At 40.7% G+C, this 115,343-nt stretch carries 90 protein-coding genes (1 of these 90 running past the window's edge); 43 read left to right on the forward strand and 47 right to left on the reverse strand.

Annotated elements, in window-relative coordinates:
• Positions 1–153: 153 nt before the first annotated feature.
• From AAG807_RS14625 to AAG807_RS14685, 13 genes are all read right to left on the reverse strand, one after another.
• Positions 154–1,188 carry a PorP/SprF family type IX secretion system membrane protein gene (locus tag AAG807_RS14625; RefSeq protein WP_341905435.1) on the reverse strand — a complete coding sequence of 345 codons (1,035 nt, stop codon included), beginning with the start codon at positions 1,186–1,188 and terminating at the stop codon, positions 154–156.
• 1 nt (position 1,189) lies between these two features.
• The gene (locus AAG807_RS14630) at positions 1,190–5,179 is read right to left on the reverse strand and encodes a gliding motility-associated C-terminal domain-containing protein (protein ID WP_341905437.1); all 3,990 of its coding nucleotides are present in this window, start codon (positions 5,177–5,179) and stop codon (positions 1,190–1,192) included.
• Between the two features lie 278 nt (positions 5,180–5,457).
• Entirely contained in the window at positions 5,458–5,946 is a 489-nt protein-coding gene (paaD, locus tag AAG807_RS14635; protein ID WP_341905439.1) for a 1,2-phenylacetyl-CoA epoxidase subunit PaaD, read from the reverse strand.
• Positions 5,940–6,692, reverse strand: a complete 753-nt coding sequence (gene paaC / locus AAG807_RS14640; RefSeq protein ID WP_341905442.1) for a 1,2-phenylacetyl-CoA epoxidase subunit PaaC — start codon at positions 6,690–6,692, stop codon at positions 5,940–5,942. The genes paaD and paaC overlap by 7 nt, the downstream gene beginning before the upstream one ends.
• Before the next feature lie 87 nt (positions 6,693–6,779).
• On the reverse strand, positions 6,780–7,067 hold the full coding sequence (paaB, locus tag AAG807_RS14645; protein WP_341905445.1) for a 1,2-phenylacetyl-CoA epoxidase subunit PaaB: 288 nt from the start codon (positions 7,065–7,067) through the stop codon (positions 6,780–6,782).
• Positions 7,068–7,079: 12 nt separating this feature from the next.
• Positions 7,080–8,027, reverse strand: coding sequence for a 1,2-phenylacetyl-CoA epoxidase subunit PaaA (paaA, locus tag AAG807_RS14650; RefSeq protein WP_341905447.1), 948 nt, complete (start codon positions 8,025–8,027; stop codon positions 7,080–7,082).
• A gap of 140 nt (positions 8,028–8,167) precedes the next feature.
• Positions 8,168–8,914, reverse strand: a complete 747-nt coding sequence (locus AAG807_RS14655) for a DUF4476 domain-containing protein (protein WP_341905449.1) — start codon at positions 8,912–8,914, stop codon at positions 8,168–8,170.
• Positions 8,915–9,018: 104 nt separating this feature from the next.
• On the reverse strand, positions 9,019–10,137 hold the full coding sequence (gene dnaN / locus AAG807_RS14660) for a DNA polymerase III subunit beta (RefSeq protein ID WP_341905451.1): 1,119 nt from the start codon (positions 10,135–10,137) through the stop codon (positions 9,019–9,021).
• 98 nt (positions 10,138–10,235) lie between these two features.
• Positions 10,236–11,273, reverse strand: coding sequence for a hypothetical protein (locus AAG807_RS14665; protein ID WP_341905454.1), 1,038 nt, complete (start codon positions 11,271–11,273; stop codon positions 10,236–10,238).
• A gap of 4 nt (positions 11,274–11,277) precedes the next feature.
• The gene (locus AAG807_RS14670) at positions 11,278–13,086 is read right to left on the reverse strand and encodes a Gldg family protein (protein WP_341905456.1); all 1,809 of its coding nucleotides are present in this window, start codon (positions 13,084–13,086) and stop codon (positions 11,278–11,280) included.
• Positions 13,087–13,090: 4 nt separating this feature from the next.
• Positions 13,091–13,846, reverse strand: a complete 756-nt coding sequence (locus AAG807_RS14675) for an ABC transporter permease (RefSeq protein WP_341905459.1) — start codon at positions 13,844–13,846, stop codon at positions 13,091–13,093.
• A gap of 106 nt (positions 13,847–13,952) precedes the next feature.
• Positions 13,953–14,276: an antibiotic biosynthesis monooxygenase family protein gene (locus AAG807_RS14680; RefSeq protein ID WP_341905462.1), complete on the reverse strand. Its 324-nt coding sequence runs from the start codon at positions 14,274–14,276 to the stop codon at positions 13,953–13,955.
• Positions 14,277–14,345: 69 nt separating this feature from the next.
• A complete protein-coding gene (locus tag AAG807_RS14685) occupies positions 14,346–15,194 on the reverse strand; it encodes an SAM-dependent chlorinase/fluorinase (RefSeq protein ID WP_341905463.1) in 849 nt (282 codons plus the stop codon).
• Positions 15,195–15,295: 101 nt separating this feature from the next.
• Between AAG807_RS14685 and AAG807_RS14690 the strand changes: the two genes are divergently transcribed.
• Positions 15,296–16,306, forward strand: a complete 1,011-nt coding sequence (locus tag AAG807_RS14690) for a PhoH family protein (RefSeq protein WP_341905465.1) — start codon at positions 15,296–15,298, stop codon at positions 16,304–16,306.
• Between the two features lie 24 nt (positions 16,307–16,330).
• Positions 16,331–17,287 (forward strand): phosphoribosylaminoimidazolesuccinocarboxamide synthase, encoded by a 957-nt coding sequence (locus tag AAG807_RS14695; protein ID WP_341905708.1) that lies wholly within the window; start codon positions 16,331–16,333, stop codon positions 17,285–17,287.
• A 91-nt stretch (positions 17,288–17,378) separates the two neighbouring features.
• Here AAG807_RS14695 and AAG807_RS14700 read toward each other — a convergent pair whose 3' ends face one another.
• Both AAG807_RS14700 and AAG807_RS14705 read right to left on the reverse strand, forming a co-directional pair.
• Positions 17,379–18,179 carry an SDR family oxidoreductase gene (locus AAG807_RS14700; RefSeq protein WP_341905466.1) on the reverse strand — a complete coding sequence of 267 codons (801 nt, stop codon included), beginning with the start codon at positions 18,177–18,179 and terminating at the stop codon, positions 17,379–17,381.
• A 247-nt stretch (positions 18,180–18,426) separates the two neighbouring features.
• The gene (locus tag AAG807_RS14705) at positions 18,427–18,849 is read right to left on the reverse strand and encodes a hypothetical protein (RefSeq protein ID WP_341905468.1); all 423 of its coding nucleotides are present in this window, start codon (positions 18,847–18,849) and stop codon (positions 18,427–18,429) included.
• A gap of 115 nt (positions 18,850–18,964) precedes the next feature.
• Between AAG807_RS14705 and lpcA the strand changes: the two genes are divergently transcribed.
• The 3 genes from lpcA to AAG807_RS14720 are packed head-to-tail and all read left to right on the forward strand — an operon-like array spanning position 18,965 to position 21,743.
• Complete coding sequence (gene lpcA, locus AAG807_RS14710; protein WP_341905470.1) at positions 18,965–19,534, forward strand: D-sedoheptulose 7-phosphate isomerase; 570 nt, start codon at positions 18,965–18,967, stop codon at positions 19,532–19,534.
• Positions 19,527–21,305 (forward strand): hypothetical protein, encoded by a 1,779-nt coding sequence (locus tag AAG807_RS14715; protein WP_341905472.1) that lies wholly within the window; start codon positions 19,527–19,529, stop codon positions 21,303–21,305. Before lpcA ends, AAG807_RS14715 begins: the two co-directional genes overlap by 8 nt.
• Positions 21,306–21,320: 15 nt before the next feature.
• Positions 21,321–21,743 (forward strand): hypothetical protein, encoded by a 423-nt coding sequence (locus AAG807_RS14720; protein WP_341905474.1) that lies wholly within the window; start codon positions 21,321–21,323, stop codon positions 21,741–21,743.
• Positions 21,744–21,751: 8 nt separating this feature from the next.
• Here the strand turns inward: AAG807_RS14720 and AAG807_RS14725 are convergent, their stop codons facing one another.
• The 5 genes from AAG807_RS14725 to AAG807_RS14745 all read right to left on the reverse strand — a co-directional run bounded on the left by AAG807_RS14725 (position 21,752) and on the right by AAG807_RS14745 (position 30,162).
• On the reverse strand, positions 21,752–22,315 hold the full coding sequence (locus AAG807_RS14725; RefSeq protein ID WP_341905478.1) for a hypothetical protein: 564 nt from the start codon (positions 22,313–22,315) through the stop codon (positions 21,752–21,754).
• Between the two features lie 67 nt (positions 22,316–22,382).
• A complete protein-coding gene (locus AAG807_RS14730; protein ID WP_341905481.1) occupies positions 22,383–24,425 on the reverse strand; it encodes a T9SS type A sorting domain-containing protein in 2,043 nt (680 codons plus the stop codon).
• A 96-nt stretch (positions 24,426–24,521) separates the two neighbouring features.
• The gene (locus AAG807_RS14735; protein WP_341905484.1) at positions 24,522–26,111 is read right to left on the reverse strand and encodes a T9SS type A sorting domain-containing protein; all 1,590 of its coding nucleotides are present in this window, start codon (positions 26,109–26,111) and stop codon (positions 24,522–24,524) included.
• A 2-nt stretch (positions 26,112–26,113) separates the two neighbouring features.
• Entirely contained in the window at positions 26,114–26,470 is a 357-nt protein-coding gene (locus AAG807_RS14740) for a hypothetical protein (protein WP_341905488.1), read from the reverse strand.
• Between the two features lie 119 nt (positions 26,471–26,589).
• Positions 26,590–30,162 (reverse strand): T9SS type B sorting domain-containing protein, encoded by a 3,573-nt coding sequence (locus tag AAG807_RS14745; protein WP_341905490.1) that lies wholly within the window; start codon positions 30,160–30,162, stop codon positions 26,590–26,592.
• Between the two features lie 98 nt (positions 30,163–30,260).
• Between AAG807_RS14745 and AAG807_RS14750 the strand changes: the two genes are divergently transcribed.
• The 4 genes from AAG807_RS14750 to AAG807_RS14765 all read left to right on the forward strand — a co-directional run bounded on the left by AAG807_RS14750 (position 30,261) and on the right by AAG807_RS14765 (position 33,193).
• Positions 30,261–30,839, forward strand: a complete 579-nt coding sequence (locus tag AAG807_RS14750; RefSeq protein ID WP_341905493.1) for a DinB family protein — start codon at positions 30,261–30,263, stop codon at positions 30,837–30,839.
• The gene (locus AAG807_RS14755; protein WP_341905496.1) at positions 30,836–31,591 is read left to right on the forward strand and encodes an NlpC/P60 family protein; all 756 of its coding nucleotides are present in this window, start codon (positions 30,836–30,838) and stop codon (positions 31,589–31,591) included. Before AAG807_RS14750 ends, AAG807_RS14755 begins: the two co-directional genes overlap by 4 nt.
• Positions 31,592–31,755: 164 nt before the next feature.
• A complete protein-coding gene (glyA, locus tag AAG807_RS14760; protein ID WP_341905499.1) occupies positions 31,756–33,030 on the forward strand; it encodes a serine hydroxymethyltransferase in 1,275 nt (424 codons plus the stop codon).
• 10 nt (positions 33,031–33,040) lie between these two features.
• Complete coding sequence (locus tag AAG807_RS14765) at positions 33,041–33,193, forward strand: GxxExxY protein (protein ID WP_341905501.1); 153 nt, start codon at positions 33,041–33,043, stop codon at positions 33,191–33,193.
• 50 nt (positions 33,194–33,243) lie between these two features.
• Here the strand turns inward: AAG807_RS14765 and AAG807_RS14770 are convergent, their stop codons facing one another.
• On the reverse strand, positions 33,244–33,573 hold the full coding sequence (locus AAG807_RS14770) for a hypothetical protein (RefSeq protein WP_341905505.1): 330 nt from the start codon (positions 33,571–33,573) through the stop codon (positions 33,244–33,246).
• 182 nt (positions 33,574–33,755) lie between these two features.
• Here AAG807_RS14770 and AAG807_RS14775 point away from each other — a divergent pair, with 182 nt between their 5' ends.
• The 3 genes from AAG807_RS14775 to AAG807_RS14785 are packed head-to-tail and all read left to right on the forward strand — an operon-like array spanning position 33,756 to position 37,682.
• Positions 33,756–35,237 (forward strand): hypothetical protein, encoded by a 1,482-nt coding sequence (locus AAG807_RS14775; RefSeq protein WP_341905509.1) that lies wholly within the window; start codon positions 33,756–33,758, stop codon positions 35,235–35,237.
• 13 nt (positions 35,238–35,250) lie between these two features.
• Positions 35,251–35,865, forward strand: coding sequence for a hypothetical protein (locus AAG807_RS14780; protein ID WP_341905510.1), 615 nt, complete (start codon positions 35,251–35,253; stop codon positions 35,863–35,865).
• 47 nt (positions 35,866–35,912) lie between these two features.
• Positions 35,913–37,682: a gliding motility-associated C-terminal domain-containing protein gene (locus tag AAG807_RS14785; protein ID WP_341905513.1), complete on the forward strand. Its 1,770-nt coding sequence runs from the start codon at positions 35,913–35,915 to the stop codon at positions 37,680–37,682.
• Positions 37,683–37,751: 69 nt separating this feature from the next.
• On the opposite strand, the gene AAG807_RS14790 is transcribed toward AAG807_RS14785, so the two are convergent.
• From AAG807_RS14790 to AAG807_RS14810, 5 genes are all read right to left on the reverse strand, one after another.
• A complete protein-coding gene (locus tag AAG807_RS14790; protein WP_341905515.1) occupies positions 37,752–39,350 on the reverse strand; it encodes an OmpA family protein in 1,599 nt (532 codons plus the stop codon).
• Positions 39,351–39,353: 3 nt separating this feature from the next.
• Positions 39,354–40,322 carry a type IX secretion system membrane protein PorP/SprF gene (locus AAG807_RS14795; protein WP_341905516.1) on the reverse strand — a complete coding sequence of 323 codons (969 nt, stop codon included), beginning with the start codon at positions 40,320–40,322 and terminating at the stop codon, positions 39,354–39,356.
• Positions 40,323–40,340: 18 nt separating this feature from the next.
• A complete protein-coding gene (locus AAG807_RS14800) occupies positions 40,341–44,726 on the reverse strand; it encodes a gliding motility-associated C-terminal domain-containing protein (protein ID WP_341905518.1) in 4,386 nt (1,461 codons plus the stop codon).
• Between the two features lie 186 nt (positions 44,727–44,912).
• On the reverse strand, positions 44,913–45,473 hold the full coding sequence (locus AAG807_RS14805) for a transposase (protein WP_341905521.1): 561 nt from the start codon (positions 45,471–45,473) through the stop codon (positions 44,913–44,915).
• A gap of 138 nt (positions 45,474–45,611) precedes the next feature.
• Positions 45,612–46,265, reverse strand: coding sequence for a hypothetical protein (locus tag AAG807_RS14810; protein ID WP_341905524.1), 654 nt, complete (start codon positions 46,263–46,265; stop codon positions 45,612–45,614).
• 206 nt (positions 46,266–46,471) lie between these two features.
• Between AAG807_RS14810 and AAG807_RS14815 the strand changes: the two genes are divergently transcribed.
• Together AAG807_RS14815 and AAG807_RS14820 are read left to right on the forward strand one after the other, a co-directional pair.
• Complete coding sequence (locus tag AAG807_RS14815; protein WP_341905525.1) at positions 46,472–46,651, forward strand: hypothetical protein; 180 nt, start codon at positions 46,472–46,474, stop codon at positions 46,649–46,651.
• Between the two features lie 274 nt (positions 46,652–46,925).
• Positions 46,926–48,074, forward strand: coding sequence for a phosphoadenosine phosphosulfate reductase family protein (locus tag AAG807_RS14820; protein ID WP_341905526.1), 1,149 nt, complete (start codon positions 46,926–46,928; stop codon positions 48,072–48,074).
• A 33-nt stretch (positions 48,075–48,107) separates the two neighbouring features.
• Here the strand turns inward: AAG807_RS14820 and AAG807_RS14825 are convergent, their stop codons facing one another.
• The 7 genes from AAG807_RS14825 to AAG807_RS14855 all read right to left on the reverse strand — a co-directional run bounded on the left by AAG807_RS14825 (position 48,108) and on the right by AAG807_RS14855 (position 54,121).
• Entirely contained in the window at positions 48,108–48,746 is a 639-nt protein-coding gene (locus AAG807_RS14825; protein WP_341905528.1) for a JAB domain-containing protein, read from the reverse strand.
• A 189-nt stretch (positions 48,747–48,935) separates the two neighbouring features.
• The gene (locus tag AAG807_RS14830; protein WP_341905529.1) at positions 48,936–49,088 is read right to left on the reverse strand and encodes a hypothetical protein; all 153 of its coding nucleotides are present in this window, start codon (positions 49,086–49,088) and stop codon (positions 48,936–48,938) included.
• 175 nt (positions 49,089–49,263) lie between these two features.
• A complete protein-coding gene (locus AAG807_RS14835; protein ID WP_341905531.1) occupies positions 49,264–50,223 on the reverse strand; it encodes an HNH endonuclease in 960 nt (319 codons plus the stop codon).
• A 4-nt stretch (positions 50,224–50,227) separates the two neighbouring features.
• The gene (locus AAG807_RS14840; RefSeq protein WP_341905534.1) at positions 50,228–51,355 is read right to left on the reverse strand and encodes a PD-(D/E)XK nuclease family protein; all 1,128 of its coding nucleotides are present in this window, start codon (positions 51,353–51,355) and stop codon (positions 50,228–50,230) included.
• A 266-nt stretch (positions 51,356–51,621) separates the two neighbouring features.
• Positions 51,622–52,188 (reverse strand): hypothetical protein, encoded by a 567-nt coding sequence (locus tag AAG807_RS14845; protein ID WP_341905536.1) that lies wholly within the window; start codon positions 52,186–52,188, stop codon positions 51,622–51,624.
• Positions 52,185–52,943, reverse strand: coding sequence for an adenylate/guanylate cyclase domain-containing protein (locus AAG807_RS14850; RefSeq protein ID WP_341905538.1), 759 nt, complete (start codon positions 52,941–52,943; stop codon positions 52,185–52,187). The genes AAG807_RS14845 and AAG807_RS14850 overlap by 4 nt, the downstream gene beginning before the upstream one ends.
• A 122-nt stretch (positions 52,944–53,065) precedes the next feature.
• Positions 53,066–54,121, reverse strand: coding sequence for a hypothetical protein (locus AAG807_RS14855; RefSeq protein WP_341905541.1), 1,056 nt, complete (start codon positions 54,119–54,121; stop codon positions 53,066–53,068).
• Between the two features lie 225 nt (positions 54,122–54,346).
• Here AAG807_RS14855 and AAG807_RS14860 point away from each other — a divergent pair, with 225 nt between their 5' ends.
• Complete coding sequence (locus tag AAG807_RS14860; RefSeq protein WP_341905544.1) at positions 54,347–54,877, forward strand: hypothetical protein; 531 nt, start codon at positions 54,347–54,349, stop codon at positions 54,875–54,877.
• 27 nt (positions 54,878–54,904) lie between these two features.
• Here the strand turns inward: AAG807_RS14860 and AAG807_RS14865 are convergent, their stop codons facing one another.
• The 4 genes from AAG807_RS14865 to AAG807_RS14880 all read right to left on the reverse strand — a co-directional run bounded on the left by AAG807_RS14865 (position 54,905) and on the right by AAG807_RS14880 (position 67,910).
• Positions 54,905–55,120 carry a hypothetical protein gene (locus tag AAG807_RS14865; protein WP_341905546.1) on the reverse strand — a complete coding sequence of 72 codons (216 nt, stop codon included), beginning with the start codon at positions 55,118–55,120 and terminating at the stop codon, positions 54,905–54,907.
• A 167-nt stretch (positions 55,121–55,287) separates the two neighbouring features.
• Positions 55,288–59,379 (reverse strand): T9SS type A sorting domain-containing protein, encoded by a 4,092-nt coding sequence (locus AAG807_RS14870; RefSeq protein WP_341905550.1) that lies wholly within the window; start codon positions 59,377–59,379, stop codon positions 55,288–55,290.
• A 37-nt stretch (positions 59,380–59,416) separates the two neighbouring features.
• Positions 59,417–62,305 (reverse strand): gliding motility-associated C-terminal domain-containing protein, encoded by a 2,889-nt coding sequence (locus AAG807_RS14875; RefSeq protein ID WP_341905553.1) that lies wholly within the window; start codon positions 62,303–62,305, stop codon positions 59,417–59,419.
• A 1,816-nt stretch (positions 62,306–64,121) separates the two neighbouring features.
• Positions 64,122–67,910 (reverse strand): PKD domain-containing protein, encoded by a 3,789-nt coding sequence (locus tag AAG807_RS14880; RefSeq protein WP_341905556.1) that lies wholly within the window; start codon positions 67,908–67,910, stop codon positions 64,122–64,124.
• Positions 67,911–68,124: 214 nt separating this feature from the next.
• On the opposite strand from AAG807_RS14880, the gene AAG807_RS14885 reads away from it, so the two are divergent.
• From AAG807_RS14885 to AAG807_RS14940, 12 genes are all read left to right on the forward strand, one after another.
• Positions 68,125–68,601, forward strand: coding sequence for a hypothetical protein (locus tag AAG807_RS14885; protein ID WP_341905559.1), 477 nt, complete (start codon positions 68,125–68,127; stop codon positions 68,599–68,601).
• A complete protein-coding gene (locus AAG807_RS14890) occupies positions 68,598–69,317 on the forward strand; it encodes an aspartyl/asparaginyl beta-hydroxylase domain-containing protein (RefSeq protein ID WP_341905561.1) in 720 nt (239 codons plus the stop codon). Before AAG807_RS14885 ends, AAG807_RS14890 begins: the two co-directional genes overlap by 4 nt.
• 153 nt (positions 69,318–69,470) lie before the next feature.
• Positions 69,471–70,517 (forward strand): DUF4407 domain-containing protein, encoded by a 1,047-nt coding sequence (locus AAG807_RS14895; protein WP_341905563.1) that lies wholly within the window; start codon positions 69,471–69,473, stop codon positions 70,515–70,517.
• A 177-nt stretch (positions 70,518–70,694) separates the two neighbouring features.
• Positions 70,695–71,471, forward strand: a complete 777-nt coding sequence (locus tag AAG807_RS14900; RefSeq protein ID WP_341905566.1) for a dienelactone hydrolase family protein — start codon at positions 70,695–70,697, stop codon at positions 71,469–71,471.
• Between the two features lie 106 nt (positions 71,472–71,577).
• The gene (locus AAG807_RS14905; protein WP_341905567.1) at positions 71,578–72,249 is read left to right on the forward strand and encodes an SGNH/GDSL hydrolase family protein; all 672 of its coding nucleotides are present in this window, start codon (positions 71,578–71,580) and stop codon (positions 72,247–72,249) included.
• 101 nt (positions 72,250–72,350) lie between these two features.
• Positions 72,351–73,631, forward strand: coding sequence for a fumarylacetoacetase (gene fahA, locus AAG807_RS14910; protein WP_341905570.1), 1,281 nt, complete (start codon positions 72,351–72,353; stop codon positions 73,629–73,631).
• A 119-nt stretch (positions 73,632–73,750) separates the two neighbouring features.
• A complete protein-coding gene (locus tag AAG807_RS14915) occupies positions 73,751–74,185 on the forward strand; it encodes a hypothetical protein (RefSeq protein ID WP_341905571.1) in 435 nt (144 codons plus the stop codon).
• A gap of 159 nt (positions 74,186–74,344) precedes the next feature.
• Positions 74,345–76,555 (forward strand): bifunctional (p)ppGpp synthetase/guanosine-3',5'-bis(diphosphate) 3'-pyrophosphohydrolase, encoded by a 2,211-nt coding sequence (locus tag AAG807_RS14920; protein ID WP_341905574.1) that lies wholly within the window; start codon positions 74,345–74,347, stop codon positions 76,553–76,555.
• Between the two features lie 228 nt (positions 76,556–76,783).
• Positions 76,784–77,239 (forward strand): transcriptional repressor, encoded by a 456-nt coding sequence (locus AAG807_RS14925; protein ID WP_341905575.1) that lies wholly within the window; start codon positions 76,784–76,786, stop codon positions 77,237–77,239.
• Positions 77,239–77,592, forward strand: coding sequence for an STAS domain-containing protein (locus AAG807_RS14930; RefSeq protein WP_341905577.1), 354 nt, complete (start codon positions 77,239–77,241; stop codon positions 77,590–77,592). The genes AAG807_RS14925 and AAG807_RS14930 overlap by 1 nt, the downstream gene beginning before the upstream one ends.
• Positions 77,589–78,860, forward strand: a complete 1,272-nt coding sequence (locus tag AAG807_RS14935; RefSeq protein ID WP_341905579.1) for an adenylosuccinate synthase — start codon at positions 77,589–77,591, stop codon at positions 78,858–78,860. Before AAG807_RS14930 ends, AAG807_RS14935 begins: the two co-directional genes overlap by 4 nt.
• Before the next feature lie 57 nt (positions 78,861–78,917).
• On the forward strand, positions 78,918–80,468 hold the full coding sequence (locus AAG807_RS14940; protein ID WP_341905581.1) for an OstA-like protein: 1,551 nt from the start codon (positions 78,918–78,920) through the stop codon (positions 80,466–80,468).
• A gap of 14 nt (positions 80,469–80,482) precedes the next feature.
• On the opposite strand, the gene AAG807_RS14945 is transcribed toward AAG807_RS14940, so the two are convergent.
• The 7 genes from AAG807_RS14945 to AAG807_RS14975 form a co-directional block, all read right to left on the reverse strand.
• Entirely contained in the window at positions 80,483–81,679 is a 1,197-nt protein-coding gene (locus AAG807_RS14945; RefSeq protein WP_341905582.1) for a WG repeat-containing protein, read from the reverse strand.
• Positions 81,676–82,734, reverse strand: coding sequence for an AI-2E family transporter (locus AAG807_RS14950; protein WP_341905584.1), 1,059 nt, complete (start codon positions 82,732–82,734; stop codon positions 81,676–81,678). Before AAG807_RS14950 ends, AAG807_RS14945 begins: the two co-directional genes overlap by 4 nt.
• A gap of 126 nt (positions 82,735–82,860) precedes the next feature.
• Positions 82,861–84,042, reverse strand: coding sequence for an acetyl-CoA C-acyltransferase (locus AAG807_RS14955; protein WP_341905586.1), 1,182 nt, complete (start codon positions 84,040–84,042; stop codon positions 82,861–82,863).
• 97 nt (positions 84,043–84,139) lie between these two features.
• Complete coding sequence (locus AAG807_RS14960) at positions 84,140–86,545, reverse strand: 3-hydroxyacyl-CoA dehydrogenase/enoyl-CoA hydratase family protein (protein ID WP_341905587.1); 2,406 nt, start codon at positions 86,543–86,545, stop codon at positions 84,140–84,142.
• Between the two features lie 93 nt (positions 86,546–86,638).
• Positions 86,639–87,019 (reverse strand): MarR family transcriptional regulator, encoded by a 381-nt coding sequence (locus AAG807_RS14965; protein ID WP_341905589.1) that lies wholly within the window; start codon positions 87,017–87,019, stop codon positions 86,639–86,641.
• 140 nt (positions 87,020–87,159) lie between these two features.
• Positions 87,160–87,567 (reverse strand): hotdog fold thioesterase, encoded by a 408-nt coding sequence (locus AAG807_RS14970; RefSeq protein ID WP_341905592.1) that lies wholly within the window; start codon positions 87,565–87,567, stop codon positions 87,160–87,162.
• Between the two features lie 6 nt (positions 87,568–87,573).
• Positions 87,574–88,050 (reverse strand): hypothetical protein, encoded by a 477-nt coding sequence (locus AAG807_RS14975; RefSeq protein WP_341905595.1) that lies wholly within the window; start codon positions 88,048–88,050, stop codon positions 87,574–87,576.
• 141 nt (positions 88,051–88,191) lie between these two features.
• Between AAG807_RS14975 and AAG807_RS14980 the strand changes: the two genes are divergently transcribed.
• The 8 genes from AAG807_RS14980 (at position 88,192) to AAG807_RS15015 (ending at position 98,870) form a co-directional block, all read left to right on the forward strand.
• Positions 88,192–88,866 (forward strand): DUF2461 domain-containing protein, encoded by a 675-nt coding sequence (locus AAG807_RS14980; RefSeq protein WP_341905597.1) that lies wholly within the window; start codon positions 88,192–88,194, stop codon positions 88,864–88,866.
• Positions 88,867–88,869: 3 nt separating this feature from the next.
• The gene (locus AAG807_RS14985) at positions 88,870–91,002 is read left to right on the forward strand and encodes a DPP IV N-terminal domain-containing protein (protein ID WP_341905599.1); all 2,133 of its coding nucleotides are present in this window, start codon (positions 88,870–88,872) and stop codon (positions 91,000–91,002) included.
• A 96-nt stretch (positions 91,003–91,098) separates the two neighbouring features.
• Positions 91,099–92,142 (forward strand): Fic family protein, encoded by a 1,044-nt coding sequence (locus tag AAG807_RS14990; protein ID WP_341905601.1) that lies wholly within the window; start codon positions 91,099–91,101, stop codon positions 92,140–92,142.
• Positions 92,143–92,237: 95 nt separating this feature from the next.
• The gene (locus AAG807_RS14995; RefSeq protein WP_341905603.1) at positions 92,238–94,328 is read left to right on the forward strand and encodes a thiamine pyrophosphate-dependent enzyme; all 2,091 of its coding nucleotides are present in this window, start codon (positions 92,238–92,240) and stop codon (positions 94,326–94,328) included.
• 3 nt (positions 94,329–94,331) lie between these two features.
• Positions 94,332–94,994 (forward strand): hypothetical protein, encoded by a 663-nt coding sequence (locus AAG807_RS15000; protein WP_341905606.1) that lies wholly within the window; start codon positions 94,332–94,334, stop codon positions 94,992–94,994.
• Positions 94,995–95,083: 89 nt separating this feature from the next.
• Positions 95,084–96,007 (forward strand): LpxD N-terminal domain-containing protein, encoded by a 924-nt coding sequence (locus AAG807_RS15005; RefSeq protein ID WP_341905608.1) that lies wholly within the window; start codon positions 95,084–95,086, stop codon positions 96,005–96,007.
• Entirely contained in the window at positions 96,007–97,254 is a 1,248-nt protein-coding gene (locus AAG807_RS15010) for a PP2C family protein-serine/threonine phosphatase (RefSeq protein ID WP_341905610.1), read from the forward strand. The genes AAG807_RS15005 and AAG807_RS15010 overlap by 1 nt, the downstream gene beginning before the upstream one ends.
• 32 nt (positions 97,255–97,286) lie before the next feature.
• Positions 97,287–98,870 carry a hypothetical protein gene (locus tag AAG807_RS15015; protein WP_341905612.1) on the forward strand — a complete coding sequence of 528 codons (1,584 nt, stop codon included), beginning with the start codon at positions 97,287–97,289 and terminating at the stop codon, positions 98,868–98,870.
• Positions 98,871–98,925: 55 nt separating this feature from the next.
• Here the strand turns inward: AAG807_RS15015 and AAG807_RS15020 are convergent, their stop codons facing one another.
• Both AAG807_RS15020 and AAG807_RS15025 read right to left on the reverse strand, forming a co-directional pair.
• Positions 98,926–104,145 carry a C25 family cysteine peptidase gene (locus tag AAG807_RS15020; RefSeq protein WP_341905615.1) on the reverse strand — a complete coding sequence of 1,740 codons (5,220 nt, stop codon included), beginning with the start codon at positions 104,143–104,145 and terminating at the stop codon, positions 98,926–98,928.
• A gap of 9 nt (positions 104,146–104,154) precedes the next feature.
• Positions 104,155–105,261, reverse strand: coding sequence for a PorV/PorQ family protein (locus AAG807_RS15025; RefSeq protein WP_341905616.1), 1,107 nt, complete (start codon positions 105,259–105,261; stop codon positions 104,155–104,157).
• A gap of 100 nt (positions 105,262–105,361) precedes the next feature.
• Here AAG807_RS15025 and AAG807_RS15030 point away from each other — a divergent pair, with 100 nt between their 5' ends.
• The 7 genes from AAG807_RS15030 to AAG807_RS15060 all read left to right on the forward strand — a co-directional run bounded on the left by AAG807_RS15030 (position 105,362) and on the right by AAG807_RS15060 (position 113,244).
• Positions 105,362–106,282, forward strand: a complete 921-nt coding sequence (locus AAG807_RS15030; protein ID WP_341905618.1) for a CDP-alcohol phosphatidyltransferase family protein — start codon at positions 105,362–105,364, stop codon at positions 106,280–106,282.
• On the forward strand, positions 106,266–106,517 hold the full coding sequence (gene purS / locus AAG807_RS15035) for a phosphoribosylformylglycinamidine synthase subunit PurS (protein WP_300359960.1): 252 nt from the start codon (positions 106,266–106,268) through the stop codon (positions 106,515–106,517). Before AAG807_RS15030 ends, purS begins: the two co-directional genes overlap by 17 nt.
• Before the next feature lie 3 nt (positions 106,518–106,520).
• Positions 106,521–108,080, forward strand: a complete 1,560-nt coding sequence (locus AAG807_RS15040) for an aldehyde dehydrogenase (NADP(+)) (RefSeq protein WP_341905622.1) — start codon at positions 106,521–106,523, stop codon at positions 108,078–108,080.
• Positions 108,081–108,178: 98 nt separating this feature from the next.
• Positions 108,179–109,153: a hypothetical protein gene (locus AAG807_RS15045; protein WP_341905625.1), complete on the forward strand. Its 975-nt coding sequence runs from the start codon at positions 108,179–108,181 to the stop codon at positions 109,151–109,153.
• A gap of 127 nt (positions 109,154–109,280) precedes the next feature.
• Positions 109,281–109,820 carry a hypothetical protein gene (locus AAG807_RS15050; protein ID WP_341905627.1) on the forward strand — a complete coding sequence of 180 codons (540 nt, stop codon included), beginning with the start codon at positions 109,281–109,283 and terminating at the stop codon, positions 109,818–109,820.
• 12 nt (positions 109,821–109,832) lie between these two features.
• Positions 109,833–110,606: an enoyl-CoA hydratase/isomerase family protein gene (locus tag AAG807_RS15055; protein WP_341905630.1), complete on the forward strand. Its 774-nt coding sequence runs from the start codon at positions 109,833–109,835 to the stop codon at positions 110,604–110,606.
• Between the two features lie 163 nt (positions 110,607–110,769).
• Positions 110,770–113,244 (forward strand): T9SS type A sorting domain-containing protein, encoded by a 2,475-nt coding sequence (locus AAG807_RS15060; RefSeq protein ID WP_341905632.1) that lies wholly within the window; start codon positions 110,770–110,772, stop codon positions 113,242–113,244.
• Between the two features lie 54 nt (positions 113,245–113,298).
• Here AAG807_RS15060 and AAG807_RS15065 read toward each other — a convergent pair whose 3' ends face one another.
• On the reverse strand, positions 113,299–114,345 hold the full coding sequence (locus AAG807_RS15065; RefSeq protein ID WP_341905634.1) for a DUF2891 domain-containing protein: 1,047 nt from the start codon (positions 114,343–114,345) through the stop codon (positions 113,299–113,301).
• A gap of 104 nt (positions 114,346–114,449) precedes the next feature.
• Between AAG807_RS15065 and dinB the strand changes: the two genes are divergently transcribed.
• On the forward strand, positions 114,450–115,343 hold the 5' portion of the coding sequence (gene dinB, locus AAG807_RS15070; RefSeq protein ID WP_341905636.1) for a DNA polymerase IV. 192 nt of this gene lie beyond the right edge of the window; the window shows 894 of its 1,086 coding nt (coding positions 1–894); the start codon lies at positions 114,450–114,452; the stop codon falls past the right edge of the window.

Here is a 115,343-nt window from a genome sequence, read left to right on the forward strand (position 1 = left end):
TGATGCTGAAAAACTTAGCTTAAATGAGAAAGAGCAGCAACTGCAATAGCTACTACTCTTTACAAGCTAGCTCAAGGCTGCTTTAATAAAATAAAGGTAAAGAAAATTTAGTTTTCTTTTGGATACTAACACAGAATCTATGTGGTTAATGTATCACCAAAGAGAAGGATTATTCAATCGGTCGTCCAAGTTGAAACGAAGAAATACCTCAAAGCCACCACGGGATTTGGATACCGGAGTTAAACGGGAAAGATTGAAATCATAGGCAAGACCAACAGAAAATTGATGGTATTGAAAATATCCTTTTGCTACGAAAGCATCCTGATAACGGCTGAATAATCCAAGAGCAGCTGCAACCGGTTTGATTGAACCTGTGAAATGGGAAGCTTCCCGGATATTGTATCGCAGATACGTTCCAAACATCACTTCTGAATACTTTGATTGAAATTGAAGATATACAGCGGGCTGTATCGCCAATGGCGTATTTGGAATATTAAATGAGCTATTGATGAAACCTGAAATACGCATTCCAAGTTTGTCCTGAGGTAATGAGATGAAAGAAGATGACGGTTGATTGGCATGATAAACAGCAAGTCCACAATTCACGTTGTTGTTTATGTTGTTGTTTACCGAATATTTCATCTTTCTGAATGTATAAACGATACCTGCCCCGGCATCCATAAATAGATGATTGTATGAACCGAAACTTTCGCCACTTGCAATACCCGAGTTGATAGCATCCCCATCAAATTGACTTGCCCAATTTCCTCTGTTTGGGTCCAGTGTGCGTTGATTCATTCCACCATAAATCCCAATCCGCAATAGACTGTATCGACCCATTTTGATGTGATATGCCAGATCCAGGTTGAATTGATTCGTAGTGACTTTCATATCACCGGCAACGTCGTTGAAGAAATTGAGACCCAATGCAAGGAAACTGTTATTATCAGCATCTCTGCGTTGCAATCTTACATCAAAAGAAGCCGCTATTGTTTTATAGGGAGAAGCAATACTATTCCATTGATTCCGATAGTTTGCAATAATTTGCATGTGTGAAAATGCCCCGGCTAATGCAGGATTTAGCAACATAGGGGAATACTCGGCTTGAGCAAAATGAGTATCCTGTGCTGAAGCGCTTTTAGCGATAACCTGAATCAGAAGCAATAGGTAAATGGATATCTTCTTCATATTATCTGACTAAAGTTAGATTGCCGGATTTTTTCACTTCTTCTCCATTAACTAGTTTCATGTCTAAACGATAGAAATAAACACCCGAATTTTGCGCTTGTCCTTTGAATGTTCCATCCCATTGAAGATCGGTCGATTGCGTTTCAAAGACCTGTTCGCCCCAACGATTAAAGATCAGAAGCTGGTAAGTTTCAAGACAAGGCAAGGTTCCCAATAAACCAAAGGTATTATTTGCTTCCGGCCCACTATTGTTTGGTGAAAACACGTTCGGTAATGTCAGATTGTGACAATCGACATAGACATTTACTATTACGGTATCACTGCCGGTACATCCATTTGGATTGGATCCTACAACAATGTAATTATTGGACGAGGAAGGGATACAAACAGGATCATCACAATTGTTACAGGATAGATATTGATTTGGAGACCAGTCATAATTTGTCGCTCCGGTAACCGTAAATGGAATTTCTGTTCCAATATTTACGTTCATCACATCCGGCGTTGCTTCTACTATCAATGATCCACTGGTACCAAGAGTTATTGATTCTGTAATCTTACATCCATTTGCATCCGTAATGGTGATTTTATAAGTTCCTGCCGGAATTCCTGAAATGTTTGGTGAACTGTCATCGAGGTCCCGCCAAAAATAATAGTACGGACCAACTCCACCTGATGCTGAAACAGCAATGCTTCCAGCATTGAAACCGGAACAATCCACAGGAACTACTATTGAATTATAAACCAATTGTGCAGGTTCATTGATTTTAAAGGTGTCAGTAGCAAGGCAACCGTGATTATCCGTAATATCAACATAATAAATGCCTTCAAATGCATTGGTCAAATTTTGGGTTGTTGAACCCGAATTCCAATTAAATGAATAAGGTGCAGCTCCACCGGTAATATTCAGGATCACACTTCCGGTATGATCGCCATGACAGCGGACATGATTCAAAGCAGTAAGGTTGATGTTAGGAATATTAGCACTTGACTCTACAAAAATCTGGACGTTTGAAGTTGCTGCTTGAGGGGAACAACTATTATTACTCGAAAGAGTAAGTGTCAATGTTACCAGATTCCCTAAATCTCCGGGACCCGCCGTATAACTTGGTGAGTTGGTTGTTGCATTGATCAGTGTCCCGGTTCCATTATGAGACCAGGAAGGTGTCCCATACTGGGTTGTAATTCCTTGAATTGTTTTTGTAGCACCCGGACAAAGTGTGTCTAAGATTGAAGAGACTTGAATGGAAGGAGGTCCATCAATCATAAAAGTATAGGTAGCAGAACTACTGTTAGGAATACAGGTATTGTTACTTGATACTTCCATTATCAAGATAACAATACTTCCAATTTCAGCTGATGTAGGAAAATATGTTGGTGTTGTTGTAGTCGGATCGGAAATCGTTCCTAAACCACTCCCTGTCCAGTTGATGGTTCCATTTGTTGCAGCTGCACCTGAAACCGTTCCACTTCCGTTAGAACAGATTGTTGCAGAGCCTCCTGCAAGTGCCAATGGAAGCGGATCTATATTCACGGTATATGTTGCTGATGCAGTTTGTGGGGCGCAACTGTTCGTACTTGTTACTGTTAAAGTCAGCGTGATTGGATTCCCAATATCAGAAGCAACGGGTTGGTAAACCGGACCTAAAGTGGTTTGATTTGCTAAAGAACCGCCACCATTGTGCGTCCAGTTAATAGTTCCGTAAGTTGCAGTCGCTCCGGTCACAGGAGCAGTCGAGTTAACACAAACTGTAGTACTTCCACCAGCCAATGCAACAGGTGCGTGTTGAACATTCAAAAGAAACTGGCTACTGGCAACATTCGGATTGCAGGCATTGTTACTTGTAACATTCAAAATTAAAGTGACAGCATTCCCTGCGTCCAATGGACTTGGGGTGTAAGTCGGGGTATTGGTAGTTCCATTGGTGATTGTTCCCGAACCATTGTGTGTCCAGTTAGCGGTTCCGTAATTAAACGAAGCTCCGGTAACAAGGTAAGCATTGCTTTCGCAGATTGTCACATTGGTACCGACTATTGCTGTTGGCAAGTGATTGACATTAACAGTATAAATTGCCGCTACAGATGAAGGCGCACAGGAATTATTGCTCGAAACGGTGATGGTTAATGACACGGCATTCCCTGCGTCCAATATACTGGGTATATAAGTTGGATTTAAACTTGTCAGATTGGTAAGACTGCCATTTCCATTATGTGTCCAGGAAATGATTCCGTTTGAAGCAATTACTCCTGAAACAGTCGCTGTGGAGGAGGAACAAATAGTTGCCGATCCTGAAACGGTTGCAGTTGGTAAACCTTGAACGGTGATAGAAAAATCAGCACTTGCAGTTGCTGGCGCACAAGCATTGTTGCTTGAAACCGTCATTGTCAGAGTTACGATGTTTCCTGCATCACCTGCGCTGGGAGTATAAGTCGGATTAATTGCAGTTGGATTAGCCAATGTTCCGACTCCGTTGTGACTCCAACTGATTGTTCCATAGTTTGCAGTAGCTCCGGAAACCGTCAATGAGCTATTTTGACAAATTGCTGCAGTTCCGCCCGAAACAGCTTGTGGAAGTGGTGTAATATTTATTATATGGAATGATTGAGCTATTCCAGGTGCACAAGTATTATTACTTGTGACAGTAAGTGTAAGAACCACCGTGTTTCCGTTGTCCAAAAGACTTGGTGTATAGGTTGGTGAAGCAGTATTGGCATTCGTTAAGGTTCCATTTCCATTGTGCGTCCAACTGATTGTTCCAAATTGTGCAGTTGCTGTTGTAACTGTAAAACTGGATGTGGAGCAAGTGGAACTGGTTACTCCATCCAATGCGATTGGGTTCCCGTGTACAATAAGATTGTAAACCGCTTGTGCGGTTGCGGGGGCGCATGAGTTATTACTGGTGGTTGTTAATGTTAGAACAACGGTGTTCCCTGCATCTGAAATCGCAGGTGTATAAGTGGGAGTCAGGGTATTGCTATTTGCTAATGACCCGCTTCCATTGTGAGTCCAGGAAATGATTCCGTTCGTTGAGGAAGCACCACTTACGGTTGCTGTATTGTTAACGCAGATAACAGAAGTTCCTCCTGCAGTTGCGGTAGGAGCTTGCTGGACTGATATGATCGATTGAGCTGTATTTGAACATCCAATATCATCCGTAACAGTTAGGGAATAAGTTCCGGAATTACTTGCACTTGCGTTGGTTATAGTAACGTTTGAACTTGTACTGTTAAAAGTGTTCGGACCGGTCCAGTTGAATGTGAGGTTATTTCCACTTCCACCACCTGTCAACTGAATATCTCCACCCTGACAAATGATCCCACTCGCCGCAGTACTTGCATTTACAGTATTCAGGGTGAAATTACCAGGAGTAAAATTGACACAGATCGAGTTATTCGGATCTGTTATCATGTTATTGAACAAGGTCTTTGATGGAGTCCAGATGTTTCCCGAGCCACTGGTATATTGCGCATCAGTTGGGGAGAATGACTCATAAACCACATGGTAATTGAAGTTCCCCGTCACCGGAATGACGAATGTGTTATTCGGATAATAGGTTACCGGACCGGAGAAAATGATTGTAGCCCTTACTGGAACTGCATTATTCACGACAAAAGCACTGGAGATATTCTGATAGCGGTAACTTGTTGTTCCGTTATAGACAATAATTCCCGCAGCTAAATTGGAACTCCCGGAATTGTATACCAAATTTGACATTCCACTGCAAGTACCACCTGATGGAGTAGGATTGAAACCGTTTATTGCATTGAACAAGGTATCGTTCAGGGTAAATGCATAACAATTGGTATTGAAAGCAGGCCAGGAAGGATTTGTGTAAGTATAAGTTTGCCCTCCGGTTAACGCATAAGCAAACGGAGTCGCAGAACTGGTTGTCAGAACTGTTCCTCCGGGAGGTGATGTTGGAACTTGAGCAAAAAGAGAATTACCCAGTAGCAAACAAAAAGAAGAGAATAACCCACTCAATCTAATCATAACATGAAAAAATTAAGTCCGGAGTATGAATGAATGTTATTGGTCGTCGAACGATTTGCAATGATTGATGTGTTGTTATGTGATAACTCACTCGACAGCAGATCAATAACTTGCAACTTGGTATGTTCATTTCCATAAATGTGTCGTCGATTAAAATTAATCGCGTCAAATATACGCATTTATGATAATAAGTTTTTGATAATGCACTAGTTGAATGTTGTAAGTCACGAAGCGTAACCTGCAAATAACACATTGGTTAAAACCATTTAATTTATTACTTATCGTAAACACTTGAAATAGTCAAAAGGTTCCAAACAGTCATTACATTGGTAAAGGGCTTTACAGGCGGTACTTCCGAATTGACTGAGCATTTTTGTGTTTTCCGACTGACATTGAGGGCACTTCACAATCGGTGCATCCCCAAATAAAACCAGCTTGTCCACTTCATTTACAGGAGGCGCAATTCCATAAGCAAGGAGTTTTTCCTTACCCGCTTCGCTCATCCAATCCGTAGTCCATGCCGGAGAAAGTACAGTTTGAATATGAATTGTTTCAAACCCTTTTTCTGTAAGAATTTCACGAATATTTTTTTCAATGTAATTCATTGCAGGGCAGCCGGAATATGTGGGAGTGATGGTTATTTCGACTTCTTTTTCTGAAATCAATTTTACACCACGGACAATACCCAGATCAATAACTGAAAGTACCGGGACTTCCGGATCCGGAACATCTTCCAGATAATTCCATATAGTAGTTTCGTCTACCATTCCATATTTGGATATGCACGCTGCATATACTGCATTTCCGCAATTAAATGCCCGAAATGCTCGGTATGTCTTCCCAATCTCCCGCCATTTAATTTCCACTTGGAGTCAGGCAATTGAAGCGTAGCTTGTTGCAATACCAATTGAATTCTTTCATTAAAAATAGGACGAAGCGTTTCCAGATCAATTGCAATTCCCTGTGCAATCAAATCTTGGTCAACATCATCCATGAAGAACAATTCATCGGAAAATTTCCAAAGCAAGATCAAAGCATCATTTACCCGCTTGTTTGACTCCTCTGTTCCGTCTCCCATGCGAATAATCCATTCGGAAGAGTGTTTCCAGTGGTACTTGGTCTCTTTCAAAGATTTCTCAGCGATGGCTGCAAGCTGGCTATCGGAAGAACGTTGTAACGCTTCGTAAAACGGAAGTCTGAAAGTGTCAAAAATCCATTGACGTACCATTGTAACGGCAAAATCCCCGTTTTTTTGTTCTACCAATTGGGTGTTGAAATACTGGTTTTCAAATCTCAAAAAAGCTAAATCATCAGCGCTTCGACCTTTGTTCTCAACAGTTGCTGCGTATTCCAAAAGATTCGTAGCTTGACCGATCAAATCCAAAGCAATGTTGGATAAGGCAATATCTTCTTCAATGATTGGTCCATGACCGCACCATTCTGCCAATCTCTGACCCAAGATCAAACTATCGTCAGCTATGCGTAATGTATATGTAAATAAGTTGTTTTTCATTTTTTGGAAACTTAAGACAGAAGACTTGAGACGAGAGACAAATAGTTGGTCTAGAGTCTTTTGTCTTAAGTCTGATGTCTAAATATTTTACATGTGTCCTACACCATCAGGAACTTCATAGAAAGTCGGATGACGGTAAATCTTGCTGTCAGCAGGTTCGAATAAAGCATCGGAATCTGCCGGATCTGAAGCGAATACCTGAGAGGATTCAACAACCCAGATTGAAATTCCTTCACTACGTCTTGTATAGACATCACGTGCATTTTCAACAGCCATTTCTGCATCTGCTGCGTGAATACTACCTACATGTTTGTGATTCAAACCTTGTTTACTTCTAATGAAAACTTCCCATAGAGGCCAATCTTTTCCTGCCATTGCTTTATAATATTAAGATGCTTTTCTCATTTTTTTCTTTTCGGCATGTGCCATGGCTGCTTCCCGAACCCACATACCATCTTCTTTCGCTTTCAATCGGGTTGCAATTCGTTCCGCGTTACATGGACCATTTCCACTGACTACTTGTTTGAATTCTTCCCAATCAATCGCTCCAAAATCATAATGACCTTTTTCTTCGTTCCATTTCAAATCGGGATCCGGAATCGTCAATCCGATCAATTGTGCTTGAGGTACGGATGCATCAACAAACATTTGACGCAATTCATCATTCGTATGTCTTTTGATCTTCCAATCAATGGATTGTTGTGTGTGTGTCGATTCTGCATCACTTGGTCCGAACATCATCAATGCAGGCCACCAAAAACGATTCAGAGCATCTTGTGCCATTGCTTTTTGGTCTTCAGATCCTTTCATCAAAGTACACATGATCTCATATCCTTGACGCTGGTGAAACGATTCTTCTTTACAGATACGAACCATTGCACGTGCATAAGGACCGTATGATGTTCTGCATAGCGGAACCTGGTTCATGATAGCTGCTCCGTCAACCAACCAGCCAACTGCGCCCATATCGGCCCAAGTCAGCGTAGGATAATTGAAAATGGAAGAGTACTTTGCTTTACCGGTGTGCATGTCGTCTATACTTTGTTCACGGGAAAAGCCTAAGGTTTCCATCGCGCTGTATAGGTATTGTCCATGCCCAGCTTCATCCTGAACTTTCGCCAATAAAACGGCTTTGCGTCTTAAATTCGGAGCCCGGGTAATCCAATTACCTTCCGGAAGCATTCCTACAATTTCTGAATGTGCATGCTGTGAAATCTGACGGATTAATGTTTTTCGGTAAGCATCTGGCATCCAGTCTTTCGGCTCAATGCGAATGTCTTGCTTTAATTTTTCATTAAACGCAGCTTCTAAATCGGCTAAATTTTGTTCTTTCATATAGCTAGTTATGAGAATCAAAGATAGTGAATTTTGGTCAATTTAACTGCATAAAATAGGAATGTCGAACCTATAAGAGATTCGACATTCCGGGTTGGTATTGGATTTATTTTGATGAAACCATCAAAATCGGGTTTGCTTTACAGTGTACTGATATAATCTTGCAGCTCGCTATAGTTTGAAGAGAAGGTAAAGGTATCTCTCAGAAGGAAATAATTTCCTTTGTCATAACAGTTCGTGTATGCTGCTTTTGCCCAGTCCAAACGATTGCTGTCAAAAGTGAATGTTGCAGCGATTTCCTTGATCTGGTTTGCAGATAAGTTCGTTTTGGATGCATACACTTTTGCATTTTGTAAACGATTGCTGTCAAAGCTTTCAGATTTCAAACTTGCTAAAAACTGATTGAAATAGTTGTTGTTGTTTGCAGTTTGTCCCTGGTTGTAATATCCGTCACCCTGATAGTTTGGATGAGTTCCGCAGTGATTGTTTTGGTAACCACTACCATAGTTTCCATTTCCGTTGTTGCCATAGTTGATTGTTCCGACATTGTCATTCCAACTACCATTATTGTAACTTGCAGTGGGGTTATTTGAAACAATGGTCAACGTTCCGTAATAATCCAGCTCCGCAATCAATTGATACCCTTCAGGAATATTCACGTTGTTTTTGAAAATCACCTGTCCGTTTGCTTTATCAACCACTTTTACTTGGGTTGTTCCGCCATACAGATTGTAAAACTGGTAGGTGTTGTAATTATTTGTTTGCGTTTGACTAGAAGCACTAACAATAAATAGTCCTTTTCTATTCACTCGCAAAAGTAATTCAGAAGCATGTGCGAGTGTACAAGTGAAAAGTACTAGAGCGAATGTGAAGTAAATCTTTTTCATGACTTTGAATTTTATAATTGGAGTACAATAAAATTCGTGCCAAAAAAAAGGTCGGGGCGAAAAATTTTTCGCCCCGACCTTTTTTTTATAAAATGATTTGACTTTTATCTGTTTATCATCACAGGCATCACCAACATTAAAATGTCTTCGTGCTCGTTCTCAGAAGTGTTCGGCATTAATAAACCGGCTCTGCTTGGTTCGCTCATGGCGATTTTAACTTCCGGTGCGTCGATATTGTTCAACATCTCCATCAAGAACCTGCTGTTGAAAGCAATTTCAATATCCGTTCCGTCGTAATTGCAAGTCAAGCGCTCGTTTGCCTCATTTGAAAAATCCAGGTCTTCTGCAGAAATATTCAATTCACTTCCGGCAATTTTCAATTTAACCTGATGTGTTGTCTTGTTTGCAAAAATGGAAACGCGTTTGATCGCTCCTAAGAACTGTAAACGGTCAACGATTAAAATATTTGGATTTTCCTTCGGAATAACAGCTTCATAATTCGGATATTTCCCGTCAATCAGGCGACACATCAAAATGATATCGTTGAAAGTAAAAATGGCATTCGAATCTGTGTATTCCACCAAAACTTCCTCATCACCACGTAAATTTGACTTCAACAAATTCAACGGTTTTTTCGGGAGAATGAATGCAGAACCTCCTGTTGCCTGACCATCCGTTCTTCGGTATCGAACCAATTTATGAGCATCAGTAGCTACAAATGTAATGTCGGAAGGACTGAACTGACAGTACATACCGCTCATCACAGGACGCAAATCATCATTCCCGGCAGCAAAAAGCGTTTTGTTAATTGCACTTGAAATGATTTCGCCTGAAATACGGATGCTTGTACTGTTTTCAATAGCTGGTGTTTTAGGGAACTCTTCGCCATTGAATCCAACCATTTTTGACTTACCATTATCGTACACGATCTCAACTCCAAATGAAGCGGGATCAATTTTGAAAGTACATGGCTGGTCCGGAAGGTTTTTCAATACATCCAAAAGCATTTTGGCTGGAATTGCCACTTTGCCGGAATCCGTTGCCTCAACTTCCATAGTTGTTTGCATGGTTGTCTCCAGGTCAGAAGCAGAAATGATTAGTTGACTGTCTGAAATGTTGAACAAAAAGTTGTCAAGAATCGGCAAAGTATTACTAGTGCTTAAGACACCACTAATGCTTTGAAGATGACGCAGTAAATTCGTACTTGATACGATAAAATTCATACTATTGGTTATTTACGAAAACAAATATACCAATTAAAAAGCCGTTGAATCCTTGAAACCCCAACTCTTTCCCGACAGTTTTCAACGAGATATTAACCTTATTGAGTTGTTGCGTATCTGTTCTGATTGAAATAGATATGCCCCATGAGCAAAGGATTGAAGACGAAATATTGACATTTAACAACCTGACCATCCGGTAGTTCACACCAGAATCTGTTAATATCGTAACTTACTTTGTCTCCAAAATCGTCCACTTCTGCATCTCCGGTAGATTTAATCCGGAACATTCTCAATTTCTTCTTTTCACCTTTGGTTGTGCGAACTTTCAATTCACAGAATGGTCGGGATCTTTTAAGGCTATCGAGCTGTTTTTCATTTAGTTCGTAATTCGGGTTTTCAAAGTTCACACGTTTGAAGTTCAATAAATAACGGTAAACCATGTTTGTGTCCAGGGTTGTCAAATACTTACCTGCATATTTTACCAGGTAATCGTTTTTAATTTTTCGTATTTCGAAGTTTCTGTCTGGTCTCTCTGTGAATTTTACATTCACTTCAGCAATGTCTTGCATTTGGTAAGCGAAAATCCCTGAACATTGCCATTTTCTAGGGTCTGCAAAAAAGCGAGGTTCAATAATTCCTTTCATCCCTTTGATCTCAGCGATGACAGGTAAATCACTTTTTCCGGCTTCAGATGATTCAACGAGCATATATGTTCCGTGGTGATCGGAAGTGGAACCTCCAATGTACCAAGTCTTACTCCAATCATCATTTTGGAAATACTGAACCTTCATTCCGATTGTTGAGATTCGGTTGATCACCGTTTTCACCGAATTTTCAGGTACATAACCTTTAAAGCGCACGTTGTAAAGTGCTTCCAGGATATTGAATACCAAAACGGGTTGTACGCATCCACCTTTATCATCTGTCCATTGGTTTCCTGAACGGATCAAGGTCATTTCCATTCCATTCGGTTCGGTAATGATAATCTTGTTAACGGATGCGGTGTCTTTAATTTCAAAGTTGAAAGCAGCCAACTGTTCGTCAGATTTCCCTTTGTTGCTAACCAAACGAGTGGTGAAAATTCCCAATCCCACCAGAAGTGCGATTCCTAAAATAACGATGATAATTCTTTTCATATGACTAAGAACGTGCGTAACGTCGTTTACGCAAGTAGAATAATAAAATTGCTAATAAAATAATGAAAAAAGAAGGGACAACCACATTGATAAGCATGTACTTTGTTCGTTGATCCTTTACTTTTTCCTTGTCAATCGGGTGAATGTCAATCTGTTTACTTCGGATGTCCAGTACGGAATTATCTCCCATCATGTAATCCACCATGTTTTGGAAAAATTCCTGATTTCCGTAAATCAACGGCTGCATGCGCATCTGAGCCATTACTTCGTCGTAACGCAAGTTGTTGAACGAAATGGGACGATACATCATCTTGCCTGTTTTACTTGGCATGGAGTCGTAATAATTGGCAATGAAAGAGCCATTTGCAACAACGAGTACTTTTCCTTCCGCTGTGCTTCTTGTTATAAATCCGGATTCTTTGTTTTTCGCAAATTCATCTATCAAACGATTTTTGAAGTGGGAATCAAATCGTCCTTCCGACATTCCTGCAATACAGATCTTATTTCTCTCCGAGGTCGGATTGTCAGCCAAAATAGGAACCTTACCGTAATTCATTGGCATGGCGAGGCTGATCAGGGGAGCCATACCCGTTAGACGAGAATTGGTTGAACTCGTCAGGATAGGGGATACCAATCGCGTTTCGCCTGGAATCAATTGGATTTGTGATGCATAGCGAAGCATTACCGGTTCAATGTTCCGTGCAATCGGATGTTTGGTTGGTGTTGCTGCAACATAGAAAAACCAAGGCAACAGACTTTGTTTTGCAAAAGGAGTCTGGATTGGTGCACATCTCACGTCCATGACATAATTGTCATTGGTCTTGATTCCGTAATCGAACAACATTTTATCCAGTCCCAGATCTGTTCTCACCGTACTGGTCATACCTGTTCTGTTCAGTGAATCTTGCGGGAATGTGAGTTTATCAAAGAAACACATCAATCTTCCACCCCGCATAACGAACTGATCCAGTATATACAGATCCTTATCCGAGTATTTCGTTCTAGGTCTGGCAATGATTGCGCCGGTGAATCCGTCCAATGCTCTTAAGGAATCATTTAAGGTAATGTCCTCAACTGAATAATAGGGTTCCAACAAAGAACGGACACGTTGTGTTTCTGCAAAGCGCAATTCTCCATGTCCTGCAAGGAAGGCAATACGTGGTTTCTGTTTTTGAATCGTTCTTCTCAATGCCGAAATGAGCATGTACTCCAGGTTATTGATGGAGTTTTGAATCGTTGTTTCGGAAAATTCCTTGGATAATTGTGCCGGTTGACCTTGAGGGGAACCTGGCAACAGCTGGATATAGTTCTTGGTGAAACCTTCGTATTCGATTTCCGCTCCGGGCCAAAGAGTCATCTGAGTTTGGGAACCATCTTTTTGGTAAACAATTTCCAATGGAATAATCCCTTGTCCTTTACTGTAAAGAATCTGAAACAAGCTGTTTTGTTCCGCTTCCGTTCCTTCCAAAGGGTCAATGAATTGATATTCGATCCGGTCTCCGGCAATTTCTTTGAATTCAGCTAATTTATCTTCAATTGCATTTCTGAATCGTTTGATTTCCGCAGGAAGCTTGCCATCCAGATAGATTTTCAGATACAAGCGGTTTACTTTGTTGTTTTTGGCTCCATCCTCACGCATTTTATCCAGGAATTCAATAGAACCGGTTGAGAGCGAGTAACGCTCATCTTCGGTCATATCGATCCGCGAGTAAATGAAGGTTCCGATAATATTCAGAAATATGACAACACCTACAATGATTCCTAGTAAAATCCAGTTGTAGAACTTCTTTGTTTTGTTATTGCTTTCAGCCATCGGATTAACGTTTCAAAGATTTAACAACTGTAAGGGTTGCAGCCAGAAAAATTGCAATCATCCCGAAAAAATAAATAAGGTCACTGGTATCAATAACTCCTTTTTTGATACTCGCATAATGAGACCAAAGTCCTAGGTATTGAAATACATAATCGAAATCTCCCATGAGGTTGAATGATCCGAGTTGATCGAAACCATCGTAGAATAACCAACAGAGAAACATAGCGATAATGAATGAAACGATTTGATTACTTGTAATTGCGGAGGAAAAAATACCGATTGCAATGAGAGAAGAACCTAATAAGATCAAGCCTAAATAAGAAGTGAATGTTGCTCCTTCATCAATTACTGTTTTGGCAACTCCATTCTCGTCAAATGCATCAACTCCCAGACTGACCATACTATAGTAATAGATGAGGGTCGGGAGAAGTGAAATCAACAATAAGGTTACACCTGCAAAGTATTTTGCCAGGATAATCTGAAGATCGGTAATCGGTCGGGTAAAAAGTAATTCGATGGTCCCGGTTTTTCGCTCTTCCGCGATCATCCGCATGGTAATTGCTGGGATTAGAACGCAAAGTACATATGGTGCAACATTGAAAAAAGGAATCATATCCGCTTCTTCTCCCTCCAATAGATTGGAAGGACCACTGACAAGCCAAAGCATTATTCCAGTAAACACCAAGAAAATGACGATGAAAATGTATCCAATAACTGAGCCCAAAAAACTCCTAATCTCTTTCCAGTAAAGTGCTTTCATATCTAATTAACTTCGGCAAAAATAAGAACAATATTGAGAATCTGTCTAAATTCTATTCACTTCCGTGAATCGTAATCGCGAGCAGTGTTTGAGTAGCTATGAACGTTTAATTTGCCGGATGGTTGGGTGTAAAGGAACCATCTTCAAAATAGGTGTTCACACTCCATGCTTCCGGTTTTCCGCCAAACCAAGGTTTAATGGTGGACCAAACGCTGCCAAACAAATCTGAATCCCGGTAATGGTTTAACGCATTTTCATCTTTCCAGTTACTGTAAGTGAAAATAATTGTCGGATGATGAATGTCCTGCATCAGACGCATTCCATAACAGTTTTCGAATGTGCTTACTCGGGTGTTTATGGTGTCGAAGTATGCAAGAAAATCTTCCACTTTTTCTTCTTGAAATGTCAGTTTAACAATTCGTGTCAGCATGTTTTTAAATTCAAAAGTTAAAAGTTAAAATTGAAAAGGTCACTGAGCGGAGTCGAAGTGCCTTTCAATTCAAAACAACGAATCAATGGTTTTTGCGGAACCACGGGGATTGAATTCGATTCGCACCAGATCGTGAATACGAAGTCCGAAGAGTGAATCGGCACCTCCGCCATTTCCGGTAGCTCCTTTATTGATAGCAATTTCAAGTAAATTATTGTCATTGAAAAAAGCCAGGCGTTCCCCGGGAGCAACATCGTTATAGGTACTTGAAATTTCGTCGATATAATATTCGCGTTTTCGGAACAAGATGGTGAACGGAGCATCTTCAAACCTGCCAAATATTTCTTTGGTGATATTGGTGATGGCATTTCCATAATGATCGATATGCACGATGGATCCCTTGATGAGGTTCTCTTCAATGACCGCATTCACCGTATGAGCAACACGCCAGGAAGTTTCTTCAGAACCAATGTCCGTGAGTGCTTCTCCTGAAAGAATCCGGACTGCTGTCGGAACGAAGATGTTTTTTACCGGAAAACGAAGTCCTTTCGGATTGGAAAGCACATTATCTATTCTCCAAAACCCTTCCGGTTTCTGATCCTTTAAGATCAAGGCAAAGATTCCGTTGTCATTCGAAACGAAATAATGTCCTTTGAATAATAAAATGCTCGGATAGGCTCCATTACTCGAGTTGATGATGGGTTCACTGTCTACACCGATAATATGGATTGTTCCTTCAGGAAACTCCTGAAATGATGCCTGGATGTAATAACTTGCATCTGCAATATCGAACGGACGAACTTGGTGGGTAATGTCAACAATAGATACTTCCGGGGCTAATTTGAATAAATTTCCCTTTAGAACCGCTACATAGTAGTCGGTCAATCCCATATCAGTTGTCAATGTGATAATTCCCATTTGATAAATCGGTCTGTATCCGTTGAAAAATTAATTAAATTTGTTTCAAAAATACGGGTTAATAATACAACCGGAACTTACAAACAAAAGATTTATTCACATTGACAGAGAAGAAAATTGAAATAAACGGAGCCAATGTTGCTGAATTATTTGGAGTTAACAATTCCAATTTGAAACACATTCGGTCTTTTTTTCCAAAATTAAAGATCAATTCACGTGGAAATGAATTGACAATTGTTGGAGATCCGGAAGTGATGGAAGAGTTTGAACGCAAGTTTGAATTGATTCTGGCGCACTTCAATCAATACAATATTTTAACGGAGAACAATATCGATAACCTGATGTTGGACGAAGGCGATGCCATGCTTTCTTCTGATGGAACGGAAACTTTGGTTCACGGAAACGGAGGAGTCAAGATCAAAGCGAAGACCCTGAATCAACGAAAATTGGTTCAAGCAGTGAATAAAAGTGATATGGTTTTTGCCGTTGGTCCGGCCGGAACTGGAAAAACATATACAGCAGTTGCATTGGCAGTTCGTGCTTTGAAAGCAAAAGAAGTGAAGCGGATTGTACTCACCAGACCAGCTGTTGAAGCCGGAGAAAATTTAGGATTCCTTCCGGGAGACTTGAAAGAGAAGTTGGATCCGTACCTGATGCCTTTGTACGATGCATTAAGAGATATGATTCCACCGGAAAAATTGGCGGACATGCTGGAATTTGGGATTATCGAGATCGCTCCTTTGGCATTCATGCGGGGTAGAACCTTGGATAAGGCATTTGTTATTTTGGATGAGGCTCAGAATGCGACCGTGATGCAGATGAAAATGTTCCTGACACGTATGGGACAAACTGCTCAGTTCGTGATAACAGGAGATATGTCGCAGGTGGATTTGCCACATCGCCAAAAATCAGGATTGTCATACGCATTGGATATTCTGAATGACGTGGAGGAAATCGAAATTATCCGATTGACACAAAGCGATGTAATTCGACATTCATTAGTGAAACGAATCATTGATGCTTTTGATAAGGCCGAAGCAATCGAGAAAGCGAAACGATTCGAGAAAGAAAAAGAAGAGGAAGAAGAAAAATCAAAACTGAGAAGAAAATAACGAGTTCCAAATTTGTAAATTATGTTGAACGAAACAATTACGAGCACCAATTTTAAATTCCCGAAACAAACCAATGTTTACAGAGGAAAGGTACGTGAAGTCTACACCATTGATAATGAGTTCATGGTCATGGTTGCCACTGACCGAATTTCTGCTTTCGACCACATTTTACCTAAAGGGATTCCATTCAAAGGTCAGGTTCTTAACCAAGTTGCTACCATGTTTTTAGAGGCTACTCGAGACATCGTTCCAAATTGGTTAATCGGAACACCGGACCCATCCGTTGCGATAGGTTACGCTTGTGAACCGGTGCGTGTTGAAATGGTAATTCGTGGATATCTGGCAGGTCATTCTGCAAGAGAGTATGCATCAGGTAAACGCATTTTATGTGGTGTTGCACTTCCTGAGGGAATGAAGGAGAATGATCGCTTCCCGGAGCCGATTATCACACCGGCAACCAAAGCGGATGAAGGTCACGACGAAGATATTTCGAGAGAAGATATTTTGAAAAATGGAATCGTACCTCAAGACATTTACGAAAAAATGGAAGGCTATACGCGTGCATTATTTCAGCGTGGAACTGAAATGGCAGCAGAAAGAGGGTTGATCTTGGTGGATACGAAGTATGAATTTGGGATCCGGAATGGGGAAGTGATCCTGATTGATGAGATTCATACACCTGATTCATCGCGTTATTTCTATGCGGATGGTTATGAAGAACGTCAGGCAAAAGGAGAAAATCAACGCCAACTTTCGAAAGAATTCGTGCGCCAATGGTTGATAGAGAATGGATTTCAAGGTTTGGAAGGTCAAGTTATGCCGGATATGCCTGATTCATTTGTCGAAACGATCACCGAACGCTACATCGAACTTTACGAGAAAATTACCGGAAACACCTTTGAAAAAGGAGACACTTCCAGCATTAACAAGCGCATTGAGACAAATGTTGCCGTGTTTTTGGCGGAGAAGGGAATTATTTAAGACTTAATAGACTAGAGACATAAGACAGTAGACTTGTTGTTACTTTCAAAGTACAATTGAAGTCTATAGTCTTTTGTCTAACGTCTTCAGTCTAAGTTGCGCTTTGTTTCGCAATGATTTTCCAAAATAAACGAGGGAAGAAACGTTTCAGCGTCACGGCATTTAGTTCCTTATTTCCGATCAGAACTTCTTTTTTCTTCTTATCAACCGCTTTTAGAAGGATGGATACACATTTTTCAACGGGCATCCCGGTTGCTTGGTTGTGATCCATCTCTCCATGTGCATTGCCATCTTTTCCAAGTGCACTCATGGAAATCGGAGTATTGATTTTTCCGGGATAAGCAATGGTAACCGAAATATTGTTTTTTGCCTCCTCCAAAAGTAAACTTTCAAAGAAACCTTGGATCGCGTGTTTACTGGCACTGTATGCGGAACGCAGGTAAAAACCGAATTTTCCTGCAATGCTTGAAATGGCAATGATATGACCCGATTTTTGGGCTTGCATGTAAGGTAATACAGCTTTTGTAAGCGCTACCGTTCCGAAGTAATTGATTTCCATAATCCGTCGATCCACTTCAAGTGAAGTTTCACTAGCTTCAGCGCGTTGACTCAAACCTCCGCAATTGTACAAATAATCGATGCGTTTTGTTTGTTCCAGAGCTTGTTTCACCAATTCGGTAAAATGCTCGGAATGCTCTAGATCCAAAGGAACAATCAGATGTTCTTCCGGATTCGGAAGTTCCTTTTTCAATGCGAGAAGTTTCTCTTCACTGCGGCTCGACAGGATCAATTTGAAGCCTTTTCGAGCCAGTTGTCTGCAGATTTCTTCTCCAATTCCGGAAGAAGCACCCGTAATCCAAGCTACATGTTTCATCGTAGCACGAAAATACATATTTTAAGGTGAGTTCGTGATAAGATTTGAGTTGCAATTTTCTTGATAAATTGGAAAAACTTAGTATATCACAGTAGAATCCATTTGGTTGATGTGCTCTGGTTGATGATAGTCGTATTTCTGGCATTTTTCACATTGGGGCGCAGATTGGGGTATATATTATTGTTTTTCTCTATCGGTGTAATCGGGATATTTTGGCATGAAAAAAGGAGACTTTTTTAGTCTCCTCAAATATTTTTTGTTCCGATTATAAATCATCAGGTAAACTTGCCTGTTTATACGATTTTACTTTTGGTTTTAACTTATCAATAAATACTACTCTGAATTTCTCACCGTCTACGGTAAAGATCATTTCGGAAATACCATTGGTTACTACCGGGCTGGTTTTTTTTGCGTTGTAGAATTTCTTTTCTAACAAATAGAAAGATCCATCATCGTATTGAAGAAATACAGAAACAACCGATCCATTCTCAACACGAGCTTTACCTGTTAAACATTCAGTACCTTCAGCAGTAAAAAAACTGACAATAACATTTCTGTGCATGTCATCTGCAACGGTATAAGAACCTCTTTTAGCAAAGGCATCTTCCAATTTCTTAAAACAATCATCTTGTGCTGATACGCTGTATCCTAAAGTAAAGGTTAGAATGGCAAGTAGAATATTTTTCATAGTTGTTTTTGTGTTATGGAGCCAACTCCGATTTTCAAATATAACAAGTTTATCCAAAATGGTAACTGCACTTAATAATTATTTATTTTTGACAATCAATCCCATTTATAAAGGCATGAAACAAATAGCAGACCATTTTAACGAAGCGCTGGAAATTTTGCAGAAATTTAACAACGCAGAGAATCATCGGTTGATTCAAGATGCAGGAAATGCAATGGTTTCGGCAATCCGTTCAGGAAACAAAATAATTTCATGTGGGAACGGTGGTTCTATGTGTGATGCAATGCATTTTGCGGAAGAATTAACAGGAAGATACCGGGACGATAGAAAGGCAATTCCGGCCTTAAGTATTTCAGATCCATCGCATATTAGTTGTGTCGGGAATGATTATGGGTACGAGTATATTTTTTCACGTTATCTGGAAGCAATCGGACAAAGTGGGGATGTATTATTAGCCATTTCAACATCCGGAAATTCGAAAAATGTGCTTCGTGCGATTGAAGTTGCCAGATCCAAGGGAATGAAAATCGTTGGACTTACAGGAAAAGATGGTGGAAAGATGGCGGAGCTCTGTGATGTGGAAATCCGGGCACCCTATTCAAATTATGCGGACCGGGCACAGGAAATTCACATAAAGGTGATTCATACAATGATTGATTTTATTGAACACCAATTGAATGTTTGAGTTCTTAAAAAAGAATATTCGAAAGACTACTATTCTGCTAATCATTAGTGTGTTTGCACTAAAGTTTTCAGGGAAAATAACAGCTGTTGTTAAGGGGGAAGCCACGTGTGTCTGCTCCTATGATGGTTATGGGTACTACATGTATCTCACGCAGCTGTTCCAATACCGGAATCTGAACTTCAAACGGGCGGAAATTCAAGCCGTCCAAAACAAATACTGTTCCGAATCGGTTGCTTATCAGCTCAAGCAGATGGACAATGGCAATTCGCTGGATATCTATCACATGGGACAAGCTTATTTGGAGCTTCCTGCCTATGCCATAGGTCATGGGTTTGCTAAAATACTGGGTTGTTCCAAGGATGGATTTAGTAAACCTTATCACATAGCCTATCTCTTAAATGCCCTGATTTTTATTCTTCTTGGAGTTTATTTCCTGAATAAAATTCTCAAATTGTTCTTTTCAGATCAGGTTAGTGCGCTTCTTTTAGTGATTATTTATTTCGGAACCAATTTTTGGACAACAGCAATTCACGCCTATCAGTTGCAGCATATTTACTTGTTTGCATTGGTCGGAGTACTTTTTTATTCACTCCTGAAATTGCGGGAACTTCCGTCCAAAAGAAAGTATCTGCTGCTTGCAGCATTAACTCTTGGATTAATTTCGGCAATTCGCCCGACGCATGTCCTATTGGGACTCCTTCCTTTGTTTCTGCTGAAAGGAGTTTATCCGACAAAAGCTGCCTATTGGAAATCAATCTTGTTATTTCCACTTGCCGGATTTTTAGTGAACTTACCTCAATTGATCTATTGGAAAGTTTTGGGAGGAAGTTGGTTCATTTTGAATATGCATGTGGAAGAAATCGTCATTGTTGATCCACATATTTTCGACTTTTTGTTCAGTTATAAAAAGGGGTGGTTATTGTATACCCCGGTTTTCATCCTATTGGTTCCCGGATTCATTCAATTGTACAGACAGCGGAAAGAGCTCTTTTGGGGGATTTTTACCTCGTTCGTTTTATGTGTATGGATCTTTTGTTCCTGGGAATGTTGGTGGTATGCTGCATCCTTTGGATCACGGGCAATGATTGACCTGTATCCCTTGTTGGTCTTGCCGGTTGGTTTTGCAATTGGTTACCTCGGAAAAACCAGGATAACTGCTTTTCTGATGATGGGATTTGTATTTCTTACTCTCGGGTTATCCATGTTTCAATCGGAACAATTTTCAATCGGTTATTTGCATCCGGATAGGATGACGAAGGAACATTATTGGTATATTTTCGGTAAGCTTTCCATGCCTGATTATCAGGTCAACCGACTTGAAATTGACCGTTCGGATACAAGCTGGACAAGCAAAATAAAACCGGAGGAATTAGGGTTTGGGAAGATCGTGCCACTTGATTTTTGCACTGTAAGGAATATAAATGCTCCGGCAGGAAAAGCTACCTTAATTGATAAAAGACCTTATTATCCTAAGTTGAAAACGGATGAAACATTGTTTGAAGCCCAGATCATTTATCAAACAAATGACAGCTTGAATTTGGCGACAATCCATTTTGAATCATTCAGTAAATTCAATGTTTACAGCTGGAATGAGTATTTTTTGCCAACTCAAAAATCAATTGGGGAGATGGATACCTTATCTGTCAGGTATAATCTTCCAAGAATTAATCACTATGGGGATAAAATTCAGATTTATGTGGTGAATTCCGGTAAAAAGGAACTCATTATTCATTCATTAAAAATAAAGGCATTAAGTTTGGAACGCTATTAAAAAAAATACTTTCACATGAGCTCATTTTCACATATTTTCGATTCAGGAGAACAGGCACGTCAAAAAGGTCATTTCAGAAACCTGATCATGTTGGCACGAATTGATGGAAACGTAAGTTTCGCAGAAAATCAATTACTTAAAAAAATTGCAACAAAACTTTCCTTAACGGAAGAGCAGGTAGCGGAGATTTGTGAAAATCCGGACGATTATCCATTCATTCCACCGGTTGAGAGAGAGGAAAGATACGAGCGTTTTATCCAGTTGATCCAGCTTTTGGGAATTGATGGGAATATGGATGTGAATGAAACGAAATTGGTACGAAGACTTGGAATTGAACTAGGATTCACACCAGAACGCATCGATGAGAAATTTCCAATTATCCTGGAACATTTAAGAAAAGGAATGGATCGGGAAGAAGTTCTGAGAATTGTAATCTGAAATCCGGATTAATTCTTCTTTTTCAACTGGTCTTCAATGCGTTTCGTCAGGATTTGGAAAAGCAATTTCGAATCCTGCTGATTCAGCTTTCTGCCGAAACGAATCGTTTTACCTAAGTATTCAAACTCGATACGTTCTCCACCTCGAATCCAGGGGGAATTTTCCCATGCAGCCTGAAAAGAGTTTTCTTTGGGAACCGAAACACGTACCTTCTTGATATTCTCCAAATAATATTCTTTCGCCTTACCATAGGTGCGAATACTTGTTTTAATCGTCACTGATATTTTATCAACTTTGATGTATTCACGACCATAAAGGGCCCATAAGAAGGTTCTTCCCACCCGAACGAAGTAATATAACCAGAAAACCATAAAAACCCCAAGGATCAGCTTTTCCTGTTGTGTGAAGTTGAAAGTGAAATAAGACCAGGTAATCGTTGCTCCTATTGCGAACCACATAAAGCACCACGCACCCATCAGTGCCTTTACGACTCCAATCTGTTCGGGTGTTATGACGAATGTTGTTTTGTTCTGGTCGTCCAGGTAGCTGATTCTATTTCCAATCCATTTCATGCCACAAAAGTACCTAAAAAGTAGGGGTGCGATTAATCGCACCCCTACTTTTTTTCAATCAATCCGATTATTGAATAATTACCTTTTTCTGAGTAATTGCGTTATCCATTTTCACATTCACAAAATAAACACCAGCTGGCGTATTGCTTGTATTGATGGTAATGATAGATGAACCGTTCAATTGACCATAATTTCTGCTTGAAATTTCTTTACCTGAAACATCTGTTACAGAAATAGTCACATCACTTTGTTCAGCTAGTTGCAAGCTGATAGAAACGCTTGTTGTAGCTGGATTCGGATAAACTTGTACTTGGTCATCAATTTGACTCAGATCAGTAAGACCCGCAGTTACGTCAGTTCCTGTTACGAATCCATTAGTTACAGCATCCGGAATAGTTGCTTTTCCTGCATTGTCAATTTTTCCTGTTGGGTCGAATAACAGTCCAACAATATTGATTTTAGTTTCATCCCAAGAAGCAGGTAGAATAAATGTTGCTGTAATGGTATGTGTTTCTCCGATGTTCACAGTTGCAGGGAAGCTGTTAGCGTAACCTGTGAAACTTGGCTTAATTGCTCTTGCAACATGGTCGTAAACCATTTGTGCAGCAGGTACGGAGCTTGGCAATGATTCAAATCCGCCCATTGGTCCGTTCGCACCACCTGCATAGGCATTTGCCTGGTTGTAGTTGCTTCCTGTTCCTGTTACCTCATCTTCTGTAAGAACAATTCCAAGTTTGTAATTGTTGTTGGCTGCAGCTAGAAAATTAGCAGAGGTTGATACCTTTAATTCACGGGTAGTTGAGTTCCAGGTTGCACCGTTTGTAATCAATGCTTTCGGAGCTACCAGGATGCGTGTAAGGAAATCAGCCTCAACTTCCGATGGGTCGATTACACTGACGCGGTCAACCAATGCTGAAGGATATCCTGAAACCAAACCACCGATTCCTGCATCGTAATCCGCATTTGTCATCGGATCACCATTGTGAACTGCAATTCCTGCCCAGTATTGGTCGTATTTTGTTGACATCATATCCATGAAAACAGCACCTCTCGGACACCATTGACACCAAGTTCCTGTTCCTTCTTCTCCTACTACCATTTTACCGGTTGCCGGCACCAAAGGATTATCAATATCCAGCGTTAAGACATCATCATTGGAATCATTATCCGCTCCGGCACCGTTTACATTCGATACGGTTGCAACCATTGGGTTATTCCCGGCTGCAATAGTCAATGTATTATCCATGGTAATGGTAGTCGTAGCCAAAGAAGCGAGATTTACTCCCGTAACTGTTTTGTTGATGGTTGTACCGTTATAATCAACAGCAAGATCAAAAGAGGTGATTGGTGTAGTTCCCAAATTGCGGACAACTACTTTAGGAGTAACTATATTCCCTACTAATATTCCCTGGTCGAAGTTCAGACCATTTACAGCTCCATTCAAAGACGGAAGGGTGTAAGGAGTGATAAGGGTATGGAAATCATCAATGAAATAACCGCAACTATAAGGAGCATTTTGATCTGTCGGATAAATATCAATAGCTGCAATTTGGTTCACTGGATTAGAGAATGAACCGATGGAAATGTTATCGATGAAAAATTCCCAGTTGTTTGTGTTGAAATTAATGGCGACTTTGAAGTTGAACCACGTGTTTTGGGTATATGTTGGACCTGTAAAGTTCAATCCGTTTTGATTGACCATAGAGATTGTTCCATTGTCGTTGAAAAAACAATCCATTGCCCATACCTGCCCAAGTGTTGCCGTTTTTTGAAAGTTAAAATAACCCGCTTTTCCTGTCTCAACCTTGATGTTGAAATCCATTTCAAATTGTCCCGTATTCAAAACACCAAAATTGCGAATCAAATCTGTCGGACCACCTGCTTGCACGGATGTGGAGAAATACAAAGAATTACTTCCTGAAACGGAAGATGCGCTGGATACGAGAACGTCTTCGGTTCCTCCGGGAGCATTGCTCCAGGTTGTCCAGTTACCGGCGCTTTGAGGACATAGTTTCTGTCCCGCATTGTAAGAGTCAAAATTGTCTGTGAACGTTTGACCGAATGCTACAAGACTTGAAAGGAAACCAAGAGTGAGTAATTGTTTTTTCATAAGTAAGAGTATAGAATATCTTTAAAGATACTAAATGAAAAAGAGAAAAAGGACTCCTTTTTCTCTTTAATTATTGAAATCTTAATTCAGACTTCCTTATTTTTTAATGAATTGAATGGCAGAGGATTCTGTTCCCAAGTCTACAACAAAACGATAAGCCCCGGCTTGAAGTCTGGAAACGTCGATTGGCTTTAAAACAATCTTACCATTGGTGTTCTCCAATGAAATTTGTTCGATCGGTCTACCTACGGCATCAACGATGTGCAATGTTCCCGCCTGTTTGGAATAATAAGTCAGGTTTGTCAATTCGGATGAAGGGTTCGGAGATAAGGTATTCGGACTGATTCCGGATTTACAACTCACCGCTTTTAATTCAGAATAGCTGGAAATCTGATCCGGATTGGTCTCTTTTAATCGGTAAAAAACCATCTTGTCTTTTTCAAGGGCATCTCTGAACGAAAAGAACTGGTTGGATGCATCAGAACTGTTAGCTGATACAACTGTTCCGATGATTTCCCAGGCTTCGCCTGTGTAACTTCTTTGTACCTGGTAAGTGCTTGAGCTTTCAGTTGGAGCTTCCCAGGAAATCAATGCAGCATCATTTTCACAATCGGTATTAACTGTAAAATTACTGGTGTTTATACCTAAAGCGGAACAACCAACAGTTGCCGTACCATTAAATACGATTGGTACCGTTGTTGCTACCGAACTATAGTTTGAAAAACAAATGATGTATTGAGTGTTTGCGGCTACAGGTAATACGGGTTCGTAATTTCCTGCATCCCCTCCCGATGGCAGGGTTGAGGCTAAACCGGTACCGCCATAATTTACAGAATTCCAGTTACATCTGACTGGAGCCAGTGTATTACTTGAGATTGCTCCACAGGTGCTGGGTCCGGTATACGGATACATGATCCAATCATAATAACCGGCTTGCGCCCCTCCTGCACCTAAAGTGAATGCGAGGTTTCCGGCGGTATAGACATTGATTACCATCCAGGTACTGTTGTTTTCACCCACTTGTAAACAACCCATATTTCCTCCTCCCCATGGACTCAAAGGTCCCCAGAAAGGATCATACGATGGATTTCCTAACGAACCTGAAACAGGGATTTCATTGATTGCACCATATCCATTCGGATCGATTTGAAAACCGGCATTACTGCAGATGTTTACATAACTTGCACATTCTGACGCCACTACTGGTCCTGTGTAGGTACTTTGCGTAACACAAATAGTTCCGGTAGTTGCAGATGTAGGAGGTCCGGTGTTAGCAGCATTGGTTGCAAAAATAACTACCAGATAAACTTGACCGATCACGGTATTGAAACTGACGCTTTCATTGGTTCCATTACCAGCTTGAGAGCATCCAAGAGAGGTCAATGTTCCGCCACAAGTTCCTGAAACAACCATCAAACCAGGATTGGGACCTGCAGCAGTTGCGTCAGTAAGTGTCACGTTCGTATAGGTGGAAGTTGCAGTAAACTGGAAGAAACCATCTACATCATCCCAGCCACAAGATGGTTCTGAACTGAAGTTATCAAAAAACGAGGTGGGAATAGAATATGCTGTTGGGGTACAAGTTGTTCCAACAGTCAGTGTTGGAGGGGTTCCTGTACAGTTGTCAGATTGACCAAAAACTCCGGTAATATGGAATATAGTCAGTAATAGGAATAACTTTTTCATGATTAATGACAATTGTTTTTGGATAGATCAATCATACCTCCCGCCGTATAAACGGCATCATAATAACACATGATGGTATATCCGTGATTAACAAACCAGTTTGTAAAGGTTTGTTCCTTTAGATTTTCATTTGGTTCATAAATCCCCAAAAATGTGCCGGTGGTGTTGTCCATTCTGGAAGTTTTGACCCCGGAAATTTGCTTGAATGCATTGGTTATCTCCGATTGAACTTCTTGACTAATTTCAGAATCAATAACAATTTTGATGTACATCTTGGAATCATCAAGATCATTTTGTTGAGAGTAGATAGAAAAATCGAAAGCAATAAACGCAAGAATCGTTAGTAGTAATTTGATCATTGATTGTAGTTTACACTATGAAAATACAATCAAAACTTTCACAAAATGTTATGAATGAGCATTCTAACGGTTTGACCGATTAAACACTTGATTTGACTTAACAATTGCTTAATCTAACGTTAACGAATCAAAGTCACATTCCCTTTGATGATTTTCTGTTCTCCTTGAACGCAAGTGGCTTCCAGATAATAATCATAAGTGTCCGGTTTCAGGAGCTTATCCCTGAAGGTACCATCCCATCCGATTGCCTGATCTGTGGTTTCAAAAACGAGTTCTCCCCATCGGTCAAAAATCCGGAAAAGAATCTTGGTCGCAATCGCACTTCTGACGTATAGAACGTCATTTTCCAAGTCCCCGTTCGGAGAAAAGGCATTCGGGACATATACGTAGGTTCGATCACAAACCACTTCCAAAACATTTACTTTTACGGAAGCGGATTTAATGCAAATTCCATCCGTAACATTGACAACATATTGGGTAGTCTGCTCCGGGGTGGCCTGGGTGATCTGACCGAATGGATTCGATAATCCGGCTTGTGGAGACCAAACGTATGAATAACCTGCCGGAAGAGCGGTAAGTGTTGTTGAATTTCCCGGAACAACATATTCCGGATTTGCTTGTGCGGTGATTGCCCCTGAAATACTTCCTACGGAAATGTAAATCGAATCCCGATCAAAACAGCCGTTTGATCCATTCGCATCCACATAAACCCATTGACTTGTCGGTGGATTGGCAATAACTACATTTTGCTGTGCAGTCGGAGTTAAAATACTCATCGGACTCCAGACATAAGTGAACGTCACATTGGGAATCTGAATAAAGGCGGTGAGTGTAGTCGGGTCATTCAGACAAATCGAATCATTTCCTGTTAAGGATAAGCTTCCGCCGATAAAGTAAACGGTGACACTGTCTATTTCCGAACAATAGGCATTTCCGGCTCTAACATAATAAGTGGTCGTTGTTCCCGGTGTGACATTTAGAATTGAATCGGCTGGTGTTGTATTTAAAGTATCTGTAAATTGATTGGTTGATGACCAGATAAAATAATCTGCGGTACCAAATGAATTAGCAGTGAAGGTTAAGGGAAGGGGGGAGCAAAGAATGGTGTCGTTGGAAACTGAAAGTTGAATCTCAGGTAAGACGGTAATATTGATTAAAGCAGTGTCTGTTAATAGACAAACTGAATCTGTAACGGTTAAACGTACCACGTAGTTTCCGGGAGTTGTATAAGTAACTGTTGGCGAGAATACCGTCGATGTAACTCCATTTCCAAAATCCCATTCGTAAGCATCGGATGGTGGACTTGTATTTGTAAACGTAACTGTAAAGTCTTCGCAACCGTTTACATTGTTGGTTGTGAATTCTGCTTTTGGAAGAAGCTGAAAATCAAATTTGAAAACCAGGTTGTTACAGTTGCTATTGGTTCCTGCTCCTGTATTCAGGTTGAGATTGGACCAAGCATTCGGGGTGGTCGGGAAATCACTATGGCCATTACAACCACCACATACGGATTGATAGACAACTCCATTTTTATCGAAGCGGGAAGTTCCCCCATCTACGTGTTCTTGCGCTTGATTTCCGCCGATATAACTTCCGTAAAGTAAGCCTGAGAAGTCTCTTTTGTAAACAAATAAATAAAAATCGAATCCGTTTGGCGAAGTACCTTGGAATGCATCCGAACTGACAGGCATTCCATTCAATGGAACGGATTGAAGGATGTTTGCTCCCCAACCTGAAACATACATGTTTCCGCAAATATCAACCAGGAAGGCGGAAGGTGAAATGTTGATGTTCGGGCTTCCATTCCCAAATACGGTAGAGTTTACAATGGAGGTAAGTGTGGGATTTAATTTTGCGATAAATTGACTACTGTTTGGATAACTCTGAGAGTTTACAACGGGGAAATTTCCTCCGACAGATTGTCCCAAAACAAATATTTCATCGTTGCGATTGATCTCTACGAAGAAGGCCTGGTCATATAGATTCGCGCCGATGTAGGTGCTTTGAACCAGTGTTTGTCCGTTTGGAGTTAGCTTTCCAACAAAACCATCTGATTTTCCACCCAAGTAATTCGGATTTAAACCACCGGTAGTTCCGGGAAGATCGGTACTGGAAGTTCCGCCTGCAAAAACGACATTGTAACTGGAATCAATCTTTATAGAGTAACATGCATCATTATTGGTTCCTCCAAAATAGCTTCCCCAAAGCATCGTACTTAAATCAGATGATAATTTGAAAATGACACCATCCTGCTGACCGGCCAATGTACCTTGAAATGCATTCAGAACCGGAAAGTCAGCAGATCTTGAACAGGAGGCGATTAAACAATTTCCCACTGAATCAATCATGATTTCTCCTCGGAACTGATCTCCGTAATTGGTCGTAAGGGAATCGTATGCAGCAACGGAATTGTAGTTTCCGGAACTCAGCTTGTAGTTGATACCATCATTTTGTGCGCCTCCAACATAAGTTGAAGCAAGCAGGTTATGACCATTTGAACTGATCTTTGAAACGTAGATATCTGTTCCCTGACTTCCGAAATTGGCACCGTTAAACTGAACATTGATATTCGATCCACCGCCATGCGCACTTTGAAATGGGTTTTGCAGCGGGAAGTCTATTGAAGCAGTAATTCCAAACACATACAAATTATTGAGTCGGTCACAAATCAGACTGTTCACAGTTTCTGTTCCTTGTGTAGTATTTCCACCTCCTAAAAAGGCTGTCCAGATCATCGTTTGCCCGTCGGGAGAATATTTTGAAATAAAGACATCCGTGGTATTTAATCCATTGTAAGTTGCCGTAAAATTGGAGGTGACATCAAAAGCCAAGGGATCAGGAGTCGGGTAGGAATTCCCGAAAATAGTTCCTCCCGAGTAAGCCGAACCGTCATAGCCATAAGTAGCTGTCATTCCAAAATTATCAGTAGGAGATCCGGAATAGGTCGCGAATACTAAAATCGGATCAATGATCAGAGTGGCATTTTCATCGTGCTTTCCAAGTTCAAAAGAGACCAGATCTTTCTTTAAAATGAATTTACAAGGGATGGAGCTCAGTTTACCATTCAGTAACTGGTATGCGATGGGTTTCTTTTCAGTTATTTTCCCTAAATCAGTGGATAGGATGAGGTTTCCGGTTTTGTCCAGAGTAATAGAGGAAAACCCTTTCATTTTAAGCTGGATCTGCTTGTAGTCCGTTCCCGGTGCACACCACAATTCGTATTTGAATTCAGATTTGGAATCAATGATCTTCAAATCGATATTGGGATAGAAATTAACCAATGTCGCTTCCTGGAAACTTTGCACATCACTTGCCCATTTTGAGCTGTCATTTCCGATGAAGTAATTGTAGTAATAGGATAATGGTTTTTCTTTTTTTACCTGGTTCACTTCCAGCGAATTCAAAAATTCAACGCCAACCAATGTGCCTCTGAATTGGTCACTATTCTCATCAGAAATGCGTTCCGAATGCGCTTTTTTTAGTGCAGAGTAATCGCGGATGTCGTAGATGAAGCCATGTTGCTGCACCCAGATATTATTGCCCTGGGATTTGGATTGGAATAATACTTTTTCAGCCCATTGACCTTTGTTTTCAATCAATGCATAATGGGTATTATGAACATGTTCTATTTCCTGGGCGACAAATTGACCACCAAAAACAAGTACGCAGAACATTAGTAACAATAGCTTCATACTTGAAAGATATGAAAATGTTTAAAAAGGTTGCATTTTTGGGTATAACTTTTGCGAATCAAATTGCTCTGGTTATATTTGATATAAATTCGAGGCATATGACAACTCAATGGGTCTTCAACGAAGTTGCTACAATTACAGAGAAAAATATCCAACATTTAAAATCGAAGTTTTCAAATTATTCAGAGAACCAATTGAATTGGAAGCCCAACGCTTCGACCTGGAGTTTAGCCGAAATTTTTGCTCACCTGAACGCTTATGCCCAATTTTATCATACGGTATTGAATGAACGGATTGATCGGACCCGGTTTCGTTCCCCCAGATTGAATTACTCTTCTTCACCTTTAGGAAAATCAGCATGGATGTCCATGAAATTGGGAAACGCACGGAATGTAAAGCGGAAATTCAATGCCCCCGGCGAGTATAATCCGACAGTAAGTCCAGGATTAGTGACAGGGAACGAACTGACAACCTTGCTGGATGGACAAAATCAATTTTTGGATATCATTGAAAAATCAGTAGGTGTCAGCCTCCGAAAAGTAAAGGTTCCGATATCCATTTCAAAATTGGTGCGTCTGAGATTAGGCGACGCCTTGTTGTTTGTTGCTTATCACAATGAAAGACACATGGAACAGGCTCTAAAACTGACTAAAAACCCCCAATTCCCTAAAAAGTGAGTAGAATTCACGCATTTTGTAAAGCAAGCATAGCTCCGGTTCGGGCAGAAGCAAGTGACCGCTCGGAAATGGTAACCCAATTGGTCTTTGGGGAGTTGGTGGAAATCACGGAAGTTGCTGACAATTGGCTCAAGATTCATTCGTTTATGGATGGCTATGAAGGTTGGATCGATTCCAAACAGATTCAGGATCTGAGAGAAAAGGAAGTTACCCGTTGGTTGGATGGTTTGGTGGTAGAACATTCTGAATTCAGAATAGTAGAGGGACCAGAAGGAAAACAGGTTTTACCCAAAGGATTTTTCAGACCCTCGGATTCGGAAGAAGAATTCCGGATCGGTAAATCGACTTACCGTTTTTTGAATGAAGAAGATACAAAACCGTCTTCGCTGATTGATTTGGCGCTTAGCTATCTGAACGCTCCTTATTTATGGGGTGGGAAAACCATGTTTGGAATTGATTGTTCCGGATTTATGCAACAGATTCACCGGGTCTTTAACTATCAGTTGCCAAGAGATGCTTCACAACAAGTGGAGATCGGTCTGGAAATGGATTTTGAGGATCGGGAAGCAGGAGATCTGGCTTTTTTCATTTCAGAGTCAGGGAACATTCATCACGTCGGTTTATTGATAAGCAAAGACGAAATCATTCATGCCCATGGGTATGTCCGAATCGACCATTTTGGTTCCAATGGAATCACCCGAAAAATAGATGGAGTGCATTCGCATAAATTACATAGTATCAAAAGACTTTAAAAGACCCGATAATTTTCAGAAAGTGAAGTCCTTCTGATGAAATCGAATTATATTTGTTGCCGAGTTGAAAGGCTTAAAAAGGTTCAAAAGTTCAAATATGGAATGATTGAATTCTTTAAACCCTTTGAACTTTTTAAACTAGTTGAACTAAATAAAGAATAAGCATGAAACGCGATCAAGAAGTATTTGACTTAATTGCTGCAGAAAGACAGCGTCAGGAACATGGAATTGAATTAATTGCGTCTGAGAACTTTGTCTCTGATGAGGTGATGGAAGCAATGGGTTCTGTATTGACCAATAAATATGCTGAAGGACTTCCCGGAAAGCGTTATTACGGCGGATGTGAAGTAGTAGATAAAGTAGAGCAATTAGCAATTGATCGTTTGTGTAAATTATTTGGAGCAACTTGGGCAAATGTGCAACCGCATTCAGGTGCGCAGGCAAATGCTGCTGTTTTCCTGGCTTGTTTGAATCCGGGAGATAAGATTCTTGGTTTTGACTTAAGTCACGGAGGACATTTGACTCATGGGTCTTCTGTAAACTTCTCCGGAAAATTATACAACCCATTTTTCTACGGTGTAAGCAAAGAAACCGGACAGGTCGATTACGACATGATGGAAGAAGTTGCTAAACGCGAAAAACCGAAAATGATTATTTGTGGTGCATCTGCTTATTCCAGAGATTGGGATTATGCACGCATCCGCAAAATTGCTGATGAGGTTGGTGCCCTGATTTTGGCAGATATTTCTCATCCGGCTGGATTGATTGCAGCAGGATTGTTGAACGACCCATTGGATCATTGTCATATTGTCACTACGACAACACATAAAACCTTGCGTGGACCGCGCGGAGGTGTGATCATGATGCGCAACAACTTTGACAATCCATTCGGGTTGAAATGGAACAACGGAAATCCGAAATCCATGGGCGCATTGTTAGATGCAGCAGTTTTCCCTGGAATTCAGGGTGGACCATTGGAGCATGTGATTGCAGCAAAAGCGGTGGCATTCGGAGAAGCATTGTCTGACGGATACAAAACATACATGTTGCAAGTGAAGAAAAATGCAGCATTGATGGCGGAGGAATTCACGAAATTGGGATATAAAATCATTTCCGGAGGAACAGACAATCACAGTATGTTGATTGACTTGCGTTCAAAAGGAGTGACGGGTAAAGATGCTGAAAACAACCTGGTTTTGGCAGACATCACCGTTAATAAGAACATGGTTCCTTTTGATACGGAATCTCCATTCGTTACTTCCGGAATTCGTGTTGGAACGTCTGCGATCACTTCCAGAGGAATCAAGGAAGCGGATATTCCGGGAATCGTTGAGTTGATCGATCGTGTATTGACGAATATCGGAGACGAAGAAACCTTGAATAAAGTGCGTTCGGAAGTGAATGCTTTGATGAGCGCAAGACCACTTTTTACGTGGTAAAATAATAGAATTGAGAACAACAGTCGGGGCGGAAAATTTTCCGCCCCGACTGTTTTATATGATGATCAATTACCTAGCTGTTTCAGGAATGGAAGTCGGCTTACTTATAAATTTCAGGAAGCCTAAACTACAGTATAAAAGGATAATCCTCAGTGAAAGATAGAACTTAGCGCGTCTGGTAAGCGCGCATTTATCTGTGCATCTGCGGGAATATTACTGTCTTGCCAAAAGCTTTGCGGAAACCTTATAAGATGCTGTAAACGTCAGTCCTTTTTGGAGTGTTGAAAAAGTCATCAGCGCTTTTTTATACCACGATGGATCCGTAGCTTTCTTTTTGAAATGCTCGTGGACTTCAATATCGTATAAAGTGCCGTCGAGCCATGCCTGAATTTCATAGATTCCGATACCGAAGTATTCTGCGCGATCCAGCACAATTGCGAAATCCCATTCATTGAAATGGAGATTGGTCGACTCGTCGAACCCGTCATTCATGTTTTTCAAATCATTAAATACTTTTTGTTCTAAGAATTCAACTTGCTCCATAATGCGTTTAAAAAATTTTGGCTAAGGTACGCAGAATTAAGCAGGGGAAAGAACATTTTCCATTCTATCGTTTTGCATTAACACATTCTTTGTTATTGTTCCATATTTTTTTGTTGGTTCTTTAATTTGGGCTTCACACCAGTAGGATTGGAATCAAATACATTTGCAGAAATAATTTGTTCATGTTTCAAACCAAGACGCTACTACTTTTAGGAACTGTATTGTTTTGTGTATCATTATTTGCGCAAAATAACAATGTAGGAATTAATACTGCTACTCCGGATCCATCCGCAATTTTACATCTGGAATCAACCAATCAGGGTTTATTGGTGACGCGTCTGACAACTGTTCAACGGGATGCAATTGCAACACCTGCGACCGGATTGATCATCTATAATACAGATGGAAATCAAGTGGAGATTTACAATGGAACTTGCTGGATTCCGAGTTATTTGAAAACCTGTGATGATTGCGATGTGCAGTTCACTTTGGCACAAACAAGTTATGCGATAGATCGCGTAAATAACATGTCTGTTTCTATTCCTGTAACCATTACACAAACAACACCAAACGGACAAACCCTTCCGGTGGATTTAGGTTTTTCACATACCTTTTCAAACGAATCGACTGTTACCTTAAGTCAATATTCGTATGCCGGAGGAACCACAACAGTCAATATCGATATTCAAACCAGTGTTTTTGAAAATGGTGGAACACATCATGTCACTTTGTTTGGGATCTGCGGAGATCGAACCGTTGTAAAGACCATTGCAATTGATATCCAGGCTTGTGATTTGGTAACAATTAGCAACAATCAATTGAATTACAATTTAGCAGCGAATGGAATTACCGGAACCAATTGTGTGGTAGTGACTATTGAAGATGACGTAGCAATTCGTTCGAGTACGGCGGCGAATCCTGCCTTTTCAACTGGAAATATCAATGCGAATTGTCATTTGGGAATTGTTAATCGCGGATATATTTTCGGAAAAGGTGGAAATGGGCCGCAATTGATGGGACAAAACGGGGAGAATGGTGGGACAGCACTTGAATTGAACTGTCCTGCTGAAATTCGTAATACAGGGATGATTTATGGAGGTGGTGGATCCGGGTTGACAGTTGGAGCTTTCGAATCCATTAATTTAGGAGTTGCTACACTTTGTTTGGCAATTGGAGCAGGAGGAAGTGGCGGAATTCCGGACGGACAAGGAGGTGGAGCTGCGCAGGGTTCGTGTTCATTGATGGTTGGAGTTTGGGCAGATGGAAACGATGCAGGACCAAATTACGATGACAATGAAGGTGCTCCTGTAAGTAAAAATATCTCTCAATCCTTTTCTTTCGGTCCTGTACAAGGAACTATTTCAATTACTGCCAATGGTGGTGGTGGCGGTGATTTTGGAGAAGCCGGAACGGGTTCTTCCCAACCAGTTGATTTTGGAGGCTCTTCCCTGGAAATTTGTCTCAATATTCCATTCATCGGAAATGTTTGTGCACCTGTACCGGGATTCTCATCCGCATTAAACGCTATTGCAAACGCTATAAACAATGCTTTCAACACATCCGTTCCCGGATTAGGTGGTTACGCAGTGAAACATACTTTACCTTGCTCTTTACCGGATGGTAATTACCAAACTTATTCGGTTCGGGGAAAAATCGGAAACTAATAACTTTTACCAGATGAAATTTATAACGAGTATACTTTTTGTTTTATTGACAACGCTTTCATTTGCTTTTGAAGGAACGATCCATTGCGTGAAGACGGAAAACGGAGTAGTCACCAAATTCGATTTTTATGTGAAAGGGAATACCATTGTAGTCGAAAAGAGGGGAATCGGTGAATACTATAAAATCATCTTCAATAGAGACAAACAGGAAGTTAAAATATGTTTGGAGAGTCCGCAATTCTCCCAAAAAGGATATTATTTGCTTACCAAAGCAGACATGGAGAATAGTCCCCAATCTAAGATCTACAGTCAGAAAGAATTGGCTCCCCAGCAAGTAGGAGAGGTTTCTTTTAAAGCTTATTCATTGGTTTCGGACTTAGGTTCTGTGATTGGTCTGGTTGGAGAAGATCAAGTCGATTTACGTGGACTTTCCACCTTTTTCCAGGATCCGGTTTATGAATTGATCGATCAGTTCAATTTGAGTCAATTGCCGCGAAAGTTGGAAGTGACAAAAAATACCGGTAATTACACCATTGAGCTGGAAGCCGAGGCAGGAAATGTAAACCAAAGTTTATGTGAAGTTCCTGCTGGATATACGCAATTCCAGGTAACTGCCTTAGTGAAATAGACATGAATCGGATTGGTGCACTTATGTTTTTTTGTTCACTTGTTTTTTTGAACGCAAGCGGGCAGAATGCACTGTTTTTTTCAAATGCCGACACGGTGTTTATTGATGAGAATGCACAGGTTCACGTTTTTGGAAACATGGTGATAAGTGGAAATACCTCCTCTTTGATCCAAAATGGATTTGTGCAGACTTATAACGATGCAGCACCCGGGAATTTTGAAATTCAATTGAATGGGAATGTCTATTCCAAAGGAAATTACCGGATAGAACAAGATTGGATCAATAACGGTCATTTGGTGATTGATACGGGAGAAGTTGTCATGTATGGCGGAAATCAATGGTTTTCGGGTGACAGCATTTCCAGATTCTATGATTTGCAATTGACAGGTACAGGAGTCAAAGAACAAGCTCAGGATATACGTGTTCGCAATCAGTTGGATTTAACGAATAGAGAATTAGCGGTACATCAGAAGCGGGTTTATATAGATAACGCATCGGATTCGAGTATTGTTTTTGATTCGACATTCGGTGCGGAAGGAATTATAAGCACGGATGAAGACGGTCAAATTCGAAAAGTAATTCACCAAAATGAATTGAATCTGATTCCAACCGGAAGTTTGGTGTCGGGTTTTCGCCATCGTCCACTCGTTGCAACCTTGCTAAATGTCAGTTCGGATACACTGGTGCTAACGTATCATCAGCATTCACCGGATTTGATTGGTTTGCTTTCAACAGATCTGGACAGTTTGTGTCGCATTCAAACAGCCTATTTTTATACGATCCATTCAACAGAAAGCTCAGCCCACTATGATTTAGGATTTTCAACCTATTTACCGACAGATGGAAATTATCCGGATCCTTCTTATTGGGATAATCCGACTTGGAAACCGATTCCCAATCGATATGCAGTTTCTGGAACAAATTACACGATTATTCATGCAGCGGATGAGTCTGATTTTACTCAGGAACATTACAGTTTGGGACATCGAACGCCGGTGAAACCGGAAATTTTGATTGATACGACGGAATGTTACACCTTATCTCAGGCAAGTGTGATTGATCCGGATAACATGTCGAATTACGATTGGAGTGTTTGGAATACAGCATTGGATGCGGAAATTGCTTCAGGTCAGGGAAGTTCTGAGGTAACAATCGATTGGAACTCACAAATTGGAGGAACTGTTGCGGTAAGTTATCAGGATGCAGATGCGTGTTGGTCCTTTCCTACTGAAGTGAGTATTTCCGATGTAAGCATTCAGGCAGATTTTACCTCGAATCATGCCAACTCGGTAAATTTTGACACGGATTTCACTTTTACCAATACTTCTTCAGGGAATATCGATCAATATACCTGGGTCATGCCTACAGAATCGATTGACATGACTACCAAAGATCCCTTGCAGTATACATTTACCACAGATGGGAATGAAATCACCTATCCGGTTTGGCTCATCGCATCCGATTCGATTTACGGCTGCATTGATACAGCTTATCAGGAAATTATCATTCCCAATATTTTCGTGATTTATGCACCGAATAGCTTTACTCCGAATGGAGACGGAATCAACGATTTCTTCTTGATAGAAGCTTCCGATATTCTTTCATTGGACTTGAGTATTTTCAACCGTTGGGGCGAACTGATTTACCACGGCGAAGCAGGAGCAGAGTCGAAAGATGCGTCTTGGGATGGAAAATATCAGGGAGAATTGGTGCAAGATGGAACGTACACCTATTTGGCTAAAGTGGTTCCAAAGAATTACAATCAAGGTGAATACGGTGCGAAAGAAATCAGCGGATCGGTATTGGTTTTGAGATAGAACGAAACAAACAGTCGGGGCGAATAATTATTCGCCCCGACGGTTTTCATTTTTAATCAAGATTCATTCTCACCGCAATTCAATCCGTACAAAGCGATCTTTTTTAGCTTCCGGATCCGGCAAGGGACGTGTTTGATTGGCGAATTTTTCCCCGTTGGATTTCACTACAATGCGTTCTGCATCAATTCCGATTCGAATCAATTCATCTCTTACCAGATTTGCACGTTTAAGTCCCAAATACTGGTTGTATTCTGCTGAACCTCTGGCATCCGTATGTCCTGTTAAGGTCATGATCCATTCCGGATTCTCCTCCATTACAATTTTGAAGAGGTCTGCGCTTTTTAGTGTGAAAGTAACCTCCGATTTGTTGTATTCAAAATAAACAAACTGGGGATTCAATGAGTCCGGTAAGATTGTCTTTGCCTTTATGGCAAGCGGTGGAATGACTTTTCCGATGGTTGGGAAGAAGGTGAAAAGGTCGTCATTTCCATCTGCACGATTGGATGAAAAGTAAACAGTATCAGACGCTTCTCCATAAACCAGGAAATCGTCTGAATGAGAATTAATAGGAAAGGATAAATGACGAATGTTTGTGAATTGTTCCTTTGAAAAGGAAGCTTCATAGCTGTCCAGATTTCCAAAACAAGGCAATCCGTTGGTGCTGTAACGAAGAATGGAATCGTTTACAAAATGAGGATACAGTTCATCACCAGCCGTATTCAGTTCTGTGATGTTTCGAACAAAATTCCAGGAAGTACCATCAAAATGTAAGAGTACCAAATTACTGGAAGTCGCAGTATCGTGATGAATTGCCGCAACGAGGTAATCGCCGGTTTCATTCAAGGCAACATGTCCTGCTCCGCATTGGTTCATGGGTAGGTCTGTTTTCAGTAGTTGAATATCGTTTAACGGTTCACCGAAACCAGTGAAATTAGCTTGGTAAAGTTGAGGTCTTGCCAAATTTCGCGTTAACTCCAAAGATTTGGTGATTGAGAAATAGGCTTTGTTTCGTTTATGGTCAATCTGGATTGAGTTTAAGGACCAATTGAGGTTTTGGTTTCCGAAAATATTCCAAGCGACCTGTTTACCATTTTTCACGTGATACGGTCTAAGAAAAAATACCTCGTCAAAATTGCCACTGAGTTTTGTTTCTGCCAATAGACTGTCTTTTCCTTCTTCCTGAAGTACAATCCAGTCATTCCCGCAGCGGTAAAGAAGTTCTGCATTTTTGGAGTTGGAAGGATGGTTTTCAATAGTTCCTTTCAGAGAAAAAGTGTCCTTCATGGAATAAAGGCAATTGGCTTCAAACAATCTGGGCAAGCTTAGCTTAGCTGCTTTCTGTTGTTCGGTAAGAGCCAACGGATAATTTCGCTCCAAAAAGGCGAATTGTGCAGCATAACCTGAAAGCGAATCAGAAGAATTTTCACTGCGCATCTGCATTACCAGATCCAGACCTTTTTTGCTTTGATTGGTGAAAAGATAACAGTTCAACAATTTTATCCGGTCTTCCTTGGATAAAGGGTGTTCAGCAATTGAATTCTCCCAAATTTCAGCAGCTTGTTTGTATTCGAAATTCAAGTAGTAATAGCTTGCATCCTTTTTTGTTTGTGAATAGACAAGCGACGTGAAGAAGAAAAGAATCAGGGTGCCAAGAAAACGTAGAGTCATAAGTTATTTGAAAATTCTGTTGCGTTTAAACCAAGGAGTTTCACCGGGTTGATCTGTTTTTTCAGCTTTCTTTTTCTGAAATTGGAATTGAACGAAAATTTCGTGTGACCCATTTCCATACTTGCGGATTTGTGAAATCCCAAAGTCGTAATTGTAACCAAATTGGATGATTCCGAATTTAGCACCAACTAAAGCTTGAACCGATTCTTTGTGTCGGTATCCCAATCCAAAGAAGAAGCGCTTGTTGAATTCACCGATTACATTTACTTCTGCTTGGAATGTCTTGGCTTCAATGAAGCGACTCAACACACTTGTTTTCAAACACCACTTCTCTTTCAGTTGAAAATTGTATCCTCCATTAAAGTAATAATGGCGATTCAAAGTGTTGGGAATGGAAGCCGAAAAGGAAAACAGGTCGTGTTTGGATTGAACCAGATTCTTTACGGAAACTCCAACGTATCCTTTATCTGAAAAAGTGTAATAAACTCCCAAATCCGCATCCGGTACAAACTGGTTGTTGTAACGACTTGAGATGGCTTGGTCATTGGGAATTTCGGTCGTTAAACTGGCAACATCTACCACGTGCTGTGTAAATGAAGCTCCCAAACCTATTCGGATTCCGTGAAGATTGTCTTTAGACAGACGTAAACGATAGGAAAGCATGAGGTTAAAACCGGAACTTCTGCTTGGACCGCTGGATTCGTTGTAAATGTTTCCTCCGAAACCAAGTCCTTTCGCGATTTCACCATGTGCTGTGATCAACTGTGAAACGGGCGCGCCGTCAAATCCAACCCATTGAAAACGACTTTTAATGTGGACAGGAATATAGCTTTTGCTTCCAGCCGCAGCGGGATTGAATGAAGCTTCATTGAACATGTAGGTACTGTTCAAACCAAGTTGTTGTCCCCAAAGAGACGTGCTTGTGAAAAATGCAATCCCTAAAATCAGTGGGAATAAAATCAATTTTTTCATTTTTTTTCTCTTTAAAGATTAACGAACAAGTGTCACCGGTCCCTTCATCGCATCGGAATCCGGAGTTAGTTTTACAATGTAGAAATAGGTTTCAGAAGGCAATTTCTCCCCATTATTCGTACCGTCCCAAGGGATGTAGGTATTGTCTTGTTCATACAACAAATTTCCCCAACGGTTGTAGATTTGAACACTGATTTCCGGGAATTGCTCTGCACTTGGAATCACCCAGGTGTCATTTGTTCCATCACCATTCGGAGAGAAACTGCTGTAAAGAGCATATTCTTTAGTTGAAACAGTGACCAAGACCGCATCACTTGAAATACAACCCATCACCGTTTCAACAGTTAAGATGTATTCCGTTGTGGATGTCGGGTTGGCAATTGGATTGAGTATGGTAGATGAACTTAGACTGTTTCCGGGACTCCATACAATGGTACCTCCAATGGATGTCGAACCGGAAAGATTCACTGCTGCGCCGTTTAAACTCGTTAAATCCGGTCCTGCAGATACGATTGGGCTCGCTTCCACAGTTAAACTGTTGGATGTGACAGATGCATCGATTCCACATGCATCCTGATAAGTGAGAATTACCTCAATCTGATCTCCGGCTTGTAAGGAAGAATTGGTGTAAACATTACTTCCCAAAGCATCGGTAACCCCATTTACTCTCCAATCATAACTTAAAGTTCCGGGTGCATTCATTGGAATTGCTACCAGGTTCACTTCTTTTCCTTCGCATAAAGTTCCGGATAAGGAGGAGAGAATGATACTTGCAGAAGCTCCGCCGTTGCTAAACATGGTAATGATGTTTGAGTTAACGGTCGGAATAGTGGCACAAGCCGAATTGGAAGTGACGATTAGCATGATTGCATCTCCGTTTGAAAGGGTAGAAGTAGTGTAAGTGGTCGTACTGACTCCGGTAGATGCTCCATTCAGGTACCAATCCAAAACCGGTGATGTTCCTCCGTTCAGAATGTTTGCGGTAAATGTAACCGGGTTACCTGAACAGAAAGTAGTACTCGGCACACTGATATAAGCAATGGGTGTCGTATTCGAATTAACCGTTAAAGTAATTGGATTGGAAACCGCAGTTGCGGCTGAAGTACAAACCGCTGATGAGGTAAGGGTTGCAGTAACAAGGTCTCCGGTGTTTAAGGAGCTGTTGGTATATAAAAAACTATTCGATCCGACATTCGCTCCGTTCAATGTCCATTGAATACCCGGATTTGAACCGGCATTTGCTACATTAGCTGTAAAAGTTACGGGTTCATTAGCGCAAATACTTGTTGCAGAAGCGTTGATTGCAATAGTAGGAGTAAGGGTGGTATTAACCGTCATGAAAATGCTGTTCGAACTGATGTTATTGGTGCTGGCACAGGATGCGTTTGATATAAGTTGAGCACTCACTTGATCTCCCTGAATCAACGTAGAATTCGAAAAAGTAGGTGAGTTAATACTCTGAGCAATTCCATTTACATACCATTCATACGTTGGAGTTGTTCCACCATTGGTTGAAGTTGCAGTGAAATTAACTGCTGCCCCCGAACAAATTGGATTGCTACTTGCCGCAATGGATAGGGTTGGAGTAACGCTGTTTGTTACGGTAACATCCAATTGTGCACTCACACTTTCACAACCTAAGGCTGAGATTTGTGTGACGTAATAACTGGTATTTGCAGAAAGAATAGGAGTAGAGTAGGTAGAACCCGTTCCGACTAAATTTGTCAAACCGTTATCTGCATACCAATGAATGGTACCTGTTCCCGTTGCAGTAAGTGAGACCGTTGAATTGGTACACGAGTTAGTCGGAGCAACAATTGGTGCACTTGGTAATGCATTTACAACCGTTCCGACAGGTACGCGATCGGAGGAACAAGTTCCATCAGATTCTTCCACATAATAAGTGTAAGTTCCCGGGGTTAGAGTCCCTGCATTGTACGTTGCTCCGGAATACAAGATTGTTCCTCCGGAAGCAACAGTGTACCAGTTATAGATTCCACCGGAACCGGAAGCTGTAAGTTGTGTATTTTGACCATCACAAACAGCCGTTGCTGTTGCGGAAGGTTCGTTTGGCGCGGGAGTTACATTTACGGGCACGGAAGTTAAGTTTCCTGCACATGAACCGGTGCTTTCACCAACATAAAACACGGTGTTTTGAGTAAGTGTTGTTGTGGTAAATGAACTGGAAGCACCAGCTGTTGATTGTAAAACTACCTGACCCAAGGGATCACTGTACCAAATCATGTTTCCTCCACCTGCACCGGTTGCTGTTAATGTGGCGGTATTGTTTTCGCAAATAGTTGCTCCGCTTGCTGTTGGTGCAACGCCAATTCCGTTTACAGTGAAATCATAATAAACAGGAGCGCTCCATCCGCAGCAAGTTTCGCGGATACGAAGTCGGACTTTGTAATTGGCAGTTGTTCCGGTTATTGGTGTTGTCCAGGTAGCTACAGAAGTATTAAAAATGGCTGTTGGAGTCGTTGTTGATCCACTGGCAGGGAAAATAATCCATTCGTATTCTACTCCGGTAGTTGGGGTATTCATATTGAAAACAGCTCCTTCACAGATTGTATTTGACATGGATGGATCAAACGTCGGCAAAGGCCTCGCAGTATTAATTTGAATGAAATTGTGATAAGTAACTCCGTCGATAATCAAATCTTGCGGACCGGTTGTCGTAAAACTGACCAGTGCACTATTCGAAGTATTGGAATAGCTGCTTGAAGCACTATTTAAATCTTGGATATAGGATCCTGAACCGGCTAAGGTCCAGGTTCCGGCTCCTTTTGTAATCAGAATTTCTGAGTTGGTACATGCTTCACCCGGTTGATTGGTAATTACTTGGGAAATAGGAGTGAATGCGATTGGTGTAACTGCTGAAGTTCCGACAGATTGAATGGCTGAGCTGATTCCGCTTGCTCCAACGCCACCGTTTCCACCGTTTCCGCCCACACCGCCAGCTCCACCGGTACCACCGGCTCCCACTTCGATGTTTCCACAAACACGACCTCCGGTGACTGCACAACCTGCCGTAGTACTGGTATTGTTACCACCACCGCCAAGTCCGCCAGTTCCACCGGTACCTCCGGTTCCTCCGATTCCGCCGGTTCCTCCGGAAGCAGCAGTTCCTATTGTTGTATTTAAATCAATGGTATTTCCGGTACTGTTTACAAGATATAAGGCAAAAGAACCTCCGCCTCCCCAGCCGCCGGTAGCGCCAATACCTCCCTGGCCTCCGCCACCACCGCCTCCGCCTCCGGAACCGGTTCCGTCAATACAAAAGAAGCAGCCTTGTCCGCCACCTCCGCCGCCTCCGCGACCACCACCACCTCCGGTACCATCTGTACCGGTTCCAGCTTGTCCTGCGGGCAACCAAAAATTATCGTAGGTAGAAGAAACCGTTCCATTTGATCCTACAGTACCTGCAGTACCGTTTGTTCCGGCAGCACCGGCTTTTCCATCGTTGGAGCAAACTCCGCTACTGTTACTTCCGTAACCGGTTCCTCCTGTCCCGAATGTATTTCCTCCTAGAGCACCTGCGCCACCGTTTCCACCGTTTCCGCCATTACCTCCTGAATTGTTTTCCGCTCCGGCAGAACCTCCGGAACCGCCACCACCGCCATTTCTGCTCGAAGCACCAGCAGTTCCGGCCACTCCATTTTGACCAGGATTGGTGCACGAACCGTCGTTGTTTTGAGTCGCTCCTGCAGTTGCTCCACCACCGTTTCCTCCGCCACCACCGAAATTGGTTATGCAGTCATCATCACAATCACCTGTTGATCCGCTGCTTCCTAAAGCACCCGGAGAACCCGCTGTTCCGTCAACACCGTTTGCTCCTGCACTTGCATTTCCCGTATTCATTACGGTGCGAACCAAATTCCATCCGCTGGCGTTTCTAAAGTAATAACCGTAGACACTATTTCCGCGATTTCCGGTCGTTCCGCTTACTGTTCCGGCAGAGCCTCCATCTTTCACATGAAAAGTAATATCGAGTATCTGAAAATTGTTGACTCCGATAGCTTCAATACCAATGTGATAACCGACAGTTGTTCCTGCTGCACCATCGTAAGCCGCTGTTTCCAGTGGTGAGTTGATATTGATAACGGTAACCAAACTGCTATTTTTTCTTCCGATGCCGGATACAACTTCCCAGTCGCCATCCACTACAATCTGGTCGCAACCAATCACCATTTTTGATGTTAAATTGTAAGTGCCCGACAAAAGTCGAATGTCATATCTGTTCTGAATACATGCTTGCGCAAGTGCGGTATGAATATCCATCGGATTTGATTCGGATCCGTCGCCGATTGCCGTACCAGTATTACTGACATAGATCGGACTGCATTGACTTAGAGTAATTTGACTTGACAAAATCAAGGTCAGTAGTAACAGTAGTTGTTTCATTTTACGCAGAGAGTTACGAAATTAAAATGCGCAAAATGGACTTGATTTTAACGCATTGCTTGTAGCGTGTAAAATTATTCCCTTTCTGTGAAGCCTATTTTAAGCAATAACTAAATCGGTTTTACTATTGTGTATGTGTAACATCATGAGAGTGTTAGCTTCAGAATAACAGAGGTGTGTGACAAACTAGTTCTCTTTCCAATTCTTTGGATTATCTCGGATGTATTGACAAATCCGATGAAACGATTCGGTATCACTGATGATGTGTTCGTAGTAGTTGGATTGCCATTCAAAAGAAGCACCTGATTTTCGAATTTCAAAGGAGCATCTGCCTTTGTACCAACGGATGATGCGGGACAGGTTTTGGTGGAACATCGGGTTTTGATGCCCGGCGAAACCGCCTGTTTGTTGTTCCGATTCCTGCCGATCCTGTAGGCACGCGATTAATCGCGTGCCCACAGGATTTACAGGATTTTGGGATTCATTTATGATAATTATCCCATGAATATGATCCGGCATCACGACGAATTCGTCCAATTCGGCAAAGGGAAATTGAATGGGGATTTGGTTCCAGATATCGGTTGCAATAATCGCAGCTACGGTTGGATTCAATTCTCCGGATTCAATGGTGCCAAAATAGTGCTGCCTGTCTTTGGTGCAGATAGTAATGAAATAGGCTCCGGCGCTGCTGTAATCGTATCCGTTTAATCTGCGGCTGCGACTGCTGGGAATAGGGGAATCATTCATTGAATTTGATCTTTCCTATATAATTTAAGAAAAAAGATCATTTAAAAAAAACTGTAGGCAAAAAACAACTAGTGGGCACGCGATTAATCGCGTGCCCACTAGGCCTGTAAAGACCATAGGATCATCCTACTGGTTTTTTTATGCAGCACTTATACTCCCATCATCGCGTTCTCTGCTGCCATTGCCGACTCGTGTTCTTGCATTTTGGTAGTCCAGTACAAACGCCGGATGATCGGTTTTGAAGATCAGCATCATGCGGTCGATTTGGTCGCGGAGGATTTCCGTCAGTTTCGATTCCAGCTCTTCTATTACCCTGGTTGCACCTTTTCTTCTTAAGAGTGCGATCCGGGAAGATTCAATCAGCTCGGGCAAAGTATCAATCTTTGCGATCAGTTGGGAGATGAATACGGCCGTAATCCCGTAAACTTCCAATTCAGATCCGTATACCTGCAAATCATTTTTCAGGTCGTTACCATGTACTTTTGCTTTACCGTTGGTCATTCTTACCAGATCAGACTTGCTGATGCGGTTGCGTTCCTGCAGGATGATGCTGTTTGTTTCCTTTCCATGGAGGTAGAGCGCGTTGTGTACCAGGATCATTTCCTCCGATAAGCGGTTCAACAGCTCCTGTTTTTCTTTGGTTACTCCGGTCATGGCGGTAGATTGTTCGCTGAATTTCGTGTCCAGCACCGTCAGGTTATTTTCAAACAAGCTCACTGCCGACACGAAAGCCGGAACCCCGTTCCAGATAGCTTGGTTTGCTGTTAGCACGGTATGTACACTCCCGAACATACTGCGCTTGTTGAGTGTTGTCTTTTTCATGACTTTTCGTTTTAAAAGTTCTTGATTTGATCCATTAAAAATCCGTGCCAAACCGTTGAAAAACAACTGTTAATGGCTGTTAAACGAGCGCCTGGTTGAGCGATCTGTTCTTTCTCCTTCGTATCCGGTCGTTTTGATTGATCGTACACAGACGTTTGAAAGCGTTTCACGGGCGTATGAAGCAATTACACACGCCTTTGAACGAGAGTAAGCTGAGTTTGAAAGACCTTCACGCGCGCCTGATTTGTTTTCCGATGCCTTTGAAAGGAGGAAAGGAAGGATGGAATAAGAGAAACCGATTATTGAAAGAGGAGCAGGGGTATATGATTGGGATCGAGATGGGCAGGAACGAATAACTGGGCTGACTGAATGCAGTTCACGTGCTGTTGAGAAAGTGACAGCAGGATTTGATTGGAGCTAAGCCGGTTTGGAAAGCAGAAAAGAAGGGGATGTTGGGTGACTTGGAAGGGATGAACGAAAGAAAATATAAATGGATGGATGAGAAAATTAAAAGTAGGATAAAGAATTATGGATAATTTATCTCAGTATTCGTTTGATATTCATTAAATTAAGTTATTGATAATTTGTTGAGATAAAAAAAAATAGTAGATTCGAAAAGGCGAATTAAATATGAGTAAAGTAAAACACGTATTGGGTATTTCAGGCGGTAAAGACAGTGCTGCACTGGCTATTTATCTGCACGATAAGTACCCGCATGTGGACTTTAGCTACTATTATACCGATACCGGAAAGGAATTGGACGAAACCTACCAGTTAATTGAAAACATCGAGATTTACCTTGGTAAAAAAATTGAAGTACTGGTAGCCGAAGAAGCACAAAACAGTTCGGAAAATCCCTTCGATTTCTTTTACAAGTCATTTCGTGGTTACATTCCTTCGCCTACTGCACGCTGGTGTACGAACATGATGAAATTGCAGCCCTTTGAGAAATACGTGGGCACGGAAAAGCCAACTTTATCTTATGTGGGAATTCGTGGAGACGAAGAGCGCGAAGGATACATTTCCAAAAAGAACAACATTCAATCCATTTTCCCTTTCAGACGCAATATCTGGAGTGAAGATGTGCTACACAAACTGTTTCATCCGGACAATCACCAAACGGTGATGGATTTTTACAGTGAGTTGTACAAAGGAAAACGTCTGGATAAAGTGGCTGAATTACTGAGTTCTCCGATCACCTTTGAACGACACCAACGCACCGCAACCGAACGCCAGATCAAACACAAGTTGAACGGTTTACTGGATTTGGATATAGTTGATTTCAATAAAGCGACGTTCAACTTCCTGAAAGGAACGGAATACCCGCTTTCATTTGAAGAAGATTACTTCCTGTTGGAAAACACGGATGTATTGGTACGTGACGACATTTTCGCTATCCTGCGCAAATCAGGAGTTGGGGTTCCGGCATATTATGAAAAAATTAATTACGAAGTAGACGGACAAATTGGTCAGTACGCGAGAAGTCGTTCCGGCTGTTTTTTCTGTTTCTTCCAACAAAAAATAGAATGGGTTTGGTTGTATGAACAACACCCGAAACTCTTCAAAGACGCCATGGTGTATGAAAACGTAGATGAATTCTTTACCTGGAACCAGGGAGAATCATTGGCGGAACTCATCCAGCCGGAGCGCATCAAACAAATTAAATTAGAACACCTAAACCGTATGAACCGCGAAAAAGCGAAATCGGATTCCAACTCTCCCTATTTACTGGATATTTTGGATGATGAGGAAGGAACTTGTACAGCCTGTTTTGTATAAGGAGTTAAAGTTTAAAATTCAATTCTAACTTTTTTATTCTCCGATTTCTTTCAGAATTTTATTCATTTCCCGAATGGTTAAACCAGTATATTCCCGGATTAATTCTACTGAAGTACCTTTGGCAAGCATTTTTTTGGCGATTTCTTTACTGTTCTCTTTTGCCGCTTTTTGTGCAGCAATCTCCATTTTCATTTGAGTCAAATCAGTCTTGGTGGTGTCAATCAGTTCCCACACACCGCTGTTTTTGATTGCATCCATCAAGCCATTGTCTTCGAAGCTGAAATAATCGGTTTCGGTGATCACCAAATGGTCAATGACCTCTATTTTCAGAAATCTTCCGGCTTTGTAGAGGTAATCTGTCAAATCTTTGTCTTCTTTCGACAGGTCGGTTCCTCCGCTCGGATGATTGTGCACTAAAATGGCCTGTGTTGCCAGTTTGTAAATCGCCATTCGGAAGGTATCGGAAGGATTCATGTTTACCCGGTTCTGTTGACCAAGTGCTAATAATTCAATAAACAAAATGCGGCTTTTGTTATCCAGTCCGATGATCCAAAAATGTTCCTGTTTTCTGCTAATCCTATTTTCGCGCAATAGAACTTGTTGCATGATGTTGTATACATCCTCCGAATTGGCAATTTTAATCTTCTGATCTTTGGTTAACCGAACGTTCATGGAATAAATTTAAGCAAATAGTTTTGTTCCCGTAAATTTAGGATTATTTTGGTTTGGATAGGAGGGTGTATCTAAAAACAGCTGCTTCTTTTGTATTTGTGAAAACGAAGATTTCGTGAATAAAGAAATCAATTTTGATTCAGTGTACAACGCCGAAAAGGCGATCGTTTAGACGACCACCTCTTCGGGTTAAGATTCGTTTGCTTTTTCGGCAGCTTTTCTTTTGTCAACAGCACTTTGAGCTTTTGCTGTTAGCGAACCTTTCTCGGTTTTTCCGTTGTCAGTTTTCTGAAGTCGTTTTACATCGTCTTCGGAAAACTTTGTTTTGTTGTTTTGATCCATATTTATATGGTTTTTAAATAAATAATTGAATCAAATGTATGCAGTGGAAGGATTGCTTAATAAGCAGAATTGTTAGGATTTGTTAAGGATTTTCGGGTGTTCTTAGTTGGTGGTTTCTAAGGCTTAATTGGAAAGTTTTGGTGAGTAAATAAATACTTGTTTATCCGGAAAATACTCAACTAGCCACAAAACATTCCCGATGATGCCATTTCAGATTTTCAACGGATGGATAGTAATCCGGATTGGCAGGAAGCAGAATCTGTTTTCCATCAAACTGACCAAGCGAGTAGGGAGAATCATTTTCCGAAATTGCCCCGGAAACTTTCACCAAATAGTTTTCCGTAATGGTGATCAATCCGCGGTCATATGCACGGTGTAAATTGGGAGACAAAGCAATTCCATTAGTGATCGTATCGTCTTTTGAAAGAGCGAAAGGAATGAGGTGACAGGCATCGATCATTTGAGCGTTGGTGGAAGATTCAATCCGCATTTCAGAAATAGCACATTGATACCCATAGATTTTCGGCACTTCCCGTTTAAACATTCCTCCGCGCACAAAAATCTCTTCTTCAAATTCCTCTTTTGAAAGCGTTTCCTTTAGTTCGTTGATACGTTTCTTATAGACAAGGGCATCTTCTCGCAGAATTTGTGTTTCGAGTTCTGTGAACAGATCCGGTTTGAGCGAGTGGAATTGTTCTTTGGTTTCCTGGAAGTATTGATCTAACAAAGCTTCTTCCATAACCGCCAGTTGGATAGGGTCTTGCATCAACGCAAAAACATTGGCGTCCAACTCCGCAAAAGCTACGCTTTCTTTCAGCGCATTCAAACTCCGGATGCTGTTGGAAGAGGTAACCGGAATAACTATCCCACTATAAGTAACGAGTTTCCAAAAAGGCTCGGATTTCATGTGGTAGAAAGGCAAAGCAAAATTCGGAATGTGAGGTGTAACAACCAACCTGCTCCAAATGGATTTGAACTCCAAGACCAACTCGGGTGTAATGGCAATTCGGTTATTGCTGATCTCTCCTTTTCGAACCAACTCCAGGATTGCTAAAAGCAAGATCGGCTTGTGCGGTGCACCGCCGTATTTGTAATCGCGGCGGAGGTGGGAGAAGAAGTGGAGGGGGTGGGGCATGGGATTAAATTGGTGCTCTATCAGGTGTTGAAATAAGATTCTTTTCCCACGAAGAGATGTCACAATTCGGATAAAACTTTTTAACCGTTTTAATCAAAGTGTCTGCAAAATCTTCTCGGATATTTTTCACTACAATTTCTGAGAATTGCTCCAATTCTAGCATCGTGATCTCATAATTTCGAACGCCGAAGTGCATGTAAGACCATCTTGATTCGCCTGGCTGCATTAGCTTAAATTGAGGTTCGTCTCTTAAGAAGTTCTCAATATCCTGATACCTTTCTTTGTCCTTTCTGTTCAATTCCAAGATAAGTTTGTAACGCAATTCACCATTTAACAATGGAGCTGTAACGATTGTCATGTAAATATCGATGTTATTATCTGCATCCCAAAAATTTCTCCAGTCTAGTGCATTTCCATAATTCTGAAGACCAAGTTTATTAGCGATTAACTGGAATTGATCATTTAAAAAACTGTGCGCTGCAACTATCGTTTCCTGAACTTTAAGGATTCGGTTAGCATGCTGAAAATAGAATTTTGATTGTTCGTCCATTTCGTAAGATTTGGTTAAGTGATCTATTGTATTTACAAAATCAGTAATGTAAGTGTTGACCCGTGGAGAAAGACCAAAAGGGATTCCTTTTGATTTGATTTTATTGATCCATTCTCCATGGGTAATGTTTATGAATTTCCCCTGAACGTTTTCCGGAATTGAATGCTTTTCAAGAGTGAGTAATATTCCTACTTTCTTATCATCAATGGCTTTTACATGATCCCAATAATCCATTAAATCGTTATGAAGCCAATGATAGATTTTGTTTTCTATAATCAGGTATTCATTTCCAAGTTTATCAGATATTAAGATGTCTAACCGACCATTTGCTGTTTTTACTTCGCATTCGGCAAATGCTTCACCAAATGAAAACTTTAGGGTGCTTTTTTCTTCTACTAGTTCCAATAATGAACTCATGAATAATTCACTTACGAATGGTTCCTTTGAGTTTATGAAATAAGCATAAATGGAACTGTTTATATTCTCGTGATGTGATTTACGAATGATTTCCAGAAAACCATCCGGGGATGGAACGGATTCCGGAATATTTAAGGATAGGAGGGATGTGAGTTCTGATGTCATAGTTATTTCAATTCTTTTAACTCGTTTTCAAATGCCTTTAATATGATATTTCATTTAATAAATCCTATTATTTGTTGGAAATCCAATCGTAATTGTGCTGATAAATGAGAGTTACAAATTGTACGTTTGGTGTTTGCAGGAAGTTATTTATGGTTAGTTCGTTGGCTTTCATTGGTGTTTTGTTTTAATGGTATGCTGATAGCTGAAGGTTTTCACTACAAAACTGTCTTTGAAACACGAAACCCTGCCATTTTTTTTGGTGGCTGTTATACCCCATTTTTTATTGTCAATATTAAATAAATTAGTCCAGCAATTAAAGCAAGTTTGCAATACTTTAGGGTCAAGTTGTAGTGCTTGAACTTTAACTGACAAATTTTTGAATTAATGAAAATTTGCGAATCAATGTCATCATCAAGAGTGCTTGAATTTGCGTTTGTCGTTGTCTGTTGGTCAGTCTGAAAATCAGAAAAACTTCTGTTTGCAATTGTCTCAAAGAATAAAACGGAATTTGTTACAAGTCCTCGTTCTTGAAAAATTTTCGGATCAAGCCTTGCTCTCAAAGTTGAGTAAGCATTATACAATGAGATTATTATGGAAATCAGGAAAGTATATAGGCTTACCCCTTCAATAAATCTAAAAAATGATTGACATCCGAAATTAGCAAAAGTCAATTTGTATGATAATGTAACGACCAAACGGCCAGCATAACTGCTTGCGAATATTATTGTCAGAATAATTCCTTGAAGTGTCAATAAATATGAAACTTTACTATCGCAATTTGTCACCCAAAAATTAACTCTGTCTAAGTTTTTGTATTTGTCTTCTGTTGTCATAGATTACACGGAGATATAATTTGTTGTTCATTTAACCAGTCATTCATATCAGTTCTTACCATTGTTGAGTGGTAATTATTTTCTAAGTAATTATGAGTAAAGTATGATTGATATTCATGAGTACCATTTCCTTTTCCTTGAAGGTCACTATAGACATCATCAGAAATAACTATTGTTCCATTAGCATTTTTGCTTCCTTTTGAACATAATTTACTGGCGTTGTTAACTACACCTCCCATATAAATTACATCATTTATTCCACTTCCCTTGAAACCTGCAAGAATCATTAATGCATCGCCTTTGTCAATGCCAATTCCAACTCTTATTGGATCAATACTTTTTTTACAAAGCTTGTAATTTAATGTATTAATAATTGAACAAGCAGCATAAGCAGCGTGGAATACTTCAGAAACATGATCCTTTACTTTAGCATTGTAAATTGCCCAAACGCTGTCTCCAACGATATTTATTTCTTTGCAGTTTGGAGAACTTTGAAATAAAGCAACTATTTCTGAAATATATGCTCTATAAATCTTGGCTAAAGTTCTTTTCTGATATTTGGCTGGCAATGTTGAAGAATCGCGAATGTCAATAAAAATTGCATAGCATTTGAAATAGTATCCATTTGAATATGAAAGCGTATCACTATTTGGAACAGTGTCAACTTGTTCAAAAGTTTCTGCTGAATCTAAAATGTCTTGCAGCCTGTCAAAACTGGCTTTAAAATCGTATGCTTTGTTTGTCGTTACTTTCATATTTAACCGTGTTGTATCTTTTGTCGTCCAACAGTGGCATATAAATTATTTATATGTACTATAAACTAATTGTAGCCGTTTATTATTTCTTTTCAATTCTAAAGTCTTGTTCTTAATTATATTTATTCCCCTTTCAAATAAGCTTCTCGATGTTCACTTATCCTCGGAACCTGAACAATCCGGTTCCCCCATTGTTCAGATATTACAATAGCAGTCACTTTCACCATTACAGTAACACCAACAAGAGCATTGTCATTGATCAAACACATCTGAAGATTATCTTTAAGTCCATTATCCATTCTGGAAAAACCATTAATGATCTTACCGCTTTTTAAGTAATAGTATTGTTGACCTGAATTTCGAAGTCTGAGATTTTCGTCCGTTAAAATGCAGTAATCAATGTCTTCGCCACTTTGGGCTACAGCCAAGTAGTTGGGTAAACCAAGTGCTAAAGCAGCAAGTGGATTATATCCGGTTAAACGGTTAACAATTGGTCGTGCAAGTTGTGTCAAATCATTCACCGCATTTTTATACGCTTCTTGTCCGGATTGATCTACTCCAATATAGTAACTCCAAACTTTGGTGTTTGGAGGAAGGTTGAAATTCAAAGTGGTTTTATTCCCATTCAAATTCCCGTTAGAGTGCACTTTTGCTGTTTGATCCATTACATTGACAACACTAGTATCTCTTCTAACCAGATAATTTTCATTCTTTGAATAGTAAGTAGTATCATAAAAAGTCTTCCAATAAACCTCCGAATTAAAATCTTTGGTGTATTCATTTAAGGGAATTCGCTGAATGTGGATTTTACAGATTTTCCCAAGCAGTCCCTTGTTTGTGAACCGGAATTTGTAGATGCCTTCTTTCGAAACCTGGAATTTTTTATCGGTTAGTTTTTTTGTTTCGTAATCTGTGAATTTGGTGAAGCTCGGGTATTCAGCTACCTCAACCTCTCCAAGGGATTTTCCCTTAATGACTTCAACATTCAACACAATCTCATCCCCCTCAGCAAAACCGAAATAAAATTCTTTTTCTTCCGAAATACCCAATTTTAAAGTGGATTCGATCAGTTCAACAGCTTCTTGGGAATACCCCCAAAAAGAACCGAATAGTAGCAGCGCAAGAGCAAATAGTTTCATCGTAATAACAGGTTTCCCTGCGAATCTAATCAAAGACATCTTTAGTTGATTCGATCATCCTCATTTTCAGTATTTACCACATTTTTGAAATGTGGTTTACCACACAAAAAAAACACGTCGGGGCGGAAAATTTTCCGCCCCGACGTGTTTCGAGAATTAGTTATCTCGATTGATTCTTATTGTTAATTATTGATTCTTCTTACTCCTTAATCAATTTGATCAAACCGTAAATTTCCTATCTTCCCTTCTAAAATCATCCACCAAATGAAAGTATTCAATTTCAAGTCCTTATTTATTGGTTCCATTTGTTTGTTAATCGGATTGCAGATAACCGGCTGCAAACCCGCTCCCAAACCCGTTACGGAAGAAGAAGCTTATGCTTTGTTGAATGAGGTGATTATTGATGATACTTTGGTAATGACCGAGGTTTATTACCGTTTTGCCGGCTTGGCTTTGTCTGATGAAATGAAAAAGGAATTCACCCCGGAAGAAGTGGAGTTTATGGAGGCGCAGATTCGTAAACCACTGGCTAAAGAATTAAAACCGCGAACGATTAGTTGGTTCCACAAGAATTACAAACCCGATCAGGATTTTGTGAAACCGGTTTACGAAGCGGACTCAGGATTCGTAACACATATGTCTTTCCCCATTATTTCACCGGATAGAAAGAAGATGTTGATCCATTGGACAAATGATTGCAATTGCATGCTCGGTGGTTCCGGAAGTGATAATCTTTATGTAAAGAAAAATGACCGCTGGAAACTGGTCAAGTCGTTTAACGGCTGGATATCTTAGTGGAATTTGGTTTACCACAATGATGATTCAGTCAGATTTGTAATTTTTCGGGTTGTCCCGGATGTATTGACAAATCCGGTAAAATGCTTCTGTATCTCGAATGATGCGGTCGTAATAATCCCGCTGCCAGACTCTATGTACGGTTGTGTATTTTCTCATCCATTTAGTTACTCCGGTTTTAAATCCGCGAATAACGGATCCGATTGTTTTGGACGGAGATTTGAAAAGAGATTGTTGATCCATTCGATCCAGTCGGGGCGAATCCCGTACATACGGGACGCCCCGACGACTGGATCGAATGGATTATAGAGAATTTCGATTACTCCATGAATACACGTACCCACAGTTTTTCAAAAAAAAGGAACAGCCCGCCGTAGCGAACCATCCCTCTCTTATTAATTATCCTTCTTTTACTGCTTGATCAACTTGATCAAACCGCTTTTGTTTCCGTTGGTGTATACCAGGAAATACAATCCGCTTTCCAGGTTGGATACATCCAAAGTCGTTTGTTGTTGAAGATCGATGGTCATCAACTGCTGACCTTTTAGGTTCGTAAGGGTTACCGTTCCTTCTGTCTGACCTGAAACCGTTACCGATCCGTTTGTTGGATTCGGATAGGCCGTTAGGTTCAAGGCTTCTTGTTCTTCGATTCCTGCAGTGGAAAGAGTCGTGAAAGAAACCGTTGTCCAGGTAGAGAAGTTTCCGTTTCCACAGTTGGTACGGATATGGAAATAATACGTCGTTGAACCCGTAAGCGCAGTTGCAGCGAATGTAGTAGTTGTCGTTGCCGTTCCGCTACCGGTTGGGTTCGTACTTGTTTGGTTGATGACATATTCGAACGTACTTCCCGTTTGAGCATTCCAGGCAAGGTTTGCTGAATGTCCGGCAATGTTTGAAGCTGTTACTCCGCTTGGCGCAACACAAGGCGCTACCAAAGTGGTGAAGGAAATCGTTGTCCAGTCGGAGAAATTTCCACCGCCGCAATCCGTACGAACGTGTAGGTAATAAGTCGTTGAAGGACTTAAAGTGGTTGCACTGTAGCTGGTAGCTGTAGTCGGAGTTCCGGCAGTAGCAGGATCCGTAGCTGTTTGGTCGACAAGGTATTCAAACGAGTTTCCTCCTTGGATATTCCAGGAAAGGTCGGAAGAATTATTTGTTGTGTTTGCTGCAGCCAATCCGGTTGGAGCCGCACATGGAGTCGCTAAAGTGGTGAATGAAATCGTTGTCCACGGAGACAAGTTTCCGCTTCCACAATCTGTGCGAACATGCAAGTAGTAAGTTGTCAATGGATTTAAGGTCGTTGCATTGAAAGTTGTTCCGCTAGTTACTGTTCCGGCAGTTGCAGGAGCTGTAGCTGTTTGGTCTACCACATATTCGAATGTATTACCACCTTGAGCATTCCAGGAAAGATCGGAAGAATTCTCGGTTGTATTTGCAGCAGTCAATCCTGTTGGAGCAGCACAAGGTGTTACCAAGGTAGTGAACGGAATCGTTACCCAAGGGGAGAAATTCGTTCCACTACAATCTGTACGGACATGTAAATAGTAGGTTGTCAACGGACTAAGTGAAGTCGCATTGTAAGTTGTCAATGTGGTTGGTGTTCCGTTAATGATAGGATCAGCCGCGATTTGATCAACGATGTACTCAAAGGTGTTGCTTCCTTGTACATCCCATGAAAGATTGGAAGAGTTGTGAGTGGTGTTCGAAGCTGTCAATCCGGTTGGAGCAGCACAAGGAGTTATCAATGTCATGAACGAAATGGTAGTCCATGCAGAAGTATTTCCCTGAACACAGTTGGTGCGAACATGCAAATAGTAAGTCGTTAATGGCATCAATGTCGTTGCATTGAATGTTGTTCCTGTTGTTGGAGTTCCGGCAGTTGCAGGATCCGTTGCTAGTTGGTTTACCACATATTCATACGTACTACTTCCTTGTGCAGTCCATGACAAATCGGAAGAGTTATGTGTGGTATTCGAAGCTGTCAATCCTGTTGGTGCAAGACATGGTTCGATCAAGGTAGTGAACGAAATGGTAGTCCACGCAGAAGTATTTCCCTGAACGCAGTTGGTGCGAACATGTAAGTAGTAAGTTGTCAATGGCATCAATGTAGTTGCATTGAATGTTGTTCCGTTGGTAGAAGTTCCCGCTGTTGCAGGATCAGTAGCTGTTTGGTTTACCACATATTCATACGTGCTGCTTCCTTGCGCAGTCCATGACAAATCGGAAGAGTTATGTGTGGTATTCGAAGCTGTCAATCCTGTTGGTGCAAGACATGGTTCGATCAAGGTAGTGAACGAAATGGTAGTCCAGGCAGAAGTATTTCCCTGAACGCAGTTGGTGCGAACATGCAGGTAGTAAGTTGTCAATGGATTTAATGCAGTTGCATTGAATGTCGTTCCGTTGGTAGAGGTTCCCGCTGTTGCAGGATCAGTAGCTGTTTGGTTTACCACATATTCATACGTGCTGCTTCCCTGTGCAGTCCATGACAAATCGGAAGAGTTATGTGTGGTATTCGAAGCCGTTAAACCTGTCGGTGCAAGACATGGTTCGATCAAGGTAGTGAACGAAATCGTTGTCCAGGCAGAAGTATTTCCCTGAACACAGTTGGTGCGAACATGCAAATAGTAAGTTGTCAATGGATTTAAGGTCGTTGCATTGAATGTCGTTCCGTTGGTAGAAGTTCCTGCTGTTGCAGGATCAGTAGCCGTTTGATCTACGACATATTCATACGTGCTGCTTCCTTGCGCAGTCCATGACAAATCGGAAGAGTTATGTGTGGTATTCGAAGCAGTTAAACCTGTTGGTGCAATACATGGTTCGATCAAGGTAGTGAAAGAAATCGTTGTCCAGGCAGAAGTATTTCCCTGAACACAGTTGGTGCGAACGTGTAAGTAGTAAGTTGTCAATGGATTTAATGCAGTTGCATTGAATGTCGTTCCGTTGGTAGAGGTTCCCGCTGTTGCAGGATCAGTAGCTGTTTGGTTTACCACATATTCATACGTGCTGCTTCCCTGTGCCGTCCATGACAAATCGGAAGAGTTATGTGTGGTATTCGAAGCTGTTAAACCTGTCGGTGCAATACATGGTTCGATCAATGTGGTGAACGAAATCGTAGTCCAAGCAGAAGTATTTCCCTGAACACAGTTCGTGCGAACATGCAAGTAGTAAGTCGTTAATGGATTTAATGCAGTTGCATTGAATGTTGTTCCGCTTGTGGAAGTTCCCGCTGTTGCAGGATCAGTAGCTGTTTGGTCTACGACATATTCATACGTGCTGCTTCCTTGCGCAGTCCATGACAAATCGGAAGAGTTATGAGTTGTATTCGCAGCCGTCAATCCTGTTGGTGCAAGGCAAGGCGCGATTGGTGTTGTGAAGTTAACCAATACCCAATTCGAAAAAAGACCTCCTCCACAATTTTGACGAAGGTGGAAGTAGTAAGTCGTCGATGGTGATAAAGTTGAAGAGCTGGTTGTTACTCCATTAATTGCTGTTCCCGCACCTGCAGGATCCGTTGCAATCTGATCAAGGACATATTCAAAGTCATTCGATCCCGCAGCATCCCAGTTGAAATCAGCACTTGTTGCAGTTACATTGTTTTCAGCAAGGTTGGTTGGAACGGAACAAACAGGCGCAGCTGGTGTAGTGAACGAAATCGTTGCCCAGGAAGAAAAATTACTTCCGCCACAGTTGTTGCGAACATGCAAATAGTAAGTCGTTGATGGGTTTAAAGGGGTAGTGTTGAAAGTGGTTCCGGTAGTTGCTGTTCCCGCTCCTGCAGGGTTAGTTGAAACCTGGTCAACCACATATTGGTAACCGGATGATCCGGAAACGGCATTCCAGCTTAAATCTGCTGATGAAGCTGTTAAATTGGAAGCGGTTAAACCTGTCGGAGCATTACAAACCGCCACTACTGATCTTACTTTAATATTATTCAATCCGATTAGAGGAGAAGAGCCTGATCCTGCCCCACGATCTGAAGCGAAAGTAAGCGTAAATGTAGCATTGTTTGTTAAGTTCAGCCCTGTAAGAGTTATCGTAAGTTGGTCTGGACTACTTTGACTTGTTCCGCTGTTAAAAGTCCAGGTAAGACCTGAAACGGATCCAAGAGAAGATGTTACCGTCCAGTTTGGAGTTCTTGAAACGCGGTTTACAATTTGGAAAGCGTCGTAACTTATTTGTAGTGAAGTAATAGTTGTTCCTGTTGTGTTTTGGAAGGTTCCTGTGATAGAACAGCTGGTAGCAGGAGAGGTACCACTAGGTTGATATCCGAATCCGGCACCGGAGATTGCATAAACACCACCTGAAGTAGAGGCGCTTGTACCCACATAATTGGCTCCGGTTCTCGTGAACCCGCTTGGGAGCGTTCCATTCCACCCGTTGAGGTTGGTATTAAAATCAGTATTATGAGCTGTAATACTTACTTGAGCAAGTCCAGTCTGCCAAGCTCCCAAAGTAAGGAAGAGCAAACAGATCTGAATCATTGAAAAGAATTGTTTTTTCATGTTTAGAATTTATTTGTTTTAGATTATGTACCGGTTCTTAGCGCAGTAGCTCGAAGAATCCGGTTTCGTTGTAGTTCTTGTTGTCTGTACCCGTAGCGGTTACCTGGTAGAAATAAGTTCCTTCAGCGGCTTGGTCTCCGTTGATGGTACCATCCCATCCTTTTTCAGGGTCTTCCATGGTGAGAATGACATTCCCCCATCTGTTCAGAATTTGGAGGTTGTATCGCTCAATCCGTTCCGCCGCAACGATGAATTGATCGTTCTGATGATCACCGTTTGGAGTGAATATATTGGGGATAATAAGCGATGAAGGAGTTGGAATGTCGATTACCTCAATAGTCAGGGAATAAGTGGCAGAACATCCGGCTGCATTTGTTGCAGTAAGTTCCACATTGTATTGACCGACTTGTGTGAAAATATGGGAAGGGGAAGAAGCCGTTTCCGCAGAACCATCATCGAAATTCCAGTTGAATGAAACCGCACTTGGGTCACTGGTATTGGTAAAGTCTACTGCTAAAGGAGCTGTTCCGGTTGCAGTACTAACCGTAAACGAAGCCGAAATGGAGGAAATAGTTATGGTGGTCGTTGCGGTAGTTGTTCCACAAGAATTAGTTGCCGAAACGGTATAGATTCCGGCACTGGTTACTGTAATCGTAGCACTGGTTTCTCCTGTCGACCAGAGATAGGTGCTTCCTCCTGTAGCTGTAAGTGTTGTTTGTTGTCCGGCACAAAAAGTAGTTGATCCGGAGATTTGAGTGACTGGAAGAGGGATTTGTGTAACAACTGTTGGAGCAGATGTCGCTTGTCCACAACTGTTGAAAGCAGTGACAGTATAGTTTCCGGATGTTGTAACAACGATGGAAGTACTTGTAGCACCATTCGACCAGAGATACGAATCACCACCGGAAGCTGTCAATGTTGTTTGTTGCCCTGCGCAGAAAGAAGTGTTTCCTGTAATCTGCGGATTGGGTAATGGATTTACGGTAATAATTGTTGGAGCAGATGTTGCTTGTCCACAACTGTTGAAAGCAGTGACAGTAATTGATCCGGCCGTTGTAACAACGATGGAAGTGCTTGTAGCGCCATTCGACCAAAGATACGAATCACCACCGGAAGCGGTAAGAGTTGTTTGTTGCCCTGCGCAGAAAGAAGTGTTTCCTGTAATTTGAGGATTGGGCAATGGATTTACGGTCACAATTGTTGGAGCAGATGTTGCTTGTCCACAACTGTTGAAAGCAGTGACAGTAATTGATCCGGCCGTTGTAACAGCAATGGAAGTGCTTGTTTCTCCCGTTGACCAAAGATACGAATCACCACCGGAAGCTGTGAGCGTGGTTTGTTGCCCGGCGCAGAAAGAAGCGTTTCCTGTAATCTGGGGATTTGGTAGTGGATTTACGCTCACAATTGTTGGAGCAGATGTTGCTTGCCCACAACTGTTAGTAGCAGTAACCGTATAGTTTCCGGCTGTTGTAACTGTGATGGAAGTGCTTGTTTCTCCCGTTGACCAAAGATACGTGTCGCCACCGGAAGCTGTGAGTGTAGTTTGCTGTCCTGCACAGAACGAGGTCGTCCCCGTAATTTGCGGATTGGGTAGCGGAAGGATGTTGATCTGTTGCGATACGGAATTCGATCCGCAAACACCTGTAAGTGTAAGAATATAGTTTCCAGCCGTCGAAACGGTGATGGATTGAGTCGTTTCTCCTGTTGACCAACTATTCCCGGATGCATTGTCTGAAGTCAAAGTGACGGAACCTCCCGGACAAAAACTGGTCGGACCACTTGGAGTGATGCTTGCCAATGTGGAAGCATGGAGGGTTACGATATGCGAATCGGAAACAGTTCCACAAGAAGTAGTTGTAGAAACGGTATATGTTCCGGCTGCTGTAACTGAAATAGACTGAGTTGTTTCTCCATTGGGAGACCACACATTTCCGGAAGAATAACTGGATGTTAGTGTAATGGTTTCGCCGTTGCATAAAGCTGTAGGTCCTGAAATCGTGACAGGAGTTGGAGCCGAAAGAATCGTGACAGAAATGGTTTGAGGAGTTCCTGTATTTCCACAAGGATTGGAAGGAGTGACAGTGAGTGAATAAGTTCCTGCGGGAGCCGTTCCCCAATCAACCGTCATGCTTGATGATCCGGTTGTGCCATTTGCAGTGGTAAAAGACGCCCCGGCAGGTAATCCGCTCCAGGTATAGGAAATTCCGGTTTCGGGTGTAACACTGTAATTTTCAGTGCTTCCGAAACAAACAGAAGTGTTCCCTGAAATAGGTGATACGACTAAAGATCCGTTCAATTGAGGCGCAGTGAGCTTTACTTCGTCAATAAATAACAATTCATCCGCACGATTCGTTGTGACACTTACAACAAAGTAAAATTGAGAAACACATGGAGGAATTGTCCAGGTATAACTGTTTGAAAGAATGCTGAATTGCGCATTGTTGTTACCCGAAGCTAATGTGATAGATCCCTGAGAAACACCATTGTGAAAAGCCGTAAAAGTCAGGTTTTCACCTGCATCCCATCCCGTTCCGTTACAAGAAGGGAAGCGGTTTCCCCAATTAAAAGTAAGTGTGCGAGAGGAAGAATTACTGGAAGAAATATCCAACGCATTGAAGGTGAAAGTTCTCGGTGTACTAGGACCATTTCCGCTTCCGCCGGCCCAACAGTTTCCACCTCCCGTATTTCCGCCAACAACCAGAGAAGTTGTTCCCGTTACTTTATTGGGTGCTTGCGTAGCTTCTGATATAGCTAATGCAGCAGCTCCGGTAGAAGTGAATCCCCAAGGATCACCAACTTCACCACCTTGAAAACCTAATGTAATTTGAGCAGAAACAGTTCCCGAAAGAAACAGGAAAAAGAAAGATAAAATAAGGGTTGAAAGTGGATAGTATGAACGCTTTTCGGAAGTGCAAAATGGATTCATTTTATTCGATTTACTAATAATTTAGCACAAAGGTAGATGAGTGATATTCCATGTGGATTAAGAGCATAACAAATAAGCATTAAATCACCTTTAAAATGTTTATTATCAAACATTTAATCGTTTTAGTTTTTAAGAAAAGAACGCCTGAAATCAGGGTAATAAATCTAGTGTCCTCAGTACTTGATAATTAAAAAATAATGCATCCCGATTATGCTTTACCCACTTCTCAAAAATGTAAAATAAAATCACCCTTATTTTCAACTCCGAGGCATGGAAATCGGTTGATTTTCCCTTGTCCGAAGATCAAGTACGGATTAAGTATGGATAGAGCATAGATAAAGCATGGATAGAGTATGCCTATGTTAAGGATTTAACAAGCAATTTTACTGCGCTTCACTACTTTTTAGTTTGTTTTTTTAATTAACATGAAGTCCTGATGTTCTAAAATGCTGACATCTTGAGATCAAAAAAAACTTCTCGAAAGTGTAAAATCAACCCCGAAAAAATTAGATAGTAATTCGGAATTCGTATCCCGATAGCTATCGGGACGTAATTCGGAATTATCTGATAAGCGACATTCCAAATCAGGACTTATTATCAAACAACAAGAGGCTTCCTTTTCGGAAGAGGTGTTTGAAACTTTTGAGCTATTTCTAACAGCGGACATAATCCCAATTACCCGACCCGGAAATCGTAAGTTTTGACAGGAATTGTTACCCGTCCTGGTATTGATCGGAAAAAGCAAAGGTCTTCCGTTTCGGTTGCTGATTCCGGAAAGTGCTTGTCATTTGGGATCCTGATCCCGTCTTTCTGCGAATCAGCCCGAAAGGGAAGACCGCTTGAAAGTGGTAATTGGGAAAGGCAGTTTTGCCTACTTTTTATGCCTTGGCAAAAAGTAGGGGAATGAGGTGTAGTGGAAAGTATTAGTGGATTTTAGGCAGAGAATCCGGATTAGTGATTGTTTTGATAATTATCTGATAAGCGACATTCCAAATTAGGACTTATTATCAAACAACAAGAGACTTCCTTTTCGGAAGAGTTATTCCGGAACTTCAGAGAGATTTTTAACAGCGGTCATCACCCCAATTACCCGACCGGGAAATCGTAAGTTTTGACTGAAATTGTTACCCGTCCTGGTATTGATCGGAAAAAGTAAAGGCCTTCCGTTTCGGTTGCTGATTCCGAAAAGTGCTTGTCATTTGGGATCCTGATCCCGTCTTTTCGTGAATTGGTCCGAAAGGGAAGACCGCTTGAATGCTGTAATTGGGACAAGGCATTTTTGCTTACTTTTTTTGCCTAGGAAAAAAGTAAGAGAATGAGGTGTAGTGGAAAGTATTGGTGGATTTTAAGCAGAGAACCCGGATTAGTGATTGTTTTGATAATTATCTGATAAGCGACATTCCAAATCAGGACTTATTATCAAACAACAAGAGGCTTCCTTTTCGGAAGAGTTATTCCGGAACTTCAGAGTGATTTTTAACAGCGGTCATCACCCCAATTACCCGACCGGGAAATCGTAAGTTTTGACTGAAATTGTTACCCGTCCTGGTATTGATCGGAAAAAGCAAAGGTCTTCCGTTTCGGTTGCTGATTCCGGAAAGTGCTTGTCATTTGGGATCCTGATCCCGTCTTTCTGCGAATCAGCCCGAAAGGGAAGACCGCTTGAATGCTGTAATTGGGAAAGGCTACCTCGTATTACGTTTCAATGAAACGATACTTCGTCTTCACCAGCCATAGCTGGCTCTTTTGCTTACTTTTTTTGCCTTGGAAAAAAGTAAGAAGAGATATAGTTTAATTGTTGAAGGGGTATTCGTAATTACCTGACAAGCGAAACATGTCCCGAAAAAGTTTCGAACGCATCGGAATGCAATTGCTTCACGGTAATATTCCAGATATAGGTTCCTTCTACCACCATTTCTCCCTGATAAGTTCCATCCCATCCGATAGTGGAATCATGAGATTCAAAAATGGTTTCTCCCCAACGGTTATAAATCAGGAATGTATAATTTTGAGGGTCAAATCCACTTGAAAACACCGGTTTGAAAGTTTGGTTGAATTCGTCACCGTCCGGAGTGAACGCATTTGGAACATAATAGATCATCTCATCCTTTACCGATAGGATTTTTGTAATGCTATCCTTACATCCTTCCTCATTGTATACAACCAGCTTAACAGAGTAAGAGCCCGGTTGTGAAGGGAAAGTAAATTCCGGAGACAGCTCCGTTGACTGCATGTCCTCAAAACCGAAGTCCCAAAGATAAGTGGTGGCATTTGAACTGGAATTCACGAAATGAACCGTAGGATCACTGATCGAAACAGTGGAAGGCGAAAAGTGAAAATCTGCTTCTATAGCCGGCTTTACCTCAATATTCTGAGTAACCGTGTTACTGCAATTGGAAGCAGTGGTTACTTTTAATGTGACGGGTTGCGTTCCGGTATTTCCAAAGATATGTTTTGGATTCTGCTCCGAAGAAATAAACCCGTCGTTGAAATCCCAGTTCCAATTCGTGATAATCTCAGGAGATGGTACCGAAGACAAAGACAAGAATGCAACGCTGTCATTCATGCAAGGTGCTGAAGAAGAGAATCCCGCTACTGGATTTAAGTTGACAATAACGTTTGTTGAAGCAGTGTTTGTACAACCACCCTCATTAACTGTTAAAGTATAAGTTCCTGCTAAAGTTGCATTTGAAGGATTTTGCAGGGTGGAGCTATAACCATTTGGTCCGACCCATGAATAGCTTACCGCTCCGGCTGAAGAAGTGGATCCATTTAGTTGAACAGCAATTCCTTCACAATATGGTCCCGTATTGGATGCGTTTGCAGAAGGGATTTGTGAAATTACAACAACAGAGGAAGGAATACTGGAACATCCGGATTCTGTAACAACAAGAGTATAAGTTCCCGCAGTAGTTGCATCAGAAGGATTTTGCAGAGTGGAGGTATAACCGGTTGGTCCCGTCCACTGATAAGTTACTGTTCCTGTAGAAGTGGTCGATCCATTGAGTTGCAAGGGCATTCCGGGACAGAACGGTGCGATATAACTGGCTTGAGCAACCGGTATGGTATTCATTACAACAGTTGTACTTGCCGGAGTACTTTGACAACCATTCGAACTGATCACGAGCTGATAAGTTCCTGCCAAAGTTGCACTGGATGGATTCTGAACCGAAGAAGTAAACGAATTAGGACCTGTCCACGAGTAAGTCACGGCGCTACTTGAAGTTGAACTAGTCAAATGAATGACATCTCCGGTACAATAGGGACCTGTGTTGGATACGCTTGCAACAGGTATCGGATTTATCGTAACGCTTGTTGTTACCGGGGCACTTTGACAACCGTTTATGGAAACAATCAATTGATAAGTATGTGTTCCGGTTTGTGGAATATCTGTCGGATCTTGTAAGGCGGAAGCGTATCCATTCGGACCTGACCAGCTAAAAGTTGGAGTTCCGGCGGATGAAGTCGTTCCATGAAGGAAAACAACTGCTCCGTTACAATATGGACCTGTGTTTGATGCAGCTGCATCCGGAATTTGAGAAACAACAGTTACAGTTGCGGGAATACTCGGGCATCCTGATTCTGTAACAATCAAAGTATAGGTACCTGCAATCGTTGCGTCGGAAGGATTTTGTTGGTTGGAAATATAGCTGTTTGGTCCTGTCCATGAATAATTGACGGTTCCGGTTGAAGTTGTGGTTCCATTCAATTGCAAGGATGTTCCATTACAGAATGGAGCGACATAACTTGCCTGGGCAACCGGTATCGGATTAATAATTACCGTTGTACTGACAGGAGTACTTTGACAGCCGTTCTCACTGATTAGAAGTTGATAGGTTCCGGCTTCCGTGGCGTCTGAAGGATTTTGGATACCGGAGGTATACCCATTCGGTCCGGTCCATGAATAAGTAACTGTTCCGGTTGAAGTGGTCGAACCATTCAAATTGATTGCATCTCCCATACAATAAGGTCCTGTATTCGATACACTTGCAACTGGAATAGGATTGATCGTGACAGTCGTTGTTGCGGGCGAACTTTGACAACCATTGATTGAAACGATTAATTGATAAGTATGCGTTCCGGTTTGTGGAATGTCCGTTGGATCTTGTAAGGTAGAAGTATATCCATTCGGACCTGACCAGCTAAAAGTGGGAGTTCCGGTAGATGAAGTCGTTCCATGAAGGAAAACGGTTGAGCCTTCACAATAGGTTCCTGTATTGGAAGCACTTGCAGTTACAACAGCAGGTTCCGTCAGTTGAACAGGTGCTAAAGTGGTTGAACAGCCTCCGACAAAACGAACACGTGGCGTATAAGTTCCTGCTGCAAGATTGCTAAATAAGTTTGCCGTCTGCCAGGTAATCCCATCCAATGAGTATTCCACGTTGGGATCCGAGGAATTAATCGTCAAAGAACCATCGCTTGCGCCGAAGCAGCTGACAGGTGTATTTGTAACTGATTGAACCGTAGGAACGGGATCAAGAGTCACGGTATGCGAAGCGGTAACAATTCCGCAGGAAGTCATTGTTGAAACAGTATAAGTTCCGGGCGTTGTGATTGAAATACCCGAAACCGTCAATCCGCCGGGTGACCATGTATTTCCGCTTGAATAACTGGATGTCAGTGTGACAATATCTCCGCTACACATGGAAGTTGGACCTGAAATGGTAACGGGAGTAGGTGCAGGAAGAATCGTAACTGAAATAGTCTGAGGTGTTCCAATCACTCCGCAAGCGTTGGTCGGGGTAACTGTTAATGTGTAAGTTCCGGAAGGAGTTGTTCCCCAGTTAACGCCAATGGTGGAAGAAGCCGTTGTGCCATTCGCAGTAGTGAAAGATGCTCCTGTTGGTAATCCGCTCCAGGTATAAGAAATTCCAGTCTCGGGTGTAACGCTGTAATTTTCACTCGCTCCAATACAAACAGATGTATTTCCTGAAATAGGGCTTGTTACCAATGAACCGTTTAATTGAGGGGCGGTCATTGTTACATTATCCAGAAACAACAATTCATCTGCACGATTGGTTGTAACACTTACCACGAAGTAAAATTGATTTACGCAAGGCGGAACCGACCAGGTATAACTATTGCTAAGGATGCTGAACTGGGCGTTGTTGTTTCCTGTTGCCAGGGTTACAGCTGCCTGAGCAACTCCGTCATGATATGCTCTGAATGTGAGATTCTCTCCGCTGTCCCATCCCGTTCCGCTACAAGCAGGATAACGGTTTCCCCAATTGAAAGTAAGACTTCGTGTACTAGCATTACTTGATGTAATGTCTAAAGCGTTAAATGTAAAAGTTCTTGCCGTATTCGGACCATTTCCCGATCCGGTAGCAAAACAATTTCCGCCTGCCGTATTTCCTCCGACAACCAAAGAAGTTGTACCGGTTACTTTATTGGGTGATTGGGTAGCTTCTGATATGGATAATGCGGAGGCTCCTGTAGAAGTGAATCCCCATGGATCTCCAGGTTCTCCGCCTTGAAAACCTACAGTGACTTGTGCCGAAAGTGTTCCGAATGAACTTAGGAAAATAAGAACAAGAAGCTGTTTTGTCAAAGTGGAAAAGTGAAAAATGGAATAAACCGAAGAACTCATAATGTGAATCGTCATTAATTTGCTGCAAAGGTACGGAGGCAATGCTCCGTCGAGATTAAATCCGTGTCAAATAAGTATTAATTTCCCATTTAATGATTTTGAAAATCAAGCACTTAAACGATTTAGTAAATAATTTGGTAAATGTTTAGTAATCTCGTCGGGGCGAATAATTATTCGCCCCGACGAGATTTTTCTTATTTTCATCCTTCCAAATACTATTCACTTCCAAATGGAACGCAAAAAAATTATTCATTTTTTACAGGAAATCGGGATTCAGGTCGTGGAGACAGAACTTCCGGATGATTGCTTTTTACCGGGCTTGTCGATTGAAAAGAATACCATTTTGATGGATTCAAAGCGCATGAAATTTCCTGGTGATTTATTACATGAAGCCGGACATTTGGCTGTAACAGAAGAAAAATTCCGACACTTGATCGGAACAGAGGAAATGGATCCTGATTGGCCTACTCCCGGAGATGAAATAGCTTCAATTCTTTGGTCGTATGCAGCTTTGAAACACATCGATATCAAACCTGAAGTCGTTTTTCATCCCTACGGATACCGGAACCAATCCGAATGGTTCATTGAGCAATTTCAAAGTGGAAATTACATTGGACTTCCCTTGCTGGAATGGATGGGATTCTGCTCCGCTTCAGAAAAAGAAGGTGTCTTACCTTTTCCGAACATGATAAAATGGTTGAGATGAGCAAACAGCAGTTAACAGCACATTTAAAATTTCCCATTCAATTTGATGAAGAAAGATTGGTACAGGATTTATCCCTTGTCATGGAAGATAAATGGATTCCGCATTTCAATACAGGCGGCTATGTGGGGAATTGGAAAGCCATTTCCTTATACGCAAAGGATGGAAACGAGCAAAATATTTTTGCACACCAACCGGATAATGCATCGATTTCCGAAACGCCCTTGATGAAGGAATGTCCTTATTTTAAGGAAGTGATCGATTATTTCAAGTTTCCCATACTTTCGGTTCGCCTGTTAAGATTGGAAGTCGGAGCGGAAATCAAACCGCACACCGATCACGAACTGGGTTATGAAGACGGCCAATTCAGGTTACACATTCCAATTGTCACAAATCCGGAGATTGAGTTTATTTTGGCTGATGAACGATTGATCATGCTTCCGGGAGAGTGCTGGTATACGAATGTGAATTTTGTTCATTCAGTTGCAAATAGGGGGACGGAGGACCGTGTTCATTTGGTGATCGATGGTGTTCGGAATGAATGGACGGATGAATTGTTTTTTGCATTGGCTCCTGAATCAAGTTTTCAATCCGTAAGGGAAGAGAATCTGTCCCGGGAAACAATTGTCCGGGTATTGGAAGAATTGAAGAACAATCCTCAGATGGTAAATCATCCCTTGGTTTCGGAATTGGAAGAAAAGCTGAAAAGCAGAAACTGAAATCAACTAATGGATGGTTACTTTTCCGGAACTAAAAATCTAATTAGTTCGAAGGATCGCTAAAGCGAACTAATTCCCAAAATTCATTAAAAAAACAATTCGTTTTTGTAACTGAATTAAGTTTGCCGTTTATATGTTGGAATAAACGGCACCATGGCAGAAAACACAATCGAAACAAAACAAAAAAAGGAACCGGAAAAGCAAGCTGAAAACGATCAAATGTCAGAGGTGTTGTGGTGGTTTTCAACGGCAATAAAAGAACTGATCCAGGATTGTACTGTTGATCGTAACAGGTATAAGATTTTGGGATCGGCCATGCTTTTCACCTGGTTATATGCTACACTTGCATGGGGTTATTTCTGGAGCACCAATTCTGATTCGCCATTCCTGTTTATTTCTCTTGGAATTTTCATGGGAGGATTTGTCCTTTCCATCGACCGGGTATTGGTTTCCTCGATCAACAAGAAAAGAACCAATATTGCGGCTATCGGGCTTCGGGTAATTATGGCTTTGTGTATCGGAGCATTTTTGGCGCAACCCATTATCTTATTCATCTTCAGCTCGGATATTGATCGGGAGGTTCCTATTTTATTGGATAAGAAATTAGCGGAGAAGAAAATCGAGGTGGAGCAAGTTTATCAGTCTAGAAAAGATGAATTGCTTGCAAATAAAAAGAAGCTGGAAGAGGAATTGAAACAAAAAAGCGACCTGGCGATCGAAAAGCAAAGCGATTATTTGAAAGAAATCGATGGAACAGGAGGCTCCGGGAAATTCGGTATTGCAGGAATTGCAAAAGCCAAGCAGAACGGATACATGATCGCGAAGAACGATCTGGATAAAATGGAAAAAGATTCCAAAACCGAAATGGAAAAGATTACCAAAGAACTGGATGAGATCAACGCAAAAGTCACTAAGAGTGTTTCAGACTTCGAAAAGACATTGGATGGCAAAGGGTTTCTGATCAAGAAAGAAGCTCTCCAGTCCTTGTTTGATAAAGACAAAACGCACGGTCTACAAAATCAATATTACTTGTTGATGGTGATTCTAACCTTGTTCGAGTTGATTCCAATTATCAGTAAGCTCTTCATGCCGGCTGGTGCATACGATACCAAAGTTGCTTTACGTGATGACTTTGAAACCAAAGTTTCAACCCTGGAATCTGAAAAAGAATTTGGAGAAAAAGAACGCGAATTGGCTTAAAATAAAATAACCGCAAAGAAGCAGAGGTGCAAAGGGAGAATCAAAAACTTTGCGTTCTTTAACTCTTTGCGGTGAAATAGAATTCTGATATAGTTCTAGTTCTCAAGGTAAAAGATTTATCAGATTGTTTTGTGAAAGTGTTGATTTCGTACTTTTATGAAAAATCAATTTTACATCATGAAACAATTCATTCTATTAGCATTGCTTTTTATCACAGGAACCGGCTTTTCACAAGTTTTGGATTCCGTTCAATATTCCATCAACGGGCAATCATACACCGCATTTTATGCCAAACCAGTTAAAATAACGAAGAAAACCAAGACTGTTCTGATTGTTCACGAATGGTGGGGATTGAATGATTATCCAAAGTCACGGGCAATCCAGATCGCCAAAGAAGGAAATATCGGTTTTTGCATTGATATGTATGGGACCGGGAAAGTTGTCGTGAACCCCAAAGATGCACAAGCTTTAGCAATGCCTTTTTACACAAATCCTGATTTTTCATATGGTAGATTTATGGCCGGATACAACCAGGCATTGAAGATTCAAGGAGTTGATTCTTCCAAAATAGTTGCCATAGGATATTGTTTTGGAGGTTCGGTGGTTTTAAACGCTGCTAAAATGGGAGCTCCCGTAGATGGAGTCGTTAGTTTTCACGGTGGGTTAGCCGGAATTCCGGTTGATAAAGACAAACTGAAAGCAGCAGTGCTGGTGTGTAACGGATTGGCAGATGCATTTGTACCTGAAGAAGATATCAAAGAGTTTAAAAAGCAAATGACGGAAGCAGGTGCCGATATGACTTTCATTAATTATCCGGATGCGACACATGCATTTACAAATCCTCGTTCAACGGAAGTTGGAAAGAAGTTTTCCATGCCTATTTCTTACAATGCGGCAGCTGATAAACAAAGTTGGATTGATTTCAATAAGTTTATGAAATCGAAAGTCAAATAGGTCTTTAAGACAAAAGACTTGATTTCTAAGAGTGATTCAAGTCTCTGGTCTTAAGTGTTCTGTCAATAAAAGCAATCCAAAACGAAGTTTTGCTCGTAACTGATCCATGAAACTGACTAAAATTATTCTTGGATTTACGATGATCTTATCACTTACCCATTGCACAACTTCAAAGGAAGGATTGTCTTATCTGGCGCTTGGGGATTCTTACACTATTGGTGAAAGTGTTGTCACAAACAGCAATTTTCCTTATCAATTAGCCGACTCCATCTGGAATGAGGGGGAAGAATACACCAGTCCCGTAATTATTGCACGTACGGGTTGGCGCACGGATCAGTTAATGGAAGCAATCGAATCTGCAAATCTGAAAAAGGAATATGATCTGGTCACCCTGTTGATTGGAGTGAATAACGAATTTCAAGGAAGATCGTTAGAAGAATATGAGCGCGATTTCATCTCACTGTGCCAGAAGTCGATTGAGTTGGCAGGCAATAAAAAGGAACGGGTGTTTGTGCTTTCAATTCCGGATTATGGATACACGCCCTATGGAAAAACGAATATGAATCGGATTTCTTCCCGGATAGATTTATTCAATGCATCCAATAAACGGATCGCAGATTCATTGCAGCTGAATTACATTGACATTACTCGGATTTCGCGCCAGGGGTTGAGTGATCCGGATCTTGTGGCGGATGACGGCTTGCATCCAAGTGCTAAGATGTATGGGCTTTGGGTGCAGGAAATCAGAAGAAAGATGCAAATGAAGGCACAAGACTAGAGATTAAAGACACAAGACTTGATCTTTTTTGTGAATTCAAGTCTTTTGTCCGAGGTCTTTTGTCTAAAGTCTTATCTTTGTTTCTATTAAAATGAAAGATAATGGCGCAAATTCCAGCAAATAATCCTGATTTGAAATCGTGGATTGAGGTTCCTTCCAATTCAGATTTCCCGATTCAAAACATTCCTTTTGGGGTAGTTAGAACTGAAAACCTGACTCCTCATGTAGCTTCAAGGATCGGAGATAAAGTGGTTGATTTGAAAACACTTCACGTGTTGGGATATTTGGAAAATTTGCCTTTTGAATTAGCTGATTTCAATACAGATTCATTGAATCCAATGATGAAAAAAGGGAAGAAGGCTGTTCGTGATTTAAGAAATCGCCTGTCTAAATTATTTGATGTCAATCAACCCGACTTACAGAAAAACGAACAACATGTTGCGCAGGTATTGATTCCAATCGAGCATGTAAAAATGTGTATGCCGGTACAAATTGGTGACTACACCGATTTTTACTCCAGCAGAGAGCATGCAACGAATGTTGGAACGATGTTCCGCGATCCTTCAAATGCTTTATTGCCGAATTGGTTGTGGTTGCCTGTTGGTTATCACGGAAGATCGAGTTCGATCATTATCTCCGGGGAGCCGGTTATCAGACCGAAAGGACAGATCAAACCAAATCCGGAAGAGCCGCCGATTTATGCTCCTTGCAGAAACCTGGATTTCGAATTGGAAACAGCTTTCATTACTTTTGAAGGGAAACCATTGGGCGAATCCATTTCTACTGCAGAGGCGGAAGATTTTATTTTTGGAATGGTTTTATTCAACGATTGGTCTGCACGCGATATCCAGACGTGGGAATATGTGCCGCTCGGACCATTTTTGGCGAAAAATTTCGCGTCTTCCATTTCCCCTTGGATTGTGACATTGGATGCACTTCAGCCATTCAAAATGGATGGACCGAAACAAGATCCGGAAGTTCTTTCCTACCTGAAATACGAAGGTCAATTATCCTATGATATTCAATTGGAAGTTTTCATCGAACCGGAAAATGGAACGGAAACGAAGATCTGTACTTCCAATTTCAAATACATGTACTGGAATATGGCGCAGCAATTGGCTCATCACACGGTAAACGGATGCAATATCCGTTGCGGTGATTTATTGGGATCGGGAACCATTTCAGGTCCGACTCCTGATTCTTACGGATCGATGCTGGAGCTTGCCTGGAAAGGAACAAAACCTTTGAAAATGAATGATGGAACAGAACGTAAGTTTATCCAGGATGGCGATACGGTAATCATGCGGGGCTTTTCATCAAAGGATGGAGTTCGAATTGGATTTGGTGAAGTTTCCGGTAAAATACTTCCTGCAAAAGGTTGATTTTAAGTAGGTGACTTTTGGTGGGAATGTTTTTCCCTTTTGAACAGGGAAATTTGGCGTCTACATTTTGCCATTAAATTTATAATTGTAGTTTTGGCGAAATTATTTAAATCAATTTTATGAAAAACGTAACCAAATTACTACTGCTATTATCCATTATTGCAATCGGATTTTCAAGCTGTTCTAAAGAAAAGAGAATCGAAAAACATTTGTATTCAAAAAGCGGAAAGTGGAATAACACACTTTACGATTACAAGTATTACTACAATGGAGTTCAGGAAAGTTCAATCGTGTATCAGAATGCAGGATACATTGAGTTTGAAAAGGATGGAAAGTTTACATGGGTTTTCACTGCGGATGGTTCTACAGATGCATCCTCAGGTACATGGTCTAATACGGAAGATAAGTTAACACTCGTTGAACCTGGAAACACCGTAATTTATACGATTCTTGAAGAATCTAAAAAGACATTGAAATTGGAGTACAGCGAAAGTAGTACTGAATTTGGTGATGAAAAAGAAACGTATACGTTGACATTCGAAAAAGAGAAGTAGAAATTGCTTCGGCAGATTCAATATAAATAAAAGCTGTTCCCGAAAGGAGCGGCTTTTTTGTTGATTAACCAGCTAATGTTAACACTTCCTAAATCCAAATGAAATTCAAGGTGAATTCCTCCTATTTTTGTATCTTAAAAGATTGATTCCGCATTGGCTATGGAACCTCAGATTGATTTAGAAAAAGAACGATTAGAAATATTAAGCGCTTTTAAAGGACTTTTGAAAGCGACCAAGAATAGAACCCGGCAGGATACTGCGTATATTCGAAAGGCTTTCGACGTAGCAGTTGAAGCCCATAAGGACATGCGTCGAAAGTCAGGTGAACCATATATCTATCATCCGATTGCCGTAGCGCGAATTTGTGCCGAAGAAATGGGATTGGGGGCAACTTCCATTGCGTGTGCACTTTTGCATGACACGGTTGAAGATACCCATATCACATTGCAGGATGTCGAAGATCTGTTTGGTGAAAAAGCAAGACGGATCATCGATGGTTTAACCAAAATTCCTGACGTTTTCGATCAGAACACTTCCATACAAGCAGAGAATTTCCGTAAAATGATCCTGACCATTTCGGATGATTTACGGGTGGTTCTGATCAAGTTGGCCGACCGTTTGCACAACATGCGCACTTTGGAGAGCATGAGCGGTGAGCAGCAGATCAAGATCGCTTCGGAAACCAAATTTTTATACGCTCCTTTGGCACATCGCCTGGGTCTTTACTCCATCAAAACGGAGTTAGAGGATTTAGCGATGAAGTATACCGAAACTGAGATTTATCGGGATATTCAGCTCAAGTTGAAATCGACGGAAGATGTCCGTAATCGCTTTATTCGCCGCTTTGTAAACCCGATTCGCGAAGCCCTGAATAAAGAAGGCTATCATTTCGATATCAAGGCACGCACCAAATCCATTTCTTCGATCTGGAGAAAAATGCAAAGCAAGGATCTGCCTTTTGAAGAGGTGTTTGACTTGTTCGCTATCCGCATTATCCTGGATACGCCAGTTGAAATGGAAAAAGCCGATTGCTGGAGGGTTTATTCGATTGTAACAGATTTTTATCAGCCAAGTCCGGATCGTTTGAGAGATTGGATTTCCACTCCCCGGGCAAATGGGTATGAATCCTTGCACACAACCGTTATGTCACCACAAGGGAAGTGGGTGGAAGTACAGATTCGTACCAAGCGGATGGATGAAATTGCAGAGAAAGGATTGGCAGCTCATTACCGGTATAAGGAAAATCAAAAAGACGATAGCAAATTTGACCGTTGGATTTCCGAGATCCGCGACTTGTTGGAGAATCCGGATGTGAATGCAATGGACTTTGTGGAAGAATTTAAGATGAACCTGTTCCACGAAGAGATTTATGTGTTTACACCGAAAGGAGATTTGCGTGTTCTTCCGGTGGGAGCTACTATTCTGGATTTTGCTTATGACATTCATAGCGATATAGGGAACAAATGTATCGGTGCAAAAGTGAATAACCGCTTGGTTCCTTTGAGTTATCAATTGCAAAATGGGGATCAACTGGAGATCATTACTTCTTCCAAGCAAAAGCCTTCAGAAGATTGGTTGAGGTTGGCTGGAACGGCAAGGGCTCGTCAGAAAATCAAATCGGCACTGAACGAAGAGCGCAAGGAAATCGCTTCCGATGGAAGAGAGATTTTGGAACGCAAGTTCAAGCAATTACATATTCGATTTAAATCTGAAAACATCACCGTGTTGGAGCGGTTTTACGGATTTTCCTCAGCAACCGATTTATATATTCGCATTGCGAAGGGAAAAGTTGATCTGTCAAAACTCCGGGAACTTGAAAATGTGAATGGATTGATCCAGTTGGAAAAGAAACCGACTGTCAACAAGGACAAACACGAATTGGATGTTTATCCTAAAATCAATAAAAAGGATGACACGATCATCATTGGGGAGGACTTCAAGAACATTCAATATCAGATGGCGCGTTGTTGCAATCCGATTCCGGGAGACCCGATTTTTGGATTCATAACCATTTCGGAAGGCATCAAGATTCATCGGAACAATTGCCCGAATGCAGAACATTTGCAATCGAAAATGGCCTATCGCTGCATCAAGGCGCGTTGGAGAAGTCAGGACTTGGTTGCTCGCGTAGCTGCTATCCGTCTGATCGGTATTGATGATGTGGGGATTGTAAATAAGATCACGGAAGTTATTTCGAAGGAATTGAATGTGAATATGAAATCCATTTCGTTTGAAGCAAATGACGGGTTGTTTGAAGGTCGGATCCATGTATTGGTTTACGATACGGAGCATTTGGATATTCTGATGCGAAAATTCGAGCAGGTGGAAGGAGTGAAGCGCGTAGAGCGTTACGATACGAAGGAGGATTGATTTGATCTCGGTTAGCGGATCAATTAGTCTAAAAAAATACAGATAGACATGTGTCTATTTGGTCAGTGGATTCGAGGGTTTTGCTTCTGGGGTATGGCTATTTGACGAGACATTTTCAGTTATCCTGTGCAAAAGCCTCATATCTCGTTGAAAACTTCTCATTAACAGCCAAACTGATCGTGCTTCAGAAGAAAAAAATCACTACTTTTGCCCTTTCAACTTTGTCAGATGCAACAACAAGATCTGCAGTTAACAGTCAGAAACATATTTTCAGCATATTTGGAGCAGAACGGGCACCGGAAAACTCCTGAGCGCTTTGCTATTTTGGCTGAAATCTATAATTATACCGGTCATTTCGATATCGAGTCCTTGTACATCAAGATGAAGAATCAAAATTACCGTGTTTCCCGGGCTACGTTGTACAATACAATCGAACTTCTGTTAGCATGTAACCTGGTTAGGAAGCATCAATTCGGGAAAAATCTGGCGCAGTTTGAAAAATCTCACGGATCAAAACAACACGACCATGTTATTATCACTGATACAGGGGAAGTAATTGAGTTTTGTGATCCAAGGGTTCAAAGTATCAAAGCAACTATCGAAGAAATCTTCGGGGTTAAAATCCAACACCATTCACTTTATTTCTACGGAGTTAGAAACGAAGAGAATGAACAAAGTAAATAATGAGTGCTAAGTTTGAAATAACGAAGTCATCGAATTTTGTATTGGTCAAAATTTCAGGAAGAATTATTTCCGACGAAGGTTTATCAGCTGCACTTGAACAAATCGAAAAATCGTTATCCGCTGATTTGAAAGCCGTCCTTTGTGATTGTTCCAAATTGGAATATTGCAATAGCACAGGCTTGAATTTCTTCGTTCGCGTGCTTACAAGATCACGAAAAGTGGGATTGGATTGCGTGTTGGTGAATTTACAACCGACGGTTAAAAAGTTGTTCGAAATATCCAAATTAAACGAAATTTTTAGCTGCTTCAATTCTACAGATGAGGTTGAAGCGAAATTTAATAAAGTCAAATGAAAGTAGATGTTCTTTTAGGATTACAATGGGGAGATGAGGGGAAAGGAAAAATTGTAGACGTTCTTACTCCACAATATGATATTATTGCGCGTTTTCAGGGAGGACCAAATGCTGGTCATACACTTGAGTTCGAAGGGATAAAACATGTCCTGCACACAATTCCTTCAGGAATTTTTCATAGTAATGTATTGAATTTGATAGGAAATGGAGTGGTGATTGATCCGGTTGTTTTTCAAAAAGAATTGGAAAAATTGGCTCCCTTCAATATCGACATCAAAAAGCGTTTGGTGGTTTCTAAAAAAGCGCATTTGATCTTGCCGACACATAAATTGTTGGACGCTGCTTCTGAGGCTTCAAAAGGGAAAAACAAGATCGGAAGTACTTTGAAAGGAATCGGTCCGACATACATGGATAAGACAGGTAGAAACGGACTTCGTGTAGGAGATATTTTCTTGCCTTCTTTCAAAGATAAATACAATGCATTGGTAGAGAAACATTTAAACATGTTGAAACACTACGAAGGTTTTGAATACGACTTGGCAGAATTGGAAGGTCCCTGGATGGAAGGTATTGAAGTCTTGAAAGGATTGACAGCTGTTGATAGCGAACAATACTTGAACGATGCAATGAAAGCCGGGAAAAAGATTTTGGCTGAAGGAGCTCAGGGAACGATGTTGGATATTGATTTTGGAACTTATCCGTATGTTACATCATCCAATACGGTTACTGCGGGAACGTGCACAGGACTCGGAATCGCGCCTTCAAAAATCGGAGATGTAATTGGAATTTTCAAAGCGTATTGTACACGAGTTGGTTCCGGACCTTTTCCAACGGAATTGGAAGATGAGGTTGGTGAGCGCATTCGTCAGGAAGGTAGAGAATTTGGTTCTACAACCGGAAGACCTCGTCGTTGCGGATGGATTGACCTTCCGGCAATGAAATACGCGATCATGATCAATGGCGTCACAGAATTAGCAATGATGAAAGCAGATGTCTTGGACAAATTCGATACGATCCGCGCTTGTACGAAATATAAAGTAGATGGAGTAGAGCAGGATTACATGCCTTATGACATTGATGGAGTGACCATTGAACCGGTTTATGAAGATATTCCCGGATGGAATAAAGATTTGACCCAATTGTCTTCTTTTGCAGAAGCTCCGCAAGAATTAAAAGATTATGTGAATTATTTGGAACAACATTTGCAAGTACCCGTAACAACGGTTTCGGTAGGACCAGATCGCAAACAAACTTTGGCAACTAGATAATTGAGGTTATTCAACACATATACTTATCGAATTGCGCTTTTTTTAAGCGCAATTTTTGTGTGTGCACAATTTTCGTATAGTCAGGGATCCTGGTTGGAATTATTGCCCGGAGCAAAGAAACTTTCATACGACGACAAAACCGGAAAACAGCGATTAACTGGTTTTCTGAATTTCAAATACCAGGGAAATGTGATGTTTTGCGATTCGGCACATTACAAGGAAAGAACGGGCGAAGTTTGGGCTTACGGAAAGGTGCAGATCAACAAAGCGGATACACTCAACTTGTTTTGTGATTCCATGTATTACAACGGAAAAACAAGATTGGCAAAATTGTGGGGGCATGTCCGGATCCGTGATAGGGAATACAAACTGACCACCGATTCATTGGATTACGATGCGAAAAGTTCGAAAGCCATTTATCGGAATAAGGGAAAGATTGAAAATATCACAACCAATGAAGTTCTAACCAGTGTTTACGGATATTTTTATCCCAATACGGAAGAAGCCTTTTTCAAGGGAAATGTGGTTTATAAGAGTGATGATCTGAGGTTGACAACCGATACGATGCATTACAATTACCTGGTTCACAAAGTGTTTTTTTACGGACCAACTGTCGGTGTTACAAAAGACTCGAAGTTTTATTGTGACAAAGGCTGGTATCATGTAGAGACAGAAGAAGGTCTGTTAACCCAAAATGCCAAGATCGAACAAGCACCAAGAATCATTACCGGAGATAGTTTGTTCTATGCTCCGAAACGGAAGTTTGCAGAAGGACGAGGAAATGTTCAGATGCTGGATACAGCTCAAAAAGTGCGATTCAATGCCGGATTTTTCACTTCGGATGGAAATACCTTGAAAGATGTCCTGACGGATTTCCCCTTGATCCGGATCATGAAATCAAAAGACACGCTCTTTTTAAGGGCGGATACCTTGGTTCATTTAAGAGATACTTTAGAGAAAACATTGCGAATCAGAGGGGGGCAGGATGTACGAATCTTTCAAAATAAAATCCAGGGAATTTCCGATTCATTGGATTATAGAAAAGCAGATGGGGTAATGGATCTGTGGGGGAATGCCCATTTTTGGAGTTACAATTCTGAATTGATCGGGGATACGATTCGCGTCTTTATAAAGAATGATACCGTGATTGAGAAAGCACATTTATTCCCACATGCTTTTTCTGCAAATGAATTGGATTCCGGAAGATACTACAATCAACTTTCCGGAAAGGAGATTTGGGCTTACTTTAAAAATAATGAATTGATCCGTTCGGATGTGAATGGTCAGGCAAAAACCATTTTTTATCCGGAAGAAGAAGAAAAAACAGATTCAGCTATTGTGGTTAAACGTCTTGGATTGAACCGGATTTATTCATCGGATTTGAAGGTGTATATGGATAGTGGAGAGGTGAAAGGAATTTCTTACATTAACCAGCCGGACGGGAAGTTTTATCCCATAGACAAAATCGATCCGGAAGAACAGTTTTTAAAGGAATTCAAATGGAATCCGATGCTTCGACCTAAAACATGGCAGGAATTGCAAGAGCCTAGAAAGATTCCCAAAGAAGTGGTCGGGGATAAAAAGGACCCAAACGGAAGGAATAAGTAATTGCGGAAAAAAGCCTAATTTATTTTTGAAAGCTTTCCACTGGAATCAACATGATAATTTACAAATCCGTTTTCAGTTTCTTCAACAACAATCTTTTCATCCGGTTTGATTTCAAAGAAACGATATTCAGTCAGAATTTTTCCATTTCCATCCATTAAAGCAAAATTGTAATTGCTGTTCTCGCTCTCATTGTCGGATTTTCGTTGAACAGCATATAGTTGATTCGTTCCATCAGAATAAAGTGCAATCACCTGTTGAAATTCGTTACCGCCGATTAATTGTCCAATCGAATTCATGACGCCCATGAATTTCTCCTCAATAACTTCCGAATCAATCTCTGAATCCATTGTTGTAACCAGTGAGTCGTATTGGGAAAGTTCCTCTATGTTTTGTGCAATAGTCAATTTTGGAAGTGTAGATGCCAAGGTGGAACGCAGATTCGGACTTGCTTCGAATACAAACTGACCATTCCCCACCGAATGAATACTTTTAAAAATAGGAGGAAGAAGGATCATTCCTTTTGAATCAACAACACTTGTCTGGTTGTGAAAGAACACTTGCGCATAACCGTATTGAAAATCATCGGCGGAAGTGAACCGTTCCTTGATTTCGAAATCACCTTTCCGATCGATAAAACCGATCAGGTTGGATTTGCTTGCTGCTGCCAGTCCTTCTGAAAAAGGTGCTGCATAGGTGAATTTATGGTCAATCACCACATGGTTTTTCTTATTGATGAAACCGTATTTCCCATTTAATTTAGTAAGAAAGAGCGATTCGGTCGGTGCAAACATTTCGTCGTATTCAAATGGAATGATAATGCGACCCAAAGTATCTACCAATCCGAATTTCTTATCCAGGTTTTGTGACCCGATAATCAATCCATCTTCCAGAGAAAGTAAACTATTGAACTGACAAGGAAGAACCATCTTGAATTGATGGTCGTAATATCCTAAAGAATAAGACCGTTCAAAACCATTTGATTTATTGATCTTAAAAACAAACAATCCCAAATCATTTTCAATAATACGGCTGTAAACAAATGGAACTTTTGTTTGACCTTTATCGGTAATCACTCCGTATTGTCCTGCAGCATTTTTTGAGATGAAATAGGCTCCATTATAAATAGCCTTATGGTCAATCTCTTCTTCAAATTGTGCAAAAGAAAAGAATGAACTGAAAATGATAAATCCTATTAAAATGAATCGGATCAATGTTCGATTTCTCCTTTCTCGGATAGCATTATGGCGATTCCTCGCGTGGATCGGAATTTGGAAAAAACGATGACCATGATCACTGTAATTGGGACACTTAGAAACATACCCGGCAATCCCCAGATAAATCCCCAGAAACCAAGTGCCAGAATCACAACGAGTGGACTTACATTCATGGTATTTCCCATGATTTTTGGCTCCACGATGTTCCCGGCAATAAATTGGATGGATCCCACGCTGAAAAGAATGATGAGTGATTCGCTGTATCCTCCGAATTGGATGATGCAAAACAAAGCTGGAAGAAAGGAACTGATCAATACTCCGAAAAAAGGAATGAAGCTGAAGACAAATACCAACAATGCCCAAAAGAAAGGTGCATTTAGTCCGGCTAATGTAAAAATGGAATAGGCAATGGTTGATGAAGTCAGTGCAATCACGGATTTGATCCCCAAATAATTCGTGATGGCTTTTTCAATTCTTCGGATAACTTCAATGCGTTCATTGTATGCATCCTGGTTGGGATACATGGCTTTTACCTTGCTTTTGAAAGACGATTCCTCCATGATAATGAAAAGCATATAGATCAGGACGATAACGACGTTGGAGATGACTGACTGTAAAGAAGCAAGTGCAGAGCTAATGTATTTGTTGATCAAGTCATTCGAATTGAAGCTTTTTGCAAGGTCGTCTATCTTGTAGGAAGAAAGACTGTCAAATTCTTTCATGATCGCTGTGAAGTTCTTGTTATAGACATCGTAGTATTTGATCAGTTCCTGGATATTCCGTTCAAAAATAAAACCGATGACCCAAACCAATGAAAATAGAATAGCAGAACTGAGAAGTGTCTTTAGCCATTTTGGAAACCACTTATCTTTCAATCCGATGATGTAAAAAAGCGTACGGACCTTACGCATCAAAAGCCAGAGAATAATCCCGAAAATCAGTGGGATGATCAAGCTTCGGCCCAGGTAGAGGATAATTACGGCAATGGAAAAAATGATCAGCGCATGGCTTGTCATCTGTACTTTTGCTATTTTCTTAAAAGTGTTTTCCATATTTCTTTCGAAATTAAGAAAAAGCTCCGTCCATTTTCGTTTTTAGAAAATTATAACAGGAAAAACGCCATTTGTCATCCCGTATTTATCAGGAAACAAATGGCGTTTCGATTCGCTTAAATGAAATTATTTCAATAATTCAATCACCCCTGCAGCACCTTGTCCGGTACCCACACACATGGTGACAACTCCGTATTTTTGTTTTCTTCGGCGCAATTCATTGATCATTTGAACAGTTAGTTTTGCTCCGGTACATCCAAGCGGGTGACCGAGTGCAATTGCTCCACCGTTTACGTTCACGATGTCAGGATTCAAACCAACTTCACGAATGACAGCTAATGATTGGGATGCGAATGCTTCATTCAACTCAAATAAGTTGATATCATTCAAATTCATTCCGGCTTGTTTCAATGCTTTTGGAATGGCATCCACCGGTCCGATTCCCATGATGCGAGGCTCAACACCAGCCACCGCATAACTTACTAGTCGTGCAATCGGTTCGATGTTCAGTTCTTTTACCATTTTCTCAGACATGACCATTACGAATGCGGCTCCATCCGAAGTTTGAGAAGAATTTCCAGCTGTGACACTTCCTTGTGCATCAAAAACAGGACGCAGTTTACCTAATCCCTCAATGGTTGAAACACGCGGACCTTCATCGGTATCCACATTGTATTTTTTGACTTGTCTTTTTTCGTTTTCATCCAGGAAGATATTTTCCACTTCGATCGGAACGATATCCTCTTTGAATCTGCCTTCAGCGATTGCTTTTAAAGCTTTCTCATGAGATTTCACTGAAAAGATATCTTGATCTTCACGACTAACGTTGAATTGCGTTGCAACAGCCTCTGCAGTTAAACCCATTCCCCAATACCAGGTTGGATTTTCTTTTGAAACTTTCGGATTCGGAACAATTCTCCAACCTCCCATTGCCATCACTGACATGGATTCAACTCCTCCGGCAATAATGCAATCCGCCATACCGGCTTCAATTTTTGCTTGAGCGATTGCAATGGTTTCCAAACCGGATGAACAATATCGGTTCACAGTCATTCCCGGAACTTTATCCGTTTTCAGTCCCATTAAGGAAATCAGACGACCCACGTTCAATCCTTGTTCCGCTTCCGGAGTTGCATTCCCGACAATGACGTCATCGATGCGCGTTTTTTCCACTTGAGGAACACTCGCAACCAAATGTTCAATCACACGAGCTGCTAAATCATCAGGACGGAAGAATCTAAATCCTCCTTTTCCCGCTTTTCCTACTGCTGAGCGGAATCCAGCTACTATATATGCTTTGTTTGACATGTTTTTAATTTTTATTTGAGATTCAAATTCCTCCCTTGAGGGAGGATTAAGGAGGGTGGCCATCCCCCTCGGTCCCCCTTCAAAGGGGGAAGCCGTTTTAATTCCTCAAAATCTTCCCAGATTTCACTAAGCTCTCTAATCGCTCCAACGTTTTGCGCTGCTGACATAATTCCACGAATGCTTTTCGTTCCAGATCCAATAAATATTGCTCGGAAACCACTGTGTTTTCGCTTAGATCGCCACCGCACATGACCCAGCCTAATTTCTCGGAAATGACTTGATCGTGTTCAGACATATAATGTCCGGATTTCATAGAGTTTGCACCGACATAAATGATTCCAAGCCCTTCCTGACCAAGAACGGTAATGTTCTTTTCTCTTTTCGGAGCGATGTAACCATTCGTTGCCAATTCCATTGCAGCGGCTTTCGCTCTTGTCAATTGATATTCGCGCGAAACAACCACTTCGTCTGTTCCATGTCTCAAATAACCTAAATCAAATGCTTCATAAGCAGAAGTGGAAACTTTCGCTTGTCCGATTGAAAGGAAGCGTTCACGCAAACGATTGATTTTGATATCGCCTTCTTTCAGTTCTTCTGAAAAGCGTTTTGCGAATTCTTTGGATCCGCCACCACCAGGGATCAATCCAACTCCAAATTCAACCAAGCCCATGTAAAGCTCCGCATGAGCTACAACCTTATCCGAATGCATGGATAGTTCACAGCCACCACCCAAAGCCATATTATGCGGAGCTACAATTACAGGGATATTTGAATATCGGACACGCATCATCGTATCCTGAAATGCTTTTACGGCAAAATTCAATTCATCATAATCTTGTTCGGCAGCCATCATGAAGATCATTCCCACATTCGCTCCTGCTGAGAAGTTTCCTCCGGTATTGGAAATAACCAACCCTTTGTACTCTTTTTCAGCGAGTTCAATGGATTTATTGATTCCTTCGATTACACCACTACCAATTGTATTCATTTTCGTGTGGAATTCCAAATTCAGGATACCGTCACCTAAATCAACTAACGTAGCATCTGAATTCCCCCAAACTTTGTTGGTTTCACGCAGCGCATCCAGAATCACTAAATGCTCCGTACCCGGAATAATTTGATAGGTTTTTGAAGTGATATCGTAGTAGTATTTTTTACCACCTTCGGATTTGTAGAACGAATTGTTTCCTGCAGCAGCGAGTTCCTTCACCCAATCTGCAACTACATACCCTTCACTTTCTGCCAATTCGATTCCTTTCTTGACACCTATCATGTCCCAGTTTTCAAATGGACCGTAAGACCAGGCGTAACCGGAACGAATGGCATCATCGATGCTGAAAAGTACATCCGAAATTTCAGGTACTCGTTGAGAAATGTATGCAAATAAGGAAGCGTAGTGTTTTCTCAATAAATCTCCGGCTTTTGATTTGTCGAGTAATAACATTCCCAAACGTGTCTTTAGATCCGGAGCCTGTTTTGCCATTTCCAATACTGGGAATTTAGCTTTCTCCATCGGACGGTATTCCAATGTTTCCAAATCAAGCGCAAATCGATTGACATTCCCGGAAGCATCTTTTTCCTTATAGTAGAATCCTTTTTTGGTTTTGTCTCCCAAAAATTTATTTTCAATCAGAAAGTTTAATACTTTCGATTCTTTCAAGTCCTTTACCATCTGGTCGTTTGGCAAATTTGCCTGTAAACCTTTGGTAACGTTATAAGCAGTATCCAGACCAACCAAATCACCTAACTTAAATGTTCCTGTTTTAGGACGTTCCAGAATGGCACCTGTTAAAGAATCTGCTTCTTCAATACTTAAACCAAGGTCTTGAGCTAATTCCATCACTTTTGCCATGGAATAAACCCCAATTCGGTTTCCTATGAAACCTGGAGTGTCTTTACATAGTACGGTTTTTTTACCAAGAATTTTGGAACCAAACGACATGTAGAAGTCAATAATTTCAGGAGCCGTTTCCTTAGTTGGGATAACTTCCAATAAAGGCAAATATCTTGGAGGGTTGAAAAAGTGAGTTCCTGCGAAATGTTTTTTGAAGTCATCCGATCTTCCATCCAACATCAAATGAATCGGAATTCCGGAAGTATTGGTTGAGATCAATGTTCCTGGTTTCCGGAATTTCTCCACAGTTGTAAACACCTGTTGCTTGATGTCGAGACGTTCGATAACGACTTCAATAATCCAATCTGCCTCAGCAACTTTTGCCATGTCATCTTCGAAGTTTCCTGTTTGGATTCGGGATGCAAATGACTTGCTGTAAATTGGGGAAGGATTGGATGTCAAAGCAAATTGCAAAGCTTCATTTACAATTCGATTTCTTACAGGCTTACTTTCCAGTGTAAGTCCTTTTGCTTTTTCAGCGTCATTGGGTTCCTTTGGAAGGATGTCAAGAAGAAGAACTTCACACCCTACATTGGCAAAGTGACAAGCAATTCTGGATCCCATAACTCCTGATCCCAAAATTGCCACTTTTTTAATGTGTCTATTCATAATTGATTTTTTTTTGATTGAATTCGCATGACTGATTAAATTGCAGATTATTTATCTAAAGCAGCTGTTCTTATCGTCAGCCACGGCTGACTCTTATTCCGATGGATTCGAGTTTTCCTCGTCCAGGATTTCTTGAATTTGATTGACCACAGATTCGAAAATATCGATGTGCTCTTTTGGAATGCGTTCGATTACTTTGTTGTTGAATTCGAACACGACATCACGCGCAATGTATCGTGCTTTTAGACCTTCATCTGTAAGGAAAATGCGAACGATCCGTTTGTCCAGTTTGTCTTCTTCACGGCGAATGAATCCTTTTTCTTCCATTGTCTTTAGAGTTCTTGAAAGACTAGTAGGTTCCATTCCCATTCGAGGACCTAATTGAGTGCTTGGAGTTCCTTCCCGATCAATATGAAGAAGGATGAAACCAACAGACATACTGATTCCATAGCTGTTTGCTCGTTGGTTGTACATGCGCGACATTTTGTGCCATGTTAATCGAACATCTAAGTCGATGAGGTATTGGGGCTTATTTTGCATACTGTGAACTTGACACGAATATACAAAATAATATTATGTACGCATAATAACGACACTATTTTTTTTCGAGGAAATTACCAGAGGTCCGGGTAGCGGAAAACGGTTCCGTTAAATCTAGCAATAATTTTTTGATTTTGGTTGTAAACAATTGATTCATAGCGTCCAATTGTTTTTCCGCAGTTGATTTCTTTGCAAATAACCAGAAGTTCGTCATTTACTGATACCGGTGAAATGTGTGCTATAGACGTTTCGATGCTCACTGCTTTTTGCCCGCGACTATTTGCGGCGAAAGCCAATGCGGAGTCTGAAATGGAATAGGAGATACCGCCGTGAGCTGTTTGATGCCCATTCACCATTTCCGGGCGTACGGTCATGGATAATCTGCAATATCCAGGGCCAACTTCAAGAATTTGGATGCCTAGCCATTGTGAAAAGGCATCCTTACTCATCATTTCATTGACGATATCTTGAGGTTCTTTCATTTTTTATTAATCCAATGATCTTGAAAGTAATGAAATCATGGCTAAAATAACAATGAACAATTGTGTTGCTGTTTCATCGTCCAAAGTAACTCCTTCGGCATCTTCCATTCCAATTTCCATTGCCATGAACTTCACCAAGTCCGGTTGATCCGAAAATTCTTCCAAAATGGCATCATCCTCATTTTCAAAGTACTCATCCAATAATTGAAAATAAGGTTCTTCAAAACTGTCGATTAACTCATCAGTGACACTTTTGGGGTGTAGCCCTGCTTCGGAATATGCTTCCAAAACCACTGTGAAATAGTAGATCAACAAACTTTCTAATCCTTCGTTCTGGTATTCTTGTGCTGCAGACATGATATATCCCAAAAGCACAGGTTGCGCAGTTGTTTGTGCTTCGGATAATCTGTCTAATGCATTATCATCTAAGCTATCAACTTTTTGGATAGCTGCTTCAATATGTCCTATGGAGACTTGTGCCATGTATAATTATTTTAGCACAAATGTACTGTAATCTTTAGAGAAATGCTTCGAATTTGCGCTTTTCATTTCTTGAAAATAACATGGTCTAAAATCTGTAAAAATCAACAAGTTTGCGAATTGGATAAATACTATCTTTGAAGCATGGCATATTTTACAAAAGACTATATTGATTTCTTTATTGAATTAGCTGCTAACAATAATAAGGATTGGTTTGATTTGAATAGGAAGCGTTATGAAAATTCAGTAAAGAAACCTTTCGCAGACTTTGTACAGGTTTTTATCAATCATTTGGCGAAATCGCACCCAATGTTTAAAGACCTTACGGCATCGGAATGTATTTTCAGGATCAATAGGGATATCCGGTTCTCAAAAGACAAGGCACCTTATAAATTAATGTGTTCTGCGGTTGTTGCCCCAAATGGCAAGAAGTCCAAGAGTATTCATGGAGTTTATTTTGAATTCGGACCGGAAGAAGTGCGTGTTTATGGCGGTGTTTATGAAATTGAAAAGGACGATTTGTTTTTAGTTCGTGAAGGAATAGCTCATAATCTGAAAGAATTCAATACGCTTATCACAGATAAAAAATTTGTAGAGGTTTTTGGTGAGATTCGTGGAGAAAGAAATAAGATCGCACCGAAAGATTTCAAGGAAGAAGCGGAAAAACAGCCGTATATTTTAAATAAACAATGGTATTTCTTTACCAAATTTGACGCAGAGTTAATTTTGAAAGAAAATCTATTGGAAACATTGGATAACTGCTTTCAGGTTGGTTTACCGCTTGAAACATTTTTTAATAAATTCATTCAAAGACCTTAATTTATGAAGAAGTATTTTGGATTAACCTTGTTTGTAATCCTTGGATTCAGTGCGATTGCACAAAAGAAACAGTTGTCACTTTCTGATGCTGTACTGCAACAAAACAGAGCATTTAGAGATGAGCAATGCAATGCAATTACTTGGATTCCGGGTACTGATTCGTATGTCTATACAAGTAATAATTATCAAACAATGTATCAGGCCTCGGTGAAGAAAACGGAGCCAGAGCAAGTTTTGACCATTCAAGAGGCTAATACCGCACTGGGATCCCAATTGTACAACTTTTATGGTTTTTCTTTTCGCAACACAAATGAGATTTTGTTGACTGATGGGAATAATTATTATTCGTTGAACCTGAAAACAAAAACAGGCTCCAAGTTGGTTTCCGTTGTTGAAGCGGGAGCAAATGCAGAATACGAAATGGTTAGCGGAAGCGTGGCCTATACCATTGAAAATAATTTGTGGATTGTCAATTCCAAAGGAGATAAAATTGCAGTTACATCCAATACAGACAAAAATATCGTTTCCGGTCAGACTTATGCAAGAAGTGAGTTCGGGATTACAGACGGGATTTTTTGGTCGGGAAAAGGAAATTATCTGGCATTTTATCAGAAAGATGAAACAGAAGTAAAATCATACCCGCTTGTTGATATCACTAAAACTCCGGCCGAATTGATGAATATCAAATACCCGATGGCAGGTCAGGGTTCTGAAAAGCCCAAAGTTGGGATCTATTCGGTTTCTACCGGAAAAACAGTTTTTATTTCCCCTAAGGGAGCGGTAGACAGCTATTTGACGAATTTATGTTGGACACCGGATGAAAATTTTGTTTTCATAGCAGAAGTAAATAGAGAGCAGAATCATATGTGGTTGAATCAATATGATGCAAAAACAGGATCTTTTGTGAGAACCATTTTGGAGGAGCAGCATGATAAATGGGTAGAACCGGAGCATCCGGCGTTTTTCCCGTCAGCAAACTCAAACAATTTTATTTGGATTTCTGAGAAAGATGGTTTTAATAATTTGTACTACTATTCGATTGAAGGAAAGTTGATTAAACAATTAACCGCAAACAAGTTTGTGGCAAAGGAAATTTTGCAATCCATCAACAAAGGAAAAGAAATTGTATTTGCAGCTACGGGGACAAGTCCGTTAAACACTTTGTATTATGCGGTTGATCTGAATGGGAAACAACGGTGTTTAACTTTAGAGGAGGGAACACATGGTATTGTGATTAATGACATGAATACCTATTTTATTGATCAGTATTCCTCTCATGCTGTTCCAGGGAAGGTGGAATTGAAAACAATTACCGGAAAAATAACAAAAACACTTTCTGTCTCTAAGAATAAACTGGCTGAAGTTCAAATTGGAACGGCGGATATTGGACAAATCAAGGCGGAAGATGGTTCAGTTTTATATACACGTCTTATAAAGCCAAGTAATTTTGATCCGAACAAGAAATATCCGGTAATGGTTTATGTTTATGGCGGACCACATGCGCAAATGATTACGAATTCTTGGTTGGATGGAGCAAATTTGTGGATGTATTGGATGGCTGAACAGGGTTATTTGGTATTTACATTGGATAATAGAGGTTCGGGGGAGCGTGGTTTTGCATTTGAAAATCAGATTCACAGACAGTTAGGGGTTGTTGAAATCAAGGATCAAATGAAAGGAATAGATTATTTGAAGTCATTGAATTATGTGGATACTTCCCGTTTTGCTGTTCACGGATGGTCTTTTGGTGGATTCATGACTACATCGTTGATGTTGAAACAATCTGAAACATTTAAGGTTGGTGTTGCTGGTGGACCGGTTACAGATTGGAAATACTATGAGGTGATGTATGGTGAGCGCTATATGGATCGACCGGAAGAAAATGCAAAAGGATATGAGGAAGCGTCACTTTTCTCACATGCAAATAAACTGAAGGGTGATTTGTTATTGATTCATGGGACAGTTGATGATGTTGTTGTCCCGCAACATAATGATGCATTGATTAAAAAGTTCATTGAATTGGGAATTCAAATTGATTTCTTCCATTATCCGATGCATAAGCATAATGTGATTGGAAAAGATCGGGTTCATTTAATTCAAAAAGTATTGGATTATATTATTGAGAATAATAAGTAAAAGATGTTCGTTAGACGAAGAGGGGAAAAAATCTCCTCTTTTTTTTTGAAAACCAATTAAATATGACTATATTAGTCATGAAAATTATTGTCAATAATGAAAGATATTCTTCAGAAAGCTAGGAAATCAAAAGGAATTCGTTCGCGAGAGCTTGCAAACCTGCTAGGTGTAGATCAATCGTTGATTAGTAAATTTGAGAATGGGAAAAGAATTCCTACAGAAGCTCAGGTTATTCAACTGTCAAACATACTCTCCATTAATTTGGATGAGTTGATGAAAGTATGGCTTATGCAAAAGGTTCTTATGGATGTAAAGCAATATGCATTCGCTGATGAGGTTTTGACCATGGTTCAGGAAGAATTGGCAAGCTATTATCCAAGAAGGAAATTTGATGATTTATCCATTGAGAAAACGTTGGAGGAAATAGATGAATTAAAGGGGCAGTTGGATCAGATACGTGCGTATGAGAATTATCGAATTACGGAAGCATTGGAATTGGAGTATACTTTTGAAAGTAATCGAATAGAAGGGAATACACTGACGCTTCGGGAAACTGATTTGGTCATTAATAAAGGACTTACAGTTTCCGGGAAAAGTATGCAAGAGCATTTAGAGGCGATTAATCATGGTGAAGCAATTCATTATGTAAAAGAATTGGTTTCTAAACATTCGGTTATAACCAAAAGAGAACTTCTAGGAATACATCATCTGATCCTTAGAGGAATAAATCAAGAAGAGGCTGGGAGGTATCGCAGAATCCAGGTGATGATACAGGGTAGTGGTCACCTTCCTCCGGCTCCTTACCTTGTTGAAAAGCAAATGGAAGATTATTTTATTTGGTATGAACGAAATAGAAGCTTGTTACATCCGGTAGTTTTGGCAGCAGAGATGCATGAACGCTTAGTTACAATTCATCCATTCATTGACGGTAATGGAAGAACTTCCCGTCTGATCATGAATATGATCTTATTGCAGCATGGTTTCGTGATTGCAAATATTAAAGGGGACAATACTTCGCGTTATGCTTATTATGAGGCTTTAGATGAGGTTCAAACATCTGGAAATAAAGATTCTTTCATTCGTTTCATCGCGGAAATAGAAAAACAAAGTCTTGAGAGATACCTTTCAATCCTGAAGTAAAAAATGCAATCTTGTTAGGAAATGATACCGATTATTCTTGTGTAATTCGATTCATTTCCTTTTTGAATCTTATCTTTGTTACAAAAATCCCCAAGATGGCAGATACTCTTTCGAAGACCATGAAATCTACTATTAAGACAAGTAAAGATGTTTTGTTGAAAGCTTTTCGTTTGATGGCTACAGCTAAAACATTGGCTGAAAAATACGAAGTGAACAAAGAAGTGACTGCAAAATATGTGCACGCTACTTCAAGAGGTCATGAAGCCATTCAATTAGCTGTAGGTTTGCAGTTGAAGCCCCAGGATTGGGTGTCTCCTTATTATCGTGATGATAGTATCCTTTTGGGAATTGGAATGACTCCATATGAGCTGATGTTGCAGGTTTTTGCAAAAAAGGAAGATCCGTTTTCCGGTGGTAGAACTTATTATTCACATCCTTCGTTGAAAAGGGATGACATGCCAAAAATTCCTCATCAGTCATCTGCTACAGGTATGCAGGCAATTCCTACAACCGGAATTGCGATGGGAATTCAATACAAGGAGAAAACAGGGATTGCAGAAGATTACAAAGGGGAGAATCCAATTGTAGTTTGTTCTTTAGGAGATGCATCTTGCACAGAAGGTGAAGTTTCTGAAGCATTCCAAATGGCAGCATTGAAACAATTTCCTATTGTTTATCTGGTTCAGGATAATGGATGGGACATTTCTGCAAATGCAGCTGAAACAAGAGCCCAGGATATCACTTATTATGCTCAAGGATTTAAAGGGATTGAAGTTCGTACTATTGACGGAAGTGACTTTGATTTATCTTTTCAAACGGTTCAAGAAGTCTTTGAAATTGTTCGAAAAGAAAGAAGACCATTTATCATTCATGCGAAAGTTCCACTATTAGGTCACCATACATCCGGTGTCAGAAAAGAATGGTACCGTGATGATTTGGAAGAGGCTGCAAGTAGAGATCCATATCCGAAATTGAAAGATATTATCCGTGAGCTGGAAGGTGAAGCAGATGTAATCAATATTGAATCGGAAGTTCGGAAATTGGTGGATGCAGATTACGATAAGGCTTTGAATGCAGAAGATCCTACTCCATCCAGTGTCACAGACTTTATTTTTGCTCCGACTCCAATTACAGAAGAAAAAGGAGAGCGGGAACCGGCTGGGAAGAAAAAAACTGTCATGGTTGATAGCGCATTGTTTGCAGTACGCGAAATTATGTCGCAGCATCCTGAAGCTTTACTTTACGGACAAGATGTCGGTGGTCGATTGGGAGGAGTGTTCAGGGAGGCGGCAACACTTGCTCAGACTTTTGGGGATGACCGCGTTTTCAATACGCCAATTCAGGAAGCATTCATAATCGGATCGACAGTTGGAATGTCTGCTGTGGGTTTGAAGCCATTTGTAGAGGTCCAGTTTGCAGATTACATTTGGCCGGGATTGAATCAACTATTTACAGAGGTTTCTCGTTCCAATTATTTGTCGAATGGAAAATGGCCTGTCAGCTGTGTTATTCGTGTTCCAATTGGGGCTTATGGTTCGGGTGGACCTTACCATTCTTCGAGTGTAGAGTCAGTTTTGGCAAATATTCGTGGGATAAAAGTTGTTTATCCTTCTACAGGTGCTGATTTGAAAGGGTTGTTAAAAGCAGCATATTATGATCCGAATCCGGTTGTGATTTTGGAGCACAAAGGCTTGTATTGGTCTAAAATTCCTGGAACGGAAGGAGCCATGTCTATTGAGCCGGATGAAGATTACATTATTCCAATTGGAAAAGCGCGTATTGTGCAGGAGGCTTCGGAATCATCGGTTAAGAACGGAGAATCTTGTGTGGTGATCACCTATGGACGTGGAGTTTATTGGACCTTGGAAGCTTCGAAGCATTTTGAAGGGAAAGTGGAGATTTTGGATTTGCGTTCAATCAATCCATTGGATATGGAGGCAATTTCTGCTTCCGTTGAAAAACATGGTAAAGTTTTATTGGTGACTGAGGAATCTGTTGAAGCATCCTTCACCCTTGGGTTGGCGGGAAGAATTCAACGCGACTGTTTTCAGTTCTTGGATGCCCCGATTGGTTTGGTAGGCTCAATCGATACTCCGGCAATTCCATTGAATTCAATCTTGGAAGCTGAGTTGTTACCGAATGCGGATAAAGTGAAAACGGCCCTCGAAAAACTGATAAATTATTAATCCTTGAATCAAAATCATCCACCTAGAGTCAGAGCGATGTTGGGTCGCATTGAACTGATTAAAACAGATTTATCGGATGTGAATATATCTGTTTCCCTTGATGGGATTGTGAAGGATTTGCCCGAAACGACTCAAATTTTATCTTCCATTAATTCGGAAGATAAAACACGTTTGTTGACTGCTTTGAACAATGCTTTTACAAAAAGAGATCTGACAAAGGTAAGTGCATTATATTCCTACATCGTCTTGTTTTCCGAATCGGACCAGTTGGAAATAAAAAGAGAGACTCTTCAGGATTTCCAGATTTATATCCGAGGGCATAGGAATGAGGATGAATTGAATGAGATTTTTACTCATCCCGGTTTTTCAACTTTGATAAACACTTTGGATAATAAAGATCTGACGGACTTACAATATCGATTGTTTGCCAGGTATCATTTGGATGATAAGACGAACATCGGAAGGAAGATTGCCGGTATACAAAAGAATCTGCCTTTAAACGAAGAGCAGAAAGCAACAGTGATTCAATATCTGGAGGAGATAAAAGCAGAAAAACAGAAAAACGATCTAACCGAAAACAAAAGGAGTAACAAAGCGCTTATTTGGACTTTGGTTGGGGTTGCTCTGTTAGTGATTCGAATCATATTGCGCTTATCCAGAGATTAGTGACTTGTAAACAATTCCGCTTTTATAAGTAATTCGGATCATTGATAAAAAAGGCTTCATAAGGTCTTACTTTTATATTGAGTAAGTCTATGAAAATCGGAAGCATACATACCATCGGCGCAATTGCGCAATTTTTGGGCAGAGAAGTTATTGGAGATGAGTCTTTAATCGTTACAGGGATCAATGAAATTCATCGCGTTGAGCCGGGCGATTTGGTATTTGTCGACCATCCTAAATATTACGAGAAGGCCCTCAATTCAGCGGCCACATTTATCCTGATTGATCGGGAAGTTCCTGTTCCTGAAGGAAAAGCACTGATTGTTTCACCAGTTCCATTCGACGATTACAACAAGCTTACTAATAAGTTCGCACCTCACAGGCCTCAAATGTCGATGACGGGTGAAAATTGTCAGATTGCTGATTCGGCACATCTTTCTCCAAATTGTTTTATAGGTCATGATGTCATCATCGGAGAAGATGTGATTATTCATCCCGGTGCTTATATTGGAGACGGAACAGTGATTGAAGATAACGTTATTATTGGTCCAAATGCAGTGATCGGTCATTATGCCTTTTACTATAAGAAGAAACCTTCCGGCTATGACAGGATGCACAGCTGTGGCTTTGTCTACATTGAAAAAAATGTAGAAATAGGGGCTGGATCAACTATAGATGCTGGAGTCAGTTCAATTACCCGAATAGGTGAAGGAACCAAAATTGATAACCTGGTTCAGATAGGACATGATACCGTAATAGGTAAAAATTGTCTTTTTGCATCTCAGGTAGGTATTGCTGGCTGTTGCAACATTGGTGACAACGTCACTTTATGGGGGCAAGTAGGTTGTGCTTCTGGAATAACGATTGGAGACGGGGTTGTTGTATTAGCTCAATCCGGAATCGGAAAGACGTTGGAAGCTGGAAAAGTTTATTTCGGAAGTCCTTGTGATGAGTCGAAAATAAAAATGCGTGAACTCATCGTTTTGAAAAACCTTGCAGAAGCAAAAAACAAGTGATGAAATTTGAAGCCCGCATAGCGAATCTGGAATCACAAGTTGAATTAGGAGAATTTCGTCTGAATTCCCTTTTGGAGCTAACGAGAGCTATTGCAATCAATCAAAGTATCGAGCAGATCGTTCGTTTGTTTGAATATGTTATGCGCGAACAATTGGGTTTTGATCATTTCCTGCTTTTTAATAAAGAAAATCAGTGGAGTCCGCTTTTAAAGGTAGGACTGAAGAGTAAAGTCAAAGATATTTCCGTTGAAAGGGAATTATACCGTTTTCGCGATATTACTGTCATTGAATCCAGTTATTCCCCAATAATTGATGAATTTGACATCATCGTTCCCGTTTTTCATAAGGATAAACCATTGGCCTATCTGTTAATTGCAGGGATTGAAGGCTCTGGAGTCAAGAAGTCGGAAACCTTGGCAGATATGCGCTTTGTTCAAACGCTTACCAACATGGTTGTTATGGCGATTGAAAACAAGCGGATGGCGCGAGAAGAATTGAAAAGAGAGCGCTTGAAAAAGGAGCTTGAGGTTGCTTCGGAAATGCAGAAGTTGCTCTTCCCGTCAGATTTACCCTCGAATAAACAGATGGATATTTCTGCAAAGTATATCCCACGACATGAGGTTGGTGGTGACTATTATGATTTCATTCCACTTGGTGACGATAAGTATGTGATCTGCATTGCTGATGTGAGTGGAAAAGGAATCAGTGCGGCAATGCTTATGGCAAATTTTCAGGCTACTATCCGGACATTTTATTCAACAGTTTATCAAATCAGACCATTTTCATTGGAGTTCCTAATCGAGGAATTGAATAAGAAAGTGATGACTAGCGCAAAAGGGGAGAAATTCATCACCTTTTTCATTGCTGTTTATGATACTGAAACGCGCGAGTTGGACTACGTAAATGCCGGACACAATCAACCGATTATCACTAATGGGAAAGAGAAGAAATTATTGGATATCGGATGTGTTGGTTTGGGGATGTTTGATGAGATGCCTTTCATTCAGGTTGGTAAGGAGGTGCTCAAACCCAATACGACCCTGATTCTTTACACGGATGGAGTGGTGGAATTGGAAGATGAAAAGAATTGTCATTTTGAACTGGAGCGCCTGATAAAGATCTATCATAATTTCTACCGACTTAGTATGGAGGATATGAATAATATCGTGTTTTCAAAATTGGATGAATGGCGTGGGAACAGAAAACTGGTGGATGATACCGCGATATTTTCATGCAGATTCTTCTAAGTCTTTTGCTACATTTACACAAAAAATTCAAAATGAAAATAATCAATTTAACACTCCTGTTTTTATTGGGGAATTTATCCCTGTTTGCTCAGGATGATGAGGAAATGAAACGTTCATCGGAGGTGAAAATTACAAAAAGTGAAGCTTATCCGGTGGTAGATGCTTATTCAAAAACTTACTATAAGGTAGCTAACGATGAGATTTTGGCTATCAAAAGGGTAAAAGAAGGATACTTGTTTCAAAAGTTTTCAGGGGATCAGTTGAATCTGAAAAGTTCATTCACTGAAGCCTTTTCTTTTAAAGGAGTTTCTAATTATGGGACCTATGAACTTGATTCAAGACTGGTTATGATGTATTCGATCCTTGATAAAAAAGCTGGTTCGGAAACATTGTATGCGCAATCAATTGACAAGGAAAAGGGAGCATTTGATGGTGATCCGAAAGTATTGCTGACTGTCGAGAAAGAAATCTCTTCGTTTGGATTTGTGCGCACATCATTCAACCTGTTCAGTTTTGATATTTCTGCTGATAAAAAGATGTTCGCAGTGAAGTATCGATACAAGCCAGCTGTGAAGGATGATTCAAAAAATAATGATGTTTTTGGGATGCATGTGTTTGACAGCGATTTGAATCAGAAGTGGAACGCTGATTTTACGATGCCATACACGGAGAGTTTGATTGATAATCTTGATTTTTCTGTTGATTCGGAAGGGAATGGGTTCTTCCTGATTAAAAAATACAAGGAAGAAAAGAAAATGAGAAACCGAAATAATCCGGATAACGAATCTGTTGCGATCTTAATTGCAAGTGCAGATGGAAGTTTGAAGGAGGTCGAGTTTAATTTAGGGGAAAGCATGATCGACGATGTAATCATGAAGGAAAACAAGAATGGAGATATTATTTGTGCCGGATATTACCGTAAACCAAAGTCTTATGGCGTTGATGGTACTTTTGTTTCTATTCTGGATAGCAAGGGAAATCTGAGTACCCCTAAATTTTATGAATTCTCTCTTGATTTTATCAAAAAGTACAAACGAATCTCGGAACGAGGTAAAAAGAAAATGGCGGAAGCTGATGAAAATGATAACCTGACTTTGGCGAATTTGACCATGAGTGATGTGGAAATCCTGGATGACGGCGGAATTGTTTTGGCAGGAGAGATATTCTATATTACAACGTATACCGATTCAAAAGGAAATACGCATACGACTTACCATTATGATGATGTAATTGTTGTGAAAATCAACGCTGATGGAGAATTGGGGTGGATGCAAAAGTTTCCGAAACGTTCAACCGTTGAATCTTTCAGATTATTCACTTCTCAAAAGTGTACCTATATTTTGTTTACTGATAACCCGAAAAATGCGGACCTTCCTGATGATCAAAGTCCACATGCGAGTTTTGCAAAAGAACGTTTTGTAATTGCATACAAAACAGATAATATGACGGGTGAGAGAAAGCACTTGGCTCTTTTTGGATTCAAGCAGATTGATGGAACCCCGGTTTATCAATATGCCGCAAATAGAGTAATACCATTGACCGATAATTCATTCGCAATTGAGCTTTATATCAAGCAGAAAAGTGATATGATGTTCAAAGTGGAGTTTGAGGAGTGATCAACCAATTTTAAAATAGATAAAAGACCGTTTTCAATTGAGACGGTCTTTTTTTTTACCTCATTAAATACATCTTCCCGAAGTTCTTTTTGAAGTACTGGTCAGCCCCGGAATCGCGGTGTTTGATGTCTTCTCCTTGAATTTTAGCTTTCACCTGGTACAGGTAAACACCGTTAGCAAGCGGGTCTCCGAATTCATCTTTCCCATCCCATGCATATTCTGTGATATTTCTACCGATGCGGATCAGTCCAAGTTCATCTTCCGTTATTTCCCGGATGACACGCCCGGATACGGTCATGATTTGGATAATGATGTCGTCAGGAACTTCTGTCCCGGTCAGAGTAAACACAAATCGCGTACTGGTCGAGAACGGATTGGGATAATTCATCATTTGAGTGATCGATGATTCCCGGATTACCTCAAAGGTTGCTTTGTATTCGTAATCTCCGGAGATATTACCGGATCGGTCTGTTCCCTGAACAAAAAGCTGATACATTCCGTCACTTAAGAATTCTTTCGGATAGACAATTTTGAATTTCAAATTGGATCCGGTAGCAGGATACCATTGCATGATGGTGTTTCCATTCGCATCGATGAAGGGAATTCGCTTTTGAATTCCATCAGGACCAGTGAGGTAAATTCCGAAAAGGGTGGTGTCTGAAATGTTATCCATCACCAGATAAGGATTGTCATCTTTCAAGGTAATCAGAATCTCACTGGTCGGGTCGATAATGTCTCCGTTCAGGATGTGCTGACCATTAAAGGTAACATCCAGGATGGGGTTCTTGTTGTCTTCCACAACGAAAACCGGAAGTTGCAAGATATTGTTGTAATGGTATTGCTCCAGTTGATCTGTTTGAACTAATGACCCATTGACATACGGATTGATTTCCATCCATAGGATATTATAACCTGCCCGTCCTATCGAGTTAAACTGAATGGTATCTCTTAATACTTGATGAATGCGCAGGGAGTCTTGTCTTGGGTAAGGGATAACGTGTTTGATATGTTGTTGATCCTCCATCCAATAATCTACCAGCAGGGAATCCATGTCAAATTCACTGACATTGACTACATCCACTGCAAAACTGAAATCCTGTCCTTCATACAAGGTGTCACCGCTTACAGATGCGTAATATCCGGAAGATCCATCTATTGCCGCTTCGGGAACAGGTTGGTAGAGAACGTGGATACGATCTATTTGTGCAGGTGTTAAGTTTGTCTTATCCGAATTGTAAATTCCGATTCTAATTCTTGGATAAATCGTTGCATCAATCAAATTATTCAAGTTGATAATGGAATCCAATGGAGTGAATACTGTGTCAATAGTGCCTAATAAATCATTGGTGACCCCATATTTCTCAATAAATATGCGAACACTGTCTGTGGAAGGCGATTCCAAAGAGTCTCTTCTCCAATACAAGGTTTCCCATTCAAAAGCAGGACCGATTTGAGGTGTTTTTTCAACTCCAAGATAAGCTGGTTTTAAAACGTTTGCCAAGATGTTAATTTTAGCAACGCCTACTGGTGCTTCATTAGTTACTTGATTGTCTGTCCAAAACTTAACCTGATTAAAAGAAGTGGTTCCCTTTTTAAAGAATAGTGCAAATGGATCATTAGGTTGAGAGGGATTAACGGAAGGGAAACCAAGGTTTTGGAACATGGTATAAATTCCAGGGCTAATTATCGTCCACGAATCAAAATAAGTTGTAAACGGAGAATAGATGATGACATAACTACTATCAGGAATGCCATTTTCTATCATGTTCTGAAAGTTTGCCATAGATGTGGCGCTTGTTTCATCAAACGTGAAGTAGTATTCGAAGCGATCACGACATCCTAGTCCGCCAGCACTACCTAGATTATTTAGGTTTCCGAAATTCATGGATGGATCATTATTGCTACCTGCCGGGTTTCCACTTGCACATCCCGGACAATGCGTTTTCCAAGGTTCCAATGTAGACGAATTTACTACTGCAACATAGATGTATGGATTGTAACTACATGTTGCATAATCTACCAAGCTGTTATCAATTGTCCATCCATTATAAACCGACTCATCAGGATTCGTAGTCTTCATTACCTGAACACCAATTGTATGATAATCATTCAGAATAAATTCTCTGGTTCGGGTGTTTCTATCATAAATTAATCCGGAAAACGAATTATTCTTAAACTGGAAAAAATGATCTTGTCCCCAACCGCGTTTCCCCGGGATATATTGAAAAGAATATTCCGACCAATTGGGAACAGTGCTATCGGCGGCAACTCTCCAAAAGTAAACCGTACTGTCGGTACAAGTTAATGGGAAGGGGCTGCCAAAGGCAGAAAGCCATTGATTCGGATGAACGCTTTTTACTCCACCGAGACCCGTTACAGAAAATCGTCTCAATTGTGGACTATCATAGGTGTCCGTTGTATCCAACTCGAAAAGATAGGTCCTCATTTCGGCAATCGGATTAATCGTGGATGCTTTTACAGTGATGGTATCATAAGGTATGACAGCATAATTGTAAGGCCAGATTGGAAGCATCCCATCAATATTCAAAAAGAAGTTGGCACTTGCCTGGTTGTTCGAAATTTCCTCAAACTGCTCCTGATATACATTCGGAATATCAATGGAAACAGTAAAGTTATTGACGCCTGCACTAATTTCTGCTTGTAAAGGGAATTTGCGCTTGATAATGGTGTCGTAATTCAATCTAGGTAAGAATAAAGTCTTCAAAGAATCAGTTGCTGTGCCAGGGAAATTTCTTCGAATCTCAACGTAAACAGGAGTTTTAATCGATTTTCCAATATTCCGGATAGTGAAAGTCAGTTCTACGCTATCCACGGATAGATTCACGTTGTTGGGACTCAGACTCAAATCAGTAACTTGAATATCAATTTCAGGAGCGGTACTGTAATTGACTTTGAGCATCGGGTCTCCGTGAAGTGTCATCTGCGTGCAGGCAGATTCATAGAATACAAGCCCGTCACCTAAAACCGGAGTGTATTGATCATAAATGGTTTTGATGGTGCTCTTGATTTGTGAGCCAAAAGTCTTTCCGTAATTCTTGTAAGAGAATTGTTTGTATAGTTCCGTCGAATAAATGGCAAGCGGTGAATCGTAACCGACAGAAATAGTGGATAAAAAGGCGATTGCTCCTTCATTCGGAATATTGACAAAATTCTCAGAGGTAGAGTTTCCGGATTTGAAAATGTTCCCATTGTAACAAGAGTTTCCGATAACAATTGGGTATTTACCAAAATTATTCCAGTTGCTAGGCTCATCGATATTAATCTCAAAACCATTATTTGATGCTGCAGCATGACCGAAGAAGTTCATGATGGAAACACCGTCTTCTATTTTTTGTGTAACAGTGGTTACAACATTGGGGTCGAGCGGGTTACTGGAGGATTTGAAGTAATTGGTAACATTTCCGGCAAAGACAGTGTCTTCAACAATCGCCTTCATCTGGTTCATGTATCCCTGGAATTGGTTTTGTTGCAAAGCGTCAGATCCACCTACAAAATGTAATAACTGCTTTTGCCAATTCTTTGTTTCGGCAAAATTTAATCCTGGATTACTTTGAGCATCCTCGTATTGTTCAATTTTAGAAAGGTAATTTTCGACTTCGGTATTCGAGGTCATGGAAAGTCTACCCGTAGGTAAAAGTGGTTCCCACGCATTCACACTGATTAGTCCTGCAGTTGTTGCGACATCACTTGCGGGATAACCCATTGGAGGAATGAGGCAATTGACAAAATTGGTGGGAGAACTGCGTGTTTCACCAATACTTAATCCTTTTCCAATCAGAAGTAATCCTTCCGGTTTTTGAGTACTTGTATTGTGAATGAAATGGACAAATCGACGAATGGCAAGAGGATGTTTGATAATCCCCCCCGCAAATTGCAAATACAATTCTTCAATATTTGCCTGGAGTACATTGTGTCCGCCACCACTCAAGGAAGAGCGGTAACTTAAATAGGAATCCTTACTGCTTGCAAGTGAAGGATGATAAACAAAAATAAGAGCCGAATCACTATTCAAGGTGCTGAAATCTGTAAAAACCCCTGTTCCATTTACCGGAGTTAAGGAATTAATGGAAGTTGCAGTGTTTATGTCAACCACCAAAACTTCTGTTTCACTCCCCGAAGGGTTATTGGGTATAATGAACTGAATTAAACCGGCATTCACTGTTGGGATTTCATATCTGGGCACAGAGCCAAAACTTAGAATCAATGGCGCAGATCCGCTGAAATTGCTTAGATCGATTCTACTTTTAACAGCCCCGTTTTGAACAAAAAAACGATCAAATGGTTGATTGTTTCCAATTGGAAGCCTTGGATAAGAAAGCACTGCGTAAGTAAAGATCTGCCTGTCCACGGTAATATTCAGATCCATGATGATTTCATGATGAATGTTCGTTGTTCCATTGGTCAAATCTGCTGCTTGGAAATTATTAATCGTTTTCACTTGGTAATAATTCCCATAGGTGGTATCGATAATCGGCAAATTGGATGCTCCGAAGGTCAGTTTTGTGTGATGATTGAGTGGTGGTATGGAGATTGGGTTATTCAGGTCTCTTCCCATTGAATTGGATGAAAGACGGCATTCCAGCTTTACGGGTAATCCGCCTGCTCCCGTATACACATTTGGCGTTGGAATCGCGATATTGGATGATACATTGGTAGATGTTGATGCCAATTCAGTAAGTCCGTAACCTTCACCTCTGGAATAGATAGAACCGGAGGCTTCATCTACAACGACTCCTTCACAATAGGCTTCCGAATAATTACTTCTATATTCTGAACGGACGAAATTACTTGGAGTATAATTCGAATAATTCTGATCCGGCTGTAAAGCAAAGCGAAGTCCTGTGCCTGAATTCTTCCAGGAAAAAAAGTAGGTGATGGTGTCATTGATCAGACTGTATCCCGGATTTGCCATCTGAGCCGGATTCGGATACATGATGGAATCCAGCCAGCCATCATTTCTATATGCATAGAATAGAAAATAGTCGCCCGGGTCAAATGAATTATCCCCATTGTCAACCATATAAACAGGGACTTCCTTATCTTTTCCGAAGATCTGAAAACTGGATGGATTTAGGGTTGAAACGGGTATTCCATTGCTGTTCAATGTGGCGTAATCGATCTTATAAAGCCCATTTTGAGCAATTTTAAATCCGTAAAATTTTTGGGAATAATCAATCCACTCGTTTCCGTAGGGTTGACTCCATGCAAAAACAACAGGTAGAAGCGTAAGTAGTATTAAGTAGAGTTTTTTCATAGGCTCTTCTTATTCATCTGTTTTCACGGCAGCATTTTTCGGTTTATTCAATGCTAGACGTAATGAAATGACGTGCGAATATAATGCTGTTGATGCATCACCGATATCGGTAAATGCATAGTCTAAATATACTGCTTTAATGTGTAGGCCGATACCGATGTTTGGTTGAATGGTTAATTTTTTTGAGTCATCGAAATTCTTGATATACTGCATATTGGATATACCGCCTCGCAAAGTAACGAGTTCCTTAAATCCGAAAGCGATTCCGACATGTGGATCGAAACTGACCACATTTGTTTTGATAATGGTATTTCGTTTTCCATCCGTTGTCATATCCAAATCCAATTCTCCGGAAACATAAATTCCTTTTTTACCCAATGGTTGTTTGTAGTAAGTTGCCAAAATCATTCGCGGAAGCGTTAGTTCCAGTCCATTTTGTGGCAATTCATTTCCCGTTAATGTAAATACTTGTTTCGTTTGGTCATCCAAAGTAAAAACCCAGGCATTGAATGTAGAAGTCAAGTCACGAATGACCAATCCAAACTTCAAGCGTTCACTTTTCTCATAAGTGGCGCCGGCATCAATACCAAAGCCCCACGATTTAGCAAAATCACCTACTTTTCTATAAATCACCTTGAAATTTCCACCCAATGCTAACCCTTTGATTTTGGTTTTGCGGGCATATGAAAACAAGAATGCATAATCTGCTGCGGTAAATGTGGTGATCTTGTCGTAGTCAATTCGACCTTCGTTATCAATCAATTGGGTCGTGTTCGGAATATCGTCTACTGCAAAACGAATGACGGATAAACCAACTGCACTTTTTTCGTCAATTTGATGCGCCAGACCTAAATAGTCGTATTTGGCGATTCCAGCGAAATATTCGGAGTGCATCAAACCGATGTCCAGCCATTTATTCGTTCTGACCAAACCAGCCGGATTCCAGTAACCACTGTTCACACCACTAGTTTGCGCTACTACCGCATTGGAAAGACCAAGAGCATCCGCTCCAATTCCGATTGCTAAGAATTCATTCGAGTATTTGGGCGCAACCGAACCTTGTCCAAACGAAAAGAAGGTGCAGAAAAAAACGCAAACAATTAGGTAAAATTTCATAGTAAACAAGTTCCTTACGAATGCTTTAACTGCATCTTTTATAAAAAATTGTGTATCCGAATGGTTTATTCATAAAATCGAAGTGTAAATTTACACCTTTTTGAACTTTAAGACTAACAAAATATTCATTACCTGGATGAAAATGTTCAATATCCCCAATCTGATTACTGCCGGCAATATGCTCTGCGGAGTTTTTGCAATTATTTTAGCTTTTGCAGGAAGAATCGATATCGCACCTTATTTTATTTTCCTTGCTGCAGTTTTGGATTTTTTCGATGGGTTTGTGGCGCGCCTCTTGAAACAACAAGGTGAATTGGGAAAACAACTGGATTCCTTGGCGGATATGATTTCATTCGGTTTGGCACCGGGGATAATTATAATGATTACGCTTGTGATTTCTGTTTCTGAAAATGAAATGTTAGATTTATTCAGTCAATGGCCTATGGGAATTGACATGCATGATTTTAAGATGAGATCCTTAATTGGTGTGAATAGTTTTACAGCTTTTTCATCGCTTGAGGTATCCAATTGGATTTCCGGTATTGCATCACTAAAGAATGTTAATTGGATTCCATTTGTAGCCTTAATTATACCCTTCTTCTCGATGTTTCGCCTGGCAAAATTCAATATCGATACACGTCAGTCTGAATCATTTATTGGCTTGCCAACTCCGGCAAACACCATTTTCTTCATGGCATTTCCGTTGTTGCTAAATCAATATGGCGGAATAACTGGTTGGGAACACGATCTGATCATGTGGCTGGTTCAACCGATGGTTTTGATCCCGATTATTGTCATCATGTCGGTGCTTTTGGTTTCTGAATTACCCCTTTTTGCATTGAAATTCAAGAACTTCAAGTGGAAAGGGAATGGAACGAGATACGTGTTCTTGATAAGTTGTGGAATACTTATTTCAACTTTATTGATTTGGTCCATTCCAATTATTGTACTTTTGTACCTGTTATTATCATTTATTCAACACATTCTTCGAAAAAATCGAACGCATGAAATTCAAAGCTGAAATCGATGTGATGCCATTAGAGGCATTGTTAGACCCTCAAGGAAAAGCAGTTACTAACAGTATGCCAACTATTGGTTTGCCTGAAATTACCGGAGTGCGAGTTGGAAGACACGTACGTCTTTTTGTAGATGCACCTTCTAAAGAGGTTGCAACTGAAAAAGTGGAATTGGCTTGTAAGAAATTACTTTCAAACCAAATCATGGAAAGTTATTCGTATACGGTTGAGGAGGCGTAAGCCATGAATCCGTATTTAGGTAAAAATCACATTGGTTATCAAGTAAGTGCTCTTGGTAACCATGTTTTTTTTGGGATAGACCCCAAAACAAATCAGCCATTTGAAACTCCTTTTCATCAGGCAACTGCCGAAGAGGTCGACCTAGCACTTGCTAAATCCAAAGAAGCATTTGAACAATTCCGCCTGATCCCGATTGAAAAAAGAGTCCGGTTCCTAAAAGCAATCTCGGAAAAACTAAAAGCGAATAAAGAAATCCTCATTAAGTGGTTTTGTGCAGAAAGTGGTTTGCCGCAAGATCGCGCAGAGGTTGAGTTTGCTCGTTCATGTTTCCAGTTTGAAACTTATGCAAAAGCTGTTGAAACAGGTTATGCATTGGAGATCAAGATAGATTCTGCTAATCCGGAGAGAAAGCCGAGCCTCAAGCCATCACTTACCAAAATCAATATTCCCGTTGGACCCGTTGTAGTTTTCGGAGCAAGTAATTTCCCATTTGCCTATTCTACTTTAGGAGGAGATGTGGCTTCAGCGCTTGCTGCAGGTTGTTCGGTGATTGTGAAAGCACATGCCATGCACCCGCACACAAGTTCTATTTCAGCTCAATTTATTTTGGAAGTCGCAAAGGAACAAGGAATGCCGGATGGAATCCTATGTCATTTGTTGGCAGAAGATTTCACCGTTGGTCAGCAATTGGTTCAGGATCCGCGAGTAAAAGCAGTTGGATTTACAGGAAGCATCGGCGGCGGAATGGCCCTTCAGAAATTGATCAATGAACGTAAAGAACCGATCTCGCTCTATGCAGAAATGGGGAGTTCGAATCCAATCAGTGTCACGAAAAGCGCCTTGGAAAAACGCACCTCGGAAATCGCAAAACAGATTGGTGCATCCGTATTATTGAATGCAGGTCAGTTTTGTACTTCTCCGGGTTTATTAGTTATAGAAGAAACTGCAGAGTTGAATTCCTTTAAGGAAGAATTGATCCAAGCTTTTTCGAGCAGTGAATTACAATGTATGCTGCATCCCGGAATTTCAAAACGCTATTTCGAACGCGTGAAGGAACATGCGAAATTAGTCGATGTACTTTATGAAGGAAAGCGCGAAGGTAATTTCATCCAGCCTACGCTTGCGGAAGTAAACGCGACCCAATTTATTGCGCATCCTCAGATTCAGGAAGAGATATTCGGTTCGTATCTTACAATTGTACGATGTTCCGACAAATCCGAAATGAAGGAATGCCTGTTGCTTTTGGAAGGACAATTGACCACCGGTTTATATGCAGAGCCATCGGAAGAGATCGATGAATTTCTTTCCATTTTAACTGCTAAATCCGGTCGGATTATTCTCAATGGAGTACCGACAGGGGTGGAGGTGAGCTATGCCCAACAGCACGGCGGACCTTTTCCAAGTAGTTTGAATTCCTATTTCACATCTGTGGGTTGGGATGCGATCAAACGATTCCAACGTCCTGTTACATTTCAAAACTTCTCAGAAGGATTTAGTTCTAAAACAGTGGAATTCAACGAAAACGCTGTTTTTTTACATTTTCTTAACGGAAAATACTCGTAAACGTGTTGACAGGTCAAATTAAAAATACGTTATTTGCCAAGATGAATTCCCTATCGTTCATTAGTTCTATTGTTATATTTGTATTTAAATTTTAGATTATGTCAGAATTAGAATCAGGCTCAAAGAAAAACATGACACCGGCACTAACAGCGATTATTGTTTTGTTGGTTGTATTGTTAGGAACGATGACTTACTTATGGAGTTCAAAAAATGGTGCTTTGAAAGAAGCGACCAAGAAAAATGAAGAACTTCAAGCGGACATCGAAGAAATGAACAAAATGATGGCTCCGTTCTTAGGGAGTGAAACCACAAACGACTTGATGTCGGATTTCACCAACATGATGGATACATATGATGCGCTAATCAAAAAAGATGCATCTAAATCTGATAGCTTGACTGCTCAGAAAGACAAGATTCAAGGTTTGATGACTGAGTTGGAAAGTGCTAAAAAGAATGGTCGTGTAACAGCATCATTGATTGCCAAGTTGAAACGTGAAAACGAAACCTTGCGTCAGATTATGATCAGCTATGTGAAGCAGATCGATCAGTTGAATACCATGAACCTGAAGTTGACTTCGGAATTGGATGAGACTTCGACTCAATTGGCTGAAACGAAAAATGAACGCGACACTTATAAAACGGAGGCGGAACAAAGTGCCGAACAGGTTAAGAAAGGTTCCAAGTTGGCAGCTTATGGATTCACATCGACAGGTTTGCGTATGAAATTGAATGATACAACTGAGCCGACGACGAAAGCTCGGAATTGTGTTCAGGCGAAATCAACGTTTACAATTGGTGAAAATACCATTGCTACGGCTGGAGATAGAAGTGTTTATCTGCAGATCATCGATCCGGATGGAAAAACATTGCAAGGTCGCTCAGGTGGAACTGCAAGTGCTACGGACGGTAATATCGTATACTCTGCTAAACGCGATATCCAGTACAACAACAAATCATTGGATGTTACAATATTCTATGATTTCAATGGTGAAGAGCCGGTTAAAGGAAATTACAAAGTGAAAATTTTCTGTGATGGTCAGGCTATCGGTTCTGATAGCTTTACTCTAAAGTAAATTGATTTATAAAGAAATTATAGCTCCGGGATTAAATTAGTTCCGGAGTTATATGTTAAAAGGAATAAACGTTGAAACGTTTTAGGTAAATTAGTGGGACTAAAGTCCAATTTTTAAAGTTAGGTAAATGACAAATATTTTTATCGCAAATCTCGACTGGGAGATTACATCAGAAGATTTGCAAGCAACGTTTTCAGCGTTTGGTGCGGTTCACTTAGCACATGTTGTGTTTGATGCTAAGACAAAACAATCAAAAGGTTTTGGTTATGTGGAAATGGAAAGTGCAGAGGAAGCAATCAACGCAATTCAGGCATTAAACGGTTTCGAAGTAAATGGTCGAAAGCTGGATGTGAAGATTGCATCTCCGAAAGCAAATCGTCCAAAACCGGAGGATAAACCAAAGAAACCTGCATTTGGTAACAAGCCAGGTGGTTTTGGAGGACCGAAAAAACCGTATAATAGCAACGGACCAAGACAAGGAGGTCAAGGTGGTGGTGGATCTTACAGATCAAACGACCGAAGCCCTAATCCTAACTTCAAACGCGAAGGAGGAAGCAGTAGCTCAAGTTCCAATTCAGGATCAAGTTCAAACTCCGGTTCGAGCTCGAGTTCAGGATCAGGTTCAAGTGAACGTCAAATGCGTCCTCGTAGAAAATTTGATAACTAGTTAAATTAAACCATGTCAGAAGCTGTCAATCAAGGTCACGTAGAAATGCGTGTAGATGAATTCGGTATTGCTACTATCGAATTTGGACATCCATTAAGTAATTCATTACCGGGAAATATTCTTCGAAAATTAGCTGAAACTATTACGGATGCCGGAACAGATTCGGCAGTGAAAGTAATTGTATTGAGGTCTGGTGGAGATAAGGCATTTTGTGCCGGAGCAAGTTTTGATGAACTAATTTCCATTAAGGATCTGGATACGGGGAAAGTGTTTTTCTCCGGTTTCGCTCAGGTGATCAATGCGTGCAGAAAATGTCCGAAACTGATTATCGGTCGCGTCCAAGGAAAAGCAGTCGGAGGAGGTGTTGGAATCGCTTCTGCTGTTGATTATTGCTATGCAACCCGTTTTGGAGAAGTAAAACTTTCTGAATTGGCTGTAGGAATCGGTCCGTTTGTGGTTGGTCCGGCAGTTGAACGTAAAATGGGACTTTCAGCTATGTCTCAGTTGGCAATCAATGCTACTGAATGGAGAACAGCTGAATGGGCCATGCTCAATGGTTTATATGCGGATGTATTTGACACGGAAGGTGAGATGGATGAAGAAATCTCCCGTTTGGCAACTACATTGGCGAAATCAAGTCCGGAAGCAATGGCAGAATTAAAGAAGGTCTTCTGGTTAGGAACCGAAGATTGGGATCAGTTATTGTCAGACCGTGCTGCAATCAGTGGAACCCTGGTTCTTTCCGATTTTACGGTGAATGCAATCAATTCGTTTAAGAAAAAGTAATTTTTCAAATAAATAATGGAAGGTCATGCATTTTTATGTATGACCTTTTTGTTTTCCTGAAGTTTTGATTCTGTCAATTTGAACCCCGATTCATTCATCTAACTAATTTTCAAGTCCATTGAAATGAATTTTGAATAACTTTGTACCGAAAGACCCCTAAATTATGAAAACACTACTTTTAACTATTCTTGCGTTTGTTAGCCTTCAACTGAATGCCCAAACCTGGGTTCAGGTACCTGATGCTAATTTTCAAACCTATTTAACGGCTAATTACCCTGCATCAGCTTTTATGACTAGCGGCGGTAATTTTTTTGTGGATTCCGATCATGCGGATATTCAGAGTACGACCTCACTTAATATTTCAAGTCTTTCAATTTCGACTATTGATGGAATTGCAGCGTTTGAAAAATTGAATATTTTGGATTGTCATGGAAATAACCTGACAAGCTTATCTGGTTTGTCTGATTCTATCGTTTCTTTAAATTGTTCATACAACCAATTGACAGCTTTACCTACTTTACCAATGAATTTGGCTAGCCTGGAGTGTCAACAAAATCAACTGACGGCGCTTCCTGCCTGGCCTGCGCACTTCTCGGCATTGGATTGTTCAAATAATCAGATTACTGCATTGCCGAATCCGCTTCCTACTAATATGGGGGTTTTAAAGTGTTCAAATAATCAGTTAACACAGTTGCCGGCTCTTCCTTCATCTCTGTCATTTCTCTATTGTGTATCAAATCAATTGACACAAATGCCAGCTCTTCCTAATCTAGTTTATTTTTATTGTGGTTATAATCAATTGACATCCTTACCGGTTTTACCGAATACTTTGGAACAATTTGGATGTGAATCCAATCAGTTATCTGCTTTGCCTGATTTGCCGAACGTACCGAATGGGTTGTATCATGTAATGTGTAATGACAATCAACTTACAGTATTACCAGATCTTCCAGCAACACTTAGTACTTTGAGTTGTTCCAATAATCAATTGACTTCATTGCCAATATTACCAGCAGGATTGACAGCTCTGGTATGCGAATTAAATCAGTTGACTGAACTTCCCGATTTGCCGGATTCGTTGAATTTTTTAGCATGTGCGTATAATCAAATCACTTGTTTTGCTCCTTTTTCTGAAGTGGTGGATAATGTCCTAATTGGAAACAATCCGTTTACTTGCCTACCGAATTATACTACTGGAATGTTACCGGATTTATTGGCTTATCCTTTGTGCGATGAGAACGACCCGGTGAATAACCCGAATGGTTGCACAGGAGCCAATGGAATAGAAGGAATGGTATTTCATGATATCAACAATGATTGTATTCCTGCTGGTGGAGTCGTAACCTATATTCCAATGTCGGTTTACGATTCGACAGGTAATTTGATGGTTACATCTACGAGTTTGGCAAATGGAAATTATTATTTTTCAGCTGGACCAGGAAGTTACGAATTGGAAATTGAGACTTCCAATCTTACTCCGTCACTCCAGGTAACTTGTCCTGTAGGAAATTCTTCCAACGCTGTAGTTCCATTTACAGATACAGTGGTTTCAGGAGGAGATTTCGGATTGAATTGCGCCGGATTTGATTTAGGGGTGCAATCAATTGTTCCGAACGGTTGGGTTTTTCCAGGGCAAACACACGAATTGAACATTTTGGCGGGAGATGTAACTGCACAGTACAATATGCATTGTGCCTCAGGTATTTTAGGTGAAGTGACGATCGCTGTTACCGGTCCGGGGGTAATTACTTTTGGAGGTTCTCCATCAACTGTTTCCGCAAATACAGCGGTTTATTCCATTACTGATTTTGGAATATTGAATGCAAACGAATTTATTGCAACGATTCTTACAGATACAACTGCAATAGCGGGAGATGAATTCTGTGTAACAGTTTCAGTTGCAACAAATGCTTCGGGAGAGCTGGACATTACGAATAACCTGTATAGTTATTGCTACAACGTTGTCAATTCATACGATCCAAATGTAAAAGAAACCTTTCCGGAAGTTGTGCAACCAGGATATACCGATGAATTCACTTACACCATCCATTTTCAAAATACGGGGAATGCTCCTGCAATGAATATTCGTTTAGCGGATACTTTGGATTCAAACCTGGATTTGTCCACTTTCAAAGTCGTCAATGCAAGTCATCCATTTACCACAACTTTGAATTCGAATACCCGTTTGCTGATTGTGCGTTTTCCAAATATTATGCTTCCTGACAGCACAAGTGATTCGCAAGGTTCAATTGGGTTTATTCAATACCGGGTGAAACCTCTTCCCGGATTGACAAATGGAACGATTATTCACAATACGGCTTATATCTATTTCGATTACAATGCTCCGATTGTAACAAATACAACAGAGAATGTATTCTTTACTGATCTGGGACTTGGAGAATGGAATGCAGAAACTATCCAGCTTTACCCGAATCCGGCAGAAAATGAATTTCTTGTTCGCGCTGAAAGGGAAATAGATCAGATCACGCTTTCCGATATCAACGGAAAACAAGTTGTCAGTGATTTTCCACATGCAAAAACAACTTCAGTGGATGTTTCGGATCTGAAACAAGGGGTTTATATCGTAACGATTAAAACAAACCAATCAATAATCACAAAACGTTTGATAGTTCGCTGATAAAAAAGTTGAATGAATAGGTAGGGACGTGATTAATCGCGTCCCTCTTTTTATTTATTTTGAAAGCAAAGCCAATAAAGCAAAACTTGCCAACCAGTGTTCGCCCATGTAATCTCCATCCACAATATTGGATAAAGAAGTCTGAATGTGCTGATCTGCAATTTTGTTCAAGTGAGCTAATTCAGGCAATGTTTTTGTAATTCCGTACAAACACCAGGCTCTGCTGAAGTTTAAGCCGTCCAGATGGACCAGATGACCATCTGAGCGATCGGAAACTTTGCCCGGCTCCAGAGTGAACTTCTTACTGAACAATTGAGGAGCAAATCGCTTCAGCCAGGATTTGAATTCGTCCTTGCTCAAAATCCGCCGCATGATGTCGATTTCCTCAAAACCACCGGAAAGAAAATCATAACCGCTTGGTTCCAGATGCAAGGGATAGTTTTTGTCGTTGAAATAAAAATCACGTGCTCTTTTTTCAATAACCGTTTTCAGTGAATCGTTGGAATGGGCGATGGCATAATCATATGAAAAAGTCAATCCGAAAGCAGTGTTAATGTGATCTCCGGATCGAATGGCATAATTGAGTTTGGGAAGGAATTCGATGTATTTCTGACAGAACAGATCGGATAGAGGTTTCAGATTTGAACTCAGTTCCCTTCCAACGGGATGGTCCCAGCTTTCCAGTTCCAGTTGTAGTTTGAGTAACCAATTCCAACCGTAAGTCCGTTCAAAAGAACCGTTGTTTTTGGTTCCGAAGTAAGCGATTTCTTTTTGGATGTTGTCTTTGCTCAAGTTTGTCTGAAGGACCATCAGAACGGAATCAGTGATCAGTTCCGGGTATTTGTTCAGTAATTTAACCATCAGCCAATGTCCGTGAACAGAAGAATGCCAATCGAAACAACCGTAAAATGACGGATGAAGTTCTGCTGGAGATTTCAGGTCGCCGGTTTCATTCAAAACCTGTCCCAATTTATTTGGATATTCTTTTTGGACACATTTCAAGGGTAAGCCAAGTAGTCTTTTTGCTTCTGTCAAAGAGATTTCCTGTGCCAAACTGATACTTGTGATAAAAAGGAATGCTACTGTCAATTGCTTCATCATGTATGAATTTTTCCAAATGTAGGATTATTTTTCTTGCTTGTAAGTTCTGTCGTGAAATGCAAGGATTCCTGTGTAACTTTGGGTGATTGAACAGCAAATAAATCATGGAAAACCAGGTTGAAGAACGGAAAATAATTCACATCGATATGGATGCGTTTTATGCTTCTGTGGAGCAAATGGATGATCCTGATTTGAAAGGGAAACCGATTGCTGTAGGCGGAAGTAAGATGAGAGGAGTTGTGGCTGCAGCTAGTTATGAAGCGCGTAAATTCGGAGTGAAATCGGCAATGCCAAGCTCAACAGCGGCGCGTTTGTGTCCGGATCTCATCTTTGTCCGACCGCGTTTTGATCGCTATCAGGAAATCTCATTACAGATTCGCGCAATCTTTTACGACTATACGGATTTGGTGGAACCGCTTTCATTGGATGAAGCGTTTTTGGATGTGACGACCAATAAGAAAGGAATTCCGTCGGCCACCTTGTTGGCAAAAGAGATCCGCGAACGTATTTTGAAGGAAGTCGGGTTAACTGCCAGTGCGGGAATCTCCATCAATAAGTTTACTGCTAAAATCGCTTCGGATGTGAACAAACCAAACGGGCAACTGACTGTTCCGCCCGGTGAAGTGGAAAATTTCCTGGAGAAACTGCCTATCGACCTGTTCTTCGGGATAGGGAAGGTGACAGCAGCAAAAATGAAGGAACTGGGTGTGCGCACGGGAAAAGACCTGAAGAAAAAGAGCATGACCTTTCTGACGCAACATTTTGGGAAGCAAGGACTGCATTTTTACCATATTGTTCGTGGAATTCATCGAAGTCAGGTAAAACCGGATCGGATCCGGAAATCCTTTGCTGTGGAGCACACTTATTTTTCTGAAATCCATTCCAAACGGCAAATGTTGGAGAGTCTGGAGCAGATCGCCCTTGATCTGGAAAAACGGATGGAAAAACGCTCCATTGCCGGAAAATGTGTTTCCATCAAGATAAAATACGATGATTTC

The sequence above is a fragment of the Fluviicola taffensis DSM 16823 genome, assembly GCF_943372375.1.
In the GTDB taxonomy this organism is placed as follows: Bacteria; Bacteroidota; Bacteroidia; order Flavobacteriales_D; family Crocinitomicaceae; genus Fluviicola; species Fluviicola taffensis_A.

Excerpts from the sequence above, each read along its gene's own strand:
- AAG807_RS14625 (WP_341905435.1), bottom strand. The coding sequence starts at position 1,188 with ATGAAGAAGATATCCATTTACCTATTGCTTCTGATTCAGGTTATCGCT.
- AAG807_RS14630 (WP_341905437.1), bottom strand. The coding sequence starts at position 5,179 with ATGATTAGATTGAGTGGGTTATTCTCTTCTTTTTGTTTGCTACTGGGT.
- paaD (WP_341905439.1), bottom strand. The coding sequence starts at position 5,946 with ATGGTAGACGAAACTACTATATGGAATTATCTGGAAGATGTTCCGGAT.
- paaC (WP_341905442.1), bottom strand. The coding sequence starts at position 6,692 with ATGAAAAACAACTTATTTACATATACATTACGCATAGCTGACGATAGT.
- paaB (WP_341905445.1), bottom strand. The coding sequence starts at position 7,067 with ATGGCAGGAAAAGATTGGCCTCTATGGGAAGTTTTCATTAGAAGTAAA.
- paaA (WP_341905447.1), bottom strand. The coding sequence starts at position 8,027 with ATGAAAGAACAAAATTTAGCCGATTTAGAAGCTGCGTTTAATGAAAAA.
- AAG807_RS14655 (WP_341905449.1), bottom strand. The coding sequence starts at position 8,914 with ATGAAAAAGATTTACTTCACATTCGCTCTAGTACTTTTCACTTGTACA.
- dnaN (WP_341905451.1), bottom strand. The coding sequence starts at position 10,137 with ATGAATTTTATCGTATCAAGTACGAATTTACTGCGTCATCTTCAAAGC.
- AAG807_RS14665 (WP_341905454.1), bottom strand. The coding sequence starts at position 11,273 with ATGAAAAGAATTATCATCGTTATTTTAGGAATCGCACTTCTGGTGGGA.
- AAG807_RS14670 (WP_341905456.1), bottom strand. The coding sequence starts at position 13,086 with ATGGCTGAAAGCAATAACAAAACAAAGAAGTTCTACAACTGGATTTTA.
- AAG807_RS14675 (WP_341905459.1), bottom strand. The coding sequence starts at position 13,846 with ATGAAAGCACTTTACTGGAAAGAGATTAGGAGTTTTTTGGGCTCAGTT.
- AAG807_RS14680 (WP_341905462.1), bottom strand. The coding sequence starts at position 14,276 with ATGCTGACACGAATTGTTAAACTGACATTTCAAGAAGAAAAAGTGGAA.
- AAG807_RS14685 (WP_341905463.1), bottom strand. The coding sequence starts at position 15,194 with ATGGGAATTATCACATTGACAACTGATATGGGATTGACCGACTACTAT.
- AAG807_RS14700 (WP_341905466.1), bottom strand. The coding sequence starts at position 18,179 with ATGTATTTTCGTGCTACGATGAAACATGTAGCTTGGATTACGGGTGCT.
- AAG807_RS14705 (WP_341905468.1), bottom strand. The coding sequence starts at position 18,849 with ATGAAAAATATTCTACTTGCCATTCTAACCTTTACTTTAGGATACAGC.
- lpcA (WP_341905470.1), top strand. The coding sequence starts at position 18,965 with ATGAAACAAATAGCAGACCATTTTAACGAAGCGCTGGAAATTTTGCAG.
- AAG807_RS14715 (WP_341905472.1), top strand. The coding sequence starts at position 19,527 with ATGTTTGAGTTCTTAAAAAAGAATATTCGAAAGACTACTATTCTGCTA.
- AAG807_RS14720 (WP_341905474.1), top strand. The coding sequence starts at position 21,321 with ATGAGCTCATTTTCACATATTTTCGATTCAGGAGAACAGGCACGTCAA.
- AAG807_RS14725 (WP_341905478.1), bottom strand. The coding sequence starts at position 22,315 with ATGAAATGGATTGGAAATAGAATCAGCTACCTGGACGACCAGAACAAA.
- AAG807_RS14730 (WP_341905481.1), bottom strand. The coding sequence starts at position 24,425 with ATGAAAAAACAATTACTCACTCTTGGTTTCCTTTCAAGTCTTGTAGCA.
- AAG807_RS14735 (WP_341905484.1), bottom strand. The coding sequence starts at position 26,111 with ATGAAAAAGTTATTCCTATTACTGACTATATTCCATATTACCGGAGTT.
- AAG807_RS14740 (WP_341905488.1), bottom strand. The coding sequence starts at position 26,470 with ATGATCAAATTACTACTAACGATTCTTGCGTTTATTGCTTTCGATTTT.
- AAG807_RS14745 (WP_341905490.1), bottom strand. The coding sequence starts at position 30,162 with ATGAAGCTATTGTTACTAATGTTCTGCGTACTTGTTTTTGGTGGTCAA.
- AAG807_RS14750 (WP_341905493.1), top strand. The coding sequence starts at position 30,261 with ATGACAACTCAATGGGTCTTCAACGAAGTTGCTACAATTACAGAGAAA.
- glyA (WP_341905499.1), top strand. The coding sequence starts at position 31,756 with ATGAAACGCGATCAAGAAGTATTTGACTTAATTGCTGCAGAAAGACAG.
- AAG807_RS14770 (WP_341905505.1), bottom strand. The coding sequence starts at position 33,573 with ATGGAGCAAGTTGAATTCTTAGAACAAAAAGTATTTAATGATTTGAAA.
- AAG807_RS14775 (WP_341905509.1), top strand. The coding sequence starts at position 33,756 with ATGTTTCAAACCAAGACGCTACTACTTTTAGGAACTGTATTGTTTTGT.
- AAG807_RS14780 (WP_341905510.1), top strand. The coding sequence starts at position 35,251 with ATGAAATTTATAACGAGTATACTTTTTGTTTTATTGACAACGCTTTCA.
- AAG807_RS14790 (WP_341905515.1), bottom strand. The coding sequence starts at position 39,350 with ATGACTCTACGTTTTCTTGGCACCCTGATTCTTTTCTTCTTCACGTCG.
- AAG807_RS14795 (WP_341905516.1), bottom strand. The coding sequence starts at position 40,322 with ATGAAAAAATTGATTTTATTCCCACTGATTTTAGGGATTGCATTTTTC.
- AAG807_RS14800 (WP_341905518.1), bottom strand. The coding sequence starts at position 44,726 with ATGAAACAACTACTGTTACTACTGACCTTGATTTTGTCAAGTCAAATT.
- AAG807_RS14805 (WP_341905521.1), bottom strand. The coding sequence starts at position 45,473 with ATGAATGATTCCCCTATTCCCAGCAGTCGCAGCCGCAGATTAAACGGA.
- AAG807_RS14810 (WP_341905524.1), bottom strand. The coding sequence starts at position 46,265 with ATGTTCGGGAGTGTACATACCGTGCTAACAGCAAACCAAGCTATCTGG.
- AAG807_RS14815 (WP_341905525.1), top strand. The coding sequence starts at position 46,472 with ATGAAGCAATTACACACGCCTTTGAACGAGAGTAAGCTGAGTTTGAAA.
- AAG807_RS14820 (WP_341905526.1), top strand. The coding sequence starts at position 46,926 with ATGAGTAAAGTAAAACACGTATTGGGTATTTCAGGCGGTAAAGACAGT.
- AAG807_RS14825 (WP_341905528.1), bottom strand. The coding sequence starts at position 48,746 with ATGAACGTTCGGTTAACCAAAGATCAGAAGATTAAAATTGCCAATTCG.
- AAG807_RS14830 (WP_341905529.1), bottom strand. The coding sequence starts at position 49,088 with ATGGATCAAAACAACAAAACAAAGTTTTCCGAAGACGATGTAAAACGA.
- AAG807_RS14835 (WP_341905531.1), bottom strand. The coding sequence starts at position 50,223 with ATGCCCCACCCCCTCCACTTCTTCTCCCACCTCCGCCGCGATTACAAA.
- AAG807_RS14840 (WP_341905534.1), bottom strand. The coding sequence starts at position 51,355 with ATGACATCAGAACTCACATCCCTCCTATCCTTAAATATTCCGGAATCC.
- AAG807_RS14845 (WP_341905536.1), bottom strand. The coding sequence starts at position 52,188 with ATGACAACAGAAGACAAATACAAAAACTTAGACAGAGTTAATTTTTGG.
- AAG807_RS14850 (WP_341905538.1), bottom strand. The coding sequence starts at position 52,943 with ATGAAAGTAACGACAAACAAAGCATACGATTTTAAAGCCAGTTTTGAC.
- AAG807_RS14855 (WP_341905541.1), bottom strand. The coding sequence starts at position 54,121 with ATGTCTTTGATTAGATTCGCAGGGAAACCTGTTATTACGATGAAACTA.
- AAG807_RS14860 (WP_341905544.1), top strand. The coding sequence starts at position 54,347 with ATGAAAGTATTCAATTTCAAGTCCTTATTTATTGGTTCCATTTGTTTG.
- AAG807_RS14865 (WP_341905546.1), bottom strand. The coding sequence starts at position 55,120 with ATGGATCAACAATCTCTTTTCAAATCTCCGTCCAAAACAATCGGATCC.
- AAG807_RS14870 (WP_341905550.1), bottom strand. The coding sequence starts at position 59,379 with ATGAAAAAACAATTCTTTTCAATGATTCAGATCTGTTTGCTCTTCCTT.
- AAG807_RS14875 (WP_341905553.1), bottom strand. The coding sequence starts at position 62,305 with ATGAATCCATTTTGCACTTCCGAAAAGCGTTCATACTATCCACTTTCA.
- AAG807_RS14880 (WP_341905556.1), bottom strand. The coding sequence starts at position 67,910 with ATGACGATTCACATTATGAGTTCTTCGGTTTATTCCATTTTTCACTTT.
- AAG807_RS14885 (WP_341905559.1), top strand. The coding sequence starts at position 68,125 with ATGGAACGCAAAAAAATTATTCATTTTTTACAGGAAATCGGGATTCAG.
- AAG807_RS14890 (WP_341905561.1), top strand. The coding sequence starts at position 68,598 with ATGAGCAAACAGCAGTTAACAGCACATTTAAAATTTCCCATTCAATTT.
- AAG807_RS14895 (WP_341905563.1), top strand. The coding sequence starts at position 69,471 with ATGGCAGAAAACACAATCGAAACAAAACAAAAAAAGGAACCGGAAAAG.
- AAG807_RS14900 (WP_341905566.1), top strand. The coding sequence starts at position 70,695 with ATGAAACAATTCATTCTATTAGCATTGCTTTTTATCACAGGAACCGGC.
- AAG807_RS14905 (WP_341905567.1), top strand. The coding sequence starts at position 71,578 with ATGAAACTGACTAAAATTATTCTTGGATTTACGATGATCTTATCACTT.
- fahA (WP_341905570.1), top strand. The coding sequence starts at position 72,351 with ATGGCGCAAATTCCAGCAAATAATCCTGATTTGAAATCGTGGATTGAG.
- AAG807_RS14915 (WP_341905571.1), top strand. The coding sequence starts at position 73,751 with ATGAAAAACGTAACCAAATTACTACTGCTATTATCCATTATTGCAATC.
- AAG807_RS14920 (WP_341905574.1), top strand. The coding sequence starts at position 74,345 with ATGGAACCTCAGATTGATTTAGAAAAAGAACGATTAGAAATATTAAGC.
- AAG807_RS14925 (WP_341905575.1), top strand. The coding sequence starts at position 76,784 with ATGCAACAACAAGATCTGCAGTTAACAGTCAGAAACATATTTTCAGCA.
- AAG807_RS14930 (WP_341905577.1), top strand. The coding sequence starts at position 77,239 with ATGAGTGCTAAGTTTGAAATAACGAAGTCATCGAATTTTGTATTGGTC.
- AAG807_RS14935 (WP_341905579.1), top strand. The coding sequence starts at position 77,589 with ATGAAAGTAGATGTTCTTTTAGGATTACAATGGGGAGATGAGGGGAAA.
- AAG807_RS14950 (WP_341905584.1), bottom strand. The coding sequence starts at position 82,734 with ATGGAAAACACTTTTAAGAAAATAGCAAAAGTACAGATGACAAGCCAT.
- AAG807_RS14955 (WP_341905586.1), bottom strand. The coding sequence starts at position 84,042 with ATGTCAAACAAAGCATATATAGTAGCTGGATTCCGCTCAGCAGTAGGA.
- AAG807_RS14960 (WP_341905587.1), bottom strand. The coding sequence starts at position 86,545 with ATGAATAGACACATTAAAAAAGTGGCAATTTTGGGATCAGGAGTTATG.
- AAG807_RS14965 (WP_341905589.1), bottom strand. The coding sequence starts at position 87,019 with ATGTACAACCAACGAGCAAACAGCTATGGAATCAGTATGTCTGTTGGT.
- AAG807_RS14970 (WP_341905592.1), bottom strand. The coding sequence starts at position 87,567 with ATGAAAGAACCTCAAGATATCGTCAATGAAATGATGAGTAAGGATGCC.
- AAG807_RS14975 (WP_341905595.1), bottom strand. The coding sequence starts at position 88,050 with ATGGCACAAGTCTCCATAGGACATATTGAAGCAGCTATCCAAAAAGTT.
- AAG807_RS14980 (WP_341905597.1), top strand. The coding sequence starts at position 88,192 with ATGGCATATTTTACAAAAGACTATATTGATTTCTTTATTGAATTAGCT.
- AAG807_RS14985 (WP_341905599.1), top strand. The coding sequence starts at position 88,870 with ATGAAGAAGTATTTTGGATTAACCTTGTTTGTAATCCTTGGATTCAGT.
- AAG807_RS14990 (WP_341905601.1), top strand. The coding sequence starts at position 91,099 with ATGAAAGATATTCTTCAGAAAGCTAGGAAATCAAAAGGAATTCGTTCG.
- AAG807_RS14995 (WP_341905603.1), top strand. The coding sequence starts at position 92,238 with ATGGCAGATACTCTTTCGAAGACCATGAAATCTACTATTAAGACAAGT.
- AAG807_RS15005 (WP_341905608.1), top strand. The coding sequence starts at position 95,084 with ATGAAAATCGGAAGCATACATACCATCGGCGCAATTGCGCAATTTTTG.
- AAG807_RS15010 (WP_341905610.1), top strand. The coding sequence starts at position 96,007 with ATGAAATTTGAAGCCCGCATAGCGAATCTGGAATCACAAGTTGAATTA.
- AAG807_RS15015 (WP_341905612.1), top strand. The coding sequence starts at position 97,287 with ATGAAAATAATCAATTTAACACTCCTGTTTTTATTGGGGAATTTATCC.
- AAG807_RS15020 (WP_341905615.1), bottom strand. The coding sequence starts at position 104,145 with ATGAAAAAACTCTACTTAATACTACTTACGCTTCTACCTGTTGTTTTT.
- AAG807_RS15025 (WP_341905616.1), bottom strand. The coding sequence starts at position 105,261 with ATGAAATTTTACCTAATTGTTTGCGTTTTTTTCTGCACCTTCTTTTCG.
- purS (WP_300359960.1), top strand. The coding sequence starts at position 106,266 with ATGAAATTCAAAGCTGAAATCGATGTGATGCCATTAGAGGCATTGTTA.
- AAG807_RS15040 (WP_341905622.1), top strand. The coding sequence starts at position 106,521 with ATGAATCCGTATTTAGGTAAAAATCACATTGGTTATCAAGTAAGTGCT.
- AAG807_RS15045 (WP_341905625.1), top strand. The coding sequence starts at position 108,179 with ATGTCAGAATTAGAATCAGGCTCAAAGAAAAACATGACACCGGCACTA.
- AAG807_RS15050 (WP_341905627.1), top strand. The coding sequence starts at position 109,281 with ATGACAAATATTTTTATCGCAAATCTCGACTGGGAGATTACATCAGAA.
- AAG807_RS15055 (WP_341905630.1), top strand. The coding sequence starts at position 109,833 with ATGTCAGAAGCTGTCAATCAAGGTCACGTAGAAATGCGTGTAGATGAA.
- AAG807_RS15060 (WP_341905632.1), top strand. The coding sequence starts at position 110,770 with ATGAAAACACTACTTTTAACTATTCTTGCGTTTGTTAGCCTTCAACTG.
- AAG807_RS15065 (WP_341905634.1), bottom strand. The coding sequence starts at position 114,345 with ATGATGAAGCAATTGACAGTAGCATTCCTTTTTATCACAAGTATCAGT.